102 protein-coding genes and 1 riboswitch (2 of these 103 only partly in view) are annotated in these 115,343 nt (G+C 70.7%); of the genes, 23 read left to right on the forward strand and 79 right to left on the reverse strand.

What is annotated here, in order from left to right; genetic code table 11:
- The 9 genes in view from ACFY3D_RS01250 to ACFY3D_RS01290 are tightly spaced (at most 31 nt apart) and all read right to left on the reverse strand, a layout consistent with a single transcriptional unit that may run on beyond the window.
- A protein-coding gene (locus ACFY3D_RS01250) for a beta-ketoacyl synthase N-terminal-like domain-containing protein (RefSeq protein ID WP_389973359.1) crosses the window boundary here: on the reverse strand, positions 1 to 1,084 show its 5' portion. It extends 137 nt beyond the left edge of the window; only the first 1,084 of its 1,221 coding nucleotides appear in the window; its start codon is at positions 1,082 to 1,084; its stop codon lies off the left edge, out of view.
- Positions 1,081 to 2,343 (reverse strand): beta-ketoacyl-[acyl-carrier-protein] synthase family protein, encoded by a 1,263-nt coding sequence (locus ACFY3D_RS01255; RefSeq protein ID WP_389973362.1) that lies wholly within the window; start codon positions 2,341 to 2,343, stop codon positions 1,081 to 1,083. The genes ACFY3D_RS01250 and ACFY3D_RS01255 overlap by 4 nt, the downstream gene beginning before the upstream one ends.
- Complete coding sequence (locus ACFY3D_RS01260; RefSeq protein WP_389973365.1) at positions 2,340 to 3,176, reverse strand: cupin domain-containing protein; 837 nt, start codon at positions 3,174 to 3,176, stop codon at positions 2,340 to 2,342. Before ACFY3D_RS01260 ends, ACFY3D_RS01255 begins: the two co-directional genes overlap by 4 nt.
- Before the next feature lie 31 nt (positions 3,177 to 3,207).
- Entirely contained in the window at positions 3,208 to 3,453 is a 246-nt protein-coding gene (locus ACFY3D_RS01265; protein ID WP_350948126.1) for an acyl carrier protein, read from the reverse strand.
- Entirely contained in the window at positions 3,437 to 4,342 is a 906-nt protein-coding gene (locus ACFY3D_RS01270) for an SAM-dependent methyltransferase (protein ID WP_389973368.1), read from the reverse strand. The genes ACFY3D_RS01265 and ACFY3D_RS01270 overlap by 17 nt, the downstream gene beginning before the upstream one ends.
- Complete coding sequence (locus ACFY3D_RS01275; RefSeq protein WP_389973371.1) at positions 4,339 to 5,559, reverse strand: FAD-dependent monooxygenase; 1,221 nt, start codon at positions 5,557 to 5,559, stop codon at positions 4,339 to 4,341. The genes ACFY3D_RS01270 and ACFY3D_RS01275 overlap by 4 nt, the downstream gene beginning before the upstream one ends.
- A complete protein-coding gene (locus tag ACFY3D_RS01280) occupies positions 5,556 to 6,080 on the reverse strand; it encodes an antibiotic biosynthesis monooxygenase family protein (protein WP_389973374.1) in 525 nt (174 codons plus the stop codon). Before ACFY3D_RS01280 ends, ACFY3D_RS01275 begins: the two co-directional genes overlap by 4 nt.
- Complete coding sequence (locus ACFY3D_RS01285; protein WP_389973377.1) at positions 6,077 to 6,823, reverse strand: SDR family oxidoreductase; 747 nt, start codon at positions 6,821 to 6,823, stop codon at positions 6,077 to 6,079. Before ACFY3D_RS01285 ends, ACFY3D_RS01280 begins: the two co-directional genes overlap by 4 nt.
- Positions 6,820 to 7,302 (reverse strand): SchA/CurD-like domain-containing protein, encoded by a 483-nt coding sequence (locus ACFY3D_RS01290; protein ID WP_389973380.1) that lies wholly within the window; start codon positions 7,300 to 7,302, stop codon positions 6,820 to 6,822. The genes ACFY3D_RS01285 and ACFY3D_RS01290 overlap by 4 nt, the downstream gene beginning before the upstream one ends.
- A gap of 895 nt (positions 7,303 to 8,197) precedes the next feature.
- Between ACFY3D_RS01290 and ACFY3D_RS01295 the strand changes: the two genes are divergently transcribed.
- From ACFY3D_RS01295 to ACFY3D_RS01315, 5 genes are all read left to right on the forward strand, one after another.
- The gene (locus tag ACFY3D_RS01295) at positions 8,198 to 9,229 is read left to right on the forward strand and encodes a sensor histidine kinase (protein WP_389973383.1); all 1,032 of its coding nucleotides are present in this window, start codon (positions 8,198 to 8,200) and stop codon (positions 9,227 to 9,229) included.
- Complete coding sequence (locus ACFY3D_RS01300; protein WP_350948119.1) at positions 9,208 to 9,882, forward strand: response regulator transcription factor; 675 nt, start codon at positions 9,208 to 9,210, stop codon at positions 9,880 to 9,882. The genes ACFY3D_RS01295 and ACFY3D_RS01300 overlap by 22 nt, the downstream gene beginning before the upstream one ends.
- Before the next feature lie 302 nt (positions 9,883 to 10,184).
- Positions 10,185 to 10,508, forward strand: coding sequence for a TcmI family type II polyketide cyclase (locus tag ACFY3D_RS01305; RefSeq protein ID WP_389973386.1), 324 nt, complete (start codon positions 10,185 to 10,187; stop codon positions 10,506 to 10,508).
- On the forward strand, positions 10,496 to 10,804 hold the full coding sequence (locus ACFY3D_RS01310; protein WP_389974343.1) for a zinc ribbon domain-containing protein: 309 nt from the start codon (positions 10,496 to 10,498) through the stop codon (positions 10,802 to 10,804). The genes ACFY3D_RS01305 and ACFY3D_RS01310 overlap by 13 nt, the downstream gene beginning before the upstream one ends.
- A 107-nt stretch (positions 10,805 to 10,911) precedes the next feature.
- Positions 10,912 to 12,531 (forward strand): protein kinase, encoded by a 1,620-nt coding sequence (locus tag ACFY3D_RS01315; protein WP_389973390.1) that lies wholly within the window; start codon positions 10,912 to 10,914, stop codon positions 12,529 to 12,531.
- 13 nt (positions 12,532 to 12,544) lie between these two features.
- On the opposite strand, the gene ACFY3D_RS01320 is transcribed toward ACFY3D_RS01315, so the two are convergent.
- Genes ACFY3D_RS01320 through ACFY3D_RS01330 form a run of 3 tightly spaced genes read right to left on the reverse strand, consistent with a single transcriptional unit; the run spans position 12,545 to position 14,485 of the window.
- Positions 12,545 to 13,474, reverse strand: coding sequence for an RluA family pseudouridine synthase (locus ACFY3D_RS01320; RefSeq protein WP_389973393.1), 930 nt, complete (start codon positions 13,472 to 13,474; stop codon positions 12,545 to 12,547).
- On the reverse strand, positions 13,467 to 14,102 hold the full coding sequence (locus ACFY3D_RS01325; protein WP_389973396.1) for a signal peptidase II: 636 nt from the start codon (positions 14,100 to 14,102) through the stop codon (positions 13,467 to 13,469). The genes ACFY3D_RS01320 and ACFY3D_RS01325 overlap by 8 nt, the downstream gene beginning before the upstream one ends.
- A complete protein-coding gene (locus ACFY3D_RS01330) occupies positions 14,066 to 14,485 on the reverse strand; it encodes a TraR/DksA C4-type zinc finger protein (RefSeq protein ID WP_350948111.1) in 420 nt (139 codons plus the stop codon). Before ACFY3D_RS01330 ends, ACFY3D_RS01325 begins: the two co-directional genes overlap by 37 nt.
- Positions 14,486 to 14,959: 474 nt before the next feature.
- Here ACFY3D_RS01330 and ileS point away from each other — a divergent pair, with 474 nt between their 5' ends.
- Positions 14,960 to 18,121, forward strand: coding sequence for an isoleucine--tRNA ligase (gene ileS, locus ACFY3D_RS01335; protein WP_389973400.1), 3,162 nt, complete (start codon positions 14,960 to 14,962; stop codon positions 18,119 to 18,121).
- 177 nt (positions 18,122 to 18,298) lie between these two features.
- Here the strand turns inward: ileS and ACFY3D_RS01340 are convergent, their stop codons facing one another.
- The 18 genes from ACFY3D_RS01340 to mraZ all read right to left on the reverse strand — a co-directional run bounded on the left by ACFY3D_RS01340 (position 18,299) and on the right by mraZ (position 39,996).
- The gene (locus tag ACFY3D_RS01340) at positions 18,299 to 20,485 is read right to left on the reverse strand and encodes a hypothetical protein (RefSeq protein WP_389973404.1); all 2,187 of its coding nucleotides are present in this window, start codon (positions 20,483 to 20,485) and stop codon (positions 18,299 to 18,301) included.
- Positions 20,486 to 20,527: 42 nt separating this feature from the next.
- Positions 20,528 to 21,388 carry a DivIVA domain-containing protein gene (locus ACFY3D_RS01345; RefSeq protein WP_350948108.1) on the reverse strand — a complete coding sequence of 287 codons (861 nt, stop codon included), beginning with the start codon at positions 21,386 to 21,388 and terminating at the stop codon, positions 20,528 to 20,530.
- 49 nt (positions 21,389 to 21,437) lie between these two features.
- Positions 21,438 to 21,725, reverse strand: coding sequence for a YggT family protein (locus ACFY3D_RS01350; RefSeq protein WP_030909817.1), 288 nt, complete (start codon positions 21,723 to 21,725; stop codon positions 21,438 to 21,440).
- A gap of 82 nt (positions 21,726 to 21,807) precedes the next feature.
- Positions 21,808 to 22,311 (reverse strand): cell division protein SepF, encoded by a 504-nt coding sequence (locus ACFY3D_RS01355; protein WP_350948106.1) that lies wholly within the window; start codon positions 22,309 to 22,311, stop codon positions 21,808 to 21,810.
- 121 nt (positions 22,312 to 22,432) lie between these two features.
- Positions 22,433 to 23,137: a YggS family pyridoxal phosphate-dependent enzyme gene (locus tag ACFY3D_RS01360; protein WP_389973408.1), complete on the reverse strand. Its 705-nt coding sequence runs from the start codon at positions 23,135 to 23,137 to the stop codon at positions 22,433 to 22,435.
- A 90-nt stretch (positions 23,138 to 23,227) separates the two neighbouring features.
- Positions 23,228 to 24,604, reverse strand: coding sequence for a cell division protein FtsZ (gene ftsZ, locus ACFY3D_RS01365; protein WP_350948104.1), 1,377 nt, complete (start codon positions 24,602 to 24,604; stop codon positions 23,228 to 23,230).
- Positions 24,605 to 24,829: 225 nt separating this feature from the next.
- A complete protein-coding gene (locus tag ACFY3D_RS01370) occupies positions 24,830 to 25,498 on the reverse strand; it encodes a cell division protein FtsQ/DivIB (RefSeq protein WP_389973413.1) in 669 nt (222 codons plus the stop codon).
- Between the two features lie 40 nt (positions 25,499 to 25,538).
- A complete protein-coding gene (murC, locus tag ACFY3D_RS01375; RefSeq protein ID WP_350948102.1) occupies positions 25,539 to 26,945 on the reverse strand; it encodes a UDP-N-acetylmuramate--L-alanine ligase in 1,407 nt (468 codons plus the stop codon).
- Between the two features lie 109 nt (positions 26,946 to 27,054).
- Positions 27,055 to 28,143 carry an undecaprenyldiphospho-muramoylpentapeptide beta-N-acetylglucosaminyltransferase gene (gene murG, locus ACFY3D_RS01380; RefSeq protein WP_389973416.1) on the reverse strand — a complete coding sequence of 363 codons (1,089 nt, stop codon included), beginning with the start codon at positions 28,141 to 28,143 and terminating at the stop codon, positions 27,055 to 27,057.
- A gap of 14 nt (positions 28,144 to 28,157) precedes the next feature.
- The gene (gene ftsW / locus ACFY3D_RS01385) at positions 28,158 to 29,456 is read right to left on the reverse strand and encodes a putative lipid II flippase FtsW (protein WP_389973418.1); all 1,299 of its coding nucleotides are present in this window, start codon (positions 29,454 to 29,456) and stop codon (positions 28,158 to 28,160) included.
- Positions 29,453 to 30,856 (reverse strand): UDP-N-acetylmuramoyl-L-alanine--D-glutamate ligase, encoded by a 1,404-nt coding sequence (gene murD, locus ACFY3D_RS01390; RefSeq protein ID WP_389973420.1) that lies wholly within the window; start codon positions 30,854 to 30,856, stop codon positions 29,453 to 29,455. The genes ftsW and murD overlap by 4 nt, the downstream gene beginning before the upstream one ends.
- Before the next feature lie 31 nt (positions 30,857 to 30,887).
- Positions 30,888 to 31,946, reverse strand: coding sequence for a phospho-N-acetylmuramoyl-pentapeptide-transferase (mraY, locus tag ACFY3D_RS01395; RefSeq protein ID WP_350948098.1), 1,059 nt, complete (start codon positions 31,944 to 31,946; stop codon positions 30,888 to 30,890).
- Entirely contained in the window at positions 31,943 to 33,463 is a 1,521-nt protein-coding gene (murF, locus tag ACFY3D_RS01400; RefSeq protein ID WP_389973423.1) for a UDP-N-acetylmuramoyl-tripeptide--D-alanyl-D-alanine ligase, read from the reverse strand. The genes mraY and murF overlap by 4 nt, the downstream gene beginning before the upstream one ends.
- Positions 33,464 to 33,475: 12 nt before the next feature.
- A complete protein-coding gene (locus tag ACFY3D_RS01405) occupies positions 33,476 to 35,020 on the reverse strand; it encodes a UDP-N-acetylmuramoyl-L-alanyl-D-glutamate--2,6-diaminopimelate ligase (protein WP_389973426.1) in 1,545 nt (514 codons plus the stop codon).
- A gap of 40 nt (positions 35,021 to 35,060) precedes the next feature.
- Positions 35,061 to 36,848, reverse strand: a complete 1,788-nt coding sequence (locus tag ACFY3D_RS01410; RefSeq protein WP_389973429.1) for a peptidoglycan D,D-transpeptidase FtsI family protein — start codon at positions 36,846 to 36,848, stop codon at positions 35,061 to 35,063.
- A gap of 965 nt (positions 36,849 to 37,813) precedes the next feature.
- Entirely contained in the window at positions 37,814 to 38,302 is a 489-nt protein-coding gene (locus ACFY3D_RS01415; protein WP_362895487.1) for a hypothetical protein, read from the reverse strand.
- A 43-nt stretch (positions 38,303 to 38,345) separates the two neighbouring features.
- Complete coding sequence (gene rsmH / locus ACFY3D_RS01420; protein ID WP_350948093.1) at positions 38,346 to 39,338, reverse strand: 16S rRNA (cytosine(1402)-N(4))-methyltransferase RsmH; 993 nt, start codon at positions 39,336 to 39,338, stop codon at positions 38,346 to 38,348.
- A 226-nt stretch (positions 39,339 to 39,564) separates the two neighbouring features.
- Positions 39,565 to 39,996 carry a division/cell wall cluster transcriptional repressor MraZ gene (mraZ, locus tag ACFY3D_RS01425; RefSeq protein ID WP_350948149.1) on the reverse strand — a complete coding sequence of 144 codons (432 nt, stop codon included), beginning with the start codon at positions 39,994 to 39,996 and terminating at the stop codon, positions 39,565 to 39,567.
- 491 nt (positions 39,997 to 40,487) lie between these two features.
- On the opposite strand from mraZ, the gene ACFY3D_RS01430 reads away from it, so the two are divergent.
- The 3 genes from ACFY3D_RS01430 to ACFY3D_RS01440 are packed head-to-tail and all read left to right on the forward strand — an operon-like array spanning position 40,488 to position 45,156.
- Positions 40,488 to 41,465 (forward strand): MoxR family ATPase, encoded by a 978-nt coding sequence (locus ACFY3D_RS01430; protein ID WP_350948092.1) that lies wholly within the window; start codon positions 40,488 to 40,490, stop codon positions 41,463 to 41,465.
- On the forward strand, positions 41,462 to 42,718 hold the full coding sequence (locus ACFY3D_RS01435) for a DUF58 domain-containing protein (protein ID WP_389973433.1): 1,257 nt from the start codon (positions 41,462 to 41,464) through the stop codon (positions 42,716 to 42,718). Before ACFY3D_RS01430 ends, ACFY3D_RS01435 begins: the two co-directional genes overlap by 4 nt.
- On the forward strand, positions 42,715 to 45,156 hold the full coding sequence (locus tag ACFY3D_RS01440; RefSeq protein WP_389973436.1) for a transglutaminaseTgpA domain-containing protein: 2,442 nt from the start codon (positions 42,715 to 42,717) through the stop codon (positions 45,154 to 45,156). Before ACFY3D_RS01435 ends, ACFY3D_RS01440 begins: the two co-directional genes overlap by 4 nt.
- 352 nt (positions 45,157 to 45,508) lie before the next feature.
- On the opposite strand, the gene ACFY3D_RS01445 is transcribed toward ACFY3D_RS01440, so the two are convergent.
- The 7 genes from ACFY3D_RS01445 to ACFY3D_RS01475 all read right to left on the reverse strand — a co-directional run bounded on the left by ACFY3D_RS01445 (position 45,509) and on the right by ACFY3D_RS01475 (position 51,655).
- The gene (locus ACFY3D_RS01445; RefSeq protein WP_350948148.1) at positions 45,509 to 45,913 is read right to left on the reverse strand and encodes a DUF3040 domain-containing protein; all 405 of its coding nucleotides are present in this window, start codon (positions 45,911 to 45,913) and stop codon (positions 45,509 to 45,511) included.
- Between the two features lie 147 nt (positions 45,914 to 46,060).
- Positions 46,061 to 47,281, reverse strand: a complete 1,221-nt coding sequence (gene dinB, locus ACFY3D_RS01450; RefSeq protein WP_389974346.1) for a DNA polymerase IV — start codon at positions 47,279 to 47,281, stop codon at positions 46,061 to 46,063.
- A gap of 55 nt (positions 47,282 to 47,336) precedes the next feature.
- Positions 47,337 to 48,095: a class I SAM-dependent methyltransferase gene (locus ACFY3D_RS01455; RefSeq protein ID WP_389973440.1), complete on the reverse strand. Its 759-nt coding sequence runs from the start codon at positions 48,093 to 48,095 to the stop codon at positions 47,337 to 47,339.
- 301 nt (positions 48,096 to 48,396) lie between these two features.
- A complete protein-coding gene (gene nusB, locus ACFY3D_RS01460) occupies positions 48,397 to 48,807 on the reverse strand; it encodes a transcription antitermination factor NusB (protein WP_389973443.1) in 411 nt (136 codons plus the stop codon).
- On the reverse strand, positions 48,807 to 49,367 hold the full coding sequence (gene efp / locus ACFY3D_RS01465; protein ID WP_362507015.1) for an elongation factor P: 561 nt from the start codon (positions 49,365 to 49,367) through the stop codon (positions 48,807 to 48,809). The genes nusB and efp overlap by 1 nt, the downstream gene beginning before the upstream one ends.
- 25 nt (positions 49,368 to 49,392) lie before the next feature.
- Positions 49,393 to 50,529 (reverse strand): M24 family metallopeptidase, encoded by a 1,137-nt coding sequence (locus ACFY3D_RS01470; protein WP_389973446.1) that lies wholly within the window; start codon positions 50,527 to 50,529, stop codon positions 49,393 to 49,395.
- Between the two features lie 85 nt (positions 50,530 to 50,614).
- Positions 50,615 to 51,655, reverse strand: coding sequence for an LLM class F420-dependent oxidoreductase (locus ACFY3D_RS01475; RefSeq protein WP_350948085.1), 1,041 nt, complete (start codon positions 51,653 to 51,655; stop codon positions 50,615 to 50,617).
- A gap of 191 nt (positions 51,656 to 51,846) precedes the next feature.
- Between ACFY3D_RS01475 and ACFY3D_RS01480 the strand changes: the two genes are divergently transcribed.
- Positions 51,847 to 52,740, forward strand: coding sequence for an endonuclease/exonuclease/phosphatase family protein (locus ACFY3D_RS01480; RefSeq protein WP_362895499.1), 894 nt, complete (start codon positions 51,847 to 51,849; stop codon positions 52,738 to 52,740).
- Positions 52,741 to 52,969: 229 nt separating this feature from the next.
- On the opposite strand, the gene ACFY3D_RS01485 is transcribed toward ACFY3D_RS01480, so the two are convergent.
- The 5 genes from ACFY3D_RS01485 to ACFY3D_RS01505 form a co-directional block, all read right to left on the reverse strand.
- On the reverse strand, positions 52,970 to 53,581 hold the full coding sequence (locus ACFY3D_RS01485; protein WP_389973449.1) for an NTP transferase domain-containing protein: 612 nt from the start codon (positions 53,579 to 53,581) through the stop codon (positions 52,970 to 52,972).
- Positions 53,578 to 54,684 carry an XdhC family protein gene (locus ACFY3D_RS01490; RefSeq protein WP_389973452.1) on the reverse strand — a complete coding sequence of 369 codons (1,107 nt, stop codon included), beginning with the start codon at positions 54,682 to 54,684 and terminating at the stop codon, positions 53,578 to 53,580. The genes ACFY3D_RS01485 and ACFY3D_RS01490 overlap by 4 nt, the downstream gene beginning before the upstream one ends.
- A complete protein-coding gene (locus ACFY3D_RS01495; protein WP_389973455.1) occupies positions 54,677 to 55,891 on the reverse strand; it encodes a VWA domain-containing protein in 1,215 nt (404 codons plus the stop codon). Before ACFY3D_RS01495 ends, ACFY3D_RS01490 begins: the two co-directional genes overlap by 8 nt.
- Positions 55,892 to 55,994: 103 nt before the next feature.
- Positions 55,995 to 56,900, reverse strand: a complete 906-nt coding sequence (locus ACFY3D_RS01500; protein ID WP_389973458.1) for an AAA family ATPase — start codon at positions 56,898 to 56,900, stop codon at positions 55,995 to 55,997.
- Complete coding sequence (locus ACFY3D_RS01505; RefSeq protein ID WP_389973461.1) at positions 56,894 to 57,067, reverse strand: hypothetical protein; 174 nt, start codon at positions 57,065 to 57,067, stop codon at positions 56,894 to 56,896. Before ACFY3D_RS01505 ends, ACFY3D_RS01500 begins: the two co-directional genes overlap by 7 nt.
- Positions 57,068 to 57,180: 113 nt before the next feature.
- Here ACFY3D_RS01505 and ACFY3D_RS01510 point away from each other — a divergent pair, with 113 nt between their 5' ends.
- Both ACFY3D_RS01510 and ACFY3D_RS01515 read left to right on the forward strand, forming a co-directional pair.
- Positions 57,181 to 58,521, forward strand: a complete 1,341-nt coding sequence (locus ACFY3D_RS01510) for a TrkH family potassium uptake protein (RefSeq protein WP_389973464.1) — start codon at positions 57,181 to 57,183, stop codon at positions 58,519 to 58,521.
- Positions 58,514 to 59,182: a TrkA family potassium uptake protein gene (locus tag ACFY3D_RS01515; protein WP_362895510.1), complete on the forward strand. Its 669-nt coding sequence runs from the start codon at positions 58,514 to 58,516 to the stop codon at positions 59,180 to 59,182. The genes ACFY3D_RS01510 and ACFY3D_RS01515 overlap by 8 nt, the downstream gene beginning before the upstream one ends.
- A gap of 69 nt (positions 59,183 to 59,251) precedes the next feature.
- Here the strand turns inward: ACFY3D_RS01515 and ACFY3D_RS01520 are convergent, their stop codons facing one another.
- The 6 genes from ACFY3D_RS01520 to ACFY3D_RS01545 all read right to left on the reverse strand — a co-directional run bounded on the left by ACFY3D_RS01520 (position 59,252) and on the right by ACFY3D_RS01545 (position 66,217).
- The gene (locus ACFY3D_RS01520) at positions 59,252 to 61,486 is read right to left on the reverse strand and encodes a glycoside hydrolase family 9 protein (RefSeq protein WP_389973467.1); all 2,235 of its coding nucleotides are present in this window, start codon (positions 61,484 to 61,486) and stop codon (positions 59,252 to 59,254) included.
- A gap of 308 nt (positions 61,487 to 61,794) precedes the next feature.
- Positions 61,795 to 62,253, reverse strand: coding sequence for a PH domain-containing protein (locus tag ACFY3D_RS01525; RefSeq protein ID WP_362895514.1), 459 nt, complete (start codon positions 62,251 to 62,253; stop codon positions 61,795 to 61,797).
- 134 nt (positions 62,254 to 62,387) lie between these two features.
- A complete protein-coding gene (ribH, locus tag ACFY3D_RS01530) occupies positions 62,388 to 62,858 on the reverse strand; it encodes a 6,7-dimethyl-8-ribityllumazine synthase (protein WP_389973470.1) in 471 nt (156 codons plus the stop codon).
- A gap of 49 nt (positions 62,859 to 62,907) precedes the next feature.
- Positions 62,908 to 64,122, reverse strand: a complete 1,215-nt coding sequence (locus ACFY3D_RS01535) for a bifunctional 3,4-dihydroxy-2-butanone-4-phosphate synthase/GTP cyclohydrolase II (protein WP_389973472.1) — start codon at positions 64,120 to 64,122, stop codon at positions 62,908 to 62,910.
- The gene (locus ACFY3D_RS01540; protein ID WP_389973474.1) at positions 64,119 to 64,763 is read right to left on the reverse strand and encodes a riboflavin synthase; all 645 of its coding nucleotides are present in this window, start codon (positions 64,761 to 64,763) and stop codon (positions 64,119 to 64,121) included. The genes ACFY3D_RS01535 and ACFY3D_RS01540 overlap by 4 nt, the downstream gene beginning before the upstream one ends.
- A 382-nt stretch (positions 64,764 to 65,145) precedes the next feature.
- A riboswitch (FMN riboswitch) is annotated at positions 65,146 to 65,274 on the reverse strand.
- A 127-nt stretch (positions 65,275 to 65,401) separates the two neighbouring features.
- Positions 65,402 to 66,217 carry an oxygenase MpaB family protein gene (locus ACFY3D_RS01545; RefSeq protein ID WP_389973476.1) on the reverse strand — a complete coding sequence of 272 codons (816 nt, stop codon included), beginning with the start codon at positions 66,215 to 66,217 and terminating at the stop codon, positions 65,402 to 65,404.
- Positions 66,218 to 66,542: 325 nt separating this feature from the next.
- Between ACFY3D_RS01545 and ACFY3D_RS01550 the strand changes: the two genes are divergently transcribed.
- From ACFY3D_RS01550 to ACFY3D_RS01570, 5 genes are all read left to right on the forward strand, one after another.
- On the forward strand, positions 66,543 to 67,544 hold the full coding sequence (locus ACFY3D_RS01550; protein ID WP_350948071.1) for an ABC transporter permease: 1,002 nt from the start codon (positions 66,543 to 66,545) through the stop codon (positions 67,542 to 67,544).
- 16 nt (positions 67,545 to 67,560) lie between these two features.
- Positions 67,561 to 69,345 (forward strand): ABC transporter substrate-binding protein, encoded by a 1,785-nt coding sequence (locus tag ACFY3D_RS01555; protein ID WP_389973479.1) that lies wholly within the window; start codon positions 67,561 to 67,563, stop codon positions 69,343 to 69,345.
- A 128-nt stretch (positions 69,346 to 69,473) separates the two neighbouring features.
- Entirely contained in the window at positions 69,474 to 70,454 is a 981-nt protein-coding gene (locus ACFY3D_RS01560) for an ABC transporter permease (RefSeq protein ID WP_389973482.1), read from the forward strand.
- A gap of 14 nt (positions 70,455 to 70,468) precedes the next feature.
- On the forward strand, positions 70,469 to 71,470 hold the full coding sequence (locus ACFY3D_RS01565) for an ABC transporter ATP-binding protein (protein WP_389973485.1): 1,002 nt from the start codon (positions 70,469 to 70,471) through the stop codon (positions 71,468 to 71,470).
- Positions 71,467 to 72,525, forward strand: a complete 1,059-nt coding sequence (locus ACFY3D_RS01570) for an ABC transporter ATP-binding protein (RefSeq protein ID WP_389973488.1) — start codon at positions 71,467 to 71,469, stop codon at positions 72,523 to 72,525. The genes ACFY3D_RS01565 and ACFY3D_RS01570 overlap by 4 nt, the downstream gene beginning before the upstream one ends.
- A gap of 216 nt (positions 72,526 to 72,741) precedes the next feature.
- Here ACFY3D_RS01570 and rpe read toward each other — a convergent pair whose 3' ends face one another.
- The 10 genes from rpe to ACFY3D_RS01620 all read right to left on the reverse strand — a co-directional run bounded on the left by rpe (position 72,742) and on the right by ACFY3D_RS01620 (position 86,106).
- A complete protein-coding gene (gene rpe / locus ACFY3D_RS01575) occupies positions 72,742 to 73,404 on the reverse strand; it encodes a ribulose-phosphate 3-epimerase (protein WP_350948067.1) in 663 nt (220 codons plus the stop codon).
- A gap of 77 nt (positions 73,405 to 73,481) precedes the next feature.
- The gene (locus ACFY3D_RS01580; RefSeq protein ID WP_350948066.1) at positions 73,482 to 73,721 is read right to left on the reverse strand and encodes a twin-arginine translocase TatA/TatE family subunit; all 240 of its coding nucleotides are present in this window, start codon (positions 73,719 to 73,721) and stop codon (positions 73,482 to 73,484) included.
- Positions 73,722 to 73,817: 96 nt separating this feature from the next.
- Positions 73,818 to 75,686 carry an asparagine synthase (glutamine-hydrolyzing) gene (gene asnB, locus ACFY3D_RS01585; RefSeq protein WP_389973491.1) on the reverse strand — a complete coding sequence of 623 codons (1,869 nt, stop codon included), beginning with the start codon at positions 75,684 to 75,686 and terminating at the stop codon, positions 73,818 to 73,820.
- 122 nt (positions 75,687 to 75,808) lie between these two features.
- Positions 75,809 to 77,251: an RsmB/NOP family class I SAM-dependent RNA methyltransferase gene (locus ACFY3D_RS01590; protein ID WP_389973494.1), complete on the reverse strand. Its 1,443-nt coding sequence runs from the start codon at positions 77,249 to 77,251 to the stop codon at positions 75,809 to 75,811.
- 5 nt (positions 77,252 to 77,256) lie between these two features.
- On the reverse strand, positions 77,257 to 78,186 hold the full coding sequence (fmt, locus tag ACFY3D_RS01595) for a methionyl-tRNA formyltransferase (RefSeq protein ID WP_350948064.1): 930 nt from the start codon (positions 78,184 to 78,186) through the stop codon (positions 77,257 to 77,259).
- A gap of 5 nt (positions 78,187 to 78,191) precedes the next feature.
- Positions 78,192 to 78,740, reverse strand: a complete 549-nt coding sequence (gene def / locus ACFY3D_RS01600) for a peptide deformylase (RefSeq protein WP_389973497.1) — start codon at positions 78,738 to 78,740, stop codon at positions 78,192 to 78,194.
- 201 nt (positions 78,741 to 78,941) lie between these two features.
- Positions 78,942 to 80,318: a hypothetical protein gene (locus ACFY3D_RS01605; RefSeq protein ID WP_389973500.1), complete on the reverse strand. Its 1,377-nt coding sequence runs from the start codon at positions 80,316 to 80,318 to the stop codon at positions 78,942 to 78,944.
- 40 nt (positions 80,319 to 80,358) lie between these two features.
- Entirely contained in the window at positions 80,359 to 82,017 is a 1,659-nt protein-coding gene (locus tag ACFY3D_RS01610; protein ID WP_389973502.1) for a hypothetical protein, read from the reverse strand.
- Between the two features lie 49 nt (positions 82,018 to 82,066).
- Positions 82,067 to 84,385 carry a primosomal protein N' gene (locus ACFY3D_RS01615; protein ID WP_389973504.1) on the reverse strand — a complete coding sequence of 773 codons (2,319 nt, stop codon included), beginning with the start codon at positions 84,383 to 84,385 and terminating at the stop codon, positions 82,067 to 82,069.
- Between the two features lie 236 nt (positions 84,386 to 84,621).
- Positions 84,622 to 86,106: an amidohydrolase gene (locus ACFY3D_RS01620; RefSeq protein ID WP_389973507.1), complete on the reverse strand. Its 1,485-nt coding sequence runs from the start codon at positions 86,104 to 86,106 to the stop codon at positions 84,622 to 84,624.
- A gap of 281 nt (positions 86,107 to 86,387) precedes the next feature.
- Here ACFY3D_RS01620 and ACFY3D_RS01625 point away from each other — a divergent pair, with 281 nt between their 5' ends.
- Complete coding sequence (locus tag ACFY3D_RS01625) at positions 86,388 to 88,487, forward strand: hypothetical protein (protein ID WP_389973510.1); 2,100 nt, start codon at positions 86,388 to 86,390, stop codon at positions 88,485 to 88,487.
- Between the two features lies 1 nt (position 88,488).
- Here the strand turns inward: ACFY3D_RS01625 and ACFY3D_RS01630 are convergent, their stop codons facing one another.
- Together ACFY3D_RS01630 and ACFY3D_RS01635 are read right to left on the reverse strand one after the other, a co-directional pair.
- A complete protein-coding gene (locus ACFY3D_RS01630) occupies positions 88,489 to 88,950 on the reverse strand; it encodes a hypothetical protein (RefSeq protein ID WP_389973513.1) in 462 nt (153 codons plus the stop codon).
- An 87-nt stretch (positions 88,951 to 89,037) separates the two neighbouring features.
- A complete protein-coding gene (locus ACFY3D_RS01635; RefSeq protein ID WP_389973516.1) occupies positions 89,038 to 90,609 on the reverse strand; it encodes a hypothetical protein in 1,572 nt (523 codons plus the stop codon).
- Positions 90,610 to 90,839: 230 nt separating this feature from the next.
- On the opposite strand from ACFY3D_RS01635, the gene ACFY3D_RS01640 reads away from it, so the two are divergent.
- A complete protein-coding gene (locus tag ACFY3D_RS01640; RefSeq protein ID WP_389973519.1) occupies positions 90,840 to 91,316 on the forward strand; it encodes an ATP-binding protein in 477 nt (158 codons plus the stop codon).
- A gap of 201 nt (positions 91,317 to 91,517) precedes the next feature.
- On the opposite strand, the gene ACFY3D_RS01645 is transcribed toward ACFY3D_RS01640, so the two are convergent.
- Both ACFY3D_RS01645 and ACFY3D_RS01650 read right to left on the reverse strand, forming a co-directional pair.
- Entirely contained in the window at positions 91,518 to 92,435 is a 918-nt protein-coding gene (locus ACFY3D_RS01645) for a TIGR03619 family F420-dependent LLM class oxidoreductase (protein WP_389973522.1), read from the reverse strand.
- 412 nt (positions 92,436 to 92,847) lie between these two features.
- Positions 92,848 to 93,732 carry an SDR family oxidoreductase gene (locus ACFY3D_RS01650; protein ID WP_389973525.1) on the reverse strand — a complete coding sequence of 295 codons (885 nt, stop codon included), beginning with the start codon at positions 93,730 to 93,732 and terminating at the stop codon, positions 92,848 to 92,850.
- 114 nt (positions 93,733 to 93,846) lie between these two features.
- Between ACFY3D_RS01650 and ACFY3D_RS01655 the strand changes: the two genes are divergently transcribed.
- Positions 93,847 to 94,779, forward strand: coding sequence for a LysR family transcriptional regulator (locus tag ACFY3D_RS01655; RefSeq protein ID WP_389973528.1), 933 nt, complete (start codon positions 93,847 to 93,849; stop codon positions 94,777 to 94,779).
- 69 nt (positions 94,780 to 94,848) lie between these two features.
- Here ACFY3D_RS01655 and ACFY3D_RS01660 read toward each other — a convergent pair whose 3' ends face one another.
- From ACFY3D_RS01660 to pyrR, 16 genes are all read right to left on the reverse strand, one after another.
- Positions 94,849 to 95,295, reverse strand: coding sequence for a type II toxin-antitoxin system VapC family toxin (locus ACFY3D_RS01660; protein ID WP_389973531.1), 447 nt, complete (start codon positions 95,293 to 95,295; stop codon positions 94,849 to 94,851).
- A gap of 4 nt (positions 95,296 to 95,299) precedes the next feature.
- Positions 95,300 to 95,590, reverse strand: coding sequence for a hypothetical protein (locus tag ACFY3D_RS01665; RefSeq protein ID WP_389973534.1), 291 nt, complete (start codon positions 95,588 to 95,590; stop codon positions 95,300 to 95,302).
- A 160-nt stretch (positions 95,591 to 95,750) separates the two neighbouring features.
- Positions 95,751 to 96,938: a methionine adenosyltransferase gene (metK, locus tag ACFY3D_RS01670; protein ID WP_389973537.1), complete on the reverse strand. Its 1,188-nt coding sequence runs from the start codon at positions 96,936 to 96,938 to the stop codon at positions 95,751 to 95,753.
- A gap of 258 nt (positions 96,939 to 97,196) precedes the next feature.
- On the reverse strand, positions 97,197 to 97,592 hold the full coding sequence (locus ACFY3D_RS01675; RefSeq protein ID WP_362895560.1) for a hypothetical protein: 396 nt from the start codon (positions 97,590 to 97,592) through the stop codon (positions 97,197 to 97,199).
- A 113-nt stretch (positions 97,593 to 97,705) separates the two neighbouring features.
- Complete coding sequence (coaBC, locus tag ACFY3D_RS01680; RefSeq protein WP_389973540.1) at positions 97,706 to 98,938, reverse strand: bifunctional phosphopantothenoylcysteine decarboxylase/phosphopantothenate--cysteine ligase CoaBC; 1,233 nt, start codon at positions 98,936 to 98,938, stop codon at positions 97,706 to 97,708.
- Positions 98,939 to 98,948: 10 nt separating this feature from the next.
- A complete protein-coding gene (gene rpoZ / locus ACFY3D_RS01685) occupies positions 98,949 to 99,212 on the reverse strand; it encodes a DNA-directed RNA polymerase subunit omega (protein ID WP_030909981.1) in 264 nt (87 codons plus the stop codon).
- 12 nt (positions 99,213 to 99,224) lie between these two features.
- The gene (gene gmk / locus ACFY3D_RS01690) at positions 99,225 to 99,797 is read right to left on the reverse strand and encodes a guanylate kinase (protein WP_350948144.1); all 573 of its coding nucleotides are present in this window, start codon (positions 99,795 to 99,797) and stop codon (positions 99,225 to 99,227) included.
- A gap of 194 nt (positions 99,798 to 99,991) precedes the next feature.
- Positions 99,992 to 100,315, reverse strand: coding sequence for an integration host factor, actinobacterial type (gene mihF, locus ACFY3D_RS01695; protein ID WP_350948044.1), 324 nt, complete (start codon positions 100,313 to 100,315; stop codon positions 99,992 to 99,994).
- A 599-nt stretch (positions 100,316 to 100,914) separates the two neighbouring features.
- A complete protein-coding gene (gene pyrF / locus ACFY3D_RS01700) occupies positions 100,915 to 101,628 on the reverse strand; it encodes an orotidine-5'-phosphate decarboxylase (RefSeq protein WP_389973543.1) in 714 nt (237 codons plus the stop codon).
- Positions 101,625 to 102,599, reverse strand: a complete 975-nt coding sequence (locus ACFY3D_RS01705) for a dihydroorotate dehydrogenase (RefSeq protein WP_350948042.1) — start codon at positions 102,597 to 102,599, stop codon at positions 101,625 to 101,627. Before ACFY3D_RS01705 ends, pyrF begins: the two co-directional genes overlap by 4 nt.
- On the reverse strand, positions 102,589 to 103,464 hold the full coding sequence (locus ACFY3D_RS01710) for a dihydroorotate dehydrogenase electron transfer subunit (protein WP_389973546.1): 876 nt from the start codon (positions 103,462 to 103,464) through the stop codon (positions 102,589 to 102,591). Before ACFY3D_RS01710 ends, ACFY3D_RS01705 begins: the two co-directional genes overlap by 11 nt.
- 25 nt (positions 103,465 to 103,489) lie before the next feature.
- A complete protein-coding gene (gene carB / locus ACFY3D_RS01715; RefSeq protein ID WP_389973549.1) occupies positions 103,490 to 106,786 on the reverse strand; it encodes a carbamoyl-phosphate synthase large subunit in 3,297 nt (1,098 codons plus the stop codon).
- Positions 106,779 to 108,035 (reverse strand): glutamine-hydrolyzing carbamoyl-phosphate synthase small subunit, encoded by a 1,257-nt coding sequence (gene carA / locus ACFY3D_RS01720; protein ID WP_389973552.1) that lies wholly within the window; start codon positions 108,033 to 108,035, stop codon positions 106,779 to 106,781. Before carA ends, carB begins: the two co-directional genes overlap by 8 nt.
- Before the next feature lie 187 nt (positions 108,036 to 108,222).
- Entirely contained in the window at positions 108,223 to 109,542 is a 1,320-nt protein-coding gene (locus ACFY3D_RS01725) for a dihydroorotase (protein WP_389769031.1), read from the reverse strand.
- Positions 109,542 to 110,471, reverse strand: a complete 930-nt coding sequence (locus tag ACFY3D_RS01730; RefSeq protein ID WP_350948037.1) for an aspartate carbamoyltransferase catalytic subunit — start codon at positions 110,469 to 110,471, stop codon at positions 109,542 to 109,544. The genes ACFY3D_RS01725 and ACFY3D_RS01730 overlap by 1 nt, the downstream gene beginning before the upstream one ends.
- Entirely contained in the window at positions 110,468 to 111,049 is a 582-nt protein-coding gene (gene pyrR, locus ACFY3D_RS01735; RefSeq protein ID WP_362895569.1) for a bifunctional pyr operon transcriptional regulator/uracil phosphoribosyltransferase PyrR, read from the reverse strand. Before pyrR ends, ACFY3D_RS01730 begins: the two co-directional genes overlap by 4 nt.
- A 300-nt stretch (positions 111,050 to 111,349) precedes the next feature.
- Between pyrR and ACFY3D_RS01740 the strand changes: the two genes are divergently transcribed.
- From ACFY3D_RS01740 to ACFY3D_RS01750, 3 genes are all read left to right on the forward strand, one after another.
- Complete coding sequence (locus tag ACFY3D_RS01740; RefSeq protein ID WP_389973555.1) at positions 111,350 to 112,594, forward strand: arginine deiminase; 1,245 nt, start codon at positions 111,350 to 111,352, stop codon at positions 112,592 to 112,594.
- A 490-nt stretch (positions 112,595 to 113,084) separates the two neighbouring features.
- The gene (locus ACFY3D_RS01745) at positions 113,085 to 113,579 is read left to right on the forward strand and encodes a transcriptional regulator (protein ID WP_350948034.1); all 495 of its coding nucleotides are present in this window, start codon (positions 113,085 to 113,087) and stop codon (positions 113,577 to 113,579) included.
- A gap of 150 nt (positions 113,580 to 113,729) precedes the next feature.
- Positions 113,730 to 114,923, forward strand: a complete 1,194-nt coding sequence (locus tag ACFY3D_RS01750) for a PP2C family protein-serine/threonine phosphatase (RefSeq protein ID WP_389973558.1) — start codon at positions 113,730 to 113,732, stop codon at positions 114,921 to 114,923.
- Between the two features lie 269 nt (positions 114,924 to 115,192).
- Here ACFY3D_RS01750 and ACFY3D_RS01755 read toward each other — a convergent pair whose 3' ends face one another.
- Positions 115,193 to 115,343: the end of an SAV_6107 family HEPN domain-containing protein gene (locus ACFY3D_RS01755; RefSeq protein ID WP_389973561.1), read on the reverse strand. It continues 296 nt past the right edge of the window; the window shows 151 of its 447 coding nt (coding positions 297-447); its start codon lies beyond the right edge, outside the window — the gene reads right to left on this strand; it ends in the stop codon at positions 115,193 to 115,195.

The following is a 115,343-nucleotide window of genomic DNA, read 5'->3' on the forward strand; positions in this document are numbered from 1 at the left end:
GCGGGATCACCCCTTCGGTCAGCGTCATAGCCGCCCAGGCGAGGTCGAGGGCCGCACCGCCTGAGCACAGGCGGCCGGTCATCGTCTTGGGCACCGTCACCGGCACGCGACGATCCCCGAACACCTCCCGCAGCGCCGCCACCTCAAGGGAGTCCCTGACCACGTCTCCCGCCCCGTCCGCGAAAACCACGCCGACGTCGTCCACGCCGAGCCCGGCCCGGGCGATCGCCTCGCGCATCGCCCTGGCGTACTGACGGTGGCCGGGGGCCGGGTCGCTCACGTGGTGGGCGTCGTGGGTGGAGGCGGTCCCGGCGATCTCGGCGTAGACGGTCGGGGCGCCCCGGCCCAAGGCGCTGTGCCGGTCCTCCACGATGAGGATCGCACCTCCCTCGCCGGGAACATGCCCGGCCGCGTCGGGCGCGAAGGGCCGGTAGGCCGCGGCGGGGTCGGCCGAGCGGTTCACCGTCGCCTCACCGGCCTGGCAGACGAGCGCGTACGGCGACAGCGGCGCCTCGGTGCCCCCGGTCACGACGACCTCGGTGCCCGCGCGGATCAGCCGTGCCGCCTCGGCGAGCGCGTCGATCGCCCCCGCCGCGTCCGCGACCAGCACCCCGCAGGCGCCCTTGAGCCGGTGAGCGATGGACAGCTGGCCGGTGCTCGCGGCGTAGAACCAGCCGATGGACTGGTAGGCGCTCACCGCTCGTGGCCCCTTCCGCCACAGCGTCTGGATCTCCCGCTGACCGAAGGCGTTTCCTCCCGAGGCGGCGGCGGTCACCACCGACAGGTCGAACGGATCCTCTTTGGCGGGGTCGAGGGCGGCGTCGGCCAGGGCGAGCCGGGTGGCGGCGAGGGCGAACCAGGTCCACCGGTCGGTCTGCACCAGCAGCTTGCTGTCGACGAACTCGCGCTCGTCGAAACCGGTGACCTCCCCCGCCAGCCTGACCGGCGACCCCGAGGCGTCGAACGACGTCACCGGGCCGATCCGGCTCCGCCCGGACAGGGACCCCTTCCAGTGCCCGGCCGCGCCGACACCCGTCGGGGCGACCACGCCGAGCCCGGTGATCACCGCCCTGCGGTCGCTCATCGGACCGCCCCCGGCTCAGAGAAGATCATCGCGGACTGGAACCCGCCGAAGCCGCTGCCCGCGGAGAGCGCGTGCCCGGCGGTCACCTCCCGCGCGACCAGGGGCGTGTAGTCCAGGTCGCACTCAGGGTCGGGGACGGTCAGGTTGGCCGTGGGCGGGATCACGCCCCGCTGCAGGACCAGGGCGCAGGCCGCCATCTCGATCGAGCCGATCGCACCGAGCGAGTGGCCGATCACCGACTTGATCGAGCTGATCGGCACCCGCCGGGCGTGCTCGCCGAGACTCCGTTTGTAGGCGGCCGTCTCGTGCCGGTCGTTCTGCCTGGTCCCCGACCCGTGGGCGTTGACGTAGCCGATGTCCTCGGGGTTGAGTCTCGCCTGGTCGAGCGCGTGGCCGATCGCCCTGCCCAGTTCCAGGCCGTCGGGCCGCAGCCCGGTCATGTGGAAGCCGTTGGCCCGCGCGGCGTAGCCGGTGATCTCGCAGTACACCCGGGCACCGCGCCGCCGGGCGTGCTCCAGCTCCTCCACCACCAGCACCGCCGCGCCCTCACCGAGGACGAAGCCCTTCCGCCCGGCGTCGAAGGGCCGCGAGGCCGTCTCCGGTTCGGCGTTGTCCGGGCTGGTCGCGCGGATGGCGTCGAAGCACGCCACGGTGATCGGGGAGATCGGCGCGTCCGACGCCCCCGCGAGCATCATGTCCGCCTCGCCGTCCTGGACGAGCCGGTACGCCCGGCCGATGGCGTCGATGCCGGAGGTGCAGCCGGTCGAGACGACGGCGGCCGGGCCGTTCAGGCCGAACCGGACCGCCAGCTCGGCCGCCGCGCTGGAGGGCACCAGCGCCTGGTGAACGAACGGCTTCAGGTGGCGGTGATCCACCTCCCAGTCCCTGCCGCGGTCGCTCGCGACCACGTACTCCTCCTCCAGGGTGACGGTGGCCCCGACCGCCGAGCCGAGGCTCACCCCGGCCCGCTCGGGATCGGCCGCGCCGAGGTCGAGGCCGGAGTCGGCCACCGCCTCGTCGGCGCAGGCGACGGCGAGCTGGACGAAGCGGTCCATGCGCCGGACCTCACGCGCGGTGAGACCGTGGGCGGCCGGGTCGAAGTCGACCTCGGCCGCGATCCGGGAGCGGAACGGAGACGGGTCGAAGGCGGTGATCCGGCGGACGGCCGGCCTGCCGTCCACGATCCGGTTCCAGAACCGCTCCCGGCCCACCCCGCCAGGGGCGATCACCCCGATGCCGGTGACGACGACCCGTCTCACCTTCCCACCGCCTCCGGACAGGGCTCGGTGTCCACGTGCCCGAGTTCGGGCCTCGGGGCGAGCGGGCTGAGCTGGAAGACCACGAGCGCGTCGTCGTCGCCGACGTTGGTGAGGCGGTGCCTCACCCGGCGGGGGATGAGCAGCGCCTGCTCGGCGCCGACGGTGAGCGGCTCGCCGTCGAGGTCCACCCTGAGCGTCCCGGTCGCGACGAACACGTACTCCTCGGAGTAGGGGTGGTAGTGCTCACAGACGCCCTCGCCGGGCGCCAGGCGCACGGCCCCGCAGAAGCCCGACGAGGAACCGCAGGTCGCCGGGGAGACCAGGGTGCGCAGGTCGCCGCCGCGCCTGGTGTTGGACGGCACGTCGTGAAACCCCACGACGCGCCGGCGGCGTCTCTCCACCTTCTCCTTGATCAACGACATCTGGACCGCGGAGCCGGCGTTGATCCGGCCGGTCATCTCCCGGGTGTCGACCGGCGCCTCGGGCCTCATGTGGAAGTCCTGCACCCAGCGCATGCGGGTACGGTCGGGGCCGAGCTCCTCGTAGACCCAGGTGATGTTCATGAACTCGAACGGCCCGGTCTCCACCCGGCGCGCCCTCACCGTCCAGGTGTCGCGGTCCCAGGAGCGCTCCGACACCCAGGACCAGACGCGGTCCAGCTCGTCGGGGTGCATGGTGAGCCGGAAGGTCACCGAGTCGTCCGACTCGGTGAGGACCTCCACCTTGGCGTACTCGGAGAAGAGCTCCGGCCAGGCCCGGACGTCGTTCGTCAGGTCCCAGACGAATCCGATGGGAGCGTCGATCTCGATCGTGTTGTCGGTGTGTCCGATCATGATGTGCGTTCGCCTCCTCAGAAGACGCCGGTCAGGCGCCCGTCGCCGCCAGCCGCTCGGTCACGAGTTCTCTCATCAGGGACGGCGTGGTCTGGGCCGTCAGCTCCTCCTCCACGTCCACGCCGAACCGGTCCTGGATGCGGGTGGCGATCTCCACCCTGGCCAGGGAGTCGAGGTCCAGCGCGTCGAAGGTGAGTTCCAGGGCCTCGTCCCCGGCCGCGGGGTCCAGGCCCACACAGAGCAGCAGTTCGCGTACGTTCTCATCGGTGAACGGCATCGTCATCGGCTCCTGTCGTCGGTCGGTGTCCTTCTTCGTCTCGCACTTCGTCTCGCAGGGCGTCCACCAGCCAGATCCGGGCCGAGCCGACCGTCCGGGGATCCGCCATCACCGGGACGGGACGGCCCAGCGCCCGGGCGAGGCCGGCCTGGTGGGTCACCGTGGCACGCCACCCGTACCGGGCCAGCCAGGCGGACGGGTCTTCGACGGCCGACCGCCAGGCGGCCCGGGTGGAGGCGAGCCTGCCCATCGCGGGCCGCATCTGCGGCAGTTCGGCGTACGCCTTGTTGACATGCTCGACGGCGAGCCTGCTCCCGGGGGGCGACAGCTCGGAGACCCGGCCGAGCACACGCCCCGCCTCGTCAGGCGTGAGGTACATCAGCACGCCCTCGATCAGCCAGGCGGTCGGCGCGTCCGGATCGAGGCCCGCGGACAGCAGCGCCGACGGCCAGCCCTCGCGCAGGTCGGCGGGGACGACCGCGCGATCGCAGGCGGGCCGGGCCCTTTGGTCGGCGAGCGCCTTCTCCTTGAAGGAGATCAGGTCCGGCAGGTCGACCTCGAACAGGCGGGTGCCTTCTGGCCATTTCAGCCGGAAGGCGCGGGTGTCCAGGCCTGCGGCGAGCAGGACCACCTGCCGCAGGCCCGCCTCCGCGGCCTCGCGCAGCCGGTCGTCGAAGAAGCGGGTGCGCAGGACGAAGTGCTCGGCCGCGTGCCGGCCCGCCTCACTAATCCCGGTGATCCGCCCGGCCGCGTCGGCGAGCGGGCCCGCGAGTGGATCGTCGAAGAGCCGGTCGGGCCGCGCGCTCTCCGCCTCCCGCGCCTGGGTGATCACCACCGCGGTGCGGCTCACGCCCGTGGGCAGCCCGGGCTCCCCCGCGAGTCTGGTCACGTCTCACTCCCCTCCGCCGTGAGGTCTCCGCCGCCAGCGGACCTCCCGGCTCCGATGGCGCCCGCGTCTCGGGTGAAGTCGACGGCCATGGTGAGCCGGTACGTCTCGCGGTACACCAGCCGGTCGAACGTCAGGCGCATGAACGCGTCGCGTGCCGCGCAGGCGATCGGGTGCCGCCAGCGGGTGAGCTCGCCGTTGGCCCGCGACCGCCGGACCATCCGGGTGGTGCGTTCCACCCTGCGGGCCTCGTAGGCGGCGAGTGCCGCCGGAACGTCGCCGCCCGCGAGCTCCTCGCCCAGGACGAGCGCGTCCTCGATCGCCTGTCCGGCCCCCTGGCCGAGGTTGAACGTCATCGGATGAGCCGCGTCCCCCAGCAGCGTCACCCGGCCGTGGCTCCAACGCCGCAGCGGAGGACGGTCGAAGACGTGCACCGGGGTGACGTCGTCGGCCCCGGTGGCGGCGATCAGGCCGGGAATCGGGTCGGGCCAGCCGTCGAACTCCGCGGCCAGCAGGCCGAGAGGGCTCTCGCCGAGCCGCGGCGCGACCCGGTCGCCCAGCACCCCGTCCCAGTAGACGTGGTCGTCGGAGAGCCGGTAGCAGACGAACCACCGGCCTCGGCCCCACGTGCTGAGGAAGGTGTGCTCGGGCATCCCGGAGCCGGGCAGCCTGATCACCCCCTGGAAGGCGGTGAACCCGGCGTATCGGGGCGGAGGGTCACCGGGGAGCAGTGCGGCACGTACGGCCGAGCGCAGCCCGTCCGCGCCGACGAGCAGGTCCGCCCGCTCCTCGCGGCCCTCGCCGAACCGGACGACGACGCCGTCCCCGGTCGCGGTGAAACCGGTGAACCGGAAGCCGGTCACGAGGTCGTCCCCCACCCGGTCGGCGAGGAGCGCGTGCAGGTGGGGGCGGCCGACGCCGTAGACGGGGGCGCCGAGACGCCCCGCCATGCGCGCCATCGACCACTCCGCGATCCTTCTGCCACGCGCGTCCAGAAAGCGATGCCGGTGAAGCTCGTGACCGATCTTTTCGACCTCGGGCCCCACACCGAGCGCGCGCAGTGCAAGTACGGCGTTGTGCCAGAGCACCAGGCCGTGTCCCGCCCGCGCGGCACACGGTTCGGTGACGCGTTCGTACACGGTGACCTCGGCTCCCGCGGCCCGCAGCGCCAGCGCCGCGCTCAGCCCGCCGATGCCGCCCCCGACGACGGCCACCCTCACGACGGCTCCCGCGCGACGGCGGCGGCCACGACGGCCTTCGCCTTCCCCGCGGACGGCACGGCCGCCTCCTCAGGGAGTGACACGGCCACCGCCGTCCCCCCGGCGGGCGGCGCCCCTCCGGGGACGGCATGGCCGTCCTCCGTCCCCTCCGAGAGCGGTACGGCCGCCGCCGTCCCCTCGGGAAGCGGTACGGCCGCCGTCCCCTCGGGAGACGGTAAGGCCGCCCCCGTCTCCTCGCGGATCAGGAAGCGCAGGGAACGGGCCTCGGTCATGCACTCGCGCATGGGCCCGACGAGTTCGCGGTGTTCCTCGGTCGCCTCCCAGGTGAGGAAGTCGGCCAGTTCGCGCCACTCACTGGTGATGAGCCACTGCTCGGGGTCGGTGGCCGACTGGCAGACCTGGTCCCTCAGGTGGCCGGGGACACCTGCGGACACCTGGTAGCGGATCTTCTCGTAGGCGGCCAGGAAGTCCTCTCGCCGCTCGTCGGGCACCCTGATCAGGAAGACGATCCTGGCCCTCATCGGGGACCTCCCGCACCGGGCGGCGGTCCGCCCAGCTCGGAGGTGAACTCGAACCGGCCCAGCACCGGGACGCAGCTGCCGTACAGGCCGTCCGACTCCTCGCAGGTGAGGAACCCCACGACCCTGGCGACCAGCTCGGGGGTGACGGTGTGGTCGAAGTTCATCCCGGGCCGTTCCCGGCGCTTGTCCGGTGTGTCCGCCACGGTCATGACGACCGTGTTGGCATGGATGCCGCTCCGCTTCACCTCGTGCGCGATGGAACGGACCCAGGCGACCAGGGCAGCCTTCGCGGCGGTGTAGGCCGACAGCGCGGGCAGCGGCTCACCGGCGAGCGGGGTGCTGAAGTAGACCAGCCGCGCCCCCTCGCCCAGGTACGGCAGGACCGCCTGGGTGGCGATCACCGCCGACAGGAAGTTGTCGCGCAACATCCGCTCGTAGACCCCGATGTCCGTCAGGAAGAGCGGTCCCGCCCGGAAGCCGCCGACCAGGTGGACCAGCCCGTCGAGGCGGCCGAAACGCCTGATCGCCTCCTCGGCGGCGAGGCGGGCGCCTTCGGGATCGGAGACGTCCGTGGCCAGCGTCTCGATCCGTCCGACGACCCCGTGCCGTCGCCGCAGCCCGTCGAGGCGGTCCTTGTCGCGGCCGGTGAGCAGCAGCCGGTCGCCCCGGCCGGCGAGCAGCTCGATCACGGACTCGGCGAGCTGCCCGGTCGCCCCGGTGATCAGGAAGGCCGGGGCGCTCATCGAACCGGCTCCCCTCGAACCGGATCGGCTCGGAAGGGCTCAGCCGGCTCAGCTCTGCCCGATTCCCCTCGTACCGCCTCAACCTGGACGGCCTCTGCCTGTACGGGCTCTGCCTGGACAGGCTCGCTCCTGGCCGGCCCGGCGACGCGGGTGGTCACGTGGTCCATGAGCGCCGACGCGAAGAAGGCGCGCGCTCCCCGCGGGTCGCTCATGTCGCGCGGGACCACGAGGTAGGCGTCCAGCTCGCGTTCCAGTCGCTGAATGCCCGGCTGCCTAGACAGGTGGGCCATCACACTCGGCAGATCGCCGTCGATCTCGATGACACGGACGACCGTGGTGCCGTGCATGAAGATCGACGTACTGAGCAGACGCGTCCCGTCGGAGGTCTCCCAATCCGGGGGAGCGTAATCCGACAGGAGTTTCCGCACCGCCGCCTCCGTGCCGGGCCTGATCTGGAAAGTGATCGCGCAGCGCCGCATCGGTCTCCCTTGGCCGGTGGCAGCCGTCCGCCGCCTTCTGGAACCAGCCTGTTCGCGGCGGGCCCGTCTGTCTTCCACCACGTGACCGAACCCGTCGCTCCCCCCTCGGTGGGGTCCTCTCCGCCATGGGTGGGAGCAGGCGTCCCCTCACCGCGGTGTTTCCCGGCCTCCGGTGCGGGAGCCCGCCGCCCCCTGTCCCGCGGAACACCCGGGAGCACGGGACGGGCACCCTGGACACGGAATCAGGGCCACGGGGCCGAGGGCACAGGGCCGGGGCACGGGAGCATGAAGGCGCGGGAGACCGGGAGGGCCGGGGCATCGACAGAGGTCGGAGCGAGGAGACGGAGACACCGAGGTCCAGGACACGGGCGTGGGGATCGAGGGGTGAGGGGCGCGGGGGGTGAGAGGCGCGGGGTGAGAGGGCCATTGCGCCCAGCACTTAAACCGCCTCGCCTTTTAATTCAAAACATCATCACCACAATGCCTCATTATCACGATTCACGCCACTTTACCCGCATATCCAGTCACCGCACATAATGCGATTCGGTCTGCGCACCTTAAGAACCTCCGAGACCTCTCTGTGAGAACTCATAGATCACTTGAATGCGGAGCCCGTCGATGGTATCCGCCGACAGGAGATCCTCGAATTTCCCGACGGCCCGCCCGAGAACATTTCCAGACGCGCGATCGGCGTTTCACTTACCCGGAGAATAGAATCTTAACGAAGCCTGTGACGGCCCATATAATTTGCTTGATATAGCTCCCTTTTCTGACTACGCTCACCTTTCATGGGGGAACGACGGGGCAAAACAACCCAGAAATGCAAGCACCTCTCACATCCACTGATCAGCCGATCCCAGCGGAGATCTCAACGGACCCCAACGGGGTGGGTCCGGTGAGCGACTTCTTCGGCTATCTCCTCTCCGAGCTGAGCTGGACCGACCTGTTGTGCTCCACGGCGGCCGTGATCCTGGCCACCGTGTCGGCGACGACCGATCCCCGCCAGGCCCGGATCACACCGACCCAGACCACCTCGGCCCAGACCATGCCGACCGGGAGCGAGACCAGCGCGATGCTCCGCGAGCGGCGCTGGATCGCCCGCAACCTGCACGACGGCGTGGGTCACGGCCTGACCGTCATCGCGCTCCAGGCCAGACGGCTGTCCGGCTCCTCGACGACGGGACACCAGGTGGCCCGGATCATCGAGGAGACGGCCCAGGCGACCCTGGAGGACCTGCGGGAAACACTGGCCGCCCTGCGGCACGAGCCGTCTCTCCCACGGGGGAGGCTCGACCTGGCGCCCTGGAAGGACCCGCTGGGCGACCCCGCATGGGAGCGGCCTCCGCGTGGTCCGTCTCGAAGGGAGCCGCCACGCCGTCTCTCCCGGAGGCGACCGGCGGGTGGCCTCCCCCTGGAGGAGCCTTCAGGCGGGCTCATCCGGCAGGAGCCTCGACGCGGTGACGACGGGGTGCCGCTCTCGACCAGGCTGACCGAGCTCGCCGGGCGCTTTCCTCTCCCCGACCTGGCCGTACGGCTGCGCAACATCGCCGACGAACGCCACGTGCCACCCGAGGTCGCCAAGACCGCGTTCCGTGTCGCCCAGGAGGCGCTGACGAACGCGCTCAAGCACAACGCCGGCCCGGTCCACCTGGATGTCTGCTTCGGTGACGAGCTGAGCGTCTCGGTGGTCAACGAGACGCGCCCCGGTGTGATGACCGTGGCCGCTCCTGTGCCCTTTCCCGGCAGGCGGGTTCCCGGCGAACGGGGCGGCACAGGACTGTCCGGTCTGTCCGAGCGGGTCGCGGAGCAGGGGGGCCACCTGGAGTCGGGGCCACTGCCCGGGGGCGGGTTCGCCACCCGGGCCGTCATCCCCGTCACCTCCGCCATCTCCGGAGAGGACGAGCCATGCGGAAGATCCGCGTCCTGATCGCCGACGACCAGCCGCTGATCCGCAGCGGCCTGCACGCCGTCTTCGACGGGGTGCCCGACATCGTCGTGGTCGGAGAGGCACCGCACGGGCTACAGGCGGTGCAGTCGGTCAAGTCACTCCGCCCGGACGTGGTGCTGATGGACATCAACATGCCGCGCATGGACGGCATCACCGCCACCAGGGAGATCTGCAAGCTGGGTGCCGCCTACCCCGCGAAGGTCGTGATCCTCACCATCTACGACCAGGACGAGCACGTCTTCGAGGCGCTGCGCAGCGGGGCCAGCGGCTTCATCCTCAAGCACACGCCCACCGACCGGCTGGTGGAGGCCGTGCGCGAGGTCGCCGAGGGCGACGCCCTGCTCTCGCCCTCGGTGACGCGAAAGCTCATCGACGAGTTCGCCAGGCGCCCGGTGCTCTCGGCCGCGCCGACCGCCGTGCTCGACCAGCTCACCGAGCGGGAGCGGGAGGTGTTCCGCCTGCTCGTACGTGGCTACGGCAACGACGAGATCGCACGCGCGCTCGTGCTCGGCGACAGCACGATCAAGTCGCACGTCCAGCACCTCTACCAGAAGCTCGGGGTCCGCGACCGGGTCCAGATAGTGATCTTCGCGTACGAGAACGGCCTGGTGGCGGCCACCCCTCGGGGCTGACACGGCTCAGGCGCGCGACGGCGGCCGTCTCCCCCACGGGGGGCGGCCCATTCGCGTCCGCCCATACCGCGAGGCGCCTTCCACCTAGTCCCGAAAAAACACCAAAAAGCCGAAAAGGCGCCAGGAAGAGGACCGGAAGGAAGGTCCCGAAGGGGGCCCGGAAAAGGGCACGGCTCCCCTCAGGGGAGGAGAGGGTCCCCTCCCCGGAGGAGTCCCGGATTCACGCCGGCGGCGGGCGACAGCGGCCCGGCCCGGTTCCTACGGTGGGACTGACCCGATCGACCGGACACCGAGGAGTTCCCGTGCCCGACCGGATTCTGATCGTCGCCCGCCTCACCCCCGGCGGCTCCGGCGAGGTCTCCCGCCTCTTCGGCGAGTCCGACGCCGGCGAGCTGCCCCGCGCGCTCGGGGTGACGCGCCGCGACCTGTTCCGCTACCGAGACCTCTACTTCCACCACGTCGAGTTCGAGGGATCCGCCGCCCAGGCGATGGCCACGGCCGGCGGACGCGAGGACTTCCTGCGGCTGAGCCGGGAGCTCGCCCCGCACGTCAGACCGTACGACCCGGACACCTGGCGCGGCCCCGCCGACGCGATGGCACAGCGGTTCTACCACTGGACCCCCTAGCTGAAAGCGCCGGTCGAGAGCTGATCGCGGTGAACCCCGCCAACACCTCCCGCACCTGTGCCCGATGCGGGCACTGCGTGAAGGACAACCGCGTCAGCCAAGCCGAGTTTCACTGCCAGCGGTGCGCACACGTCGCGCACGCCGACGTGAACGCGGCGACCAACATCCTCAGGGCAGGGCTTGCCCTTCGCGACGTCGCGCAAGCGGCTCAACGAGAAGCCACTCCCTTCAAGGAGCGGAGGAGTCACCCCGTTGCTGCGCGCCCTGCTCGCGCAACCGCGGTTCGCGGCGGGTGAGCACGGCACCGGATTCGTGGACACGTTCATGCGCGAAGAAGGGAACATGCTCTGGTCTGCGCAAACTTTCCTGAATGCCGACGTAAATCCTGGGTACTCGCCACCCCATGACCGATTCTCAGGGGATCATCGGAGCCCGCTACCGCCTGCTCGAACGCATCGGCCGAGGAGGCATGGGAACGGTCTGGCGAGCGCGGGACGAGGTCCTGGGCCGGGAGGTGGCGGTCAAGGAGGTCGTCCCATCCCCCGACCTCACCGGTCCCGAGCGTGAGGTCTTCACCGTCCGGACCCTCAGGGAGGCCCGTACCGCCGGGCGAATCGGCGGCCACCCGGGGGTGGCGACGGTCTACGACGTGATCGAGGAGAACGGGCGCCCCTGGATCATCATGCAGCTCATCGAGTCCCGCACGCTCGGAGCGGTGGTCAGGGAGGACGGGCCGCTGCCGCCGATGCGGGTGGCGCGGATCGGGCTGGAGGTGCTGGGCGCGCTGCTCGCCGCCCACCACGCCGGTGTCCTGCACCGCGACGTGAAGCCGGACAACGTGCTGATCGCCAGGGACGGACGGGCGGTGCTCACCGACTTCGGCATCGCCGTCCTGGAGGGCGACTCCTCGATCACCAGGACCGGCTCGCTCATCGGCACCCCGGCGTTCATCGCGCCGGAGCGGGCGAGCGGCGGGCCGGCCGAGTTCGCCTCCGACCTGTGGTCGCTCGGCGTGACGCTTTACGTGGCGGTCGAGGGACGCTCCCCCTTCGAGCGTGCCCACCCGCTCGCGACGCTCAGCGCCGTCATGCACCAGGAGCCGTCGCCGATGCGGTTCGCCGGGCCGCTCGCCCCGGTGATCTTCGGCCTGCTCCACAAGGATCCCGCGCGACGCATGTCGGCCCGCGATGTGCAGGTCCACCTCGCCTCCCTGGTGAACGGCACCGCACCGGAACCGACCATGCCCATCGAACTGCCCACCGCACCGCCCGCCGGGGCCGCCACCGGACCGTCGACCGGATCTTCCATGGCGGTTCCCGTGGTGGCCGCGGTCCCGGGTCCGGACGGCGCACCCACCGCGCCGGCCGAGGCCGCACCGCCGCCGCCTCCCGTGCCCGCCGGATCCGGCCCGGAGCAGGGTCCGGTCTTCGTTCCCCGGAGGAGGCGACGCCCTGCGATGGCCGCCCTGGTCGCGGCGACGCTCGCCATCACCGCGACCGCGGGAGGTGCGGCGTGGGTCGCCGTCAACTCCTCGCCCCCGGTCCCCCGGGATCAGCCGACGTCGGCGAGCGTGGCGCCCGACGAGAAGAAGCCCTCGAACAAGCCCGAGCAGGCGAAGGTACCCGCGCGAGACAACGGTGGCGGGACCTCGGGTCGCCCCGCCCCGGAAAGGGCGAGGAACGACGACCCCGCGCCACGGGACAGACCGTCGGGCGAACCGTCGGAGAAGCCGTCGCCCAAGCCGTCACAGGACCCTCAAAACAAGCCCGACAAACCCGAGAAGCCCGACAAGCCCGAGCAGGACCCCGCCGGCCAGGGGCAGAACGAGGAGCAGGACCAGGGTGAGGGGAGCGGCGAGGGCTCGGGGCAGGACACCGCGCCGGGCGAGGGGCAGCAGGGCGACTCACCCGACCAGGTCGACCCCAACGCCGGGACGGCCCCCGAGAGCAAGGTCACGAACGCCGGAGTGATCAACGGACCGGGCCAGGACACGGACACCGGAGGCGAGATCAGGAACGGCTGATCGGCGTGCGGCGCTAGGACTCGGCGGCGACGATCCTGAGAGCCTGGGCCAGATCGTCGGGGTAGGCGGTGCTGAAGGAGACCCACTCGCCGGTGGAGGGGTGCTCGAAGGCGAGGGAGACCGCGTGCAGCCACTGCCTGCTCACCCCCAGGCGCGCGGCCAGGGTGGGGTCGGCCCCGTACAGCATGTCGCCGACGCACGGGTGGCGCAGCGCCGACATGTGGACCCGGATCTGGTGGGTGCGGCCCGTCTCCAACTTGATGTCCAGCAGCGACGCCGCGCGGAACGCCTCGATCGTGTCGTAGTGGGTGACCGAGTCCTTGCCCCCGGCCACCACCGCCCAGCGGCCGTCCCCGACGGGATGGCGGTCGATCGGCGCGTCCACCGTGCCTCGGTGCGGGTCGGGGTGGCCCTGGACCAGCGCGTGGTAGCGCTTGTCGACCGTACGCTCCTTGAAAGCCCTCTTCAGGTGGGAGTAGGCGTGCTCGCTCTTGGCGACGACCATCGCGCCGGTGGTGTTGGCGTCCAGCCGGTGCACGATGCCCTGGCGTTCGGCCGCGCCGCTGGTGGCCACCCGGTGGCCGGTGCCCAGCAGACCGCCGATCACGGTGGGACCGGTCCACCCGGTGGTCGGGTGGGCGGCCACGCCGATGGGCTTGTTGACGACGACGATGTCGTCGTCCTCGTACACGATGTGCATTCCGGGCACGGGCTCGGCCACCGGCATCGGCGTGGTGGGCGGCGGCGGGAGGGTGACCTCCAGCCACGCGCCGCCGTGTACCCGGTCGGACTTGATCGCGGTCGCGCCGTCCACCAGCACGTCACCGGCGACGATCAGCTCGGCCGCGCGGGTGCGGGAGAGGCCGAACAGGCGTGACAGGGCGGCGTCGAGGCGCTCGCCCTCCAGCCCGTCGGGGACGGGGAGGCTTCGCCGGTCAGCCATCGCTGTTCTCCTTCGTTTCCTTCGTGGTCTTCTCGGCTCCCGTGTCGCGCGTGCCGTCGAGCTGGTAGCCCCGCCAGGCGAGAACGACCGCCAGGATGCCTCCGCAGACGACCGCCGAGTCGGCGACGTTCCAGACCGGAAAGTGGCCGGGGAAGGTCTCGATGAAGTCGACCACGTGCCCCTGGAAGGGCGAGGGCCTGCCGGGCCCGAAGCCCGAGGGCCAGCGGAAGATCCGGTCGGTGAGATTGCCGAGCGCCCCGCCGAGCAGCAGGCTCAGCGTGATCGCCCAGGGCAGGCTGCGCAGGTTGCGCGCGGTGCGCAGGATCGCCACCACGACGGCGGTCGCGACACAGGTGAAGATGATCGTCATCCCGGTGCCGAGACTGAAGGCGGCCCCCGAGTTGAAGATCACCCGGAACTGGAGGAGATCCGGGACGACCACGAGCGGTTCCCTGCCCTCCAGGGTCCGAAGCACGAGGGTCTTCGTGGCCAGGTCGAGGGCGTAGATGACAGGGACGATCATCGCGAGTACGGCGATCCGCCGCCTCGGGAGCGGGGCGGCGGAAACCGCCCCGTCCTCGCTGTCACCGGTCAGCGGCGCTCCTCCCGCTGCTTGCAGGCCACGCACAGCGTCGCCCTCGGAAACGCCTGAAGGCGCTCCTTTCCGATCGGCTGATGGCACGATTCGCACACTCCGTAGGTCCCCGCGTCGATCCGGGCGATCGCTCGCTCGTTCTGCGCGACCAGGTCGCGCGAGTTCAGGGTAAGGGCGATTTCGCGCTCGCGTTCATACGTCCGGGCTCCGGCGTCGGCCTGATCGTCGCCCGCGCCGTCGGTGACGTCGCTCGACGCGATCTCCGTCTCGGCCTTGGCGATCTCCTCGGTGAGCTCTCGGATCTCCGTGGCCAGTTGCTCACGGACCACCTTGAGTTCCTCGGCCGACCAGGTGACGACGGCGCCGTCCTGGGACGGCGCCACCGCGCTGTTGTGTGCGCGCACGGTCGCGGCCATGGCGGCCTCCTTGCTCGATGACCGTTTCCAATGTGGTAAGCGGTGCGGGCAGCTTAGGTCTTCTATAACGGAACGGCAAACGACCCGCCGCATTGTTTACCACTCCCGTAACATCCGGTCGCTTCCCCCTGATTCCGCTCAGCCTGCCTCGATAACGGGAAGCTTCCAGGGGGGCGGGTGCGTTATCGTGTGAGCCTGCAAGGCGTTGATGGGGACAGCAACCTCCGCATCCCCTCGCACGAGCGACCCGGGGACGGTGCGAGCCCGGGGCGAGGCGCGAAGGCACGATCACCCCGGAGCCGCCGGAAGAACGGCCGCGACGTCTCGGAGAAGATCCGCGGCGGCCCAGTAGACCCGGCAGCAGACCGAAGGAAGAGGGCCTCGCACGCGAGGTCAAGGAGGGTGGTACCGCGGGGCCCGACGGCCTCGTCCCTCCACGCCACAGCCGGTTCCAGCGTGGAGGTCCAGCCCATCATGTCCGCCTATTTCCGCTCTCTTCCCGCGCAGGTCGATCTTCCCGCGCTTGAGCACGAGGTGCTCGACCGCTGGCGGGACGGCAAGATCTTCGAGCGCTCGGTCGAGCAGAACGCCGGCGGTCCCAACTGGGTCTTCTACGAGGGTCCGCCCACCGCCAACGGCATGCCCGGCGTCCACCACGTCGAGGCGCGTGTCTTCAAGGACGTCTTCCCCCGCTACAAGTCGATGCGTGGCTACAACGTCCCCCGCAAGGCGGGCTGGGACTGCCACGGACTGCCCGTCGAGGTCGCCGTCGAGAAGTCCCTCGGCCTCTCCGGCAAGAAGGAGATCGAGGCGTACGGCATCGCCGAGTTCAACGACAGGTGCCGCGAGTCCGTGCTGAAGCACGTGGACGCCTTCGAGGAAATGACCGAGCGGATGGGCTACTGGATCGACCTGTCCCAGGCGTACCGCACGATGGACCCCGCCTACGTGGAGTCCGTCTGGTGGTCGCTCAAGGTCATCTTCGACAAGGATCTCCTCACCCGCGACTTCCGCATCACCCCGTACTGCCCCCGCTGCGGCACCGGCCTGTCCGACCACGAGCTGGGCCAGCCGGGCGGCTACGAGACCGTGAACAGCCCGTCGGTCTACGTCCGCATGCCCGCGACCTCGGGGCCGCTCGCCGACCTCGGCGCCTCGCTGCTGATCTGGACCACCACGCCGTGGACCCTGGTCTCCAACACCGCCGTGGCCGTGCACCCGGACGTGACCTACGTCGCGGCCCGTCCCGCCGGATCCGACGAGGTCCTCGTCGTGGCCGAGCCGCTGCTCGCCGCCGCGCTGGGCGAGGGCGCCGAGGTCCTCGCCTCCTTCCAGGGGGCCGACCTGGAGCACACCACCTACACGCGCCCCTTCGAGCTGGTCGACATCCCCGGTGCGCACTACGTGGTGCTCGGCTACTACGTCACCACCGACAACGGCACCGGCCTGGTCCACCAGGCGCCCGCCTTCGGCGCCGACGACATGACGACCTGCAAGCGCTACGGGCTGCCCGTGGTCAACCCGATCGGCCCCGACGGCCGCTTCCTCGACAACGTTCCCCAGGTCGGCGGCACGTTCTTCAAGGACGCCGACGAGGGGCTCACGGCCGACCTGCGGACGCGCGGCCTGCTCTACCGGGGCAGCCACTTCGAGCACAGCTACCCGCACTGCTGGCGCTGCCACACCGCGCTGCTCTACTACGCCCTCCCCGCCTGGTACATCCGCACCACCTCGATCAAGGACCAGCTCCTCGCCGAGAACGAGAAGACCAGCTGGTACCCCGAGACGATCAAGTGGGGCCGGTTCGGCGAGTGGCTGCGCAACAACGTCGACTGGTCGCTGTCGCGCTCACGCTACTGGGGCACCCCGCTGCCCCTGTGGGTCTGCACCACCGACGACTCGCACGTCACCTGCGTCGGCTCGCTGGATGAGCTGAGCCGCCTGTCCGGTCAGGACGTCTCCGCGCTCGACCCGCACCGCCCCTACGTGGACGACGTCACCCTGCCCTGCCCCACCTGCGGCGACGAGGCGCGCCGGGTCCCCGACGTGATCGACGCCTGGTACGACTCGGGCTCGATGCCGTTCGCCCAGTGGGGCGCCCCGTACCAGAACGAGGAGATGCTCGCCAAGGCGTATCCCGCGCAGTTCATCTGCGAGGCCACCGACCAGACCCGCGGCTGGTTCTACTCGCTGATGGCGGTGGGCACGCTCGTCTTCGGCAGGTCCTCGTACGAGAACGTGCTCTGCCTCGGCCTGATCCTCGCCGAGGACGGCCGCAAGATGAGCAAGCACCTGGGCAACGTCCTGCAGCCGATGCCGCTGATGGACCAGCACGGCGCCGACGCGCTGCGCTGGTACATGGCCTGCTCCGGCTCGCCGTGGGCGGCCCGCAGGGTGGGGCACGGCGCCCTTGAGGAGATCGTCCGCAAGGTCCTGCTCACCTACTGGAACACCACGTCGTTCTTCACCCTGTACGCGAACGCGGAGTCCTGGTCGCCGTCCCAGCTGTCGGCGGCGCCCGCGTACCACGAGCGCCCGCTGATCGACCGCTGGGCCCTCGCCGAGCTGCACAGGACCGTGGACGAGGTCACCGCGTCGATGGACGTCTTCGACACCGCCCGCGTCGGGCGGCGCCTCGCCGAGTTCCTCGACGACCTGTCCAACTGGTACGTACGGCGTTCCCGGCGCCGCTTCTGGAGCGGTGACCCCGCGGCGTTCGCCACGCTGTACGAGTGCCTGGAGACGGTCACCCGGCTGATGGCGCCGGTGGTGCCGTTCACCACCGACTACGTGTGGGACGTGCTCCGCGACGCCGACGCCGACGCCCCCTCCTCGGTCCACCTCGCCTCCTGGCCCGAGGTCAACGGCGAACTGCTGGACCCGGAGCTGTCCGAGCGGATGGCGCTGGTCCGCCGCCTGGTGGAGCTGGGCCGCTCGGCCCGCGCCTCCAGCGGGGTCAAGACCCGCCAGCCGCTCGGCCGGGCCCTGGTCGGCGCCCCCGGCTGGGCCACGCTCCCCCCGGAACTGCGCGAGCTGATCACCGACGAGCTCAACGTGAAGGACCTGGAGGACCTGTCCGGGATCGGAGCGGACCTGGTGTCCTTCACGGTCAAGCCCAACTTCAGGGCGCTGGGCAAGCGGTTCGGCTCGCGGACCAAGCTGGTCGCCTCGGCCGTCACCGCCGCCGATCCCGCCGAGCTCGCCCGCGCGCTCCGTACCGGCTCACCGGTCCCGGTGGAGGCGGGAGAGCTGGGCACCGTGGAGCTCGGCGCCGACGACGTGATCGTCACCGAGCAGCCGAGGTCGGGCTGGGCGGTGGAGGCCGGGGCCGGTGAGACGGTCGCCCTCGACCTGACCATCACCGACGAGCTGCGCCGCGCGGGCCTGATCCGCGACGTCATCCGCCTGCTCCAGGACACCCGCAAGTCCACCGGCCTGTCGATCGCCGACCGGATCGACGTGTGGTGGTCCACCGGCGACGCCGACCTGGCCGAGGCCCTGCGAACCCAGGGACAGACGGTGGCCGACGAGGTCCTCGCCGTCTCCCTCACCGAGGGCGGCGCCGACGACCTCCCCGTTCACGGCGACGCGGAGCTGGGCCTGACCTTCCAGCTCCGCCGCGCGACGACGGTCTGACCGGTCCGGCCGGTCCGATCGGCTCAACCGGTCGGACCGGCCCGGGAAGGTCGGCGAGACCGGACGCGGCCGGGGTTTCCTGGATGTCCTCCAGAAAACCCCGGCCGTCATGGTTCACAGCGATACGGATGTGCGGAGGGGCCGGTAAGGGCCGGGCATCCGGCCTGCCCGGTCAGCTCACGTCCGGCGGTCGATCCGGCAGATCGGGCAGTTGCTCAGACCGGCCCGCTCGGCCTCGGCTCGGGTCGTGGTCTCGACGCCGCTGCCGCCCACGCTGGCCCCCTTGACGAGAGGGCAGTCGGAATCGTGGAAACGGCGGGTGCCGGCGATGACCGTGACCGTCTCGCCGTCCATCTCCCGCTCCTCGGTCGCGGGGCGCGGCCGGTCCTTGACGGCGGGGATACCGCCGGGAGAGGTGTCGTCGTCTCGATCATCGGGGGCGTCGCGATCATCGGAGGCGTCGCCGTCGTCGCGGCCGTCGCGGGAGGAGATCCTCGCGCCTGCTTCGGACCTCACATCGGCCGAGGCGTTCTCGGGTGCCGGGTCGGGTTCGGCTGAGGTGGAGTCGGCCGCTACCTGCCGCCCGGCGCGCCCGGGTGCGGTCTCGGCCGGCTCCACCGGCTCGGGGGTGCCGACCGTGGCGGAGTCTTCCCGCCCGGAGGAACCCGAGGGCTCCGGAGAGGTCTCCCGACCGGCGGTCGTGGTTTCCGCCTCCGCGGAGGAGGCGTTCTCGCCGGAGACGGCCTCGGCGCGGGCCTCGCCGCCGCCGGACCCGCCCTTCGCGGAATCGGCGGACGTGGCCTCGGCCGGTCGGCTCCTGGTCTGCTCGTCCTTCGCGGGCTTGGTCCAAGCGGGCCTGGTGGGCTCGGCCTCGGCCTGCTCGGGCCCGGTTGACCCGGACTTCGCGGACGCGACCCCGCCGGCGTCCGGCTCATCGGGGTCGGACGCCCCGGCCCGGCTCGCCGAGGCGTCCGTGGCCGACGTACCGGAGGAGGCGGCGGGCTCGGGTCCGGCCTTCGCGGAGTCAGGCTCCGGCTTCGGCGAACCGGGCTTGGCCGAGGCGCCCACGGAGCCGGCGGAGGCCTCCCGGCTCTCCCCTGCCGCCTGCGCGGCCACATCACGGCTGAACCAGCTGGTGGCCTCGGACGCGGCGTGCGGGATCTCGGGGATCTTCGGCAGCTGGATCGCCGGTCGGGTGGGCTGCTCCGCCGGGCGGGCCGGAGGGCTCGCGGGCTTCTGAGGCTGGGGCCGGGGCTCGGAGGCCCGAGGCTGGGGCTCGGAGGACCGGACGTAGGGCCGGGCGACCGGGACGACGGGGTCCTGCTGGGAGGGCTCGGCTTCCGGACGCCCGGTCTCCTGGCGGGACGCGGTGCTCTCGCGACCGCCTGCGGAGCTCTCCGGCCTGGCGGGCGCGGCGTCGCGGCTCGCGACCGGAAACGCCGGAAACGCCGGAGATTCAGCCCTGGTCTGCGAAGCCTCGAAACGGCCCTGCGATGCCGCTGTCTCGGGCCGCTGCGATTCGGACCCCTGAGTCTCGGACCCCTGCTGTTCGCCGGGCCGCTGATATTCGGAGCGCTGGGATTCGGGCCGCTGGGACTCGGGCCGCTGAGGTTCGGGCCGCGCTCCGGGAGTCTGCTGCCCGCCGGACGAGACCCCACCGGACGGAGCGGTGGGCTGCACGGGCCGGTACGGGGAGGTGAAGCGAGCGGTGGCCTCATGAACACCTGGCTCGCGAGCACCGGCGACGGGGCCGGACTCCCGAGAGGCGGTCAGAGGCTCGTCGGGCTTCCGCGCCTCGGGCGAGGTCTCCCGCGGCTGGGGCCCGGAGGCGGAGTCTGCGGGCAGGCACGTGGTGCAGGGCGTGAAGCCCTCCTCCAGCGCCTCCTCGTGGGTGAGCTCCTCATGATCCCTGCCGGCCAGCTGGCGGCACCCCGCGACGTGATAGCGCTTACGGCCGGGGATGACCAGCACGATGGCCTCGGGGGCCAGGGCGCCCCGCCTCGCCGCGGCGGTGGCGGGTCCGGCCACCGGGCCGCGTCGCGGCTGGGTCGGGGCCACGGGCGCCTGCTGCATCCCGTGCCGCACCATCATCTGCTGTGGCGCCGAAGGGTGGTTCGGCACCCCGTGCGGCGCGGGCAGCGGCCCGGCCGGCATCGGTCCCTTCTGGGGAAGGGGCTGAGATGCCCCGGCGTCCCCGCCGGGGAACAACTCGTGGCGGCGCAGCAACGCCCCGATCACCAGGAAGACCGCCGACAGCACGCTGACCGCGATCGACCACATGACCAGAAATGGCTTGGCCAGCACGAACCCCGCGATGAGCAGGACGATGGCCGTGAGTACCAAACCGGCGCTGATAAGGATCACAGAGAGACTCCCGGGTGCGGGTCAAGGGGATGACCCGACACCTTAGCGGCGGTCGTTGTGAGGACCGTCAACGCCCTGGAAGGCACCGGAGTGCTGCGAGGGGTCACCGCCGAACGGGTTGGGTGCGCTCTGGAGGGTCGGCTGACCGCCCTGAGCCACCGCGTGGGACATCGCCGGAGGCCCGCTCACGATCGGGAACCCGCCGCTGCCCTCGGCAGCCACGTTCAGCTCCGCGAGCTGGTTCTCCAGGTACAGCTTCAGGCGACTGCGATACTCGCGCTCGAAGCTGCGGAGCTCCTCGACCTTGCGCTCAAGCTCGTCGCGGGTCTGCACCAGAGAGCCCATGGCCTGGCGGTGCCGCTCCTGCGCGTCACGTTCCAGCGTCTCGGCTCGGGCACGCGCGTCACCGATGACCTGCTCGGCCTGGCGACGTGCCTTGCCGAGGATGTCGTCGGCCTCGCGGCGCGCCCGGGTCACCGTCTCGTCCGCCTCACGGCGGGCGTCGGCGATGGCCTGGTCGGCGGTCTGCTGGGCGAGGGCGAGAACGCGGGCCGCGGTGTCCATGTTGTCCTCGGCCGGAGGCATTCCCATCGCGACGGGAACAGGCTGCTGATGCTGCACCGGCTCGGGAGCGCGCATGGGCTCCGGCTGCTGCTGCATCATCATCTCGGGCTTGGGCTCGGCGATGGGGGCCGGCGCCATCGCCATGCCCATACCGCCGGGGACCTTGCCCCGCAGGCACTCCGCCAGCTTGGCGCGGAGCTCCTCGTTCTCCTGAATGAGACGGTCCAACTCGGACTCGACCTCATCGAGGAAGGCGTCTACCTCTTCCTCGTCGTAACCCGGCCGAAGGCGGGTCGTACTGAATTGCTTGTTCCGCACATCGGCGGGTGTCAGCGGCATTTCGGTCTCCTTGGCGCGCTTGGAGTCTGTCCGGGGGGACGGTACCCGATCAACGAAGCGCGGACACGAGTTGGATCAAGACCAAGACCACAATGAACAGCACTGTGAAGCTTAGGTCAAAGGCCACCGTACCCAACCGGAGTGGTGGAATGAAACGGCGGAGGAACTTGAGAGGTGGGTCGGTCACCGTGTATACGGCTTCCGCCAGCACCAGGACGATGCCGGTGGGGCGCCACTGGCGCGCGAACGCCTGCACCGTCTCGAAGATCATTCTGCCGATCAGCAGGACGAGGTAGATGGACAGGACGAAGACCAAGATCCCGCTAACGATCCCCACGGTCCGTGCCCGCCTCCACTTCGCTCTGCCGTCCTCTGGCCCGTCGGGACCTGTTAGGCCGGTCACTGTTCATGATGGAACTCTAGCTCTGGTTGAAGAATCCGCGTTCCGCGATTCGAGCCTTGTCCTCGGCGGTCACCTCGACATTGGCTGGGGACAACAGGAACACCTTGTTCGTAACACGTTCGATGCTGCCGTGTAGGCCAAAGACGAGACCTGCCGCGAAATCAACGAGCCGCTTGGCGTCACTGTCAACCATCTCGGTCAGATTCATGATGACCGGGGTGCCGTCACGGAAGTGCTCGCCGATGGTCCGCGCCTCGTTGTACGTGCGGGGATGCAGGGTGGTGATGCGCGCCAGATCGGTCGTACGGCGCTCCAGAAGGGCCGTCGCGGGCCTCGGGGCGGGGACGCCGGAGTCGGTGTCGTCCTGGAGGTCGTGGACCGTGCCAGACCGCTCGTCGCCCTCGCGGCGCGCGTCGTCGAACTCCTCGTACTCGTCGTCGGGGTAGCTGTCGTATCTCTCGTAGCGGTCGTCCTCAACAAGACCGAGGTAGACCGCCATCTTGCGCATCGCGCCGGCCATCGCTACTTCTTCCTCCGTCTTACTTCAGATGTGCCCCAGGGGGACAGCCCGACCGCCCTGAGCTCACCACCGTTCGACCGCTGTCCGGACACGTGGACGCCAAGGTCCACTTGAAGGGACATTACCTGACGAAGGGCTTCCTGCGACCGAGCAACGCCGTACCAACACGCAGGTGTGTCGCGCCGTTGGCGATAGCCTGGGATATGTCCCCACTCATCCCCGCCGAGACGACTCCGGCGCCGGGGTGAGCCCGCTGGACGGACCTCGCGATCTCCCTCAGCCTCGCGAACGCCCTGCCCGGCTCCTCGCCCAGTGGCGCGACCGCCATCACCCCGCCCAGCTCAAGTCCCTCGGCTCCGGCGACGGCGTCGGCCAGGGCCTCCACCTCCTCGGGCCGCGCACCGCCCCGCGCGGGGTCGCCGTCGAGCGCGACCTGCACCAGGCAGGTGACCGGGCGTCCCGCCGCGAGCGCCTCCCGGCTGAGCGCGGCCACCAGGCGCGGACGGTCGACCGAGTGGACGACGTCCGCGTACCCGACCACCGAGCGGACCTTGTTGGTCTGCAACTGGCCGACGAAGTGCCAGCGGAGATCGAGGCCGGCGCATTCGCGCGCCTTGGCGGACGCCTCCTGGTCGCGGTTCTCCCCCACGTCGGTGATCCCGAGCTCGGCCAGGATCCGCACGTCGGAGGCGGGGTAGGTCTTGCTCACCGCGATGAGCGTCAGCTCCTCGCGGTGACGGCCGGCGGCCCGGCAGGCTTGGGCGATCTCCGCCTCCACCCGGGCCAGCCCGGCCGCGATCTCATCACGTCGTGTTGTTTCCGTCACATCTCCGCCGCTCGGACGTCGGCAAACCGGCGGAGCCCATTCTTCCCGGCACGGCCGGGCAGGTCGTCGCCACCCCCACCGTGAGAGATGTCACTTCAGGAAGTCGGGGACGTCCAGCTCCTCTTCCTGCTCCTCGAAGATCACCGGTCGGCGCCGGGCCGGGTCGGTGGCCCTGGCGGAGATCGGCGTCGGCTGCGAGGGTTCGGGAGCCGGGCGGGGGATCGACAACGGCGGGGAGTGCGGCTCCTCCGCGCGGTGCGGCTCTGCGTGCTCCGCCGAGGGCTGCGCCTGCTGGACCGGGTAGATCTGCTGCTGGGGCGTGGGCTCCGCCGGCGCCGGCTGCGGGGTGGCGACCGGTCGCACCGGAGGGGGCGGCGCGTGCTCCACCCTCGGCTCGGGGCGGGGCTCGGCCTTGACCGTGGGCGCCAGCGGGCGGACCGGCGCCGTCGCGGCGGGCGGGGCGGGGCGGGAGACGGCCTGCGGGCGCGCGGCCGGCTGCGCGGCCTGCTTGGGCTCGGGGGCGGGCTCGTCGAAACCGGCCGCGATCACCGTGACGCGCACCTCGTCGCCGAGAGCGTCGTCGATGACCGTACCGAAGATGATGTTGGCATCCGGCGCGGCGGCGGTGGAGACGAGCTGGGCCGCCTCGTTGATCTCGAACAGGCCGAGGTCGGAGCCTCCGGCGATCGAGAGCAGCACGCCGTGCGCGCCGTCGATGCTGGCCTCCAGCAGCGGACTGGAGACGGCCATCTCGGCCGCCGCGACCGAGCGGTCGTCGCCGCGGGCGTGGCCGATGCCCATCAGGGCCGAACCGGCTCCGGACATGACCGACTTCACGTCGGCGAAGTCGAGGTTGATCAGGCCGGGCGTGGTGATCAGGTCGGTGATGCCCTGGACACCGGAGAGCAGCACCTGGTCGGCCGCCTTGAAGGCGTCGAGCACGCTCACCTGCCGGTCGGAGATCGACAGCAACCGGTCGTTCGGGATCACGATGAGGGTGTCGACCTCCTCGCGGAGGGTCTCGATGCCGGCGTCGGCCTGCATCGCCCTGCGCCGTCCCTCGAAGCTGAACGGCCGGGTCACGACACCGATGGTGAGCGCGCCCAGCGTACGGGCGATGTTGGCCACCACCGGGGCGCCGCCGGTGCCCGTGCCACCGCCCTCGCCCGCCGTGACGAAAACCATGTCGGCCCCCTTGAGGACCTCCTCGATCTCCTCGCGGTGGTCCTCGGCCGCCTTGCGCCCGACTTCGGGGTTCGCCCCCGCGCCGAGACCGCGGGTGAGCTCGCGCCCGACGTCGAGTTTGACGTCGGCGTCACTCATCAGCAGCGCCTGGGCGTCGGTATTGATGGCGATGAACTCGACGCCCTTGAGTCCCTCCTCGATCATCCGGTTGACGGCGTTGACTCCGCCTCCGCCGATTCCTACAACCTTGATGACCGCGAGGTAGTTCTGCGGTGCTGCCACGACGAGGGGCCTTTCCGCTCGTTGACTTGCAATTTCATGCGGCACGGGGCCCGTGCCGTCGTTTCCAAAACCCTCACCCTCAAGTTGAGATTTAGCTTTATGTCAACCTGAGGAGTGATACGGACAGTAGGAGTTACGCTCCTGGCGGGTCAACTAACCGCGCCGCAAGCGTGTCCAGCGTGTCGCGGGCCGTCCTTTTCCGGGAGCGCCCGCCATCCGATGAGATCACTTAACCGTCACCACGTCAGGCGAACTGACGTCATAGGTGTCGGCGGGACGCTTGAGCAGCGTAACAAGGATCCGCACCTTGTCTGCGGGGCGGTCGCCGCCACCCCACACGATCGCGCGGCCGTCCTTGAGACGCAGCGAGACCGTCTCCGCCGACGGCGCGAGAACCTCCGCGACCCGGCGGGCGAGATTCTGCGGCAGCGCGGTGATGACCTTGAGCGCCGCCGCGGTCGCGGGATCCGCCGGGCCCGGCCGAGACACCCTCAGCACGGGCAGCGCCGGGGGCGCGACGTTCCTGAGCTCGGTGACGATCCCGTGGCGGTCCATCAGCGCGGACCTGTCACCGACCGGCACCACCGCCACCGGCTCGCGCTCCACGACCTCGACGCGCAGGGTGCCCGGCCAGCCACGGCTCACCGTCACCGACTCCACCTGCGAGATCCTGCCGATCCTGCCCTCGACCTCGGCCACGTCGACGGTGGCGAGTGGCATGTCCTCGGCCACCTGCGCCGCCTGGCGGATCTGCTCGGCGGACAGGCCCGCGTTGCCCACCACCTGGATCTCCCTCACCCCGAGCACCGGGGAGAAGAACACCAGCCAGGCGGCGATGCCCACCACCCCCACGGTGAGCAGGGCCAGGAAGGCCGACCTCCACACCCCGTTCATCGCCACTCCCCCTCCGGCGACCCGCGCCCGCTGGCGTGGGTCACCGCGCGGCCAGCTCCGCCACGATCCTGGGACCGAGCTCGGTGACGTCGCCCGCTCCCATGGTCAGGACGATGTCACCGGGCCTGGCCCGCTCCGCCACCAGAGCGGGCACGCTGTCGCGGCGGGGGGCGTAGGCCACCCGCTCGGCGGGCAGCGGCACCTTCCCCGCCACCAGCGCCCCCGACACGCCCGGCTCGGGGTCCTCGCGGGCCCCGTAGACGTCCAGGACGATGGCCTCGTCGGCCAGCCCGAGCGCGGTACCGAAATCGTCGGCGAAGAACCTCGTCCGCGAGTACAGGTGCGGCTGGAAGACCGCGATGACCCTGCCGTCGCCGGAGAAGGACGCCACCACGTCCCGCGCCGCGCGCAGGTCGGCGGCGAGCTCGGTCGGATGGTGGGCGTAGCTGTCGAAGACCGCCACCCCGCCCGCCTCCCCCTTGGCCTCGAAACGGCGCTTGGCGCCGGTGAAGGCCGCCAGGCCGTCACGGATCTCGTCGAAGGAGACGCCCAGCTCTCTCGCCACCGCGATCGCGGAGGCGGCGTTGAGCGCGTTGTGGCGGCCCGGCACCGCGAGCCTGACCTCCCCGTGCCCCACGATCGTGAAGGTGATGCCCAGCCCTTCGGGGACGATCCCGTCCACCCGCAGGTCGGCGTCCTCGCTCTCGCCGTAGGTGATCACCTTCAGGCCGCGGGCGCGGGCGATCGGGATGAGCGCGGCGGAACCGGGATCGTCGGCGCACACGACCATGGTGGCGGTGACGCGCTCGACGAACCGGGCGAAGCTGTCGTGGACCGCGCGCGGGTCTCCGTAGTTGTCCAGGTGGTCGGGCTCGACGTTGGTCACCACGGCGATGTCGGGGGCGAGCATCAGGAAGGAGCCGTCGCTCTCGTCGGCCTCGGCGACGAACGTACCGCCCGAGCCCTCGTCGGCGCCCAGGCCCGTCGTCACCAGCTGCCCGCCCACGCAGTACGAGGGGTCGGCGCCGCACTTCTGCAGCGCCACGGTGAGCATCGAGGTCGTGGTGGTCTTGCCGTGGGTGCCGGCCAGCGCGACACCGGTCTTTCCCGCCATCACGGAGGCGAGCGCCGCGGCCCTGGGGATGACCCGCAGGCCCTGGCGGAGCGCCTCGCCCAGCTCGGGGTTGGAGTCGCGGATCGCGGTGGAGACCACGACGGTGTCGACGTTCTTGATGTGGGAGGCGGCGTGGCCGATGTGGACCCTCGCCCCCAGATCGCGCAGCTCCGTCACCAGGTCCGAGCCCCGCGCGTCACTGCCGGAGACCGGCACTCCCCGCTTGAGCAGGATGCGCGCGATCCCGGACATCCCGGAACCGCCGATCCCGATGAAGTGGACCCGTCCCAGATCGCCGGCCGCGACCGGATCCACCAGCTTGACCAGGCTCATCGGCCGCTCACCCCTCCTCGTTCGCCGCGCGGGCGCGTCCGCGCCCCTCCGGCCGTCGTTCGTCTCCGGCGGTCTCGCGCCCGCCGCCCCGGCTCCCCTGCGCGCCCATTCAGCCTCTCCCCTGCGCCGCGATCCGCAGCACCTTGCGTGCCAGCGTCACGTCGGCGTCCTTCCTGCCCATCCTGGCGGCCGCCTCGGACATGGTGACCACGCGCTCGGGGTCGGACAGGATGGGCAGCACGCTCTGGACGATCCACTCCGCCGACAGCTCGGCGTCGTCGATCATCACACCGCCGCCGCCCCGCACGATCGGGGTGGCGTTGAGCCGCTGCTCACCGTTGCCGTGCGGCAGCGGGATGTAGGCGGCCGGCAGGCCCACGGCCGTCAGTTCGGCGCAGGTCATCGCGCCGCTGCGGCACAGGGCGAAGTCGGCCGCCGCGTAGGCGAGGTCCATCCGGTCGACGTACTGCAGCACGACGTACTGGGGGTCGCCCGGCGGCGGCTCCTCCTCCAGCGTGTTCTTCGGGCCGATGACGTGCAGCACCTGCACCCCGGCCCTGCGCAGCGCCGGGGCGGCCGCCAGGGCCGCCCTGTTGAGCGAGCGTGCCCCCTGGGAACCCCCGGTGACCAGCAGCGTGGGCAGGTCGGCCTCCAGGCCGAACCAGGACCGGGCCTTGTCGCCCATGGACAACCGGTCCAGGTTGACGATCTCGCGGCGGAGCGGGATCCCGATGTGCTCGGCGCGGCCCAGGGGGGTGTCCGGATGGCCGGTGAACACGTGCTCGGTGAGGCGCGCGCCCAGCCGGTTGGCCAGGCCGGGGCGCGGGTTGGCCTCGTGGACCACGATCGGCACGTTGCGCCGCCGCGCCGCCAGGTAGGCGGGGGTCGCCACGTAACCGCCGAAGCCGACCAGGACGTCGGCCTGGACGCGGTCCATGATGCCGGCGGCCGCGTTGACGGCACCCGCCAGGCGGCCCGGCACGCTCAGCAGCTGGGGCGTCAGGGACCGGGGCAGCGGCACCGCGGGCACCAGTTGCAGCTCGTATCCCCGGGCGGGCACCAGCCTGGTCTCCAGGCCGCGCTCGGTGCCGAGGCAGGTGATCCCGATGTTCGGGTCGAGCCGGCGCAACGCGTCGGCCAGGGCGAGCGCCGGTTCGATATGACCGGCCGTCCCGCCGCCGGCGAGGACCACCCTCATTTCGGTCCTTTCGCTTATCGTCTTCCGCGGCCCGGCCGTCGTTTCCTGGCCGGACCACCCAGGCCAAGCCAGCTTAGGCCCCGCGCCACCGGTCCGGGGCCATGGGCCGCCAGCGCCTCGCGGGCGCCGGGTTCCTGCTTGGCGAACGACAGGAGCATGCCCAGGGCGGCGAGGGTGGGCAGCAGGGCCGATCCACCGTAGGAGACCAGCGGCAACGGGATGCCGGTGATGGGCAGCACGCCGATGACCGCGCCGATGTTGACGAGCGCCTGACCCACGATCCAGGCGACCGCGGCGGCGGAGGCGAGCCTGATGAACGGGTCCTTGACCCGGGTGGCGACCCGCAGCCCCGCGTAGCCCAGCAGCCCGAACAGGGCCACCGCGACGAGCGTGCCCATCAGGCCGAGCTCCTCGCCGAGGATGGAGAAGATGAAGTCGCTCTCGGCGTGCGGGATCCAGCTCCACTTCTGCCTGCTGGACCCCAGCCCCAGCCCGAACCAGCCGCCGCTGCCGATCGCGATCTGTCCCTGTACGGCCTGGAAGCCCGCCCCCTGGGCGTTGCCCCACGGGTCGAGCCACCCGGCGATCCGCGCCGAGCGGTAGCCCTCGGTGCTGATCATGACGATGGTCGCGAGCGCCGTCACCCCGAGGATCCCGCCGAACAGCTTCAGCGGCGCCCCCACCACCCACAGCAGCGACAGGAAGATGAGCATCAGCACCAGCGTGGTGCCGAGGTCGCTGCCCAGCATGACCAGGACGGCCAGGATGGCGGTGCCCGGCATCAGCGGGATGAACAGGCTGCGCCACTCGATCATGCCGTTGCGCGCCTTGCGGGCCAGCAGGTCGGCCCCCCAGAGCATCAGCCCGAGCTTGGCGGGCTCGGACGGCTGCAGGTAGACGGGGCCGAGGTCGATCCAGCGCTGGGCGCCGAGCTGGGAGGTGCCGACGAACAGCACCAGCACCAGCCCGAGGATCGCCAGCGCCATCAGCGGGTATCCGGCGAGCCTGAAGAACCTCGGCGGCAGCTGCGCGCAGATCCACATCAGCGGGAGGCCGAGCCCGACCGAGATCGACTGCTTGAAGAACCAGTAGAAGGGATCGCCCGTCTTCTGCAGCGCCTCGATGCTGGAGGCCGAGAGCACCATCATCAGGCCGAGGACGAGCAGCAGGCCGCTGCACCCCAGGATCAGGTAGTACGAGGTCAGCGGCCGGTTGAGCAGCTCACGGAAGGCGGTCAGGTGCTCGCGGAACCCTTCGGGGCGCCCGGGGGCGCCCTGGCGGGCGGGCGCGCCCTCCTGGGTGGTCGCGCTCACGCCGCTCCCCCGTCGTGCCCCTCGGCGAGACGGTGCACGGCCCGGGCGAACGCCTCCCCTCGGGCGGGGTAACCGGCGAACATGTCCAGAGACGCGCCGGCCGGGGCCAGCAGCACGGTGTCTCCGGGGGCGGCGAGCCTGGCGGCTTCGGTGACGACACGGTCCATGACCCCAGTGTCTTGCCCCGCCACCTCCACCACGGGAACATTCCCGGCGTGTCGCGCCAGAGCCTCGCGAATTCGCTCGCGGTCGGCGCCCAGGAGCACCGCGCCGCGCAGCCTGGGCGCGGCCCGGCGTACCAGCTCGCCGACGTCGGCCCCTTTCAGCTGCCCTCCGGCGACCCAGACGATCGACGGGTAGGCGGCCAGCGAGGCGGCGGCGGCGTGCGGGTTGGTGGCCTTGGAGTCGTCCACGTAGTCGACCTCGGCGACCCTGGCCACGTGCGCGATCCTGTGGGGGTCGGGAACGAAGGCGAGCAGTCCCTCGCGGACGGCGGCGGCGGGCACCCCGTAGGCCCTGGCGAGGGCCGCGGCGGCGAGCGCGTTCGCCACGTTGTGCGGCGCGAACGGGCGGATGTCGGCGAACGAGGCGAGCTCCTCGGCGCTGCTCACCGGGTCGGCCACGAACGCCCGGTCCACCAGCAGGTCCTCGACCACGCCGAGCTGGCCGGGCCGGGGCACCTTGAGGGTGAAGCCCACGCTCCGCGCCGTGGCGCCGTGCCCGGCCGCGCTCTCGTACGGCGCGGCGAGACGGGCCGCCCACTCGTCGTCGGCGTTGTACACGACCGTCCCGGCCCTGGCGAAGATCTCCCCCTTGACGCGGGCGTACTCCTCCATGGAGCCGTGCCAGTCGAGGTGGTCGGGCGCCACGTTGAGCACCGCGGCCGCGTACGGGGCGATGCTGGGCGAGCGGTGCAGCTGGAAGCTGGAGAGTTCCACCGCCAGCACGTCGCCGGGACCGGCGACGGCCTCCACCACCGGGGTGCCGACGTTGCCGACGGCGAGCGCCCGGTGGCCCGCGGCGAGGAGCATCGCGGTGAGCATGCGCACCGCGGTGGTCTTGCCGTTGGTGCCGGTCAGCGCCAGCCAGGGGGCGGCGCCCTCGCCTCGGAGCCGCCAGGCCAGCTCGACCTCGCCGATCACCTCGATCCCGGCCGCCGCGGCGGCGGCGAGCAGCGGGTGGTGCGGCGGCCAGCCGGTGGTGACGATGAGGGAGGTGCCCTCGGGAGGCTCGGCGGGTTCGCCGAAGCGCACCTCGACGCCGAGCGCGGTCAGCTCCCCCGCGACCGCCCTGGCCCGCTCGCCGTCCCTGCCCTCCAGGACGACCACCTTCTCGCCGCGACCGGCCATCGCGCGGGCCACGGCGGTGCCGGAGACCCCCAGCCCCGCGACGCAGATCACACGTCCTCCCCGGCCACGCTCGTCCGTACGCTCACAGCCTGGGCATCCATTCCACGTAGAAGATCCCCAGCCCGGCGGCGGAGCACAGGGCGGCGATCAGCCAGAAGCGGACCACGATGGTCGTCTCGGCCCAGCCCTTCAACTCGAAGTGGTGCTGGAGCGGCGCCATCCTGAAGACCCGTTTCCCGGTCATCTTGAAGAAGCCGACCTGGATGATCACCGACATGGTGATGAGCACGCACATCCCGGCGAGGATGATCAGCAGCAGCTGGGTCCTGGTGGTGATGGCCAGACCGGCGATCACGCCGCCCAGGGCGAGCGAACCGGTGTCGCCCATGAAGATCTTCGCGGGCGGCGCGTTCCACCACAGGAACCCGACCAGCGCGCCGAGCACCGCGGCGGCGACCACCGCCAGGTCCAGCGGGTCACGGACCCAGTAGCAGTTGGGTCCGAGCTGGCTGGTGCAGCTGTTGCGCAGCTGCCAGTTGCCGATCAGCACGTACGAGGCGAGCACCACGCCGGTGGCGCCGCTGGCGAGGCCGTCGAGACCGTCGGTGAGGTTCACCGCGTTGGAGAAGCCGACGATCATGATCAGCACCCAGATGGTGAAGCCGATGAGGCCGATGGAGGGGCCGAAGTCCCTCAGGAACGACAGGCGCGTCTCGGCCGGGGTGATCTGGTAGGAGTTGGGGAAACGGGTCACCAGGACCGCGAAGACCGCGCCCACGATGAGCTGGCCCAGCGCCTTGGCGCCGCTTCGCAGACCGAGGCTGCGCTGCTTGTAGATCTTGATGAAGTCGTCGAGGAAGCCGACCGCGCCCAGTCCCGTCATCAGGAACAGCACGAGGACGGCGGAGACCGTGGGGGGCGTGAAGCTGTACAGGTGGGCGCAGGCGAAGCCGACCAGCGCGGCGATCACGATCACGGTGCCGCCCATGGTGGGGGTGCCGCGCTTGTCGTGGTGGCCGGAGGGTCCCTCCTCCCGGATGCTCTGCCCGTAGCCGCGCCGGGAGAACAGGCGGATCGCCAGCGGCGTGCCCAGCATGGACAGCAGCAGGCTGACCGCCGCCGCGACGAGGATCTCCCTCATCGGCGGTCACCCCCGAGCAGCGCCGCGGCCACGCGTTCGAGGCCCGCGGCGCGCGGTCCCTTGATCAGTACGACGTCGCCGGGGGCGAGCAGTGCCGACAGCTCCGCGCCCGCCTGGGCCGCGTCGGCGGCGTGCGAGATCCGGATGGCGCCGGCGGCGGCATCGGGCTCGGCGGTCTCGCTGAACGCGGAGAGAGGCGAGAGCGCGCCGTCGCCCGGTGGTCCCCCCGCCCCGTGCGGCGCCGCTCCCGCGTGCGCGACGACGCCGACGCTCTCCCGCGCGGCCCGTACGGCGGCCTCCGCCCCTGCCAGGACCGGATCCGCGTCGGGGCCGACGACGAACAGGCCCGCCAGGCCCGCGCCCCCGGCCAGACGTCCCAGCCCCTCGTTGAGCGCGGCGCTCTCGTCACCGAGCTCGCGCAGGGCGGCGATGACCGCGAAGCGGCGGCGGCCGCCCGCGAGCACGTCCAGAGTGCCGAAGGCGGCCCGCATGGAGTCGGGGTTGGCGTTGTAGGCGTCGTTGATCACGGTGACGCCGTCCGCGCGGTCGGTGACCTCCATCCGCCAGCGGCTGCGGGGCTCGGCCTCGGACAGCTCCTCGGCGATGGTGGCGACCGGCAGGCCCAGCTCGTAGGCGGCCGCCGCGGCGGCGAGCGCGTTCTCCACCGCGTGCTCGCCGTACAGGCGCAGGCCGACCGGGGCGGCACCCGAGGGGGTGCGCAGCGTGAAGGAGGCGCGACCGCGCTCGTCGACGGTCACGTTCTCGGCCCGTACGGTCGCGTCCTCGCCCCGGCCGTACCAGGTGACGCGGGCACCGGTGCGCCCGGCCATCGCGGCCACCAGCGGGTCGTCGGCGTTGAGCACGGCCACCCCGTCGGCGGGCAGCGCCTCGACCAGCTCGCCCTTCGCCCTCGCGATCTCCTCCTTGCCGCCGAAGACGCCCAGGTGGGCGGTGCCGACGTTGAGGACCACGCCGATCCTCGGCGGGGCGACGCGGGTCAGGTGGGCGATGTGCCCCGCGTTCCTCGCGCCGAGTTCCAGCACCAGGTAGCGGGTGTCCTCGCTGGACTTCAGCACGGTCAGCGGGTGGCCGATCTCGTTGTTGAACGAGCCGGCCGTGGCGACCGTCGGGCCGATCCTCGCGGTGAGCCTGGCGAGCAGGTCCTTGGTGGTGGTCTTGCCCGCGGAGCCGGTGATGCCGATGACCGTGGTCGCCGGCAGTGCCGCGCAGACGGCGGTGGCCAGGCCCGTCATGGCGGCCACGGTGTCGCCGACGATGACGGCGGGGGCGTCGACCGGCCGGGCGGCGAGCACGGCGACCGCCCCGGCCGCGACGGCCTGGGCCGCGAAGTCGTGCCCGTCGACCCGTTCGCCCTTGATCGCGACGAACAGCGACCCCGGTTCGACGGCGCGGGAGTCGGTGACGACCGGGCCGCGCACCACCGCGCGTGGGTCGGCCATGCCCGCGAGGGCCCCCGAGGTGATCTCGGCGATCCTGGCCAGCGGCAACGGGATCATGATGCGTCTTCCCTACTCTCCATACATGCTTCGGCGCCCGGTGCGGTTCCTGCGCCTGACGATCGCGTCGGCCACGACCTGCCTGTCGTCGAAAGGAAGCACCTGGTCGCCGACGTACTGGCCCTGCTCGTGGCCCTTGCCGGCCACGACGACGACGTCACCGAGACCCGCCCGGCCGATGGCCAGGTCGATGGCCGCGGCGCGGTCCGGCTCAATGATCACATGCGCGCGCCCGTCCTGGGGCACACCGAGAACTCCGTCCATCATCTCCGCGAGGATCCGCAGGGGATCCTCGGAGCGGGGGTTGTCGCTGGTGAGAATAGCCACATCTGCCAACCTTGCGGCGGCTTCTCCCATCATTGGGCGTTTACTGCGGTCACGGTCGCCCCCGCAGCCGAGCACGACGATGAGTTCGCCCTCGGTGACCTCGCGCAGCGAGCGCAGGACCGCCTCGACCGCGCCGGGCTTGTGCGAGTAGTCGACGATGGCCTGGAAGTCCTCGCCGCCGGGAACCCGCTCCATCCGGCCCGGAACCCCCGTCAGCGTACCGACACCCGTCACCGCGGCCCGCAGCGGCACACCCGCCTCCACCAGCGCGACGATCGCGCCCAGAGCGTTGGACACGTTGAAGGGCCCCGGCAGGGCGACCGAGGCGGCCTCCTCGACGCCTCCCGGCCCCACGACCGTGAAGGTGCTGCCCTCGGGGCCCAGCCGCACACCGGTGGCCCGCCAGTCGGCCTCCAGGGCGCCCTCGGCGGAGAAGGTGGTCATCGGGATCTTCGCGAAGCCCGCGAGCTCACGCCCGTGCGGATCGTCGAGGTTGACGACCCCCACGCGGCTCATCTCGGGGGTGAACAACCTGGCCTTCGCCGCGAAGTAGTCGTCGAGGTCACGGTGGAAGTCGAGGTGGTCCTGGGACAGGTTGGTGAACAGCGCCACGTCGTAGAACACCCCGTCGACCCGGCCGAGTGCCAGGGCGTGGCTGGAGACCTCCATCGCCGCGGCGGTGACGCCCCGCTCGCGCATCAGGGCGAACAGGCTCTGCAGGTCGCTCGCCTCGGGCGTGGTGAGCTTCGGCGCGAAGCGCAGCTCACCGACGTGGATCTCCACCCCCCCGATGAGCCCGGGACTGTGCCCGGCGGCCCGCAGCCCGGCCTCCAGCATGAAGGTGACCGTGGACTTGCCGCTGGTGCCGGTGACTCCGACGACCATGACGTCCGCCACGGGATTGCCGTACACCCAGGCGGAGACCTGCCCGAGCAGGGCCCGCGGATCGGGCACGACGAGGACCGGGAGGCCGGTCGCGACCGCGGCCTCCCTTCCCGCCTCGTCGGTCAGGATCGCGCTGGCACCCGCGGCGAGGGCCTGGGCGGAGAAGTCGGCCCCGTGGACCGAGGCCCCCGGGAGCGCGACGTAGAGATCTCCCCGGCACACCTGGCGCGAGTCGATGGTGATCCCGGACACCGCGGCAAGCGGGGCTCGCGACGTGCCCGAGGGCGCGCCGATGAGGCTCGCCAGCCCCGAGAGCGGACGGGGTGAACTGGTTGAGGGTCGCATTGACGACGGGGGACGCACGGCGAGAGCGTACCTTCACTCGTCACTCTCCGGCGCGTATCCGCACCGGGGACGGCTTGGTTCCGGTCGGCGGGATCTTCCCGCTCTTCAACGCGAACGTCATCACCTTCTTGAAGACCGGCGCGGCGATCTCCCCACCGTAATGGCCCTCCTTGGGGTCCTGGAGGACCGCCAGGACGACGAGGCGGGGCTTGTCCGCGGGAGCGAAACCAACAAAAGTCGCGGTATAACCGCAATAACCCTGACATCTGGTGTCGTAGCGCATCGCGGTCCCCGTCTTGCCCGCCACCCGGTAACCGTCGATCGCGGCGAGGTTGCCGGTGCCCTCCTCGCTCACGGCGGCCTCCAGCATGGTCGCGATCTCCCGCGCCGTACGCTCGCCGACCACCCGGGTCTGCTTGCCCGGCGGCGACGGCGTGAACACGCCGTTCTCCCCGGTGGTGCCGGCCACGATCCGCGGGGTGACACGCACCCCGCCGTTGGCGATGGTCTGGTACACGCTCGCCGTCTGCAGCGCCGTCACCGAGACCCCCTGGCCGTACGCGATCGTGCAGCGCTGGCTACCCGACCAGCTCTTCCAGTCGGGCAGGAGCCCGGCCTCCTCGCCCGGCAACTCCGAGCCCGGCTTCGTGCCGAACCCGAAGCGCTGGAGCATCGAGTGGAGCTTCTCGTCGCCGATCTTCTGGGTGGCGAGGATCGTGCCCACGTTGCTGGAGGTCGCCACGATGCCCGAGAAGGTCAGGCGCTCGGTGGGATGCGGGTGGGAGTCCTTCAGCACCTGGTCGGCGCACCTGATCCGGTCGGCGACCGTGAACACGGTCTCCGGCCGCACGGCACCCGACTCCAGGGCCGCCGCCGCGGTGATGACCTTGTTGGTGCTGCCCGGCTCGAACACGTCCGTGACCGACCGGTTGACCCGGTCGGCACCGGGAGAGTTCATCCAGTTCTTCAGGTCGAGCTCGGGCGCGTTGGCCATGGCGATCACCTTGCCGGTCCGCGTGTCCAGCACGATCGCGCTGCCGGTGCGCGCCCCGGTCGCCTTGACCTGCTCGGCGATCGCCTTCTGCGCGGCCCACTGGACGTCGCGGTCGATGGTCAGACGCACGTCCCTGCCCTCGACGGGCGCCCGGACGGTGCTGCGGGTCATCGGGATGCGCTGCCCCCTGGCACCCGTCTCGATGATCTGCTCGCCGTCGCGGCCCGCGAGCAGCTTGTCGTAGGTGCTCTCCAGCCCGGCCAGCCCGGTGCCGTCGGTGCCGACGAAGCCCAGCAGGGTGCCCGCCAGGTCGCCGCCGGGGTAGTCACGCCGGTAACGGTGCTTGCTGCCGACGCCCTTGAGGTCCTGCGCCATGATCCGCTGGGCGAGCGGCGGGTCGACGGCCGCGGCGAGCTGCTGGTAGTGGCTGGTGCTCTGGGCCAGCTTGGCGGCGATCGACTCCTTGGGCGTGCCCAGCTCCTTGGCCAGGATCGTGGCCACCCGGTCACGCTGGCCGGCGGAGACCTGGGAGGGGTCCACGAAGATCTCGCGAGCCTCCAGGGTGAGCGCGAGCTCGTGACCGTTCACGTCGGTGATCGACCCTCGCCTCGCGGGCAGCTTCTCGCCCTGGACGCGCTGCTTGGCCGCCTCCGCGGTGTAGACCTTCGAGTCGAGGCCCTGGAGCTGGATGAGCCGCCCCGCGAAGATGGACAGCACGAAGGTCATCGCCATCAGGCCGATACCGATGCGCCTGCGGGGGTTGCCCAGGCGCAGCACCGCCGACGGGCGCGCCGGCGGCCGCGGCGGCCTGCCACCGCCGCCGCGTGTGGTCATGCGGGTGTGCTCGTGATCCCCCGGTCGCTCGCCCCCGCGCCTCGGCGCGGACCGCACCCAGCCCAGCGGGTCCGGCGGTCCTTCCGCCCGTGAGGACCGCACCGGCCCACGCGGGGCCTCGGATCCCGAGGACCTGCGCGGGTCCTCGGGCCCCGAGGACCTGCGTGGGGCCCCGGATCCCGGCGGCCTGCCGGGGCGGGGGGCGGAGGTCCTGCCCGGCGCCTCGGGGCGGCCGGATCCACCGGAAGCCCTCGGGGCTCCGGAGACACCGGGAACGCCGGGGACACCACGGATGCCGGGGGCGCCGGGGGCGCCGCTTTTGCCGTCCGGTCGTCTTTGCCGACCCGAGCCGTCGGAAGCGGGCGGCCGTGCGCCGGAACCGGTCCTGCCGGTGGAAGCGGGCCTGCCCGGGGCTCCCGGCCTGCCGGACGCGCCGGCGGCCGACGGCCTCGCCGGGGAGCCCGGCCTGCCGCCCCTGGCCGGTTTACCGGATTTTCCGGAACCTTCCTGTGCCTGTGACCCGCCGGACGAGCCTGCCCTGCCGGAGGCACCGGAAGAACCCGCACGGCCGGAGGCACCGGAGGAGCCCGCACGACCGGAGCTCCCGGCGGAGCCCCCGCGCCCCGAGCCACCGGAGGACCCCGTACGGCCCGAACCGGCAGGGGAGCCCGCACGGCCGGAACTTCCGGAGGAACCCGTACGGCCCGAACCGCCTGCCCCCTGCCTACCCGAGGCCGGAGGCCTGCGCGGGGGGGCCGGCTCCCGGGGGCTGTCGGGAACGCCGGGAGCGCCGGACGGCCCGGCGTCGCCGGAACCGGGCCTGCGCGGCTTACCGGAGGCGTCCGGGGAACCGCCCGGTCTGGCCGCGCGGCCGGGACCGCCGGGAGAACGGCGGCCCGCCCCTCCCGCCGGTCCTCCCCCGGAGCCCCCGCGGCCCTGCCCGGAACCGGGCCCCCCGGTCTCCCTCACCGGCCCGTGCCCGGCACTCGCTCCTGCCCCGCGGGCTTGGTGGCGTCGTCGGCGCCCCCGACGGCGGGCTTGTCGGGGTCGATGACGCGCGCGGTGTCCCAGTCGGGACCCAGGCCCTGGAGTTCGTTGTTCCTCGCCACCGCTTCCGGCATCTCCTGCCGCATGATCGCGCTCTGCTTGCTCTCCTTCGCGATGCGCAGGTCACTGATCTCCTTGCGCAGCCCGTTGGCCCTGAAGGAGTCCTGGGCGAGCACGGCGTTCAGCAGCAGCAGGCTGATCAGCCCGCCGCAGAGCAGGCCGACCACGAGCAGCAGGAAAGGAGTCCTCGGCGGCCTGGCGCGACGGGCCGCCGGGGGCCCTGAGGCACCTGGAGCCCCGAGAGCCACGGCCTTGACCTGCTTGCCCTGCGCGGCCGGAGCGGTGGCTGGCGCAGGCCTGGCCGGCTTGGTCCCGTACCCCTGCGGCACCGCGCGGGGGACGCGCACGGGGCGTGCGCCGCGGCTGGGCGCGGCGCGTCGGACGTCTGTCTCACTCCTCGTCAACTGCCTCACGGATCCTCTCTGCCGCCCGACACCGGGCGGAGGCCGCCCGCGGGTTGCGGGCCACCTCCTCTTCGCTCGGAAGCTCGGCTCCCCTTGTCAGGAGCGCGAACCGCGGCTGGTGAGCCGGCAGCGGGACGGGGAGGCCGACAGGGCCGGTGTCCCTGGTCCGCGCGGTGATGACCTGCTTCGTCAGCCGGTCCTCAAGGGAGTGGTACGCGAGCACGACGACGCGCCCGCCCAGCGTCAATGCGTCGAGCGCGGCCGGGAGCGCGCGTTCCAGTGCTGTCAACTCCGCGTTCACCTCGATCCGCAACGCCTGGAAAGTCCTTTTGGCGGGGTTGCCCCCGGTCCTGCGGGTAGCGGCCGGGATCGCCGTTCTGACGATCTCCGCAAGCCGCTTGGTAGACGTTATGGCCTCTCTGGCCCTTTCCTTGATGATTAAGTGCGCGACACGCGGGGCGAATCGTTCTTCTCCGTAATCCCGCAGGATCCGGATCAGCTCGGCGGCCGGGTAGGTGTTGACCACGACCTCGGCCGTCAGCTCCTCGTCGCGGTCCATCCGCATGTCCAGCGGCGCGTCGTAGGAGTAGGCGAAACCGCGTTCGGCCTCGTCCAGCTGCGGGGAGGAGACGCCCAGGTCGAACAGCGCGGCGTCGACGCGGGGACGGCCCAGCTCGGCCAGCACCTCGGGAAGCTCGTCGGAGACCGCGCGGACCAGCGTGATCCGCTCGGCGTACGGGGCGAGCCTGGTGGTGGAGCGCTCGATGGCGGTGGGGTCGCGGTCGATCCCGATCAGGTGGAGCGAGGGATGCGCGGCCAGCAGGGCCTCGGCGTGACCGCCGAGGCCGAGGTTGGCGTCGACGAGCACGGGGGCGGGGCGGGCCAGCGCCGGAGCGAGCAACTCCAGCACCCGGTCGAGCATGACGGGGACGTGACCCCCGGCCGTCTGGAGATCATGGTTGTGGTTCTCGGCGCGCATGAAGCGCAACCCCCCTCTTTCCCGCCTCGTCCCGTGGACGCGCGGCGGACGCTCACCGGTGTCTTGAAAACAGGCCCCCACCCCCGGGGCCGTCCGGCCAGGTCCCCATCCGCACCCGCGTGTCCACCCGTCACCTGACACCGGGGAAGGTGCATCAGCTGACGGACAGGTGGTTGCGGGTGGAGACCTCGCCGAACGACGTTTTACCGATGAGTCGACCGTGGAATCACAGAATCCCTGGCAGCACCTCCTCCGACAGATCGGCGAAAGCCTGCTCTTGGTCGGCCAGATAGGCGCTCCAGGCGTCCGCGGCCCAGATCTCCAACCGGGTGTTGGCTCCGATGACCACGCAGTCGCGGCGCAGGCTGGCGTACTCGCGCAGAGGTTGCGGAACGGTGATCCGGCCCTGCTTGTCGGCGACCTCGTCGGATGCGCTGGCGAAGAGGACGCGGCTGTAGTCGCGGACCGCCTTGGCGGTCACCGGCGCGGTGCGCAGAGCCTCGGTTATGCGCTGGAACTCCTCTACGGGAAAGACGTAGAGGCAGCGCTCCTGGCCTTTGGTGATCACCAGACCCTCCGCCAGCTCCTCGCGGTACTTCGCCGGCAGGAACAGCCGTCCCTTGTCATCAAGACGTGGGTGGTGGGTGCCGAGGAACACCGGCCTCACCTCCCGTGCCCAGCGGAGCGCCAGGCGTCGCCGCCCTGCCCTCCACTGCGCACCACCATACTCCACTTCTCTCCACCGTCAACTGATTCCACGCCTCTTCACGACGGGTTTCGCCGACATTTCCCCAGTTCAAATGGGGTGGTGCGGAGTGGAGGGGGTAAGCGGCCCCTCGTACGCCACGGGCGTGTCGAGTAAGGCCGCCAAATAGACTATGGATCATGAAATAAGTCGGATCGCGGCGAAGAATGATGGAAGGCGGGGAGCCCCGCACCGTTCCGGAATCGGCGCACCCCGGCACGTGGTCGCGACCACCACGTCGCCCGCTATGACCGTTTACCCGGAATCAGCCCTGATGACCGCATAAAGTCGCCGTGGGAACGTATGGCGCCGTAGTGTCGGAAGGCAGAATGAGTTACGGGATCGCAAAGATTCCGCAACGGTACCCCCTCGGCGCACAACCGCCGCACCCTCATGGAGGCCTGGTGGCAGTAACACATGACGTCTCACCACAGCTCGATGATCTTGTGGTCACCGCGCACCGGATTCGTGAGTCGATCGAATCGGTGATCGAGGGCAAGAGCGACGTCGTCCGCCTGACCTTGACCGTACTGCTCGCCGAGGGACACCTCCTCATCGAGGACGTGCCCGGAGTCGGCAAGACCATGCTCGCCAAGGCGCTGGCGCGGTCCATCGACTGCCCGGTGCGCCGCGTGCAGTTCACCCCCGACCTGCTACCGAGCGACATCACCGGGGTGAGCGCCTACAACCAGCAGACCAGGGAGTTCGAGTTCAAGCCCGGCCCGGTCTTCGCCAACATCGTGGTCGGTGACGAGATCAACCGGGCCTCGCCGAAGACCCAGTCGGCGCTGCTGGAGTGCATGGAGGAGCACCAGGTCACCGTCGACGGCGCGACCTACCGCCTGGACTCCCCCTTCATGGTGATCGCGACGCAGAACCCGATCGAGATGGAGGGCACCTATCCCCTTCCCGAGGCACAGCGCGACCGGTTCACCGCCCGGATCGCGATGGGCTATCCCGCCCCCTCCGCGGAGCTGGAGATGCTCGACGTGCACGGCGCGGCCTCCCCGCTGGACAAGCTGGAGCCGGTGGCCACCACCGAGCAGGTGAAGGCCCTGATCGAGGCGGTGCGCGGGGTCTACGTCTCCCAGCCGATCAAGAAATACGCGATCGACCTGGTGACCGCCACCCGTCAGTCCCCCGACCTGAGGCTGGGCGCCTCCCCCCGCTCGACCCTGCAGCTGGTCAGGGCGGCGCGGGCGCACGCCGCACTCGCGGGCCGCGACTACGTCATCCCCGACGACCTTCAGGATTTGTGCGCCCCCGTGCTCGCGCACCGGCTGCTGCCCAGCATCGAGGCCCAGGGGCAGCGCCGCCCGCCCGAGCAGGTGATCGCCGACCTGGTCCGCCGGGTGCCCGTGCCCGAGGCCCAGGCCCGGTGACCTCTGGCCTCAAGGCGCTCACCGCCCGCGGCCGGTCCTTCCTCGCGTCCGGCGTCGCGGCGCTGTTGTGCGCCTTCATCCTCGGCGAGCACGACCTGCTCAGGATCGGCGTGCTGATCGTCTCGCTGCCGCTGCTCGCGGCCCTGGTGGTCGCCCGCACCCGTTACCGGCTGAGCTGCGCCCGGCGCCTGGACCCGCCCAGGACCGAGGTGGGCAGCGAGGCCACCGTGACGCTGCGGCTGGAGAACATCACCCGGCTGCCGACCGGACTGCTGATGATCGAGGACACCGTTCCCTACGCCCTCGGCGCCCGGCCCAGGTTCGTGCTGGACCGGGTGGAGGCGCAGGGCATCCGGGAGATCGACTACCGGGTCCGCTCCGACCTGCGCGGACGCTTCACCATCGGGCCGCTCTCCATCCGGATCAGCGACCCCTTCGGCCTGGTCGAGCTGACCAGGTCGTTCACCATCACCGACACGCTCATGGTGACGCCCCAGGTGGTGGCGTTGCCCCATGTGCGCCTGTCCGGTGAGTGGACGGGCGGGGGCGACAGCCGTACGAGAAGCGTCGCGGCCGCGGGAGACGACGACGTCGCGCCACGCGAGTACCGCCAGGGCGACGACCTGCGTCGCGTCCACTGGCGCTCGACCGCCAGACACGGCGAGCTGATGGTGCGGCGCGAGGAGCAGCAGTGGCAGAGCAGGGGGGCGCTGCTGCTGGACACCCGGCGCTACGCCCACCGGGGTGAGGGCCCGCGCTCGTCGTTCGAGGCGGCGGTCTCGGTCGCGGCCTCCATCGGCGTGCACCTCGCCCACGAGGGTCTCGGCCTGCGCCTGGTCACCGACCAGGGGGCCGAGCAGCTCACCGACAGCGGGCTGAGCCTGTCGCTGCTGGACACCCTGGCCGTCGTGCGGAACAGCACGGCACGATCACTGGAGTACGGCGTCGGCGCGCTGCGGCAGGGGGGCGGCGACGGCCTGATCGTCGCCGTGCTCGGCAAGATGGACCTCGACCAGGCCCAGGAGCTGGCCAGGGTCAGGCACGGCAACATGACCGGCGTGGCCGTGCTGCTGGACGTCGAGGGCTGGGAGAATCCCGAACTGGGCGAGGACGAGGAGTTCCGGGCGGTGCGCTCGGTGCTCACGGGAACGGGCTGGCGCGTGGTGGGGCTGCCCGCCGGCACCTCCGTCGCGAGCGTCTGGCAGGACGTCGCGCAACGCGGACGATTCGCGGCCGGCAGGAGTGGCTCATGAGACTTTCCATCGCGTCGGGCGTGGCCACGGGAGCGGTCGCGCTCGCGCTCTACCCGCTCTTCCAGGGCGGTGCCTGGTTCTGGTCGAGCCTGGGCGCCATCCTGGTCGTGACCGGGGTCGGCATGCTGGCCGGTCACTACACGCTGCCCGGCTGGCTGGCGCCGCCCGTGCAGGTGCTCGCGGTGTTGCTCTATCTCACGGCGGTGTTCGCCGGGGACGAGGCGTGGGCGAGGGTGTTTCCCACCTGGGACTCGCTCGACAGGCTGGACGAGTTGCTGACGACGGGCTTCGCCGACATCCAGCGGTTCGCCGCCCCCGTGCCCGACAACGCCGGCATCGTCCTGCTCACCTGCGGCGGTGTCGGCCTGATCGCCGTCCTGGTGGACCTGCTCGCCGCGCGGCTGCGCAGGGCGGCGCTCACCGGGCTGCCACTGCTGGCGCTGTTCACGGTCCCGGCCGCGGTGATCGTCGAGCCGATCAGCTGGCCGGCGTTCATCATCGGCGCCCTGGGCTACCTGGGGATCCTCGTCGCCGACGGACGGGAACGGGTCGGCCAATGGGGCCGCGCGGTGCTGGTGCGCCGCACGTCGTCCTTCACCGCCACCCGGCCGAACCCCGCCGACACCGGGCCGCTGCGGCTCTCGGGCAGACGCATCGGCTTCACCGCGATCGCGCTCGCCGTCCTGCTGCCCGCGCTGCTGCCCACCCTTGAGCCCGACCCGCTGTTCAATTTCGGCGTGGGCAACGGCAGAGGCGGCGGCGGCAACTCGATCAGCATCCCGAACCCCATGGTCAACCTGCGCGGCCAGCTGTCGCTGCCGGAGAACTCCACCGTCCTGACCTACCAGGCCAGCGACAGCACGCCGCGCTACCTGAGGATGTACTCGCTCGACGTCTTCGACGGCGAGCAGTGGACGATGTCGGAGCCCAGGGGCCGCCCCGAGGACCGGACCTCCGAGGCGCCGATGCCGCCGCCTCCCGGCCAGGGCGCGAACGTGCCCGTCACGCCCGCGACCGTCACCGTCACGGTGAGCCCGCAGGTCAGGAGACTGAGCTTCCTCCCCCTGCCCTACCCGGTGTCCAAGGTCACGGTGGCGGGCGACTGGCGTCCCGACCGCGACACGCTCATGGTCTTCTCCACGCGGAACACCGCGGGGGGCCTCACCTACCAGGCCCTCACCGCCGAGCCCGAGGCCACCGCGGACAGGCTCAAGGCGGCACCCTCGCCCGCCACGGCGATCAGGGACCGATACCTGACGCTGCCGGAAAACCTGCCCGAGGAGATCAGGCAACTCGCCCTCAGGGAGACCAAGCAGGATGCCGGCCCGTACGAGCAGGCGATCCAGCTGCAGGAGTTCTTCACCAAGACCGGCGGGTTCACCTACAGTCTGGCCACCCAGGGGCACGACGGCCCGGCGCTGACGGACTTCCTGATCCGCAACAGGACCGGCTACTGCGAGCAGTTCGCCGCCTCCATGGCGGTGCTGGCACGCGTTTTGGGCATCCCCTCCAGGGTCGCCATCGGTTACACCGGGGGCAGCGTCACCTCCGAGGGGTGGCAGGTGCGCACCCATGACTCGCACGCCTGGCCCGAGCTGTACTTCGAGGGCGTCGGGTGGCTCCGCTTCGAGCCCACCCCGGCGGGCGGAGCGGGTCAGGGCAGCGCGACGGTGCCGTCCTACACCCGCCCCGAGGTGGCGCCGGCCACCCCCGACGAGCCGAGCGCGGCACCGTCGTCGGCCCCCGACGACTCCGACTCGCCCACCGGCGCGGCGGACGACCGCCGCCGCGAGCAACTCGACCGGGACTCCGGTGGCGCGCTGATCCCGGTGGACGAGGGAATGCCGCCCGCTGCGAAGATCGGCATCGGGGTCGCGATCGCGCTTCTGGTCGCGCTGATCCCCGCGCTGATCCGCTGGCAGCTGCGGGCCCGCCGAGGCAGGTCCTACTCACGGCCGGTGAGGGGCCCCGGGGGCGAGGGTTCGGCCGTCCCCGATCCCACCGCCGTCGCGCCCGCCGCGGTCAGGGAGATCCGCTGGGAGCCGGCGGTGACGGCCGCGTGGGCCGAACTCGACGACGCCCTGTGCGACTACGGGATGTCGCGGCAGGTGAGCGAGAGTCCGCGCGCGCTGGCCAGGCGGCTGGCCGAGCAGTACGTGTTCGAGCCGGAGGCCGCCACCGCGCTGGCGAGGATCGCCGCGGCGGTGGAGCGGATGCTCTACGCCAGAACGGCGGGCGAGATCGGTACCCTGCGCGAGGACATGCGCACCGTGCGGCGGGCGCTGGCGGCCACCGTGACCCGTGGCAGACGGATCAGGGCGGTGCTGCTACCGCCCTCCACGCTCCTGCGGGCGCGGGCGATGGGCGGGCGGGTGCTGGACGGTTTCGACCGGCTGGAGAACATCCGGCTGCGCCGACCGGTCAGGAAGGGCGCCTGAGCCCTCCGGTGATCGGGACGCGACATCGCGCCCCGATCACCGGGCTTCCGCTGCCGACGCTGTTCACGGTCCCGGCCGCGGTGATCGTCGAGCCGGTCAGCCGACCGGCGTTCATCATCGGCGCTCCGGGCTACCCGGGGATCCTCGTCGCCGACGGACGGCGAGGCAGGCGCCGCCGGGGCACGCGAGAGGGACCCCGGGGACGACACGGTGCGACACCGCGAACAAGGCGATGGACGACGCGCTGAACGACACAAGGGGTGACGCGGGCCGCTCCCATGCGGGAGTGACCCTCGTCGGCGTAGAGAGATCGTCGGGGGGATCCTCTGGGGAAGGTGACGCCCCCGCCGGGCTAGCGCTCGTCGTTGCGACGGCGCCAGCGCTCCTCCATACGTTCCATGAAGCTCTGGCGGGAGCCGCCGGGACGGCGCCCCCCCTTGCCTCGCGGCTGATCGGGCGACGTGGCCGCGTTGGCCTCACCGAACCCGTTCATCCGCTTCCAGCTGGACAGACCCCACAGACACGCGGCGAGCATGACCACGAAACCGCCGACGCCGAGCGGGATGTTGATGATCACAACGCCGACCATCAGCAGGACGACACCCAGGATGAAGCCGATGGAGGCTTTCACCAGGCGGCGCCTGTAATGGCTGCGGGGATCACTGATCCTGACGGTATTGGCCCACTTCGGGTCCTCGGCGTAGAGGGCCTGCTCGATCTGGTCGAGCAAGCGCTGCTCGTGCTCAGAGAGCGGCACGGCGCCTCCCAAGGACAGCCCCAGGACGGGGAAGACGGTGACGGACGACACGGGGTGTCCGAACCTCGCGGTCGGTTATCCCCAGAATACGAGGCTGTAGACGTAGACGAAAGAAAACGTCCAACGTAGTCCAAACCGGAGGCCGCGTCATGGGTCTATTCCATCAAACGGCGGGCGAACAAGGGAGGCCGGGAGGACGGCATCGCGACCGAATCTGCGGGCCGCCCTGTCCATCGCCCGCTCGGCCTCCCGCCAGCCCGTCTCGCGCTCTCCGAGCCCGAGCTGCCGGGTCGCCCCGGCGGCCGGGCCGAGGTTCTCCACCCGCACACCGACCAGTCTCAGCCTGGTGTTCTCCAGGCCGGAGGCGGCGTAGAGGGCGCAGGCGACCTCGTACAGGACCTTGGCGACGTCGGTGGGCTCTCGCAGGCTCCTGGACCGGGAAAGGGTGGTGAAGTCGGCGCGACGGAGCTTGACGCTGATCGTGCGGCCGACACTGCCACTCTCCCTGAGCCTGGCGGCGACCCGCTCGGAGAGGCGGAGCAGCTCCCTGCGGATCTCCACGGGATCGGCGATGTCTGTGGCGAAGGTCTCTTCCGCGCCGATGCTCTTGTCGGGGACGTACGGGGTCACCGGGCGTTCGTCGCGCCCCCAGGCGAGCGCCGCCAGGTGCGCGCCGGCCGCCTGGCCCAGATCCCGCTGGAGCGTCTCCACAGGGACCCTTGCGAGGTCGCCGACGGTCTTGATGCCGAGGCGGGCCAGTGACCGCTCGGTGCGCTCTCCGACGCCCCACAGCGCCGCCACGGGCAGCGGGTGCAGGAAGTCGACCACCCTGTCGGCGGGCACCACGAACAGGCCGTCGGGCTTGCAGTGCCGCGAGGCGAGCTTCGCCACGAACTTGCTGCCGGCGACCCCGACGGAACAGGTGACGCCCTGCTCTCGCACGACCTGCTCGCGGATCATCCCGGCGATCGCCGCCGGTGGGCCGAGGCGCTTGCGGGCCCCGCCGACGTCGAGGAACGCCTCGTCGGAGGCGATCGGCTCGACCTCGGGGGTGTAGGTGTGGAAGATCTCCATGACGCGCCGGGAGACCTCCGCGTATTTGCCCCGGCTCGGCGGGATGATCACCGCTTGGGGGCAGAGCCGTCGGGCCCGGGTCATGGGCATGGCCGAGTGCACCCCGAATCTCCGGGCCTCGTAGGTGGCGCTGAGCACCACCCCGCGCGCCCCGGGCGCGCCGATGATGACGGGAGAACCCCGGAGCTCGGGACGGTCACGCAGCTCGACGCCCGCGTAGAAGGCGTCCATGTCGACGTGGAGGATCGGGCAGCCGCTGTCGTCCGTCCCCAGATCGGCACCCGGACGCGGCATCTGCTGCTTTCTCGACACCCCGCCATCCTACGGGAACACGCGTTCGATGTGGCGTTCACCGGTGGCCAAGCATGTGCAGTTGGGTGGCGATGTCGCGGAGCACCGGGTGCGCCGCCGCCGCCTGCTCCAGGGCGACCAGGGCGCGGGCGGCTCCGGGCTCGCCGTCGAGCAGCCTGCTGGGCACCAGGTCGGCGAAGACCCGCACACCGTGCACCTCGCCGGGCGTGAGACCCGCCGCGGCGAGAAGCCGCTCCAGTGCCTCTCGGGTGAAGCGCCTGGGCGTGGGGTCGCGGTCGCCCCAGCGGCCCTGAGGGTCGTCCAGGACCTGGAGTGCCTCGTCGAACCTGCCGGCGATGGAGCGGTGGAGCGCGGCGGCGAGCGGGTTGGCGGCGAGCACGCTGATCACGCCGCCCTCGCGCAGCAGGCCGGCCATCGCCCGCACCGCGCCGTTCGGGTCCTCCACGTACTCCAGCACGCTGTGGCAGAGCACCAGGTCGGCCCCGCCACCCGGGAGCAACTCCCCCAGGTCCACGGCGTCACCCTGGAGGGCGCGCACCTCCACCCCCGCCTCCGCCGCGCGGCGCTCCAGCGCGGCGAGCGAGTCGGGGCTGGGATCGACGACCGTCACGGCGTGCCCCAGGTCCGCCAGGGGAACGGCGAAACCGCCCGTTCCGCCCCCGGCGTCGACGATGTCGAGCCGCTCACGGCCTGTCGCGGCCACCCGCTCGGCCAGCACGGCACTCAGGACGTCCCACACGACCGCTGTGCGGACCGCGGGGGTGCCCGCCTGCCGTGAGATGCCTACGGCGTGCAACTTCAGATCGCCTCCTCGTTCGGTGACGAGCCCAGCCTACGCGGCGCGCCCCCCGGTGCGGCCCAAGGAGTATCCATACTCGTACTTGATCGAGTCTTTTTCCCGGCTCGGACGGATCCCATGGGCAAGCCGGGAGAAAAGGGGACACCCCGGACAGGGGTACGCCAGGGCGGGGAGACCCGGAGATCCGGGCCCCCGCGGGGCGACCGGCGAGGCCTCTCCTGCCCCTGACCGGGTTTCCCTCGGCCGGGACGGTTGTTCCCCGCCGAGGTTTTCCCGGTCGACGTCCGGCGCAGGACCGCTAGAGCGCCAGGGACGGCTTGAGCTGCTTGAAACGGGCCATCAGCCCGTTGACGAACTGCGGCGACTCGTCGGTCGACAGCTCGGAGGCCAGGCTGACCCACTCGCTGATGACGACGCCCTCGGGAACGTCGGGCATCCACAGCAGCTCGTAGGTGCCGCCGCGCAGGAGGTTGCGGTCGACCGCGGGCATGCGGTCGAGCGTCCAGCCCTCGGAGTAGGTGGTGATCAGCTCGTCGATGCGCGACCGGTGCCTGCACACGCCCTCGACGATCGTCGTGGTGTATTCGTTCACGGGCGGCTCGGCCCGCTCGATGCGCTCGGCGAGGACACTCAGCGGGTCCTGGCCACGCGCCTCGGCCTCGAAGAGGATGTCGAGCGCGCGCCTGCGCGCCTTACCTCGTGCCGACATCAGGCGCGGCCGAGATAATCGCCGGTGCGGGTGTCGACCTTGACCTTCTCACCGGTGGTGATGAAGAGCGGCACCTTGATCTCGGCGCCGGTCTCCAGCGTGGCGGGCTTGGTGCCGCCGGTGGAGCGGTCGCCCTGGAGGCCGGGCTCGGTCTCGGCGACGAGCAGCTCGACGGCCGCGGGCAGGTCGACGTAGAGGACGTTGCCCTCGTTGATCGCCACGGTGGCCAGCATGTTCTCCAGCAGGTAGTTGGCCGAGTCGCCGACCGCCGTCCTGGAGACGTTGAGCATGTCGTAGGTCTCGGTGTCCATGAAGACGTAGTCGTCGCCGTCCATGTAGGAGAACTGCATCTCGCGCTTGTCGACGTTGGCCACCTCGACCTTCACGCCCGCGTTGAAGGTCTTGTCGACGACCTTGCCGGATAGCACGTTCTTGAGCTTGGTGCGGACGAACGCGCCGCCCTTGCCGGGCTTGACGTGCTGGAACTCCACGACGGCCCAGAGCTCACCGCCGTCGAGCTTGAGCACCAGGCCGTTCTTGAGGTCGTTCGTCGTCGCCACTAGTCTCTCCTGCGTACGGCCGCTCTTAAAGGACGAGCAGCTCTTTGGTCGTCCGTGTGAGAAGTTCCGGTCCGCCATCGCGCACCACGAGCGTGTCCTCGATGCGAACGCCGCCCCTGCCGGGAAGGTAAACCCCTGGCTCGACGGTCACCGGAACTCGATCCTCAAGTCTAGCGTGCTCAAGGTCGCGCTCCGGCTCTCTCGAAGATCGTTCCGGCTTCGGAGAACCTTCCCGCTCTCCCCGGGAGTCCTGCGGGTTCCCGGGTCTCGCCGGTGACAGGAACGGCGCCTCGTGGATCTGCAGCCCGACGCCGTGGCCGAGGCCGTGCTTGAAGAACTCCCCGTACCCCGCCTCCACGATCAGGTCGCGGGCCGCGGCGTCCACCTCGTGGAGCGCCGCGCCGACCCGCGCGGCCAGGCTCCCGGCCCGCTGGGAGGCGCGGACCAGGTCGTACAGCTCGCGCTGCCACCCCGCGGGCTCGCCGATCGCCACGGTCCTGGTCATGTCCGCGTGGTAGCCCCGGTACAGCGCCCCGAAGTCCATGGTGACCAGGTCGCCGCGCTCCAGCGGCCGGTCCGAGGGCGAGTGGTGCGGGATCGCGCCGTTGGGCCCGCTCGCGACGATCGAGTCGAAGGCGAGCCCCTCCGCGCCCAGTTCCACCATCCGGCGCTCCAGCGCCCTGGCGACCTCCTTCTCGGTCAGTCCGGGACGCAGGCCGGGCACGACCTCGTCGAAGGCCCGGCCGGTGAGCTCGCACGCGGTGCGGATGAGGTCGATCTCGGCGTCGTCCTTGACCGTGCGCACCGACTCCACGAGCCCGGACAGGCGCGGCAGTCCTCCGCCCAGCCGGAAGTAGTCGGTGACGGACATGTGGTCGGCCTCGATGCCCGTCCGGCCGTTCTCCGGCAGCAGGGCCCCGGCGACGTCGGGCGCCTCGATCACCTCCACGTCGGCGCAGACGCGCCGGGCGGCCTCGATGTAGCGGGAGTCGGTGGCCAGGGTGGCGCCGGCGTCGGCCCTGACCAGGACGGCCGCGTTGGAGCTGGCCAGGCCGGTCAGGTAGCGCACGTTCACGACGCTGGTGACCAGGATCGCGTCCGCCCGGTGAGCGGGCAGCAGGGCCGCGAGGCTCGCGCGGCGCCGGGCGTGGGTGGCGGTCATGGTAGGCATGTTATTAACCGATTTGACCAATGTCGTCACCTTAGTCCTGCGATAATCCTGCGACCCTGGGCGTACCCGGCCGGCGTCAGGAGGCGAGTTCCCTCACCCTCTCGATGAGCCGGACGCGCTCCTCGTGGGTGCCCGCGAGCGGGGCGACGTTGACGGTCGTGACACCCGACTCGCGCATCGCCTGCAGGCGCTCGCGGACGTGCCCCTCCGAGCCGATCAGGGACGTCCTCTCCAGCAGCTCGTGCGGTACGAGCGCGGCGGCCTCGTCCTTCCTGCCCTCCAGGTAGAGGTTCTGGATCTGCTCGGCCTCCTTCTCGTAGCCGTACCTGCGGGCGAGGTCGTTGTAGAAGTTTCTGCCCTTGGCGCCCATACCGCCGATGTAGAGCGCGGCCATCGGGCGGCCCAGCTCCAGCCAGCCGGAGACGTCGTCGCCGATGGCGAGCGGGGCCTGGGCGATCACGTCCAGCTCGCCCAGCGCCGGGTCCCGCCTCGCCCCGCCCGCCGCCAGGGAGGCACCCCACACGTCGGCGGCCTTCTCCGGCACGTAGAAGATCGGCTCCCAGCCCTCGGCGAGCTCGGCGGCGAGCTCGACGTTCTTGGGACCGATGGCGGCGATCACGACGGGGATGCGCTCGCGGACCGGGTGGTTGATGAGCTTCAGCGGCTTGCCCAGCCCCGTTCCCTGGTCCGCGGGGAGCGGAACGGTGTAGTGCCTGCCCTCGTAGGTCAGGCGCTCGCGCCGCCAGACCTGACGGCAGATCTCGACGACCTCGCGGGTACGGCCGAGCGGCGCGGTGTAGGGAACGCCATGGAAGCCCTCGACGACCTGGGGGCCCGAGGCTCCCAGGCCGAGGGTGAAGCGGCCGTCGGAGACGTAGTCCAGGCCCGCGGCGGTCATGGCCAGCAGGGCGGGGGTGCGGGAGTAGACGGGCAGGATGCCGGAGGCGATCTGCAGCCTCTCGGTCCTGGCGGCGATGTAGCCCAGCTGACTGACCGCGTCGAAGCTGTACGCCTCGGCGACGAAGACGATGTCGAGCCCGGCCTTCTCGTAGTCGGCCAGCTCGGCCACCGTCTCCTTGAAGCCCCCCGAGTAGTTCAGGGCCATACCGATGCGCATCGTGAGATCGTCCTTCCGCGGTGCCGACAAAACCGAATGTTATTCCGTCGCCTCGTCGGCAAAGGCTATCGACTCACCGCCGAAGCACCAAGCCCCGCGCCGCCGCCATCGGGCCGGTAGCCTACGCATTCCGGGGTAGGGGACCCCGGAGGTGGGGGCGGGTCACCACCACAGGGCGGACGAGGAGCGGTGTGCTGAGGCAGTCGATCGTCGTGGCGGCGGCAGCGCTCGCCCTCACGCTCGGAGGGCACCGGCTCCTGCCGGAGCTGGGCGGTTTCACGCCCGTGCTGGAGAGCCTGCTCCCATGGCTCGGGGTGGCCGTGCCGATCCTGCTGATCTGCGCGCTGGCCACCCGTTCGTGGCAGGTGATCGTCGCCGCGCTGGTCCCGGCGACCGTCTGGGGCCTCATGTTCGGTCCGGCGCTGCTGCGCAGCCCGCCCGGCGGACCCAGCGACCTCTCGGTCGCCACCCTCAACGTCGGCGCGACCAACGCCGCCTCCGCCGAGGCCATGCGGTCCGTCTCCAAGGGCCGCGACCTGGTCGCGGTGCAGGAACTGACCGCCGGCGGCCCCGCGGCGAAGTTCCTCAACGACCACTTCCCCCACCGCTACCGGATCGCCACGGTCGGCCTGTGGAGCCGGTTCCCGATCGCCGAGGCACGAAAGGCCGACATCGGCCTCGACTGGGCGCGGGCACTGCGCGCGGTGGTCGTCACTCCCAAGGGCAGGGTGACCGTGTACGTCATGCACCTCGCCTCCGCCCGTCCGGGACAGACCGCCCAGCGCGACGAGACCCTCGCCCACGCCCGCAGGATGGTCGACAGGGACGACAGCGAGCACCTGCTGCTGCTCGGCGACCTCAACACCGCCACCACCGACCGCAAGCGTTCCGGCCTGGTGCCGCCGCTGTCGGACGCCCAGCAGGAGGCCGGTACCGGATTCGGCTTCACCTGGCCCGCGTCCTTCCCCGTCACCCGCCCCGACCACATCCTGTACCGCGGCATGATCGCCACCAGCGCCGGCGTCGAGCGGGCCGCGGGCAGCGACCACCGCGCCGCCGTCGCCTCCCTGCGCCTGGCCGCCTAGGAAAGCCCCGGGAAACCGGCGCACCGCCGTCCCCTTTATTGCGCCTGACCGCCCAGGTCAGCCCGGGAAACCGGCGCACCGCCGTCGCCTCATTGCGCCTGACCGCCCAGGAGACCGGTCGGGTGACCGTACGGAGCGTTGATCGACACCGGGCGAGGCCAGGCCGATCCGTCGCGACCCTCGGTTCACCCGAGGCCGAACATCGCCCGGTCCTCACCCGACCGGCGCCCTAGAAACCCGGCGCTCCCGGGCGGGCACGGAGGGCGGACAGGTCGGCCGGGGTGTCGATGTCGGCGGGGTCGGCGACGTCGTCGCAGGGGACCGCGACGACCAGTTCCGGATGGGCCCTCAGGAACGGGCGGGCGCCCGCGTCCCCGGTCGCGAGCCTGGCGACCTCCTCGAAGTGCTCCCTCGCGATCAACACCGGGTTCCTCCGCGCGCCGCCGTAGGTGGCGACGGCGACCGAGGCGCCCCGCCGCGCGGCCTCGATGAGCCGCTCCACCGCCCGCGGGCCGACGAACGGCTGGTCCACCAGGGCGATCACCACGTGCTCGGCGACGTCCGGGATCGCGTTCAGTCCGGCCCTGAGCGAGGAGCCCATCCCCGAGCTCCACTCCGGGTTGTGGACGGTCACCGCTCCCCCTATCCGCACGGTGGCCGCGCCGAGCACCACGACCACGGGACGGCAGCCGCCGTCGTGGAGCGCCCTCACCCCGCGATCCACCAGCCGCTCCCCGTGGAAGTCCACCAGCGCCTTGGGAGTGCCGAGCCGCGAGCCGGATCCGGCGGCGAGCAGCAGTCCCGCGCTCGCCGCACGCCCACCGATCTCCGCTGCGCTCACCCGCCGGGCCCCTCGCCGTGGATCCTGCCGGAACCGTCGGTCAGCGGCCGGCCCGATCCGCCCCAGCGCAGCTGGATCAGCTCCGCGGCGATCGAGATCGCCGTCTCCTCCGGCGTGCGCGCGCCCAGGTCCAGCCCGATCGGCGAGCGGAGCCTCTTCAGCTCGGCCTCCCCCATCCCCGCCTGCGCCAGCCGGGCCAGCCGGTCCTCGTGCGTGCGGCGCGAACCCATCGCGCCGACGTAGCCCGCCGGGGTGCGCAGCGCGACCTCGAGCAGGGGGACGTCGAACTTGGGATCGTGGGTGAGCACGCAGATCGCGGTCCGCTCGTCCACGACGGTCGAGGTGAGATAGTCGTGCGGCCACTTCACGACCACCTCGTCCGCCTCGGGGAAGCGCTTGGCCGTGGCGAACACCGGCCGGGCGTCGCACACGACCACGTGGTAGCCGAGGAACTTGCCGACCCTCGCGACCGCGGCGGCGAAGTCGATCGCGCCGAAGACCAGCATCCTGGGCGGCGGCGCGAAGGACTGGACGAAGACCGACAGCTCGTCGAGCCGTCGCTCTCCCCTCGCCCCGTACCTGCGGATGCCCGTCAGTCCCTGCGCGAGCATCCCCCTGACGTCGTCGTCCACCGCGTCGTCCAGCCGGGTCACCCCCAGGGAGCCTGAGGAGCGGTCGGGCCAGATGACCCGGCGGGTGCCGACCGCGCCCGGCCCCGACAGAACGGTCGCCACCGCCACCGGCTCACGCCGCAGTACCGAGGCGGCGACCTCCCCCAGTTCGGGGAAGGTCTCCCTGGAGACGGGCTCGACGAAGATGTCCAGGATGCCGCCGCAGGTCAGGCCGACGGAGAAGGCGTCGTCGTCGCTCACCCCGTACCGCTGCAGGACGGGCGCGCCCGAGGAGACCACCTCCCTGGACAGCTCGTAGACGGCGCCCTCGACACAGCCGCCGGAGACGCTGCCCTCGGCCTCGTCGCCGAGCACCGCCATGGACGCCCCCGGTGGCCGGGGCGCGCTGCGGAAGGTGTTGACCACGGTGGCCAGGCCGAACGTCTCTCCCGCCTCCCACCATCGCAGGATCTGTGACAGAACGTCACGCATGCGTACCTCCAAGCAGCGTCGCCAGTTCCTCGAACGCGGCCAGGCTGTGCCCGGCCACGAAGTCGTCGATGTGGGGAAGCGCGGCCCGCATCCCGGCGGTGAGCGGCCGGTAGCCCTCCCTGCCCTTGTGCGGGTTCACCCAGATCACCCGGTGGGCCGTACGGGACAGCCTGGCCATCTCCGCTCCCAGCAGCGAGACGTCGCCGCGCTCCCAGCCGTCGGAGGCGATCACCACCACCGCCCCCGCCGCGTCGTTCAGCGCCAGAAGGCGCCGCAGCTCCTCCCCCAGACGGGTGCCGCCGCTCCAGTCGGGAACGGCGCGGGAGACGGCGTTCATCGCGGTCTCCGGGTCGCGGTGGCGAAGCTCGGCGGTGAGCCGGGTCAGCCGGGTGCCGGCGCTGAACACCTCGGTGGCACCCGGCTCCGACCTGACCAGCGCGTGGGCGAGGCGGAGCAGCGTGTCCGCGTACGGGGTCATGGAGCCGCTCACGTCGACCAGCAGCACGACCCTGCGCGGCCTGGTCCGGTGCGCGCGGTAACGGAGCCCGGCGATCTCCCCTCCTCTGCGCAGGGTCTCCCGGACGGTCGCCGGGCCGTCCAGCCGCCCTCGGCGCGAGGGCCGGAAACGCCGTGACGCGCGCCGCTCCCTGCCCACCCGCAGCAGGGCGAGCAGCCGGTGCGCCTCGGCGAGCTCCGCCGCCGTCATCCGGGCCACGTCCCGGGTGCGCAACACCTCCGTCGCGCTCGCGGTCGACGCCAGAGCGGGAGGCTCGCCGCCCTGGCGGTGCTCGGGGCGTACCTCGGGCCTCGCCGCGGTGTGCCGGGTGACGGTGACCGCCTCCGCTCTCGCACGGCCCGCCCGCAGCCCTGCGAAGTAGGCGCGGAAGACCCGGTCGTAGCGGGGCAGGTCCTCGGCCGAGGCGCACAGCGTGACCCTGCCCGCCCAGTAGACGTCGCCGGGCCTGGAGGCGTCCAGGTGGGACAGGGCACGCAGCAGGCCCTGGGTCCGCTCGTGGTCGGCGGACACCCCCGCGGCGCGCAGCGTCCTGGCGAAACCGGTCATGACCGCGACCAGGTCCTCCCCCGCGCCGAGTCCGGAGGGAAGCGCCGCGAGAGGGGCCCCACCGTCCGGAGCGGCCCGGGTGACGGGAGGAACGCCGGTCGAGGGGAGTCCGGTCGAGGCAGTCCCGGTCGGCGGGATTCCCACCGAGGGAGAGCCTGCTGGGAAAGCACCGGTCGCGGGAGGCCCGGTCGGCGGAACACCGGTCATGGGAGACCCGGTCGGCGGAACACCGGTCGGGGGAACGCCGTCAGCGCCGGGACGCACCGAGGAATCCCTTCCCGAGCACCGTCTCGTGGTCCTCCCTGTGCTTGAGCAGGGCGCCCAGCGAGGCGGCCGCCAGGTCGGGGTCGAGCTCACGGGCGCCGAGGGCGAGGAGTGCCTCGGTCCAGTCCAGGGTCTCGGCGATCCCCGGCGGCTTGATCAGATCGGCCTCGCGGAGCCGCCCCGTCGCCGTGGCCACCTGCTCGGCCAGGATCTCCGAGCACTCGGGAAGCCTCCTGCGCAGGATCGCCACCTCCCTGTCGAAGGAGGGGTGGTCCAGCCAGTGGTAGAGACAGCGTCGTTTCAGCGCGTCGTGCACCTCGCGGGTGCGGTTGGAGGTGAGCACGACCACCGGCGGCCGCGCGGCGCGGATCGTACCGAGTTCGGGGACGGAGATCGCGAAGTCCGAGAGCACCTCCAGCAGGATCGCCTCGAACTCCACGTCGGCCCGGTCGACCTCGTCGATGAGCAGCACCGCGGGCTGGGTCTCGATCGCCCTCAGCAGCGGCCTGGCGATCAGGAATCTTCGGTCGTAGACCTCGCCCTCCAGCCGGGCGGCGTCGGTGACGCCCTCTGCCTTGGCCGCCTCGGCCGCCTTCAGGTGCAGGAGCTGGCGGGCGAAGTCCCAGTCGTAGAGCGCCTGGGACGCGTCGAGCCCTTCGTAGCACTGCAGGCGGATCAGTGGCGCGTCGAACACCTCGGCGAGGGTCCTGGCCAGCTCGGTCTTGCCGACTCCCGCCTCGCCTTCGAGCAACAGCGGGCGGCCCATCCGCAGCGCGAGGAAGGTCGCCGTGACGAGCCCTTCGTCTGCCAGGTATGACCGCTCGTCGAGCAGCTCCGCCAACTGCGCGGGCGACTCCACATTGGATGTCTCGATTGTCCGCCTCACCACCACCTCAGGCTACGCCCGTCGGCGGGGTCCCAGCGTGACCACACCGCACCACACCGCGCCCCGGCTCCCGCGCCTGCCCGCCCGGCGGCGGCGTCGCAGGCCCGCATCGTCGCCGGCGGGCCCCCGGCCTGCTCGGTGCTCGGGACGAGCTTCAACATTTCCGTCACCGACGCCTCGTTGGCGATATCGCCCGGTAGTCGTGGAAGGATCGCATCGTGCAGGACCGTTCCGCGTTTCCTCCCGGCCCAGAAGGACCGGGCCTTCACGCTGCAGGTGTTGAGTGAAGAACCTGCTCGACCGGATCAACACCCCGTCCAGGGCCGTCGTGCTGGCGTTCCTGGCGGTGGTCCTCGTCGGTACGGGGCTGCTTTCGCTACCGGTCGCGGTCGCGGCGGGTGAGAGCGTCTCGTGGACGTCGGCCCTGTTCACCGCCACCTCCGCGGTGTGCGTGACCGGGCTCGCCGTGCACGACACCGCGACGCACTGGTCGTTCTTCGGCGAGATCGTGCTCATGGTGCTGATGCAGATCGGCGGCTTCGGGATCATGACGCTCTCCTCGATCCTCGCGGTGATCGTCTCGGGAAAGCTCGGTCTGCGCGCCCGTCTCAACACCCAGGCCGAGACCAAGACCCTCGGTCCCGGCGACGTACGGAAGGTGATCGCGGGGGTCGCCAAGGTCACGCTGGTCGCCGAGGCGCTCACCGCCACGGTGCTCGCCGCCCGCTTCATGATCGGGTACGGGGAGCCGTTCGGCCGCGCCGCCTATTACGGGATTTTTCATGCGATCTCAGCGTTTACCAACGCCGGATTCGCGCTCTGGCCGGACAGCATGATGAGGTTCGTCACCGACCCGTGGATCTGCCTCCCGCTCATCACCGCGGTGGTCGCCGGAGGTCTCGGCTTCCCCGTCTACGCCGTGCTGCGGCAGAACTGGCGCCGCCCGGCGCGCTGGACACTGCACGCCAAGATCACACTGGGGATGACCGCCGTCCTGCTGTTCGGCGGGGCGGTGGCCATCACCGCCACCGAGTGGAACAACCCGGGAACGCTGGGTCCCCTCTCCCCCGGCCTGCGGATCATGGCCGGGTTGTTCCACAGCACGATGACCCGCAGCGGTGGCCTGAACTCCGTGGACACCTCCCAGATGAGCGAGAGCTCCTGGCTCATCAGCGACGTGCTGATGTTCATCGGAGCGGGCAGTGCGAGCACCGGGGGCGGCATCAAGGTGACGACGTTCGCGCTGCTCGGATTCGTGATCCTCGCCGAGTTGCGCGGCGAGCCCGACGTGTCGGCGGGCCGCCGCCGCGTTCCCGAGCAGTTGCAGCGGCAGGCGCTCACGATCGCCCTGCTGAGTGTGGCGTCGGTCGCGATGGGCACGTTCGCCCTGATGACGGTGACACCGTTCAAGCTCGACCGCGTACTGTTCGAGGTGGTCTCCGCCTTCGGCACGGTCGGGCTCTCGACCGGGATCACCGCCGACGTCGGCACCGTGGGACACCTCATCCTGACCATCCTGATGTTCGTCGGGCGGCTCGGTCCGGTGACCCTGGGCGCCGCGCTGGCACTGCACGTACAGACCCGTCGGTTCCGATACCCGGAGGAGCGTCCCCTCGTTGGTTGACAGGAAGGGCCGCAGCGACGCGGTCGTGGTGATCGGCCTCGGCCGGTTCGGCGGCGCGCTGGCGGCGGAACTCGTGAGCCGCGACGTCGAGGTGCTCGGCGTCGACAGCGACCCCAAGAACGTGCAGCACTTCTCCGGGCGGCTCACCCACGTGGTGTGCGCCGACTCCACCGACCCCGACGCCCTCGAACAGCTGGGCATCAGGGAGTTCGGCAGGGCAGTGGTCGGCATCGGCACCGACATCGAGGCGAGCATCCTGACCACCTCGATCCTCACCGACCTGGGAGTGTCCGACATCTGGGCGAAGTCGATCAGCCTGCAGCACAGCCGGATCCTGCGGCGGGTCGGCGCGCACCACGTGGTGCAGCCGGAGCACGACATGGGCGAGCGGGTCGCGCACCTCGTCACCGGGCGCATGCTCGACTACGTCGAGGTCGACGAGGACTACGCCATGATCAAGACCCTCGCGCCCCGGTGGGCCGACGGCAAGAGTCTGAGCAGCCTGGGCATCCGCAGCGAGTACGGGGTCACCGTGGTCGGGATCAAGAAACCCGGCGGCAAGTTCACCTACGCCACCTCCGACACGGTGATCCACAACGGCGACACCCTGCTCGTGGCGGGCGACACCGACAAGGCCGAGCGGTTCGCCGAGGAGACCTGAGCGCGGGAACGCGCCGGTGCGGACCGGAACTCGGCCCCGTCGCGCACCGGCGGGTTCCCACCACGCCGCCTACCGGGCGGTGCAGGTCATCCCGGTGGGGGCGGTGTTGGCCCCGGACCAGGCGCCGTTGAACCCGAAGGAGGTGGTGCCGCCCGAAGACAGCGCCCCGTTCCAGGACAGGTTGACCACGGTGACGGCCGAGCCGCTCGCGGTGTGCGAGCCGTTCCACAACTGGGTGATGGTCTGGCCGCTGGGGAAGGTCCACGCGACGGTCCAGCCGGTGAGCGCGGCGGTGCCGGTGTTCTTCACCTCGACGTTGGCTCCGAAGCCGCCGTTCCACTGGTTGGTGACGGTGTAGGTCGCGGCACAGGCCTTTCCGGCCGGTGTCGGCGTCGGGGTCGGAGTGGGCGTCGGGGTGGGCGTTGGGGTCGGGGTCGGAGTGGGCGTCGGTGTCGGCGTCGGCGTCGGGCCGCTGGTGCCGGCCTTTTCGGCCGTCCAGGCGCCGACCCAGGCCAGGACCGCGTTCCAATTGATGGCGACCTCGTTCACCGACCAGGCGTCGATGTCGTCCAGGTAGCACTTCTGCGGCCGGCAGCCGCTGAGGCGCTGCTGGGCGACCGGGTCCTCCAGGCCGCTGTTGGGACCGCCGGCCAGGGCGCCGGGCGGCGCGATGGGCAGGGAGGAGTTGATCTGGTTGGCCCAGAACCGATGGTGGACGTTACGGGAAGGCTTGTCGCCGTAGCCGGTGACGTAGGAGTAGCCCGTCGGGTTGCGGCCGAGCTGGTACGCCATCGTCTCGAACACCCCGGTGCGGAACCGCTCGGCGCCGGAGAAGTCGTGGGCCAGGGCCAGCACGACGGTGTTGTTGAGGATCAGGTTGTTGGACCCCCAGATGTAACCGCCGCCGGACGGCTGGAAGGGCACCGGGTAACCCTGGCCGCGCATCACGTTCAGCAGGCCGTCGGCGGCCGAGACGAAGGAGGCCCTCAGCTGCTGGCCGATGGAGGAGGTCAGGCCGTTGGGCACCAGCGCCAGGGTGATGTCGCCCAGGCTGCCGACCTCCGCCCACAGGGCGCCCTCGTTCGTGAAACTGCGTCCGTAGTACAGCGAGGAGGAGGTCAGGTCGGTGCGGTAGGCCTGTTTGCCGGTGGTGGTGTACAGCTCGGCGGCGGCCCAGTAGAACTCGTCGGTCACCTTGCCGTCGGCATAGGAGCCGCCGCCGGTGCCGTCGGAGGCCGGGGCGAACCGCGAGGGGTTGGCCTTGGCCGCGGCGTAGGCCTTCTCCGCCGCGGTCAGGCAGCGGGCGGAGAAGGCGGAGTCGATGGACGCCCACACCCGGGCGCACTGGGCGGCCGCGGCGGCCAGGTTCAGGGTGGCGGCGGTGCTGGGCGCCGACAGCACCCGGGCCTCGGGGTCCTGGGCGGGCAGCAGCGGCAGCCCGGTCCAGTTGGCGTCGTGGATCTTGTGGTGGGCCATGCCCGCCAGCGGGCGGCCGTCGGGGACCTGCATCTTCAGCAGGAAGTCGATCTCCCAGCGGGCCTCGTCCAGGATGTCGGGCACGCCGTTGCCGCGCTCGGGGATGGACATGGTGCCGTCGGCGAAGGCGCCGGTGTCGGCGCCGGGGATGTTCTTGGCCCGCTCGTAGGTGTTGACCAGCTGCCAGGCGGACATGCCGCCGTTGATCACGTACTTGCCGTGGTCGCCGGCGTCGTACCAGCCGCCGCGCACGTCCAGCCGGTAGCCGCAGTCGCTGCGGCACGGCACGTTGTTGTCACCCTGGTTGGGAGAGACGTTCAGGTGGCCGGCGGCGCGGGCGTACTGGCTTCCCCCGGCGTACTGGGAGGTGATCGCGATGCCGCTGCGCTGGTGGTAGAAGAACGCCAGCGCGTCGTAGGGCAGCTTCTTCCAGGCGGCGGTGCCGATGTCGAAGGGGTGGCTGGACTCGTTGTTCACCGTGAGCACGTAGTTGGTGCCGGTCCCGGTGTAGGACGAGAAGTCGATCTTGTGGACGGAGTCGCCAGAGGGTGAGTCGGCGCCGAAGACGGTCGTGGTGCCACTGGACACCACCTGGTCGGAACCGTTCAGCAGGCTCCAGGTCAGCGGTGATCCCGAGTTACTGATCACGGTCGCCTGCTTGGCCGCGCCGGGCGCGTAGGCGACCTGGTTGACCTTGATGTTCTGGCCGAGCGCCGGTCGGACGACGGCATGGGCGGTTCCTGTGGTGACGGCCGCGGTGATCGATACCGCGGCCAGGGCTACGGCCAGCGCCGCCGCCGACAGCCGAATCCGGCCTGACGTGTTCACGTGGAGTCCTCTCGGCCTGTACTGCGTGGGCTTCGCATCTTGGAACCCTCAGACCGGGAAAAGACAGTCACCACCATCGAAGAGAACGCTTCACGCAGCTCACAGCGATGTTTCCGGCGAATGACCGTGTAACTTTCATGGGGTTCCAGCAATTCGCGGAACCGCGACGTGACCGCTTTTCCCACGGCCCGCACACATCTCCCCGCGTCCCCGCCGGGAGGTCACGCTCGCGCACATCACCAAGCCGACCGGCTCCGGGACCCCGGGCTCGGCGGGCCAATGGGCCCCCTGAGCCCCCGTAGGGCGGCTCAGCCGGTCTCGGACGCCTCTCCGCGCTCCCTGATGAGGGCGGCGAGCTCGCGGACCTGGCGGACGGCACGGTCCTTCTCCGAGCCCTGCAGGCCCATCGCGCCGACCGTGGCCCCGTCGGTGAAATCGATCTTCGCCCAGGGCTCGTGCTCGATCAGGGTGACCCCGAGCACCTCGGGCCACTCGTAGCGGTGCACCCGCAGCGGGTTGACGACGGTGATCCCCTGCTCGTCGGCCTCCACCCGGACCCGTCCCAGCAGGTGCAGGACCCCGGCGACCACCCCGCCCAGCGCGATCATCGCGATCCTGTCGGCCAGGGTGAACTGCTCGGACAGGAAGATCGCCATCAGCACCGCGCCGAGCATGATCAGACCGGCGAAGCCGTAGGCGGCGATCCGTCCCCTCTTGGGCCGCCACACGACGGGCAGCGGGGGCGGGGAGACGCTCTCCTGGCTCACTCTCAGATCACGATCCTTCGGAAAACCACCGGCAGGAACGGCTGTGACAGCTGGTCACGACGCCGTTGGCAACCTACCGCACGGCCCCGCCGCACCGACCACGAGGCACGGTGGAGCGGGGCCGCGAGCGATCTCTAAGCACGGAGTTCCCGCAGCAGCAGCGCCGTCTCCAGCGCGGCGACGGTGGCCTCGTAGCCCTTGTCCTCGTGGCTGCCGGGCAGGCCCGACCTGTCGAGGGCCTGGTCGAGGGACTCGCAGGTCAGCACGCCGTTGCCGACCGGGACCTCCTCGTCCAGGGAGATCCGGGTCAGGCCCGAGGTGACGGAGTCGCACACGTAGTCGAAGTGGGGGGTCTCACCGCGGATCACGACCCCGAGGGCGACGACCGCGTCGTACTTCCTGGCCAGGACCTGCGCCACGACCGGGATCTCCAGCGATCCGGTCACCCGCACCACGGTCATCTCCGCGCCGCTGTCCCTGCCCGCCTGCTCGGCCCGCGCCACGAGCTGATCGGTGATCTTCTCGTGCCACCGGGCGGCGACGACGCCGACGGTCAGCCCCTTCGCCCGCACGGCCTCGGCCGCCGGCCGTCCGACCCCGCTCACGCGATCACTCCGTGCCCGCTGCCCCGCTCCGCCCGGTGCACTCGCTCACTCATGCGCCCTCCCTGGGAATCTCGTGGCCGAGGCGGTCGCGCTTGGCCGACAGGTATTTCTCGTTGTGCGGGTTCATCGCCACCGGCATGGGCTCGCGTCCGAGCACCTTGATGCCGTAGCCGTCCATGCCGCGCAGCTTGGCCGGGTTGTTGGTCAGCAGCCGGATCGACTTCACCCCGAGATCGGCGAGGATCTGCCCGGCGTTGGAGAACTCCCGCGCGTCCACGGGCAGACCGAGCTCCAGGTTGGCGTCGACGGTGTCGCTGCCGGCGTCCTGGAGGCCGTACGCCCTGAGCTTGGCCAGCAGCCCGATGCCGCGCCCCTCGTGCCCGCGCAGGTAGACGACCACCCCTCTGCCCTCGGCGGCGATCCGCGACATGGCGTGGTCGAGCTGCACCCCGCAGTCGCACCGCAGCGACCCGAGCACGTCGCCGGTCAGGCATTCGGAGTGCGCCCTGACCATGACGTTCTCGCCGTCCTCGATGTCGCCGAGAACGAGGGCGAGGTGCTCTCCGCCGTCCAGCGAGCTCGCGAAGCCGTAGGCCCGCCACTCGCCGTACCTGTTCGGCAGCCGCGTCTCGGCGACCCTGGTCACCATCCGCTCGGTGCGGCGTCTGAACTCCACCAGCTGCTCGATCGAGACGAGCGCCAGATCGTGCTCGTCGCAGAAGTCGCGCAGCTGCGGCAGCCGCATCATGGTGCCGTCGTCGTTGACGACCTCGGCGAGCACGCCCGCCTCGCTCAGCCCGGCGAGCCTGGCCAGGTCCACCGACGCCTCGGTGTGGCCGCGCCTGGCCAGGACGCCGCCCTCCCGGTAGCGGAGCGGGAAGACGTGTCCGGGCCGCACCAACTCGGCCGGCTCGGTCGCCGAGTCGGCCAGCGCGCGGATCGTGCGAGCCCTGTCGGCGGCGGAGATGCCGGTGCTCACCCCGTCCCTGGCGTCCACGCTGATCGTGTACGCGGTGCGCAGGCGCTCCTTGTTGTCGTAGACCATCAGCGGCAGGCCGAGCCTGTCGAGGTCCTCGCCGCGCATCGGCACGCAGACCACGCCGCTGCTGTGCCGGATGGTGAAGGCGAGCAGCGCCGGGGTGGCCCTGGAGGCGGCGAAGATGATGTCGCCCTCGTTCTCGCGGTTCTCGTCGTCGACGACCACGACGGCCTTGCCCTCGCGGATGTCGGTGATCGCGCGCTCGATCGGATCCAGCTTGATCACGGGGCCTCCTCGGGGGCGGGCACGGCGCTCCGGACGGATTCACCGGCCGGGACGTACGCCCCGACGAGCTTCTCCACGTGCTTGGCGATCACATCGACCTCGAGGTTCACCGGGTCTCCCGGCCGCTTCGCGCCCAGGGTGGTGAGGCTCAGGGTGGTGGGGATCAGGCTGACGGCGAAGCCTCCGGAGCCGACGCCCATCACGGTGAGGCTGACACCGTCGACGGCGATCGAGCCCTTCTCGACCACGTAGCGGTCGAGCTCGGGCGGCAGGGAGATGTGGACGACCTCCCAGTGCTCGGCGGGCTCCCGCGACAGCAGGACGCCCGTCCCGTCCACGTGGCCCTGGACGATGTGGCCGCCCAGTCGCTGGTCGGCGCGGACGGCGCGCTCCAGGTTGACCGGGGAGCCGGGTCTCAGCGCGCCGAGGGAGCTGCGGTCGAGGGTCTCCTTCATCACGTCGGCGGTGAACACCTCGCCCGCGACGTCCACCACGGTCAGGCAGACGCCGTTGACGGCGATCGAGTCGCCGTGCCCGGCGTCCGAGGTGACCGTTTTACCGCGGATCGAGAGCCTGGCCGCGTCGGTCAGCGGCTCGATTCCGGCGATCTCTCCCAGTTCTTCGATGATTCCGGTGAACATTCACAACTCCTTGCGGGGGACCGCCCGGACGGCCGGGCTCGGGAGAGGCGTCCGGGACGCCCAAGGACGCGGGCCGGGGGGCAGAAGACCGACAGAGCGTGTCCCAGGAAGGCGGGGCGCGCTCGGGAAGCTCGGGAAGGGGGAAATGCCGATGTGCCCGGACCGTGAACGGCCGGGCGGGAAATGCAAGGAATGCGGGAAATGGTGGGGGCCGACGGCGCCGCGCCCGCGAGGGGCACATCCGACCGCCTGGCGCGTCCGCGCCGGATCAGTCACCCGAGGTCTCCTACTCGCCAGTAGCTTTTCGCCACGGCGGGCCCCGGGGGATCAACGGATGCGTACACCCGATCGGTGAAGGGTGCCCGAAGACACTCCTTCACCCGCGCGCCTCCTCCCATCCGGACTTTAACCGTCGGTCCTGGAGTTTCACCAGGTCAACCGGTCGATGGCTTCGACCGGGTCGCGGACTGTAACCGCCGGCTCGGAATTTCACCGACCCCGGAGCACGCTGCTCTGCTTTTCTCGTTCGATCGAAGGGCACGCCGCGGACGGCTCACCCTCCCCCACCAGTGTGCCATGTCCGGAAAACCGGACGACACGCTCTTCCATCATGTGGAACAAGCGAGCACTTGGTCGGGTTACGCCGCGCGCTCGGCGACCGCCTTCCGCGCCTTCAGCGCGTCCGGGGAGTAGCGCACCTGCTCGGGCACCAGGCCGATCCCGGCGTGCAGGGCCCGCAGGGAGGCCGTCGCCCACAGATCGCCCAGCGGGGTGGCGGGCAGGCCGTACAGCCTGCGGGCCCAGCGCGGCAGGGTCGCGAAGGCGAGCCCGGTGATGAGGGGGAACATCGGCTTGAGAGCGGTCAGGCGCGCCGGGAGCGGCGCGTTGAGCGACCGCAGGAGCGGGTGGGCCACCTCGGGGACGAAGTAGAGGCCGGGGCGGCTGGCCCGGATGTAGTCGTCCATCTCGCCGACCGAGCCGGGCACGTTCTCGGGACGAAGTCCGACCACCTCGGCCACCCGCCGCCACTCGGCGACGAACCTGTCGGCCTCCTCGTCGGTCAGGCGCACTCCCGCGCGCCGGGCGACCGAGAGGTAGGAGTCGACCTCGCCGACGTGGACCCAGAGCAGCGCGTCGGGGTCGTCGAGGCGGAACCGCTCGCCGGTGTCGAGGTCGAGGGCGGTGAGGCCGGCGTGGATCTTCCGAACCCTGGCTCCCGCCCGGGCGACCTCGGCGGTCGTGCCGTAAACGCGGACCCGGACGAACTCGGTGGTGCGCACGAAGCGGGACCACGCCTCGGCCGGGTCCATGAGCGCGGAGTTCTGCGCGACCCCGCGCATCGCCCGGGGGTGCAGCCCCTGCATGAGTAACGCGCGGAAACCCGCGACGAGCAGGATCCGCTCGCCCATCACCTTCCAGGTCACCGACTCCGGTCCGAACAGGCCGTGATCCATGCGTCGCCTCCCTCACACGTACTGACGACGTTACAGGAGGGGTCTAAACCCATATGTCCCGAATCTGCGACACAAGCGAGACGAGATCCAGGCAGGGGTGTCACGACCAGGTCATCAAAGTGTCACAGATCCGTGAAAACCACCATTTATGTGCGTCGATTCTTTCACTCCACCCCCCCGTCACGTCAACGGAATTGACGCTACGAACAGATGGAAATTACACAACGATAAAATGAGTAAGGAGCAGACCATTGATTTGACCTTCACTGCTTTGCGATGGTTCCAAGGATCAGGCTCAACCATGCTCGTTGGGAGCGCCCGCACGATGACCATCCCTGCACCAGCCGCGTCCACCACCGAGGACCCCCTCTCGGTGAAGGCAACGGAGACGGTGGGCCGTTCCCCCGGCCAGTTGATGTGGCTGCGCTTCCGTCGCGACCCCACCGGAATCGCCTCGGCCCTCGTGGTGATCTTCTTCTTCCTCGTCGCGATCCTCGCGCCGGTCATCTCCTGGCTCTACGGAAAGGACCCCTACACCCTCTACGGCCAGGACACCCCCGGGCTGCTGAACGACTTCGGCTACCCGGTGCTGCCCAACGGCGGCATGAGCTCGGACTTCTGGTTCGGCGTCGAGCCCGGCCTGGGCCGTGACGTGTTCATGCAGCTCGTCTACGGCATCAGGACCTCACTGATGATCGCGATGGCCGCGACGCTGCTCATCTCGATGATCGGCATCGTGATGGGCATCGTCGCCGGGTACATCGGGGGCAGGACCGACTACTTCATCGGCCGCCTGATCGACATCGTCCTCTCGTTCCCCTCGACCCTGTTCATCATCGCGTTCATGCCGGTGGTGGAGAACCTCTTCGTCGACCCCTCGGAGGAGACGCCGGTCTGGCTGCGCGCGGTGACGCTCATCACCCTGTTGACGGCCTTCGGCTGGGCCGGCATCGCCCGGCTGCTGCGCGGCCAGGTGCTCTCCATGCGCGAGCGGGAGTTCGTCGAGGCCGCCAAGGTGACCGGCGCCTCCCCCGCGCGGATCATCTTCAAGGAGCTGCTGCCCAACCTGTGGACACCGATCCTGATCCAGTCGACCCTGCTGCTGCCCGCGATGGTGACCGCCGAGGCGGCCCTGTCCTTCCTGGGCGTCGGCATGATCGAGCCCATCCCCGACTGGGGCCGGATGTTCCTGCGGGGCACCGAGGTCTACCAGAACGACATCACCTACCTCATCTTCCCCGGCGCGGCTCTGCTCATCTTCGTGATCGCCTTCAACCTTCTCGGTGACTCGGTCCGCGACGCCTTCGATCCAAAGCTCAAGCGTTAGACCCGATAGGAGAGAGATGAAAGTCCGTACGCGGTCAGCGATGGCCGTACTCGCCATAGGCGCGCTCGCACTCACCAGCGCGTGCGCCGAGGGCAACCAGGGCGCCCCCGCCGCTCCCAGCGGTTCCGCCGGCGCGTCCGCCCCCGCCGCGGAGCCCTTCAAGCCGCCGACGATCACGGTCGGCACCGCGGAGGACTCCAAGGGTCCCGCCATCGAGCCGGAGGGTGTCGTCAAGGGCGGCACCGTCACGATGATCGACCGGGACGACTTCTCCCACCTGGACCCTGCCCAGCTCTACGTCAACACCGAGACGAACTTCTCCCTCCTGATCGCGCGTACCCTCACCGGCTACAAGCGCACCGACAAGAGCGAGTACAAGCTGGTCGGCGACCTCGCCACCGACACCGGCACCCCCTCCGACGGCGGAAAGACCTGGACCTTCACCCTCAAGGACGGGGTGAAGTGGGAGGACGGCACGCCCATCACGTCCGAGGACGTGAAGTGGAGCATGGAGCGGACGTTCGCCCCCTTCGTCACCCAGGGCCCGACCTACATCCAGCAGTGGCTCACCGAGGTCGACCACAAGAAGGCCTACCAGGGGCCCTACGACGGCAAGCGCCTCGACAGCATCGAGACGCCGGACGACAAGACGATCGTCTACAAGTTCAAGACGCCGCACGCCGACGCCAACTACGCCTTCGCCATGGGCGGCTACGGCATCGTCCCCAAGGAGAAGGACACCAAGGAGAAGTACGACAAGGCCCCCGTCTCCAGCGGCCCGTACATCATCAAGAACCACGTGGTCGACAAGTCCATCGACCTTGAGCGCAACCCGAACTGGGACCCGGCCACCGACCCGATCCGCGGCGCCTACCCCGACAAGTGGCGCCTGGAGTTCGGCCAGGAGAACCTGCAGATCACCGACCGCCTGATCGCGGACACGGGCCCGGACCAGACCGCCTTCACCTTCTACGCGACGGTCCCGCCGGAGCGTCTGCAGCAGGTGCTCGGCGACGCCAGCCTGGCCCCGCGCCTGATGAAGAGCCCCTCCCCGTACGGGAACTACTACTACTTCAACCTTGACCGGGTGAAGGACCAGAAGATCCGCCAGGCCATCAACTACGCGTGGCCGTCCAAGCAGATCCAGCAGGTCTACGGTGGCCCGCAGGCGGCCGCGCTGCCGACCACCATCCTCAACGAGAACACCACGGTCGGCTACCAGCCCTACGACCTGTTCGGCAAGGAGGCCAAGCCCGAGGGTGACATCGAGAAGGCCAAGCAGCTGCTGGCCGAGTCGAGCAACCCGACGCCGACCATCGTCTTCGCCCACAACCAGACGCCGGTCCAGGAACAGATCATGGTCGTGATCAAGAGCGCCCTGGAGAAGACCGGCATCAAGGTCGTCGCCAAGCCGCTGGACCGCAAGACCTACTACGACTCCATCGGCCTGGTGAAGAACGAGTTCGACATGTACTGGGGTGGCTGGGGCGCCGACTGGCCGTCCGGCTCGACGGTCATGCCCGTCATCTTCGGCCCGATCGCCGACGGTGCGCCGAACTACTCGCACCTGAAGGACGAGGCGCTCACCAAGGAGATGGACGAGATCACCGCGATGACCGACATCGACGCCCAGAACAAGGCGTGGATGGACCTGGACAAGAAGATCCAGGAGACGATCACCCCGCTCGTGGTCGCCGAGAACCGGATCGCCAACACCCTGCACGGCTCCAAGATCGGCGGCGCGGAGATCGACCCGCAGTCGTGGGTCGTCCAGCCGAACAGAATCTTCGTGAAGCCGTAACGCCCACGAAGCCTTAGGAGACACCGGCGGCCGTGGCCTCGCGGGAGGGCGACACCTCCTCCCGCGAGGCCACGGCCAAGGGGCCGTCAGGCCCCAGCAGCGGCCCCAGCCACCTCGGGAAACAGGCAATGCTTCCATTCATCACTCGCCGCACGCTCGGCGCCGCGGTCACGCTTCTGATCATCTCCGCGGTCACGTTCTTCCTCTTCTTCGCCGTGCCCGCCGACCCGGCGAGGCTCGCCTGCGGCAAGGTCTGCCCGCCCGAGCTCCTGGAGCAGGCGCGGCACAACCTGGGACTGGACCAGCCCCTGTTCGCCCAGTTCGTGGCCTGGCTGGCCGGCATCTTCGTCGGCCGCGACTACGAAAGCCTGGGCCACTGCCCGGCCCCCTGCCTCGGCTACTCGTTCGTCAACCGCGAGCCGGTGTTCGAGACGATCCTGGACCGGTTGCCGGTCACCGTCTCCCTCACCATCGGTGCGGCGATCGTCTTCCTGCTCTTCGGCATGGCGACCGGCATCGTCGCGGCCCTGCGCCAGGGCAAGCCGCTGGACAAGATCGCCAGCGTGGCCTCCCTCATCGGCGCCTCCGTGCAGATCTACTTCATCGGCACGCTCGCGCTCTACTTCCTCGTCTACAAGAACCAGATCCTCCAGCGACCCCAGTACCTGTCGTTCACCGAGAACCCCGTCGCCTGGGCGAGCGGGCTCGCGCTGCCCTGGGTGGTGCTGGCGATCATCTTCACCGCCAACTACACCCGTATGACGCGCTCGACGATGGTGGAACAGCTCAGCGAGGACTACGTCCGCACCGCGCGGGCCAAAGGCATGTCCGGGAGGAGCGTGGTGCTGAGATTCGCCCTGCGCGGCACTCTCACCCCCATCATCACGATCTTCGGCGTGGACCTCGGCACGCTGATCGGCGGCGCGATCATCACCGAGACCACCTTCGGTCTGCAGGGGCTCGGGCGGCTCTCCATCAAGGCCGTCGACACCTCCGACCTGCCCATGCTGATGGGCACGGTGCTCGTGGCGGCCGCCGCGATCGTCTTCTTCAACATCGTCGTCGACGTCCTCTACGCCTTCATCGACCCTCGCGTCCGGCTGAGCTAGGAGTTCTGAAAAAAGTGTCAACTCCCTTCCTCTCGGTCCGTGACCTGACCGTCGACTTCCACACCGAGGACGGCGTCGTCCACGCGGTGGACGGGCTCTCGTTCGACGTCGAGAAGGGCACCACCCTGGGTGTCGTCGGCGAGTCCGGCTCCGGCAAGTCGGTGACCAACCTGACCGTGCTCGGCCTGCACAACCCGGAGACCACCAAGATCAGTGGAGAGATCCGGCTGGACGGCGATGAGCTGATCGGCGCCTCCAACTCCACCATGGAGAAGCTGCGCGGCAACAAGGTCGCGATGATCTTCCAGGACCCGCTGACCTCGCTCTCCCCGTACCACACCATCGGCAGGCAGATCTCCGAGGTCTACCGCAAGCACACCGGCGCGAGCCGCGCCGAGGCGAGGGACCGCGCGATCGAGATGCTGACCCGGGTCGGCATCCCCCAGCCGAAGACCAGGGTGGACGACTATCCCCACCAGTTCTCCGGCGGCATGCGGCAGCGCGCGATGATCGCGATGGCCCTGGTGTGCGACCCGGACCTGCTGATCGCCGACGAGCCCACCACCGCCCTGGACGTGACCGTGCAGGCCCAGATCCTGGACCTGCTCAAGGAGCTCCAGGACCAGACGGGCGCCTCGATCATCCTGATCACCCACGACCTCGGCGTGGTCGCCAACACCGCGCACGACGTGCTGGTGATGTACGCCGGGCGGGCGGTGGAGCGCGGGACCGTGCGGGAGGTCCTCCGCGAGCCCCGGCACCCCTACACCTGGGGCCTGCTCGCCTCCATGCCCCGCCTGAGCGCCTCCGTGGACGTGCCGCTGCGGCCGGTCCGCGGCACCCCGCCGAGCCTGATCAACGTTCCGCCCGGTTGCCCCTTCCACCCCCGGTGCGACTACATGGAGCTGGCCGGTCCCGAGCTGTGCCGCTCCGAGCGGCCGGAACTGTCCCCGCACCGCGGCCACGGCGACGCGTGCTACCTGACCCTCGCCCAGAAGAGGGAGATCAAAAAGTGAGCGAGACAACCGGTGAACCCCGCGGCGAGGCGCTGCTGGAGCTGTCCGGCCTGAAGAAGCACTTCCCGGTGATGGGCGGTCTCATCTTCAAACGCCAGGTGGGCAAGGTCCACGCGGTGGACGGCATCGACCTGACGGTGCACGCCGGTGAGACGCTCGGCCTGGTCGGCGAGTCCGGCTGCGGCAAGTCCACCGCCGGGCGGCTGGCCTCCCGGCTGCTGGAGCCCACGGCGGGCAGCATCAGGTACGCCGGGCGGGAGATCGGTCACGCCACGCGCAAGGAACTGAAGCCGATCCGGGCCGAAATCCAGATGATCTTCCAGGACCCGTACTCGTCGCTGAACCCCCGGCACACGGTGGGCAGCATCATCGGCGGCCCGATGGAGATCAACGGCATCAACCCCCCCGGCGGCAGGGAGAAGCGGGTCCGGGAGCTCCTGGAGATCGTCGGGCTCAACCCCGAGCACTTCAACCGCTTCCCGCACGAGTTCTCCGGCGGCCAGCGGCAGCGCATCGGGGTGGCCCGCGCGCTCTCCCTCAATCCCAAGCTGATCATCGCGGACGAGCCGGTCTCCGCCCTCGACGTCTCCATCCAGGCGCAGGTCGTCAACCTGCTCCAGCAGCTTCAGCGGGACCTGGGCATCGCGTTCCTGTTCATCGCGCACGACCTGGCGATCGTGCGGCACTTCTCCCAGCGGGTCGCGGTCATGTATCTCGGCAAGATCGTCGAGGTCGCCGACCGTGCCTCCCTGTACGAGCGCCCCCGTCACCCCTACACGCACGCGCTGCTGTCGGCGGTGCCCGAGGTGCTGGAGGACGAGGCGCCGCGCGAGCGCATCCGCCTGGCCGGAGACGTGCCCTCCCCGATCAACCCGCCGTCCGGCTGCCGCTTCCGCACCCGCTGCTGGAAGGCCCAGGACAAGTGCGCGACCGAGGAGCCCCCGCTGCTCAGGCTGGAGGGCAACAGGGAAGGTCACCTGACAGCCTGCCACTTCCCCGAGGAGCCGACCGTGCACGGCGAGGACGTGGTGTTGGACCCGGCGCTGCAGACCTGACGGTCCCGCGTCTCCCCCGGGACGCCTGGCCCGCAGTCGCGGGCCCGACGGTCCGATGGCGGCGTTTCCCCCGATCCTCGCCGTTTTCCGGCACCGGCCGCCACCTCGGCGGCCGGTGCCGTCGGCTCGGCGGCTCAACGGCCGCCCGCGGGTGAATCGACGGCCGGCGGTCCAGCGCCCGGTGATCCGGCGGTCAGCGGCTCGGCGGCCGACCGCTCACGACTCGGCGGAGGTGGCGAGGGCGCGCAGGCCGTCGACCGCGCGGGCCGGGTCCTCCGCGCCGTAGACGGCGTTGCCCGCCACGAAGACGTCGGCGCCCGCCTCCGCGCAGCGCTCGATCGTCGTGTCGGAGACGCCGCCGTCCACCTGGAGCCAGACCTGCCCGCCGTGCCGGCCGATGAGCTCGCGGGCCCTGCGGATCTTGGGCAGCACGATGTCGAGGAACCTCTGCCCGCCGAAACCGGGATCGACGGTCATCACCAGCAGCATGTCGATCTCGCCGAGCAGGTCCTCGTACGGCTCGACGGGGGTGGCCGGGTTCAGCGCCAGGCCCGCGCGGGCGCCCGCCTGGCGGATCTGGCGCAGCGTGCGCACCGGGGCCTTGGCCGCCTCCACGTGGATGGTCACGCTCCCGGCACCGGCCTCGGCGTAGCCGGGTGCCCAGCGATCCGGGTCTTCGATCATGAGATGGCAGTCGAGTGGCGTCGAGGTCGCCTTGAGCAGTGACTCGACGACCGGCAGCCCGAGGGTGAGGTTGGGCACGAAGTGGTTGTCCATGACGTCCACGTGCAGCCAGTCGGCGTTGGGGACCGCCGCGGCCGCCTCGGCGAGGCGGGCGAAGTCGGCGGACAGGATGCTGGGCGAGATCTGTACGGCCATGATTGGCCGATTCTAGCGGCGGGCCCCTCCTCCGTCCGGCTCGGGTCCGCGACGCCCAGGACCGCACGGCCGAGGGGCTACCGCCTGTCGCCCGGTCCCCCGTTCTCGCCGCTCCCGCCGGAGGCCGGCGGCAGGTCGCCCGGCCCGCCGCCCGCACCAGGAGGAGGCGGGAGGTCGTCCGGCCTGTTCAGCTCGCTCTTGAAGACGCGCAGGGAGCGGCCCACCGACCTGGCGGCGTCGGGCAGTCTCGCGGAGCCGAACAGCAGCACGAACACCGCCGCGATGATGAGCAGTTCGGGCAGTCCCAGATCGGCCATGGGACGACCTCCTTCCGATCGGGCGTCCCCGTCTCCGGAGCCTGCCGGAGGACGGGATGCGCCGCCTTGCCGCCGACGGTCGACGGTCCGGGCGGGTCAGATGTCGACCCGGACGCGGTATCTCTCCAGCCAGGCGTTGAACTGGAGGAGTCCCTCCAGCGACGCCCGGCCTCCCCCGGGGCCGCCGCCCGCTTCCGGCCGGTCGATCACGGCCCGTACCTTCTCCCTGTCGACGAACGGCGCGGCGGCGAAGTGACCGCCGCCGAGCAACCGGGCCGCCGCCGCGCGGACGGCCTGCTCGTAGGCGGGGTCCTGCGTCGAGGGGTAGGGGCTCTTGCGGCGTCCGACGACCGAGGGCGGCAGGACGTCCGCGGCGGCGGCACGCAGCAGGCTCTTCTCCTGCCCGTCGAACGTCTTCATCGCCCAGGGGGCGTTGAAGACGTACTCCACCAACCGGTGGTCGCAGAACGGCACCCGGACCTCCAGCCCGACGGCCATGCTCATCCGGTCCTTGCGGTCCAGCAGGATCTGCACGAACCGGGTGAGGTGCAGGTAGGAGATCTCCCGCATGCGCCGCTCCAGGCCCTCCTCGCCCGGTAGCCGGGGCACCTCGTCGAGCGCCCGCCGGTAGCTGTCGGCGCGGTAGCCGGGGATGTCCAGCTTGCGCATCAGGTCCTCGTCGAGGAGCGCCCCCACCCCCGCGAACCGTCCGAACCCCGGGGACGCCAGCCACGGGAAGGTGTCGGCGAAGACCGCCTCGGGGTCGAAGAACCACCGGTAGCCGCCGAAGACCTCGTCGGCGGACTCGCCCGACAGCGCCACCGTGGAGTGGCCCCGGATGGCGCGGAACAGCAGGTGGAGGGAGGTGTCCATGTCCCCGATGCCGATCGGCAGGTCACGCGCCCTCAGGACCGCGGCGCGCACCGCGGGGTCCATGAGATCGGCGGAGTCCAGGACGATGTCGGCGTGCTCGGAGCCGATGTGCCGTACGACGTCGTGCACGTACGGTGTGTCAGGGGTGTCACGCATCTCGTCGGGCGTGAAGTTCTCGCTGTATCCGGTGAAGTCGACGGAGAACGACCTGATCTTCCCTCCTCCCTGCCCCTCCAGCCCGAGCGCGGCGAGCGCCGTGATGGTGCTGGAGTCGAGGCCCCCGGAGAGCAGGGTGCACAGCGGCACGTCGGAGATGAGCTGCCGGGTGACGATGTCGTTCAGCAGTTCGCGCACGGTCCCGACGGTGGTGGTGAGGTCGTCGGGGTGCTCGTGGGCCTCCAGGTGCCAGTAGGGGCGCCGGCACAGGAAGTCGCGGGTCACCCGGACGGTGTGGCCGGGGCGCACCTCGTACATGCCCCGGTAGACGGCGTGTTCCGGGTTCTTCACGAAGGCGATCAGCTCGCGCAGGCCGTCGGCGTCGACGGCGGGCGTCCCGATCAGGGGGTTGGCCAGGATCGCCTTGGGCTCGGAGCCGAACAGCACGCCGTTCGGGAGCGGGTGGTAGTACAGCGGCTTGATGCCCATCCTGTCCCGGACGAGCAGCAGCTCCTCGCGGCGGACGTCCCAGATCGCGAAGGCGAACATGCCGTTCAGCCGTTCGGCGAAGCCCTCACCCCATTCGAGGTAGGCCCGCAGGAGGACCTCGGTGTCGCTCCGGGTCGAAAAACGGTGCCCGTCGGCGATCAGTTCCGCGCGCAGCTCGACGAAGTTGTAGATCTCGCCGCTGTAGGTGAGGACGGCGAGTGTCTGCCCGTCCTCATCGGCGATCATCGGCTGACGCCCGCCCTCGATGTCGATCACGGCCAGACGCCGATGGCCCATCGCGGCGTGCGGGGCGAGCCACAGCCCCTCGTCGTCGGGTCCGCGGCAGGCCATGGTGTCGGTCATCGCCTGCGCGATGTCCCGTAACTGTCGAAGATCGCGCTCGAAGTCCACCCATCCGCAGATTCCACACATTTCGACACCCCGCATCCTGCTCGGAAGCAGTTACATTCAGGCGAACAGCCCACAGTGTCGATATATGCCCAAATAATGTCCTCTGACCTGCGGCGATGACCTCATCCGCCCTCCTTCGCCAGGAGGGCGGCGTTCGCTCAGCGGCGGCGCAGCAGGGCGAGGAACATCGCGTCGGTGCCGTGCCGGTGCGGCCAGAACCGCGCGTACGGCCCCTCGCCCAGCCCCTCGACCTCGGGAAGCGGGTCGCGGGCGTCCAGCGCCTCGACGTCGTCGCGGCGCCCCAGGACGTCGCCGACCACCGCGACGGTCTCCGCCAGGTGCGGCGAACAGGTCACGTACGCGACGACGCCACCGGGACGTACCGCGTCGATCGCCGAGTCGAGCAGGGCGCGCTGGATCCTGCCCAGCTCGGGAAGGCTCCGGGGATCGCGGCGCCAGCGGGCCTCGGGACGGCGGCGCAGCGCGCCCAAGCCGGTGCAGGGGGCGTCGAGCATGACCCGGTCGAAGACCCCCGGCCGCCAGGCCGGCGCGGTGCCGTCCGCGGTGATCACCGCGGCCTGCCGGGTCGTCTGCCACACCAGCCGCGCCCGGTGGTACTGCAGCTCGGCGGCGAGCAGGCGCGCCTCGCCCCGCTGGGTCGCGAGGGCGTCGAGCAGGCCCGCCTTGCCACCGGGACCCGCGCACAGGTCGAGCCAGCGGGAGTCGGAGCCCTCCAGCGGGACCCGCGTCAGGGCGAGCGCGACGAGCTGGCTCGCCTCGTCCTGCACGGCCGCGCGCGACTCGGCCACGGCGAGGATCGCACCGGGATCGCCCTCGGCCAAATAGGCCGCGTACGGGGAGTACCTGGCCGGTTCCGCGCCCGCCTCCAGCAACTCGGCGACCGAGGAGCGGCCCGGGCGGGCGACGAGGGTCACCTTCGGACGCTCGTTGTCGGCCGCGAGCAGGGCGGCCGTCTCGTCGAAGTCACCGCCCACCGCGTCGCGCAGGGCGTCGACGATCCACCTCGGGTGGCTGTGGGCCACCGCCAGGTGACCCACCGGGTCCTCGGCCGGGTCGGGCGCCACGATCGGGATCCACTGCTCCAGGGAGCGGGTGGAGACCTTGCGCAGCACGGCGTTGGCGTACTTCGACGCGCCGATGCCCACGCGCAGCCGCACCAGGTCGACCGTGGTGCCGACGGCGGCGTGCGGGGGCACCCGCGTTTTGAGCAGCTGGTGCACGCCCAGGCGGACGGCGTCGAGCAGCGGCGGGTCGACGTCCTCGGGCGCCCGGTCGCTGCAGGCCGCGATGACCTCGTCGTAGGTGCCGAGGCCGCGCAGGGTGCCGTAGGCCAGCTCGGTGGCCAGGCCCGCGTCGCGCCCGGAAAGGCGGCGCTCGCGCAGCAGCGCGGGCATCAGCAGGTTGGCGTAGGCGTCCCGCTCGTCGACGGCGCGCATCAGGTCGTACGCCGCGTTGCGCGCCTCGTCGCGGACCGGCTTGGGCGGGCGCCCGCCTCTGCCCCTGCCTCCGGCGCCGCGTGAACCGCCCGCCGGGCCGTGACCCCCGCCGCGCGGGACGTTACGGCCGTTACCACTGCTCATGATCTTCAGGCCAGCCGATCCTCGTCGGTGGGCCGCACGCCGCGGGCCCACTCCCCCGCGCCCATCAGGCGCTTGCCCTGCGGCTGCACCTCGCCCAGCTCGACCGGGTAGGTGGCGGTGCCGACCAGGACGGAGTTCTTGGACGCCGCGATCTGGCCGGGGGCCAGGCCGGAGGCGTCGGGAACCGGCCGCACGGGACCCAGCTTGATCCGCCCGCCGCGGAACCCGGTCCACGCGCCCGGGGCGGGGGTACAGGCGCGGACCAGGCGATCGACCCGCATCGCGGGCGCGGACCAGTCGACCCTCGCGTCGTCGACGCTGATCTTCGGGGCGAGGCTCACCCCCTCCGCGGGCTGCGGCACGGCCTCCAGCTTGCCGTCCTCGATCCCGTCGAGGGTGGCCGCCAGCAGCCCCGCCCCGGACTCGGCGAGCCGGGCGAGCAGCTCCCCGCTGGTGTCGGTGGGGCGGATCTCCTCGGTCACCACGCCGTAGACCGGACCCGCGTCCAGCTCCTTGACGATCCGGAAGGTGGCCGCGCCGGTGATCTCGTCGCCGTGGAGCACGGCGTGCTGCACCGGCGCCGCGCCGCGCCAGGCCGGCAGCAGCGAGAAGTGCAGGTTGACCCAGCCGTACCGAGGGATGTCCAGGGTGGCCTGCGGCAGCAGCGCGCCGTAGGCGACCACCGGGCAGCAGTCGGGGGCGAGCTCGGTGAGCCGGTCGAGAAACTCCGGGTCGCCCGCCTTGGGCGGCCTGAGCACCTCGATGCCCGCCTCCTCGGCGAGCTCGGCGACGGGGCTCGGATGGACCTTGCGGCCCCTGCCCGACTGGGCGTCCGGGCGCGTGACGACGGCGACGACGTCGTGGCGAGGCGAGTCGATCAGTGCCCGCAGCGAGGGCAGGGCGGTGTCCGGGGTTCCGGCGAAGACCAGTCGCAAGGTTCCTACAGAGCCTTCCCTTGGGTGGCGTGCGGGGAGAACTTGAACGTGGGGGCCGACAGCCCGCTCCAGTCGGCCTCACGGATCGCCTTCATCGCGAGTTTGCGCTGCTTGGCGTCCATCCGGTCGATGAACAGCACGCCGTCCAGGTGATCGGTCTCATGCTGGAAGCAGCGGGCCATCAGGTCGGTGCCCTCAAGGGTCACCGGCTCGCCGTGCATGTTGAAACCGGTCGCCACGGCCCGTATCGACCTGGGCGTGGGGAAGGACAGGCCGGGGAACGACAGGCAGCCCTCCTCGCCCTCCTCGTCCATCTCCTTCGACAGGTCGAGGTTGGGGTTGATCAGATGCCCGAGCTGGTCGTCCACGTAGTAGGTGAAGACCCGCAGGCCGACCCCGATCTGCGGCGCGGCCAGCCCGGCTCCCGGCGCGTCCATCATCGTGTCGGTGAGGTCCTTGACGAGCTTGCGCAGCTCCTTGTCGAAGTCCTTGACCGGGTCGGCGGGCGTGCGCAGCACCGGATCGCCGAAAAGACGGATCGGCTGAATGGACAACAGGGATCTCCTCACACTTCATGGGATGTCGCCCAGTCTAAGGGCGGCGGCCGCCTTCCCCGGGCCCTCTTCAGGACCGGGCACGGGGACCGGCCGGACGAGCCGTCGCCGCGGAAGGACGGGCGTTCACCCGGGCACGTCCGTCCCCGGGGACACGGACATATCCCGGCGAGCCGTCACCGGGGACCGGGAGTGCCGGGATCAGCGGGAGCGGGCCTTCATCGCCGCCTTGCGGGCGGACTTGGCCACCGCCGCGTCACCGTGGCGAGAACCCAGCAGATCCAGGACGGCGAAGGTGTCCGGGTGGTCCACCAGCGCCATCTCCTCGATCACCCGGACCAGGTCCTCACCGGGTTCGAGGGTGTCGAACTCGCAGATCGCCTCCGAGGCGTCGCCGCGCTCGAGCAGCGAGGCGAGCGAGTCGACCGCGAGCCAGGTGTTGTCGGCGGGCGTGAGGGCGGGCGCGGGCAGGTGGCGGATGTGCAGCCAGGAGGCGGCGTAGCGCCACATGGCGGGCTCGGAGAGGGCCTCCCTGAGCGGGGCCTCGGCCTCGGGGCCGAGCTCCTCCAGGATCGTGCCCACCGCGCCACGGCGGCCGGCCGTACCCGAGGCGGCGACCTTGACCAGCTCGCGGGCGGCGGCCTCGGGGTGGCGGGACTCCAGCCACACGGTGACGGCGCTGGGCGCGGCGGAACCCTTCATGATCGCCTCGACCAGCTCCGCCGCGCCCAGGTCGGTGAAGACGGCGACCTCCGCGCCCGTCGGCGCGTCGTGGCCCTCCCGCATCAGGTCCTGGCGGACGGCCCACATGCCCAGCGGGGTCAGTCTCGGCCGCCCTGACCGCGAGGTCTCGACCAGCCCGCAGTAGCTCAGCAGCGACAGGGCCGACTCCAGCTGGGCGGGAAGCGCGCCCGTCAGCACCCGCATCTCCGCCTGGCGGGCACCGCAGGCCACCTCGTGCGACTGCAGGATGCCCTTCACCAGGGTCGCGGTGGACAGCCCCTCGCGCACGGCGTACAGCGTGGCGAGCATCTCGGCCAGATGGTCGTCGATCACCGGGGAACCGGTCAGGTCGTCGTCGGCACGGTCGAGGACGTCCATGACCACGCCGTCCCAGAATCCCAGCACCGCCCGGGGCGGCAGGTCGGCGGAGAGCACGAGCGGGCCGGGCGTCACCTCGCCACGAACGATGCGGAGCATGCCGGTGTTGACGGCGACCACCCAGAGCAGGTGCAGCCGCGCGGGGCCCGGCAGTCCGAGCTCGGCGCACGGCGTGAACGGGTCGGGCAGCAGCCCCTCGGGGGTCACCCGGCGGGTGCCGGTCCAGACGGCCACACGCTGGGCGTCGATCACCAGCGGCACCTGCGGGACGTGCGCGGCCAGCTCCTCGTCGGCGGCGAGGTCGACCGGGGGAAAGCTCAGCGCGTCGCCGCGCGGGGGGCGACCTCGGCCCGTGGTGGTGACGGACTCCTCGAGAACGGCCGCCCGCAGCTCGCGTGGTGCCGTTCCCAGCTCGTCGACCAGCCTGCGCAGTTCGCCGATGTCGAAGACGTTCCCACTGTTCCCGCTCTTTGCCACTCGTGAAACTTACTGCACTCGCGCCTCACGCATACACGGCTCAGCCGATGGCGCGGGAACGCGCCTTGAAAGCCGCCTTGCGGGCAGCCTTGGCCGCTCCGTGATCTCTGAGGGAGCGTCCGAGCAGCTCAAGGACGTCGACGACCTCCGGATGGTCGACCCTCCACATCTCCTCGATCACGTGTGGCGGAGGACCCGAGGCGGACATGTTCTCGGCGAACGTCTCCGGATCCTCCTCGGCGACGGGCATGGCCAGGGCGAGCATGTCCACGCTCATCCAGAGCATCTCTTCCTGGGTGAGCGTGGGAGCCGCCAGGCCGCGCGAACTCAGCCAGTGGATGGCGTGCGGGCGCAGCTCGGGCTCCTCAAGGAAGGCGCGCACCGCCTCTTCCGCGTCGGGGCCGAGGCGGTCGACGATCGTCACCGCGATGCCCCTCGCGACCGACGGCGCGCCGGAGACCGAACCGAACAACTCGGTGACCGCCTGCTCCGGGGTCCTGTTCTCCAGCCAGCCCCCGATGTCGGCCTCGGCCATCTCGGCGGGCATTCCGGAAAGCAGCCCCTCGATGAGCTCGGGCGCGTCGGCGGTGGTCAGATCGGCCGCCTCGGGCGCCTCGACGCCCAGGTCGGTGTAGAGCTCGCGCAGTCCCCACAGGGCCAGCGGGGTGAGTTCGAGCAGTTCCTCACCCGGCTCGGCCATCCCGCAGTAGGCGAGTCGCCTGACGGCCTCGGGAACGTCGATCTCGCCGCCCTCGACCAGGCCGATCTCCTCCAGATAGTCCCTGACGAGGGGGATCGGCACGGGCGCCTGGAGGCGGTAGAGCATGTCGCACAGGCCGTAGAGCTCCTCGTCGAGGGAGACGTCGCCCGTCACGGCGCCGCCGGTGTCCTTCTCGACGACGAACTCGACCGTGGCGGCCCAGATTTCGAGCGGATCGAAGTCCTCGCCGTCGAAGATCGCGCTGCCCTCGACCTGGACCAGGCCGGTGTGGACCGCGAGCTCCCACAGCAGCCCCGGGTCGGCCACCGAGAGCTGGGCGGCCGCCTCGCCGGCGTCGCGGACCCGCAGGCGGCCCTTGAGGGTCGGGGTGCGGCCTCCGGCGAGCATCCACTGGACCAGCCTGCGCGCGTCGGTGACCAGCGGCACCCGCAGGGCGCTCTGGACGAGTGTCTCGCGGGGCGCCAGGCGCACCGGGGGAAGGGGCGAGCAGCCGGGACAGTCGCAGTGCTCGACGGCGGGCTCCTCGCGCACCGCGGAGACGGAGAGGATCGCGCTCCCGGCGTCCTGCTCCAGCGAGTCGGCGCCGATCGCGCTGAAGAGGCTCTTGGCCATGCCGAACCGGGAGGTGTCGGCGAGGGCGATGGGCATCTCGGGTTCGATCCGGTCGAGGACGGTCCTCATCCGGACGGCCATCTTGCCGCCGATCTCCTCGGTGGCGAGCAGGAAGTCGACCAGGGTGCGGGCGGCGGCGACGGTCTCGGGGGCGCTCTCCGGGGGGGCGATGACCTTGCGCGGGTAGATGTTGAGCAGCAGTTCCTCGAAGGTGACAGGGGTGAAGTCACCCAGCTCGTTCACGTCCAGATAGTCACTCGCGTAGTCGCAGAGCAGCCGCACCTCGTCCACGTCAACGTCAAGGCTGTGCGCACGCCCCCACGCGCGCAGGTCGTCTACGGCCCGATTCACCCATTCGATCGACACAGGGGAAAATTAACGGCTTACTGCCAGCACCGCGAATCGGGGAAACAACTCAAATCACATCTAGGGGGTCTATGCACACCTTGACCACCTCCGCCGCCTTGCGCGCGGAGCGTACTCCGGCGGCCCCTTTCAACGCCGCGGCCAGCGCCGGTCCCGAGCCCTGCGCGATCCGGACCATGGCACGTTCCCGCACTTGATCCCCCTTGGGAGAGGCCACCGGGACGGGGCCGAGCACCTGCGCCCCCGGGGGCAGGGTCATCTCGCCGATCATTTCCCGCACCGCCGCCGGAGATCCGGTGAGCGTCGCCATTTTCACCGCCGGGGGGAAACCGAGTTCTGTCCTGTCGGCCAGTTCTCTCTCGGCGTGGTTCACCGGATCCCAGCGCAGCAGAGCCTGTACGGCGGCGAGTGAGGAATCGGCCAGCACGACCAGTTCGGCCGAGGCCCGCAGCAGGGCCGCCGCGTTCATCCACCGGCGCAATGTCTCCTCCGCGGCGCGCAGATCGGGCCTGCCGAGCAGCGCCCAGCCGTCCAGCAGCACCGCCGCCGCGTACCCCCCCTCGGGCACCGGCTCGGCGCCCGGGGTCGCCACCACCAGGGCGCGGCCCGCGCCGACGGTGGCGAGCACCCCGTCCCTGCCCGACGTCTTGACCTTCACCGAGGGGAAGGCCCTCCCCAGCTCCTCGGCCGTGCGGCGGGCACCGATCACCAGGGCCCGCACCCGGGCGCCGCCGCAGGACGTGCAGCGCCAGTCACCCGCGATCCGGCCGCACCAGCGGCAGTACGGGGCCACATGACCGCCGCGCAGCGCGAAGGGGCCGCCGCAGTGCCCGCAGCGGGCGGTCGCCCGGCAGCTCTGGCAGGCCAGCGCGGGCAGGTAGCCCCGGCGGGGGACCTGCACCAGCACGGGACCGCTCTCCAGCCCGGCACGCAGGGCCCGCCAGGCGAGGCTGGGCAGCCGGGCGGCCCTCGCCGCCTCGTCCCTGGCCAGCTCCGAGTCCTCTCCCGCCGGACGGACCCTCGGCGCCCTCGCCCTCACCGTCGCGCGGGCCGCGACGATGGGCCCCGCCCAGCCCGCCGCGATGAGCCTGGTCGCCTCCGCCGTACGGGCGTATCCCCCGATGAGCAGGCCCGCCCGCGCCCGGTGGGCGCGCAGGGCGAGAACCTCCCTGGCGTGCGGGTAGGGGGCGAGCCGCTCGGAGTGCAGGTCGTCGCCGTCGTCCCAGATGACCGCGAGCCCGAGATCCCTGACCGGGGCGAACGCCGCCCCCCTCGTCCCGACCGCGACCCGCACCTGCCCCCTGGACACCCGCAGCCATCGCCGGTAGCGCTCGGCGGGCCCGAGGTCGGCGGTGAGCGTCACGTGCGCGCCGGACTCCAGAACGGCGCTCAGGGCCGCGTCGAGCAGGCCCACGTCCTTACCGTCGGGAAGCACCACGAGGGCTCCCCTGCCCCCACGCAGGGTCTCCCGTGCGGCAACCGCGACCGCCTCCGGCCACGCGGGCCCGCTCTCCCCGATGCCCGGCAGGGCCGTCCACACCGCGCGGGGGGCGTCCCCCTTCGCCAGGGCCGCCAGGAACGCCTCCCCCTCCGAGTAGTCCGCCCACGGCCCGGGCCCCTCTCCCCGCACCGAGGGCTGGGCGGCTCGGGCCGGTGCGCTCTGGGCCGGGACGGCCGAGGTCGACACGGTCAGGACCGGGGTGACCGAGATCGAGTCGGCCGGGGTCGGGGCGGCCTGAGCCGGCGGGGCCGGACTCGGGGCGGCCTGAGCCGGTGGGGCCGGACTTGAGACGGCCGGGTCCTGGGCGGCCGGGGTGGGGGTCTCGGCCTCGACCCTCGCGTGGCGGGGCGGGATGGCGAGGCGCAGGACGTCGGCCATGGTCCCGGCGTAGTGGTCGGCGACGGCGCGGGCCAGCGCGGCGATCTCCGGGGTGAGCACGGGCTCGGCGGAGACGACCCTCTCCAGGCGGGTCAGCTTGCCCTCGTGCTCGGTGGTCTCGGCCCGCTCCAGCAGGAACCCGTCGACGAGCTTGCCCGCGAACCGGACGCGGACCCGGGTCCCCGGCACGGCGGCGGCGGCCAGGGGGTCGGGGACGAGATAGTCGAACAACCGGTCGAGGTGCGGCAGCGGCGTGTCGACGAGGACCCGCGCGACCGGCAGCTCGGCGGCCGGCTCCGGCACCCCTTTCACCGGCTCGGCCACCCCGGAGGCTTTGGCCGTCCCAGCGGCCCTGACCACCCTGGCGGCCCTCACGGCCCCGGCGCGGCCACCCCGCGTCCTCGTGGGACCGCCCGGCACGTGCCGCTCACGGACCGCGTCGAGCGGCAGCAGGGCGTCGTCGTCCGGCGAAGGGCTGGCGTGGGTCACCCACCTGTCCTACCAGACCCGGGCACCCCCTCCGGACGACGGCGGGAGGACGGGCCGATCCCGTGCCTCTGACAGCAGGTCTCCGTACCTGTGACAGCCCGGTCTCGTGCCGCTGACGGCGAGAGGCGACCCCGGCGCGATCGCCCGCAGGGCCGGTCGAATGGAGCGGCCCTGTCGCAATCGCCCGCTGAGCCGATCAGATGGAGCGGACGCGGCACGATCGCCCGCGGGACCGGTCAGATGGAGCGGCGGTGGGTCCAGCGGCCACCGAGCAGGGTGCCGAGGATCGGCATGCGGCGCAGGCCGTCCCCGTCCAGCCCGGCCGGATCGTACTCGGTGATCACCAGGTCGGCGGGGTCTCCCGGGCGCACCTCCGTACGTCCCCTGGCCGCCGCCGCGAGCGCCGCCGGAAGCGGGATCGCCTGCTCCGGGTGCCACGGCGGCCGCTCGTCGTCGGTCCTGGCCACGGCGGAGGCGATCCCGTCCCACGGGTCGAGCGGCGCCACCGGGGCGTCGGAGCCCAGCTCGACGACCGCTCCGGCCGCCAGCAGGTCGGCGTAGGCGAAGGCCCTGCCGGTCCGTCCCCGCCAGTGCAGGTCGGCCACGTCGCGATCGTCCGGCGCGTGGGCGGGCTGCACGCCCGCGACCAGCCCCGGCCTGGCGAACCTCCCGAAGTCCTCGGGGCGGACGAGCTGCGCGTGCTCGATCCGCCCCGGGCAGCCGACCCGCTCGAAGGCGTCCAGCGCGATGCCCACCGCCAGATCGCCGATCGCGTGCACCGCCGGGTCGATCCCGTGCCCGGCCGCCAGGGCCATCACGCCGTACAACTCCTCGGGCGCCGTCTCCAGCAGCCCGCGCGCCTCGCCGCCGGGGTACGGGTCCTCGCAGTAGGCGGTCCTGGTGTTCAGCGACCCGTCCACGAACGTCTTGACCGGCCCGACCTCCAGCAGGCCCTCCGCACCGGCGACGGGATCGCCGGTACGCAGCCCGCGGCCGATCGCCTCCTCCAGCCGGTTCACCGGGATCGAACAGCCGACCCGGACGTCGATCCGCCGCGACCCCACCCTCCGGGTCCAGTCGGTGACGTTGTCGGCGAACTCGAAGTCCAGCACGCCCACGACGCCCCTCGCCGCGGCCGCGGTGGTGGCCTCGGCCACCCAGCGATCCAGCTCGTCCTGCGGCGGCGGGGGCATCTCGGCCATCGCGTCGTAGCAGTCGCGCTCGCGCAGCACCCCCGTCGGGTGCTCGCCCCTGCCGACCACCGCCAGCGCGGCCGGGCTGAACCAGGCGGTGTGCAGATCATTGCTGACCAGGACGATCGGGCGGTCGGGTGCCGCCGCCTGGAGCATCGACTTGTGCGGCGTGTCCGGCCACAGGCCATCGCGAAAGCCGTAACCGACCGTGAACCCGGACCCGCCGAACGCGACAGGCGTACCGGATGTGTCCGCCCGTGAGACGACGAGATCGACCGCCTCCCGTGCCGACCGCGCCGAGGTGAGGTCGATCCTGCGCCGGGCCTGCGCCCACTGTACGGAGTGCACGTGCGCGTCCCACAGCCCCGGCAGGAGGGTGCCACCCCCGGCGTCGACCGACTCGTCGCAGGGGGGCGGCTCCGCGGCCACCTCCGCGACCCGGCCGCCGACGATCAGGACATGGCGCAGCGGGCCACCGGGACCCAGTCGCGCGTTGCGCAACAGCAGGCGAGAAGACGATGAGGACATAAAGCAGAGATTAGGCGGAAACCCGACGCACGCTCCCCCGGGTATCGGCATTTTCCCCGAGCCGCCGTCGCTCACCCCCTCTCCTCGTTTCCTCCCCTTATTTCCGGTTCTTCGCGGACTTTTCGGCCGTCGTCGCGTACCGCCTTCCCAGGCAACGTCGGGCACCGCGCCGGAACCGATGCGGGGCGAGCCGAAGCCGATGCCTCTTGCTCCCGCATCCCCCGCACGCTCTCCGGCGATCGAACTCCTATCCGGCTGCGATCCGGGTGCTTAGAGTAAACGTGGAACGCCTTCGGCAGGAGACCTTTGATATGGGACCGAGCTCGCCTGTTCCATCGGAAAACGGGTCATCTTCGGATGAATACTCGGGAATCAATCCAGAGCTAATGGAACGATTCATCGCCTCACTGGAGCATGCGCGAAAAGTGGTGGGCGAGCAGCTCCCGGCGATCCTCCGGCTGCTTTCCTCGGTGGACGCCGACCGGTCCGCGGCGTTGCCGATCCGCGAGATCGAAGACTGGCTGGATCAGGAGATCCCGCGACTGCGCAGACGCAACCAGCTGATCCAGGAGCCCGACCTCCTGACGAACTGGGCCCCGAGCCTGACAGGTCCTGGTCTGCCGGGCCTCACGCCGGGACCGGGGCGCGAAGGACTCATCGCCTTCGACGAGAAGACCCTGGCCAGATCTGCTCTCGCCACCGACGAGGGGAGGAAACTCGCGGAAACCCTCGCCGCCCAGGGGCACCCGACTCCCTATTCCTCCAAGAAAATCTATGACGGGATCTTCGGCCAACTCGCCGAGAGGCGGCAGGACCCCGACTTCACCGCGGGATTCTTCGCCACCCTCGGCCCGAAGGGCGCGGCCGCCGCGCTCAGGAAACTGAACGACTACCACGGAGAATCCGCCAAGAAGCACTGGAAGACCATGGGAGAGGCCCTCGCCACGGCGGTGGCCCGACGGCCGAAAACGCTCGGCCCGTCCTGGGAGCCGGAGAACCTCAGGAAAATACAGGCGGGCAACCTGGGCCTGGTGCTCGGCCACGGCAGGTTCCCCTTCACGTGGCTCGCCGAGGTGATCCGTCCCCACACCCAGAAATCCCCCGGCGCCGGGGCCTTCACCCGCCAGGCCGCCGACCTGAGCCACTTCCTGTCCGCTCTGGCCAACAATCCGGAAACGGCCAGGGCATTGTTCAACGGCATGTCTCCCGAAGATCGCAAGGACCTGTTCTCCGCACTCAACCGGGAGGTCGCGCTCTACACCAACGAGCACGACACGATCGCCTTCGACCCGGAGACGGAGTTCGGCCGGATGCTCGCCGCCGGAGCCGGTGTCTTCGAGAAGCGCTCCCCTGGCCCCGAGGCGGTGCGATTCGCCTTCAACGCCATGACGACCATGGGCAATCTCCGGACAGAAGCGGACTTCCGCAATCCGGAGGGGCAGCCGATGGAGGTGGCGAAGGGCGCGAGAATCTTCATGTCGATGCTCGCGGGCGCCTACCCCGCCGAAATGATCGAGGGCGCCAACGCCGGGGACGCCAATCGGACACAGGACAGCGCGTTCGAGAAAACCGCCGCACTCACCGCCGGCCTGCACCCGAAGTTCCGCCTCAGTCCCGGCGACACCTACCGTTTCATCAAGACCTTCGCCGACTCGGCGGAGCGGATGAAACCGTTCAATGCGGGACTGGGTAAATTCTCCAGACACCTTATGGACGCGGCGGCCGCCAAGGATCAGGGGACAGGCATCAAGCACCTCGCAAACACCTTCGCGAGCCTGGGGTATGTCTCCGGCATGCAGTTCGCCGCCGCGAACGAGGTCCAAGGGAAAATGGATGAGTACGACCAGGAGATGCAGGACCGGCTCTTCTTCCTCATGGGCCTGAGCGTCGACCTCGTCGGGTTCGGCATCGGGGGAGGAGGCGCCGCGTTGTTTGACCTCTCGGGTCCTCTCGTAGAGCTGGACGGGGCCGGCGAGCTGATCTGGTTGATGATCAGCAAGTCTGCGAGCGAGACCATCGACTCGTACAAGGACATCGAAGGAACCCGCCTGGACAAGCTCAAGGAGAGCAACCGCCTAGCCGCCCTTGGCCGCGAATACTGGATTTTTCACGAGTTGAAGCGCTACGGGTTCTCCTACACAGTGCCCCCGAACGATCCGGCCTTCAGCCAGCCTCCCATCACCGGGAAAGACGGCAACCTGCTCCCCTTCGACAAACTGGCCAAGGACCCGAAGGCGTTGAAGAATCTTGCCGACTGGATGATCCGCAACGGCTCCGGGAGCGGAGACGACAGCACCGTCGGAGAAGCGACCACTCGGCTCAACAACACTTTCGGAGGAGCCAAGGAAAGCACGCAAACAAATCCAACTCCTTTTGGGTAGCTCACAAAGAGGCCCTAAGGCATTGAGTCTCACCGAAAAGCTCGAAGTGTTTTTTACGCAAAGAATCGACAGTAATTCTGACGCGCGATCTGTCCTTGACAGACTCATTGCTCGGCTTTTCCCAGTCAACAGAAACGACCTTATATCCACGTCTCCCCAGGCCGCCGGTCAACATATTGAATATGATGACCGGCTCGTCGACACTGGAAGTGTCCACTCCGGCAACTCCATACGTGCGCTTCGCCTTCCCCTCTCCACAAGGAATGTCCCTGCCACCCTCGTCCGTCACCTTGACATCTTTTGCATGGGTCGACTTCACCAACCAGTCGATGTCGGCCTTCAGCGTCGCCTCCGCCTGAGCCGCCGTCGGCCCCGGAGGATCGGAGGAACATGCCCCCAGGGCAAACACCCCCAAGATGGCGATCACCGCTGATCCAACGCGGGCGGAAGCAAGATGCATCACGAAACTCTCCGTTCACGCCGTCCGACATCACCCAGATCCAATGATGTCCGATAATCAAGCGATTTCCAGGAAAAGCGCCGGAATATGTCAAATCGGGATCGACAGCAACCGCAACCGTTCATCCAGATCTCGGACGTTCTTGTTGTCCTCCCACGGGCGAAGCTGAGCGCGGACCTGTCGTATCGAGTGCAGAAGTCTGGCGGAACTGTGTCTCACGGTGATTTGAGCAGCGGCATCGATCGCTGCCGACGCCTCCGGGATCTCTCGCTTCTGGATCAGCGCGGTAGCGTATTCGAGATACAGGATTCCACGTTCACGGTTCCAGCTCGGATCCGCTCTGGCCAGGGTCTTTTGGGCTAAAGGTATCGCCCGATCAGGTTGCTTGAGCTCTACCAGACAGAACACGGTATGACGGGCGATGCGCTCCGGGTTGACCCAGAAAAGGTGACGAAGGTCAGATCCGTTGCGCTTGTCGCCTGCCAGATCGATGGCACGATCGAGGAAGCGAAGACCCCCCTCATCGCGCCTCACTCCGGCGGAAATCCGGGCCGTCATGAGCGAGACGGCCGACTGCTGCAGACGGTTGCCACTGTTCTTCGCCCACCCTTCTGCGGCGAAGGAGTGGTCCATCGCGACAGTGGGCTTCCCCTGATAGAGAGCCATATTGGCTGACAAGCTGTGAAGATGGGCGAGAAGCGCGGGAGCACGCAACTCATGAGCTACCGCCAGCCCTTCCTCATACCGCTGGGCGGCACCTTGGTAGTCCATGAGATCGTAGTGGGCCCATCCGGCGAGGTGGGAGAGGCTCCAGTAGACGCGAAGAAGACGATCGCGTGAGGCGGGCCCGAGGGAGCCCTGCTTGAGTAGATCCTGGACCAGGGCGCGTTTCGCGTCGGCTACCGGAATGATCAGCCGAGGCCCCATCGTCTCGTCCATCCCCCAGAGACGAGTCGTGAGATTTTCCAGCACGTCGATGGTGGCCGCGTCGATCGGGTGTTGGTGCCGAGCGGCGACGGCCAGGCGTTCCCGTTCCGGCGGGGTGAGGTGGCGCAGCAGGCCCAGGGCCGGTGTTCCGCCCAGGAGCAGGGCGAGTTCGAAGAGCAGTTCGCGGCGTTTCACGTCGGCCTCCTCTGCGCCGACCGCGCGCAGCAGGTCGGCACAGCGGGTGGGCGCGGGCGCGGGAACGAGTGGGGGAAGTGCCTTCGTTCCCTTGGTGCCCGAGATGGCCGGTGCGGACACCTCGCGGCGGTAGTGCGCGTCGAGATGACGGTGATCCGTCTGGTCGATCAGGTCACGGTCACGTACCCCGTAGGAGGCATAGACCTCGTCGGCGACCAGGCGGCGGGCGGTGGTCTGGTAGATGCGGGCGAAGATGGCGATCGCCCCGGCGCCGGGACGCCGCCCGGCCTGTGGCCAGGCTTCGTAGTCGTAGAAGCGCGCGGCGCGCAGGGTCGCGGTGCCCGCAGGGTCGAGGTCGTTGTAGGCGGCCACCACGTCGCCCGCCGTGCGACCGTGGGCGTAGCGGTACAGGCGCAACGGGCTGACCTGGTGATCGAGGGCGAACACCCCGGCGATCTGGTCGAACGTGAGGCGGCAGGCCCGCAGCGCCTCGCTGCGCCGCCTGCATCCCAGCAGGATCCGGTATCCCTCTCCGGGCATCCTCGACTCCCTTCCCCGAACACACACGGATCGTATGTCTGCGGTCACGGAGAATGACAGTCCGCGAGGGAAGTGGGGATCCTCGACCGTTGGATGCGGCGTTCTCGCAGGTCAGCGCCACTGTGCGCGGAGTATCCGATCGACGGTGTCCCGGAGGGCTACCGCATGGGAGCACCGGGCCACTGTTCTGCTGACGATTTTCCCCTGACCAGGAGAGCAGGAGAGCGCGCATGACCACTGCCCACGACGGCGTGGCCCCGGAACTCATCGAGGCGATGGTACGGCTCAGCCCGGGCGGCATGACCTGGCGGCGGACCTTCCGCGGTCATCCCTACCAGGTTCCCGAGGCTCGACGCTTCGTCCGGTTTCTCCTGGCCGACTCCCCGTTCGGCCAGGACGCGGAGCAGGTCGTCACCGAGCTCGCCGCCAACGCGATCCGCCATACCGCGAGCGGGCGACCGTACGGCACGTTCGTCGTCGAGGTCGTCCGCAGGCCCGAGGTCACCCGCGTGACGGTCTACGACTCCGGCCAGGGCTCCGTCCCCACTCTCCTCCACCCCACCCTTCTCCGCGAGGGCGGCCGAGGTCTTCCCCTGGTCGTCGCCCTCGCCTCCCGGGTCGGCTGCCAGGGCACCCGGTCCCACGGCCACGCCGTCTGGGCCCAGTTCACCGGCGAGAGGCAACCCACGTCCCCCGAGTGCTCATGACGAGCGGGCCGTCATGAGCACTCGGGCCTGCTCGGACTTCGGATCTTCAGCTGGTCGGAGGTTCCGGATCCACAGGGCGGGCCGCGCGGACGGAATTCCGCCGGCTGGCTCTCCGGCGTCTTGTCGAAAACGGCCCGACAAGGAAGGGACGCGGATGTGCCTGCGGTGCCACGACGCCGAGCGTGGGCTGGGCGCGCGAGCTCAGCCGGCGTGCAGCCTGGTGATGAGCTCGTGCGCGACGTCCATGAACTGATCGCGCGAGGACGTCGTCGTCTGCAGGTCGACGAATGCCTCGTGGGCACCGGCCTGGGCGAGGGTCAGCAGGTAGTCACCGATCTGCCGCACGGTTCCGACGTGCGGTACCTGGTCGTCGGGCGCGGGAGAATCGGTGATCTTCGGATTGACGCGCACCACCATTCGCAGGGCCGACGGGTCCCGGTCGACGCGTGCCGCGGTCTGCAGCGCCATATCCCACAGGGAGGTCAGGTAGGGCATGGGTATCGCCGCGCTCAGCCAGCCGTCGGCTCGCCTGCCGATCCTCTCCATGGACGAGGGCGTGTAACCGGCGAGCAGGACCGGAGGGCGCGGCCGCTGGAAGGGCTTGAGGTCGATGTGCGACGGCGGCACGGTCCACAGCGCACCCTTGTGCTCGACGACCTCACTGCTCCAGGCGGCCTCCATCACGTCGAGCGTCTCTTCGAGCCGGTCTCCCCTCCCCTGCCAGGGCACCCCGGTCGCGGTGTATTCGTCACGCAGCCATCCGAGACCGATGCCGACGTCCAGCCGTCCGTGGCTGAGCAGGTCGAGCGAGGTCAGCATGCGGGCGAGCAGGACCGGCGGTTGCCACAGCGCGTTGAGCGTGCTGGTTCCCAGCCGGACCTCCCGAGTGCTGACGGCGGCGAGTGTCAACGCGGTCAGCGGGTCGAAGAACGTCGCGAAGGCCGGAGGGATCTCGCCGTCTCCTCCCGGGTAGGGGTCGCTGGGTTCGAGCGGCAACATGATCCGATCACCCGCCCACAGGCTGCTGTAACCCATGGCCTCCAGATCCGCGCTGGCCTGCCGGATGAAATCCGGGTCGGCGAAGGCGCCGTACTGCGGGACTGTATATCCGATCTGCATGAGCTGCTCCTTGATACTTCGCCATGGAAAGCCGGGAGGAACTGAGGCGCATATTGCGTACGCGTCTCGATACCCGGACGCTCCCGGCCTAACGTCCAGGGAGACGTTAGGCGACACCCCTTGGACATGATTTGCAATCGGGTTGGAGTGTGGCCTCCGGGCCCTAAAAGCCCACTTAAGACCTTGATGTGATGTCCCCTCGGGGCAGCACGGCCGGGGCGTCCCTTGGCCTTCTGGTGGCCCGTCACGCAACCTTGGTTGGGTAACCGGTCCAGCTACGGATGGGTGAGCCGGCGGCGAAGTTCGTCTTGGGCTGGGCTCGGGCGTTGCGCCGGCGCACGTAGGTACCGATCGCCGCGTTCTGCTGCCGGCCGGTCAGGACCGGGCAGGAGTGACCGGCGGAGCTGCGGGCTCAGCTCCTGAAGTAGTGTCCCGCGTTCAGATCGGCGATGAGCCCGGGTAGGCCGGGACGCCAGTCCAGCAGCTTCCGGGTCAGGGCGGAGGAGGCCGGCATGTCCAGCGTGACGAAGGAGGCCAGCCAGCCGAAGTGCTCGCCCGCCTCCCGCGCGGGGATCGCGGTCACCGGCACGCCGAGCCGGCGCCCGATGACGCCGGCGACGTCGCGTACCGGCACACCCTCCTCGGCGACGGCGTGCAGCCGCGCGCCCGCGGGAGCCTCCTCCAGGGCCAGCCGGTACAGGTGAGCGGCGTCCAGCCGGTGCACGCTCGGCCACCGGGGGTCGCCGTCGCTCACGTACGCGGAGACGCCCTTCGCGCGGGCGATGCCGATCGCGACCGCGACGAACCCCGGGTCACCCTCTCCATGCACCAGCGGCAGCCGCACTACCGAGACCCGCACTTCGCGCTCCGCGAACGACAGCGCCACCTGCTCGGCCGCCCCTCGGGGCGAATGCGTACCCGGTTCGTCCTTCTCGGTGCCGACGCGGCCGGGCGGGAGCAGGCCGGTGCCCGAGGTGACCACGAGCGGCCGGCCGGACCCCGCCAACGCCTCGCCGAGCGCCGCGATGGCTCGCCGGTCGGTCTGGTTGGCGGCTTCGAAGTTCGCGAAGTCGTGCACGAAGGCCAGGTGGATGATGCCGTCGGCGGCGGCGGCCCCGTCGCGCAGGCCGGCGAGGTCGTCGAGCGAGCCGGGGTGGGGCTTGGCTCCGGCGGCCCTCAACGCGGCGGCGGCCTCATCCGTACGGGCCAGACCGGTCACCTGATGTCCGGCCTCGATGAGCTCACGTACGACGGCGGACCCCACGAAACCCGTGGCGCCGGTGACGAAAACACGCATGATGATCTCCTTCTTCAGCGGTGTTCCCATCGTCGGAGCCGGTGCCGTGCGGCGTCCAAAGCCTGTCGCTCATCGGGCGATACGTTTCAGGCATCACCGCAGTAGGCTGCGGGCATGCCCCAGTCGCCCGATCTCGATCTGCGGCTCGTGCGCTACTTCACGGCCGTCGCCGAGCACCGGCACTTCGGCCGCGCCGCCGAGGCCCTGCACATCACCCAGCCGTCGCTGAGCCGGCAGATCCGCGCCCTTGAGCGGCAACTGGGCGCCCTCCTGCTCGACCGAACCCCGCAGGGCACGCGACTCACCGAGGCCGGCGAGGTCTTCCTGCCCCGCGCGAAGACGCTGCTGCACGCGGCCGCCCAGGCGGCGGCGCAGGCCCGCGCCGCCGCTCGGCCCAGCCGGATCACCATCGGGTACACGATGGGCCTCATCGTCACGCCGGCCGTGCGCGAGCTGCGCCGCCTGCATCCGGATGCCGACGTACGCACCTCACACGTGGCCTGGAACGAGCCGCGCCCCGCTCTGCTCGACTACCGTGTGGACGCGGTGGTGACCCGGCTGCCGTTGGCGACCGACGGGCTCGACGTGACGATCCTGTACGGCGAGCCGCGCGTGCTGCTGCTCTCGCGCGACCACCGCCTGGCGGGCAGGGGATCCGTGACGCTCGCCGACATCGCCGACGAGCCGTTGCCCCGACTGGCCGACCCGGACCCGGCCTGGGAGGCGTACTGGCGCATCGATCCCAGGCCCGACGGCCGCCCGGCCCCCGACGGCCCCGTCATCACCGACATCGAGGACAAGTCCGAGCTGATCGCCGCCGGGGAGGTGGTGGCCATCATAGGCGGCCCGCCCCTTGTCAACCTCCGCCCGGACATCACCTCGATCCCTCTGGAGGGCGTCGAGCCGAGCCACGTCGTGCTGGCGACCCGGGCCGGCGACCGCAACCGCCTGGTGTCGTCGTTCCGCAAATCCGCCAGGGCGCTGCTCACCGGTTCGCGGGCAACCCTGAGGTCGTCGGAGGCGGCGGGTGATCCGGCGGGTGAATGACGTACGTCACGCCGCCGCTGCCACTACAAGCGCAGATCCCAACCATGATCCCGAAGTGTCACCGAAGTACTAGACGGAGGTGAAACCAAGCGCCGCGGCGGCCTCGCTCTGCGCGGTGTCACGACTGGCGAAGCCGAGTTTGTCCCCCGGCTCCTCCAGAAGCGGCACGGCCGCCAGCTCCGCGATGGCGAGATGCATGGCGTCGAGCGCACGAAGGGCGTGGGTGTGGACGATCTCCACCGCCCGGCGTTCCACGGCGTCACGGGGAGCGCTCAGCAACGTGACCGGGCCGTCCTCTCCAAGGTCCGCCGCCAGTACGGCAAGCCTGGTGTCCAGTTCCAGCAGCCGCCTGGCGCGAGAGGCGCGGACCAGCACCCCGGTCACCTCCACCACGGTCAAGGTGCTCGTGACGAGGAGGTGTTCGGGGTCTTCGAGAAGGTCCCTGGCCCGGTCGTGACCGGGTTCGTCGCGGAGGTAGGCGCAGGCCAGGACCGAGGAATCGACGTAGGTGAGCACGAGGTCAGCGGCCTTCCGCCCAGAGGTCGTCGAGGACCGGTCCCGCGCCCTCGGTGGCCGCGAGCGCACGCTCCCGGTCGGCTTCGATCACCGGAGGGGAGGGGGGTCGCTCGGCGAGCACTCCGAGCCTTCGCGCTCGGGCGCGAAGCTCCGCCCGGGCGTCCAGCGCCTCGTCGGAGACGCCGTGGGCGAGGATCTCCCCGGCGGTCGCGTTGATGGATCGGCCGGTGCGGCGGGCCCTTCGCGTTATGCGGCGATGAAGATCGTCATCGATACGGAGAAGGAGTTGCTTCATTCATCGACGATATCAATTAAAGCCTTGAAAGTGATATCACTCGCCGTCGAGGGACGCGCTTTCGCGGCCGTGACCCGGTATCCCGCCGGGCGGGACAACGGCCGGGAACACGAACGGCCCCCGCGAAGGAGTTCGCGGGGGCCGTCTTGGAACGTGCGGGTCAGAGACCGGCGGCGGAGCGCAGGGCGTCGGCGCGGTCGGTGGACTCCCAGGAGAAGCCCTCGCGGCCGAAGTGACCGTACGCGGAGGTGCCCGAGTAGATCGGGCGGAGCAGGTCGAGGTCGCGGATGATCGCGGCCGGACGCAGGTCGAAGACCTCGAGCACGGCCTGCTGGATCTTCTCGACGTCGGTCTTCTCGGTGCCGAAGGTCTCGATGAACACGCCGACCGGGTGTGCCTTGCCGATGGCGTAGGCGACCTGGACCTCGGCGCGGTCGGCGAGACCGGCGGCCACGATGTTCTTCGCGACCCAGCGCATGGCGTAGGCGGCCGAGCGGTCGACCTTGGACGGGTCCTTGCCGGAGAAGGCGCCGCCACCGTGGCGGGACATGCCGCCGTAGGTGTCAACGATGATCTTGCGGCCGGTCAGGCCGGCGTCGCCCATGGGGCCGCCGATCTCGAAGCGGCCGGTCGGGTTGACCAGGAGGCGGTAACCCTCGGTGGCGATCTCCAGGCCGGCGAGGACCGGGTCGACCACGTGCTCCTTGATGTCGGGAGCGAGCATCTCCTTGAGGTCGATCTCGGCCGCGTGCTGGGTGGAGACCACCACGGTGTCGAGCCGGACGGGCGTGTCGCCCTCGTACTCGACGGTGACCTGGGTCTTGCCGTCGGGGCGCAGGTAGGGCACCGTGCCGTCCTTGCGGACCTGCGACAGACGCTCGGCGAGACGGTGCGCCAGCAGGATCGGCAGCGGCATCAGCTCGGGGGTCTCGCGGCAGGCGTAGCCGAACATGAGCCCCTGGTCACCGGCACCCTGGCGGTCGAGGTCGTCGCCGGCCTCGCCCTCACGGTTCTCGTAGGCGTCGTCGACGCCCTGCGCGATGTCGGGCGACTGCGCGCCGATGGACACCGACACGCCACAGGAGGCGCCGTCGAAGCCCTTGTGCGAGGCGTCGTAACCGATATCGAGGATCTTCTCCCGGATGAGGCCGGGGATGTCGACGTAGGTCTCCGTCGTCACCTCTCCGGCGACGTGGACCTGACCGGTGGTGATCAGCGTCTCGACCGCGACACGGCTCTTGGGGTCACCCTTGAGCATGGCGTCGAGAATCGCGTCACTGATCTGGTCGGCGATCTTGTCCGGGTGGCCTTCTGTGACCGACTCGGAGGTGAAAAGGCGACGGGACAAGTCAGTGGCTCCTCATGCAGCGGCTGCTGGCGTTTGGGGGCTCTGGCGTCGGCGGACACCAGTAGCGCTCCGGCGAATTCTAGCCCCACCCGATGTGGAGCCGCGAAATCGTCTCAGATCGTGTCACCTTAAAGTCTCGGCTCGCATACGGGAAAGAGCCCCGTCCCGTGCGGAGCTGGGCTCGAAACGTCCGCGACCGGCACATGGGATGCGCTCGACCGCAACACAACGACGAAGTACCCCAAAGCCCGCTCTTACTCATAAATCGGGCAACGGATCGGGAGGGAGCGTCTCGGGGGCGAAGACCTCGGCGTCGGCAGCGGCGATCACCGCGGCGTACTCCTCGTCGATCTCGAACACCATCCCGCCGAGCTCGATCGCCGCGCCCATGGAGAGCTCCAGCGGGCCGAGCCGGGTGCGACGGGAGTGAGTGGCGTACACCGAGGTCGGCGCGTCACGATCGAAGAACTTGGTGGAGATCACGCAGATGGTGCGATCGGTGACCACGATGAGGAAGGTCGCCATGCACGGATTTCCCACCGACAGCGCCGGCAGGACGTAGTGGATCTCCTCACCCGGGGGAAGCAACGCCCGGCATCGAGCCCTCACGGCGGCGGCGACCGGCATGATCGAAACCCCTCCCAGGCGCGACATCGCAGGTCATCTCGGACGAAGTATCCGCCGGGAGGTGGCCTACGGCAAGGGGTCAGGCCAGGCGCGCGGTGACAAGATGACCGCCCGGTCTCGGTCCGCGTCCGAGGCGCGGATCAGGCCAGGCGTGCGGCGACGAGATCCCAGACCGTGTCGGCGAGGGACTCCTTGGGCCCGCGCGGGATGTCGACCCGCTCCCCGTCCGCGGCCAGGACCACGGCCGCGTTGTCGGGCGTGCCGAAGGCGAGGCCGTCACCGACCTGGTTGACGACGAGGAGATCGCAGCCCTTACGGGCGAGCTTGGCCCGTCCGTTGGCGAGAACGTCGTCGGTCTCGGCCGCGAATCCCACGATCACCTGCGGGCACGGCTTGAGACCCTCGCGGCGCCGCTCCCCCAACTCCGCCAGGATGTCGGGATTTTTCACGAGATGGATGGCATCAGGCTCGTCGGCGGTCTTCTTGATCTTCGATCCGCTCCGCGCCGAGGGCCGGAAGTCGGCGACGGCGGCGGCCATCACCACGGCGTCGGCTCCCTCCACCGCCTCCAGCACGGCGTCACGCAGCTCCAGGGCCGACTCGACCCGGACGACCCTGACTCCCGCCGGATCGGGCAGGGCGACGTTGGCGGCCACCAGGGTGACCTCGGCCCCCCGGGCGACGGCCGTGCGGGCCAGCGCGTAACCCTGCAGACCCGAGGAGCGGTTGCCGATGAAACGGACCGGGTCGATCGCCTCGCGGGTGCCCCCGGCGGAGATCACCAGACGGCGACCGGCGAGGTCGGCCGGACGCCCGGCGATGACGCGGCGGCAGACCTCGAAGATCTCCTTCGGGTCCGGCAGCCGGCCGGGGCCGGTGTCGGCGCCGGTCAGGCGGCCCACGGCGGGATCGACGACGATCGAGCCGCGCTCGCGAAGCGTGGCCACGTTGGCGCGGGTCGCGGGGTGCTCCCACATCTCGGTGTGCATCGCGGGGGCGAACACCACCGGGCAGCGCGCGGTGAGCAGGGTGTTGGTCAGCAGGTCGCCGGCCAGCCCGTGGGCGGCCTTGGCGAGCACGTCGGCGGTGGCCGGCGCGACGACCACCAGGTCGGCGCCCTGCCCGATGCGGACGTGCGGAACCTCGTGCACGGACTCCCAGACATCGGTCGTGACCGGGTTGCCGGACAGCGCGGCCCAGGTCGGCTCGCCGACGAAGCGGAGAGCCTCCCTGGTCGGGACGACGCGCACGTCGTGGCCCGACTCGGTGAACAGGCGCAGCAGCTCACACGCCTTGTAGGCGGCGATGCCCGCGCTCACGCCGAGGACGACCCTGGGCCTGTCAGGAGACCCGGCTTCTTCGGGGGTCCGCATCGAGGTGGCTTCAGCCCTCGATCGGCTCGGAGGTGAGCAGGCCCTCGCTGACCTCGCGCAGCGCGATGGACAGCGGCTTCTCCTGCGCGTGGGTCTCGACGAGCGGGCCGACGTACTCGAGCAGGCCCTCGCCGAGCTGTGAGTAGTAGGCGTTGATCTGACGCGCCCGCTTGGAGCCGAAGATCACGAGACTGTACTTGCTGTCGACGATGTCGAGCAGGGCGTCGATCGACGGGTTGGTGATGCCTTCGGAGTAGGCGGCGCTGGTTGCCACGTGTGATTTCCCCTAGCTAGGTGAACGTCCGAGGTGCGAATCCTCGGGAGCATCAGCCAACAAGGCTATCAGCCGATGGCATACGTCCTGGACGGACGTGTTGACGAGTGTCAGGTCGAACTCCTGCTCCGCCGCCATCTCGATCCGGCCGGCCGCCAGGCGGCGGGCGATGACGTCCTCGGGCTCGGTACCCCTGCCACGCAGGCGCTTCTCCAGCTCGCCCCACGTCGGGGGGGCCAGGAAGACGAGCAGGGCCTCGGGCATGGTCGCGCGGACCTGCCTGGCGCCCTGGAGGTCGATCTCCAGCAGCGTGGGCACCCCGGCCTCAAGCTTCTCGATCACGGGGCCGCGCGGGGTTCCGTACCGGTTACCGGCGAACTCGGCCCATTCCAGCAGCTCGCCCGAGGCGGCGAGGCGGTCGAACTCCTCGTCGTCGGCGAAGAAGTATTCGACGCCGTGGGTCTCCCCCGGACGGGGCTTCCTGGTGGTCACCGAGACCGACAGCCACACCTGTGGGTGTGCCCGCCGAAGCTCGGCGACGACCGTGGACTTGCCGACGCCCGACGGCCCGGACAGGACCGTCAGGCGCTTACCTGCCGGGAGCCCGGGGAAGGCTCGCGCCCTCTCCGGACCTACGGCCGGGGATGTGGAGCGACCGGCCCCGCCCTCGGCGGTTGCCTCCGGAGTCCGACTCTCGTCGGACCACGACGTTGCGGTCACTCCAAACCCCCCGTGATGCCGTCCCCCATGCGGGGCGAGCGTGGTCGTATGAACCGAGATTAGCTCTCGGCCCCGCCGAACTCACGCTCGAGCGAAGCTCGCTGGTTCGTACCCAGACCCCGCACACGGCGGGACTCTGCGATGCCGAGCTTTTCCATGAGCTGCTTGGCGCGGACCTTGCCCACGCCGGGAAGCGACTCCAGAAGAGCCGAAACCTTCATCTTGCCGATGACGTCGTCGGCCTGCCCGTCTTTGAGCACCTCAGCCAGAGAGACCGCACCGTGCTTCAGGCGGTTCTTCACCTCGGCACGCTCTCGGCGGGCCTTGGCAGCCTTCTCTAGGGCTGCGGCGCGCTGCTCAGGGGTAAGGGGAGGAAGAGCCACGCCGGGTCACCTCGAATTTCCTGTCGATGTACTCGGACGGGATGGGAAACTAGCTGGTCATGGCGCTTCAAGCAACGTCAAGGCCACTTTATCCCCCTAGAAAATCTACTTCGTGACTTTGTGTGCGCGCCATGTCGCTTTCCGTCAACAAAACTGCTCTCATCGCCGAGTTTTCAGGGGTTGTCTCACCCGCGACGCCCGACGGTCTCCCACGCCTCCCGACACGCGAAACCGGCTGGTTTCCCGCATCGCCTCGCGCGCGGAGCCGGGTGGTTTCCGGCGTTACCCCACCCGCGACGTCCGGGGTCCGCGGACCCCGTCCGCGGCCCTCGGCGGTCTCAAACCGCACCCGCGACACCCGACGGAATCCAAACCTTCATCCGCGACGCCCGGCGCTCCTCGAACCCGACCGCGACCCCGGCCGGCCTTCCGAACCACCTCACCCCCGAACGCCCGAACGGATCCCGGGCCGTCCTCACCCGCGAACGCCCGACGGAATCCGGGCCACCTCACCCGCGAACGCCGGACGGATCCCGGGCCGTCCTCACCCACGAGACCCACGAGCGCCCGACGGAATCCCGGCCGTATCCCGGCCGTCCTCAGGCGCGCTGCCCCGTGGCGGCCGAAACCCGCCGCAGGGCGGCGGCGAGGCCCGCGGCCGTCGCGCCCGGGTCGGCGGAGCCGGTGATCGGGCGGCCGATCACGAGGAGGTCGGCCCCGTCTGCCAGAGCCTGCTCGGGAGTGGCCACTCTCGCCTGGTCCTGGCTCGCGGCGCCCGCGGGGCGGACGCCGGGGGTGATGAGGGTGATGTCGGGTCCGACCTCGGCGCGCACCGCGGCGACCTCGCGCGGCGAGCAGACGAGGGCCTGGGCGCCCGCGGCGACGGCCAGCGCCGACAGACGGCGCACCGCGTCCTCTGAGGGGCCCCTGACACCCATCAGGTCCAGGTCGGCCTCCGAGAGCGAGGTGAGCAGCGTCACCGCCGCGATCTGGGTGTGGGGCATCGCCTCCACGGCTGCCCGGATCATCGCGGGGCCGCCGGCGGCGTGGACGGTCAGGATGGCGGGCTTGAGCCTGGCGACGGCCCTCGCGGCGCCCGCGACGGTGTTGGGGATGTCGTGGAGCTTCAGGTCGAGGAAGACCCGCACTCCGCTCGCCCCACGGACGGAGGCGATCACGTCGGGGCCGTAGCGGAGATAGAGCTCCAGACCGACCTTGACGGTGGTGACGTGCGGGGTCACCATGCTCGCCCAGTGGGCCGCGGTCTCAAGGTCTGGCGCGTCCAGGGCGACGGCGATGGGTGCGGGCGTCACAGGGAACTCTCCTCAAGATCAATCCGGTGCCGGGTGGACGCCCCCGGCGGGCGGTGGGCCAGTCCGACCGCGTCGGCCAGCCGGTGGAACCCCCGGGCCGCCAGAAGCTCCTCCAGCTCGCGGAGGATGCGCAGGCAGGCGTAGGGGTCGTGGAACAGCGCCGTCCCCACGGCGACGACACAGGCGCCCGCGAGGATGAGTTCGAAGGCGTCCCTGCCGGTGAGCACGCCGCCCATGCCGATGATGGGCACGCTGGGCAGGGCCGCGTGGACCTGCCACACGCAGCGTACGGCCAGCGGACGGATGGCCGGTCCCGACAGACCACCGGTGACCGCCGCGAGCGTGGGGCGCATCGCCTCGGTGTCGATGCTCATGCCGAGCGGGTTGTTGATCATCGAGAGCGCGTCGGCGCCGCCGTCCACGCACGCGCGCGCGACGCTCACGATGTCCATGACGTCCGGGGAGAGCTTGGCCACCACGGGCACGTCGTACCGCATCACCGAGCGCACCGAGGCGATCACCTCCGCGGAGGCGGCGCCGTCGCGGGCGAAGACCCGGCCGCGATCCTCGATGTTGGGGCACGACAGGTTGACCTCCACGGCGGTGACGCCGGGCGCGTCGGTGAGCCTGCGGGCCAGCGCGGTGTACTCGGCCACGGTGCCGCCGCCGATGGACACCACGGTCCGTACGCCCCGCTGCGACAGCCAGGGCAGCTCACGCTCCAGGAAGGCGTCCACGCCCGGTCCCTGGAGCCCGACGGCGTTGAGCATGCCCGAGGGCGTCTCGGCCATCCTCGGGGTCGGGCGGCCCGCCCTGGGGGCCATCGTGATCGACCGGGTGGTCAGCGCGCCGATCCTGGCCAGGTCGAAGAACTGGGCGAGCTCGGAGCCGGACGCCGCGCACCCGGCGGCCGTGGTGACGGGGTTGACCAGCTCCACGTGCCCCAGGTACGTCCGCATGTCAACCGGCATGCCGCGTTCCCCCACCGGGTGCTCCCAGCGCGTCGAACGGGATCGTGCCGACATCGTCGAAGCGGACGCGCTCGCCCCTGAAGACCGGTCCTTCGACGCACGAGCGCACCATCCGGGTTACCCCGTCGTCCCCGATCACCGGCAGCACGCACGTCATGCACACGCCGATCCCGCACGCCATGCCCTCCTCGACGGCCACCTGGACGGGGATGTCGAACTCGACCGCCACCGCGGTGACGCCGCGCAGCACCGGCATCGGGCCGCAGGCGTAGACGGCGTCGGCCCGCACGTCGGCGATCACCCCCGGCAGCACGTCGGTCACCCGGCCGCGCATGCCCAGGGAGCCGTCCTCGGTGGTGAGCGTGGTGGTCTCCCCCATCCTCCTGGCGCGCAGGGCGCCGAACACCCGGTCGGCGGAGACCGCGCCGAGGACGAAGTCGACGCGGCAGCCGCGCCCCTGGAGGGCGTCGGCCACGGTGAACAGCGTCGCCGCACCGTGCTCGGCACCGACCAGGACGCAGGTCACCGGGTCCCTGGGCAGCGGGAACGGGCGGCCGAGCGGGCCCACCAGGTCGAGGGTGTCGCGGGCGCGGCGCTCGGCGAGCCAGGCCGTGCCGGAGCCGCGCACGGAGAAGACGAACTCGACCGTACCCCCGTAGTCGGGCTTGACGTCGTGGACGAAGAAGGCACGACGCGTCAGCATCGACGTCCGGGCACCGCCGACGGCCACCCCGACGAAGTGGCCGGGCCGGAAGCGCTCGGCGATGCCGGGCGCCACGACGGTCAGCGCATGGTAGGCGTCGACGCGGCGCGTCGTCAGCACCGTGCCGGTCACCTGTACCGGGGTAACAGGCGTCTCCCTCACCTCCGCTAAGGCACCGGCCCGCTCCTCAGCCGCTCCGCAAACGCTTCGCGTGCTCCTGAAGCGACCGTACGCCGATGTCGCCACGGACGATCGCCTGGATGCCCTGTACGGCCGCGGCGAGCCCCTGGACGGTGGTGATGCAGGGGATGGCGCGCAGCACCGCGGCGGTGCGGATCTCGTAACCGTCCAGACGCGGCCCCGCCTGGCCGGGACTGCCGAAGGGGGTGTTGACGATGAGGTCCACCTCCCCGTCCAGGATGCGCCGGACGATCGTCTGCTCGCCTTCGGGGCCCGTCCCCTCGCTGTGCTTGCGCACGATCTTGGCATGGACGCCGTTGCGGCGCAGCACTTCGGCGGTGCCCTCGGTGGCGAGGATCTCGAAGCCGAGGTCGGCGAGCGCCTTGACCGGGAAGATCATGGCGCGTTTGTCGCGGTTGGCCACCGAGACGAACGCCCGTCCCTTGGTGGGCAGCGAGCCGTACGCGGCGGCCTGCGACTTGGCGTAGGCGGTGCCGAAGAACTCGTCGATGCCCATCACCTCGCCGGTGGAGCGCATCTCGGGGCTGAGCACGATGTCCACGCCGCGGAAGCGGTTGAACGGCAGCACGGCCTCCTTGACCGCGATGGGCGCGTCCAGCGGCATGGTGCCGCCGTCGCCGGTCGGGGGCAGCAGACCCTCTGCGCGCAGCTCCGCCACCGTGGCGCCCATCATCACCCTGGCCGCCGCCTTGGCCAGCGGCACCGCCGTGGCCTTGGAGACGAACGGGACGGTGCGGCTCGCGCGGGGGTTCGCCTCCAGCACGTACAGGATGTTGGCGGACATGGCGTACTGCACGTTGAGCAGGCCGCGCACGCCCACTCCCCGGGCGATCGCCTCGGTGGCGGCGCGGATGCGCTTGATGTCGTAGCCGCCCAGCGTCATCGGCGGCAGCGAGCACGCCGAGTCGCCGGAGTGGATGCCCGCCTCCTCGATGTGTTCCATCACACCGCCGAGGTAGAGCTCCTCGCCGTCGAACAGGGCGTCGACGTCGATCTCCACGGCCTCGTCGAGGAACTTGTCCACCAGCACCGGATGGTCGCTCGCCGCTCCGGCCTTGGCCATGTAGGAGGTCAGGGTGTCGTCGTCGTAGACGATGGCCATACCGGCGCCGCCCAGCACGTAGGAGGGCCGCACCAGCACCGGGTAGCCGATCTCCGCGGCGATGGCCAGCGCCTCCTCCTCCGTCACCGCGACGCCGTGCTTGGGCGCGGGCAGCCCCGCCTCGGCCAGCACCCTGCCGAACGCGCCGCGCTCCTCGGCGAGGTGGATCGACTCGGGCGAGGTGCCGACGATCGGGACCCCGGCGTCCTTGAGCGCCTGGGCCAGGCCGAGCGGGGTCTGGCCGCCGAGTTGGACGATGACGCCCACCACCGGACCGGTCTGCTGCTCGGCGTGGACGACCTCCAGGACGTCCTCCAGGGTGAGCGGCTCGAAGTAGAGGCGGTCGGAGGTGTCGTAGTCGGTGGAGACCGTCTCGGGGTTGCAGTTGACCATGACGGTCTCGTACCCGGCCGACGACAGCTCGAAGGAGGCGTGCACGCACGCGTAGTCGAACTCGATGCCCTGGCCGATCCTGTTGGGTCCAGAGCCGAGGATGAGGACCTTGGGACGCTCCCCGTAGGGGACCTCGGTCTCCTCGTCGTAGGTGGAGTACAGGTAGGGGGTCTGGGCGGCGAACTCGGCGGCGCAGGTGTCGACGGTGTTGTAGACCGGGCGGACGCCGAGCGCGTGGCGCAGGTCGCGCACCCGCGGCTCGGTCATGTCGCACAGCTCGGCGATCTGCACGTCGCTGAACCCGTACCGCTTGGCCCCGGTCAGCACCTCGGCGGTGAGCTGTGGCGCCTCGCGCAACTCGGCGGCCATCGCGTCGATCGCGAAGAGCTGGTCCAGGAACCAGGGGTCGACGGAGGTCGCCTCCGACAGCTCCTCGATCGTGGCCCCGGCGCGGATGGCCTGCTGCATGGTGAACAGGCGCCCGTCGTGCGGGACGCGGCAGGCGGCCAGGAGCTCGTCCTTGGGGCCGGGCTCCCCCGCCCAGGTGAAGGAGGCGCCCTTCTTCTCCAGCGAGCGCAGCGCCTTCTGCAGGGCCTCGGGGAAGGACCTGCCGATCGCCATCGCCTCGCCCACCGACTTCATGTGGGTGGTGAGGGTCCGGTCTGCGCCGGTGAACTTCTCGAACGCGAACCTCGGCACCTTGACCACGACGTAGTCGAGCGAGGGCTCGAACGACGCGGGGGTCTCCTTCGTGATGTCGTTGGGGATCTCGTCCAGGGTGTAGCCGATGGCGAGCTTGGCGGCGATCTTCGCGATCGGGAAGCCGGTGGCCTTGGACGCGAGCGCCGAGGAGCGCGAGACGCGGGGGTTCATCTCGATGACGACCATGCGGCCGGTGCGCGGGTCGACGGCGAACTGGATGTTGCAGCCGCCGGTGTCGACGCCGACCTCGCGGATGACCGCGATGGCCACGTCGCGCATGTTCTGGTACTCGCGGTCGGTCAGCGTGAGCGCGGGGGCGACGGTGACGCTGTCGCCGGTGTGCACGCCCATCGGGTCGATGTTCTCGATCGAGCAGACGATCACCACGTTGTCGGCCCGGTCGCGCATGACCTCCAGCTCGTACTCCTTCCAGCCGAGGATGGACTCCTCAAGCAGCACCTCGGTGGTCGGCGAGGCGTCGAGGCCCGCCCCGGCGATGCGGCGCAGCTCCTCCTCGTCGTGGGCGAAGCCGGAACCCACCCCGCCCATGGTGAAGGAGGGCCGCACCACCAGCGGGTAGCCCAGCTCGTGCGCGGCGGCCAGGCACTCGTTCATGGTGTGGCAGACGAACGAGCGCGCCGACTCGGCGTTGAGGCCGCGCTCGGCGGCGACCTTGGCCACGATGCCCTTGAAGAGCTCGCGGTTCTCGCCCGCCTGGATGGCGTCGACGTCGGCCCCGATCAGCTCGACGTCGTAGCGGTCCAGGATCCCGGCCTCGTACAGGGAGATCGCGGCGTTCAGCGCGGTCTGCCCGCCCAGGGTGGGCAGCAGCGCGTCGGGCCGCTCCTTCGCGATGATCTTCTCGACGATGTCGGGGGTGATGGGCTCGACGTAGGTGGCGTCGGCGAACTCGGGGTCGGTCATGATCGTCGCCGGGTTGCTGTTGACGAGGATCACGCGGAAGCCCTCGGCGCGCAGCACTCGGCAGGCCTGGGTGCCCGAATAGTCGAACTCGCAGGCCTGGCCGATCACGATCGGCCCTGAGCCGATCACCATGATCGACTGGATGTCCGTACGCTTAGGCACCCTTGCTTCCCTCCGTACTCATGGTCGCGCTCGGCTCCTCGCCGGCTCCGCGGACGCCTCGTCCCTCGCCGGCCACTCCGCCCGCTCGTCCCCTCGACCGCTCCGCACTCATGGTCGCGCTCGGCTCCTCGCCGGCCGTTCGCCGCCCGCCCGCCATCAACGCGCAGAAGTCGTCGAACAGGCCGGCCGAGTCGTGCGGGCCCGCCGCCGCCTCGGGGTGGTACTGGACGCTGAACGCCCGGCGGTCGAGCAGCCGCAGCCCCTCGACGCAGTCGTCGTTGAGGTTGACGTGGCTGACCTCCGCCGGCCCGTACGGCGTGTCGAACACGCCCTCCAGCGGTGCGCGTACCGCGAAGCCGTGGTTGTGCGCGGAGATCTCCACCTTGCCGGTGCCCCGGTGCTGCACCGGCTGGTTGACGCCCCGGTGGCCGTAGCGCAGCTTGTAGGTGCCCAGCCCGAGCGCCCGCCCGAAGAGCTGGTTGCCGAAGCAGATGCCGAAGAACGGCACGCCCGCGTCGAGGACGCCGCGAAGCGCCTCGACCTGGCCGTCGGCGGTGGCGGGGTCGCCGGGACCGTTGGAGAAGAACACCCCGTCGGGACCGATCGCGAGGATCTCCTCGGCGGTGACGGAGGCGGGCAGCACGTGCACCTCGCAGCCGCGCTCGGCCATCCGGTGCGGCGTCATCGCCTTGATGCCGAGATCGACGGCGGCCACGGTGAACCGCTTGGGACCGATCGCGGGCACGACGTACGGCTTCGGGGTGGAGACCTCGCCCGCCAGGTCGGCGCCCTCCATCGCGGGGCTGCCCAGCACCCGCTCCAGCAGCTCCTCGACGGGCGCCAGGGCCTTGCCGGAGAAGACCCCGGCCCGCATCGCCCCCCGCTCCCGCAGGTGGCGGGTGAGGGCGCGGGTGCCGGTGATGGCGATGCCGACGACGCCCTGCTCCTTGAGGTAGTCGTCCAGGGAACGGTTGGAGCGCCAGTTGGAGGCCACCCGGGCGGGCTCGCGGACCACGTATCCGGCCACCCACACCCTCGACGACTCCGGGTCCTCGTCGTTGACCCCGGTGTTCCCGATGTGGGGCGCGGTCATCGCGACGATCTGGCGGTGGTACGACGGGTCGGTCAGCGTCTCCTGGTAGCCGGTCATCCCCGTGTTGAAGACCATCTCGCCGAAGGTCTCGCCCTCGGCGCCGTAGGGGGTCCCGTGGAAGACGCGCCCGTCTTCCAGGACTAGCACTGCGGTCACTCACACACCCCGATCATCTCGGTTACAGCTCCGCGAAGTATGAAATATCCGGCACGCTGGGTCGCCGCCCCGCCGCCGGAAGGGACACCCTCGTGTCCTCGGGAGGAACCCCCACGCCTCGGCGAGGGAGAGGAGAAGCCGTCGGGGGCGGCGCCCGCGACGGTCCGGGCTCGGCGGACGAGGCCCCTCACGTGAGCTTTCCGTCCAGGACGGTCGGCCTGCCGCGCAGGAGGGTCGCCACGACACGGCCCGGCAGGGTGAGGCCCTCGTAGGGCGTGTTACGACTTTTTGAAGCGTAGCCCCCGGGGTCGACCGCGGCGCGCACCGACGGGTCGTAGAGGGTGATGTTGGCCGGGGCCCCGACCTCGATCGGCCGCCCCTGGCCCTGGAGCCTGCCGATCCTGGCGGGGGCGACGGACATGCGCTCGGCGACACCCGCCCAGTCGAGCAGCCCCGTGTCCACCATCGCCTCCTGAACCACCGCCAGCGCCGTCTCCAGGCCGATCATGCCCATCGCCGCGGCGGCCCACTCGGTCTCCTTGTCCTCGACCGGGTGCGGGGCGTGGTCGGTGGCCACGCAGTCGATCGTGCCGTCGGCCAGGGCCTCGCGCAGCGCCTCGACGTCCTCGCGCGTGCGCAGCGGCGGGTTCACCTTGTAGATCGGGTTGTAGGAGCCGACCGGGGAGTCCTCGACGAGGTCGTCGGTGAGCAGCAGGTGGTGCGGGGTCACCTCGGCGGTGACGTCCCAGCCCTTGGACTTGGCCCAGCGGATGATCTCCACGGAACCGGCCGTGGAGACGTGGCAGATGTGCAGGCGCGAGCCGACATGGGCGGCGAGCAGGCAGTCGCGGGCGATGATCGCCTCCTCGGCGACCGCGGGCCACCCGGTGAGGCCGAGCCGCCCCGAGACCGCGCCCTCGTTCATCTGCGCGCCCGCGGTCAGACGCGGCTCCTGGGCGTGCTGGGCGACGACGCCGTCGAACGCCTTGACGTACTCCAGGGCGCGGCGCATGAGCACCGCGTCGGAGACGCACTTGCCGTCGTCGGAGAAGACCCTGACCCGCGCGGTGGAGTCGGCCATCGCGCCGAGCTCGGCGAGGCGCTCGCCGCCCAGGCCGACGGTGACGGCGCCGACGGGGTGCACGTCGCAGTGGCCCGCCTCCTGGCCCAGGCGCCAGACCTGCTCGACGACGCCGGCCGTGTCGGCGACCGGCTCGGTGTTGGCCATGGCGTGTACGGCGGTGTAGCCGCCGAGGGCGGCTGCGCGGGTGCCGGTGTCGACGGTCTCCGCGTCCTCGCGGCCCGGCTCGCGCAGGTGGGTGTGCAGGTCGACCAGGCCGGGCAGGGCGATCAGCCCTTCCGCCTCCACGACCTCGCCGCCGGACAGTCCCCGGCCGATCTCCACCAGCAGGCCGTCGCGGACCAGGATGTCGACCGGCTCACCGCCGAGGATCCTGGCGCCCCTGATGACGATGCCGTCACGCGTGGCCCCGATGCGGTCGTTCATCAGATCTCTCCTCGGAGGTCGGCGCCGCCAAGCAGCAGGTACAGGACGGCCATGCGTGCGGTCACACCGTTGGCGACCTGCTCGACGATCGTCGAGCGCGGCGAGTCGGCCACCTCGGCCGCGATCTCCATGCCCCGGTTCATCGGGCCGGGGTGCATCACGATGGCGTGTTCGGGCATCTTGGCGACGCGGTCGCGGTCGAGCCCGTAGCGGCGGCTGTACTCCCGCTCGGTGGGGAAGAACGCCGCGTTCATGCGCTCGCGCTGCACGCGCAGCATCATCACCACGTCGGACTTGGGCAGCACCGCGTCGAGGTCGTAGGAGACCTCGCACGGCCAGGAGCCGACCTGGACCGGGAACAGGGTCGGCGGGGCGACCAGGGTCACCTCGGCGCCGAGCGTGGCCAGCAGCAGCACGTTGGAGCGGGCCACCCTGCTGTGCAGCACGTCGCCGACGATGGTGACCCTCCTGCCGTCCAGCGGGCCCAGGCGGCGGCGCATGGTGAAGGCGTCGAGCAGGGCCTGGGTGGGGTGCTCGTGGGTGCCGTCTCCGGCGTTGACGACGCTGCCGCGCACCCAGCCGGCCAGCCGGTGCGGCGCGCCCGAGGCGCCGTGGCGGATGACGACGGCGTCGGCGCCCATCGCCTCCAGGGTGAGCGCGGTGTCCTTGAGCGACTCGCCCTTGGAGACGCTGGAGCCCTTGGCGGAGAAGTTGATGACGTCGGCCGACAGTCGCTTGGCAGCGGCCTCGAAGGAGATCCTGGTCCGGGTGGAGTCCTCGAAGAAGAGGTTCACCACCGTGCGTCCCCGCAGGGTGGGGAGCTTCTTGATGGAACGTTCCGAGATCTTCGCCAGCTCGTCGGCGGTGTCCAGGATGAGCAGGGCGTCGTCGCGGGTCAGGTCGGCCGCGGAGATCAGGTGGCGTTTCATCGCTCGTCCCCCTTCAGCAGCAGGACCGCGTCGCTGCCGTCGTTCTCCTCCAGGTAGACCTTGACGATCTCGGACTTCGACGTCGGCAGGTTCTTGCCCACGTAGTCGGGGCGGATGGGCAGCTCGCGATGACCCCGGTCGACCAGGGCGGCGAGTTGCACGGCCTGCGGGCGGCCCAGGTCGTTGAGCGCGTCGAGTGCGGCGCGGACGGTGCGGCCCGAGTAGAGGACGTCGTCGACGAGGACGACCACCCTGCCGTCGATGCCGTCGGCGGGCAGCTCGGTGCGGCCGAGCGCGCGGGCGGGCCGCAGCCGGAGGTCGTCGCGGTACATCGTGACGTCGAGGGAGCCCACCGGGACCGAGCGGCCCTCGAACTGCTTGATGTGGGCGGCCAGCCGGCGGGCCAGGTGGACGCCGCGGGTGGGAATGCCCAGCAGGACGACGTTCTCACCGCCCTTGGTCCGCTCAAGGATCTCGTGGGAGATGCGGATGAGGGCCCGGTTGATGTCGGGCTGTTCAAGGACGGCGCGGGCGCCGCCCTGTGCGTGCGACAGCGCACGCGAAATGGCCTCTGCCAAGGAGGAACACCACCTTTCCCGCCTCACGGGACGGGTCTTAAAGGAAGTCAACGACCTCAAGGTACCAGCTCGGTGACGGTTCGCCCGAACAGGGGTCCGCTTCGCGAACAGCGCGGGTCCGGCTCGACAATCTTCTCAAAAGTGAATAAATATCACGATCTTCGCTGACTTCCCCTTGGTCTTCCGGGTATGCGCTTTACATCCGCACCAAGGCGAAGCATGACGGCCACCTCCCGGACGCGGCCGTCCCGGCGTGCCCGCCCCCGGCCACTCCCGTCAACCAGCCGCTAAGGAAGAGAAATGACCTTTCACGTCGACTCCGAGGTCGGCCGGCTCCACCAGGTCCTGCTGCACAGGCCGGAACTCGCCCTGAAACGGCTCACGCCGTCGAACAAGGACGACTTCCTCTTCGACGACGTGCTGTGGGTGCAGCGCGCCGTGGAGGAGCACGAGGAGTGGCAGAGGCTTCTGGTCGACCAGGGCGTCACCGTCCACATGCTCTCCGACCTGCTCCACGAGACGGTCGAGATCCCCGAGGCGCGCAAGCACATCCTGGACGGCATCGCCGACGAGCGTTACTTCGGCCCGATGGCCGTCGACGCCATCCGCAACGCGCTCGACTCGATGGACTCCGTCACGCTCAAGCGCTATCTCACCGGAGGCATCACCAAGCGCGAGCTGGTGGAGCTGGGCACCGACCCCAAGAGCCTCGCCTTCCACACGCTCAGGCCGGACGACTTCGTCCTGCCCCCGCTGCCCAATCACCTGTTCACCCGCGACACCTCCTGCTGGATCTACGACGGCGTCTCGATCAACGCGATGAAGAAGAAGGCACGCCGCCGCGAGACCCTCAACATGGAGGCGATCTACCGCTACCACCCGGCCTTCGCGTCCGGCTACGACCGTCCGGAGGAGGGCGGCTACAACGTCTGGATGCCGGGTACCCCCGCGGCTCCCGCCACCATCGAGGGCGGCGACGTGCTCGTCATCGGCCGGGGCGCGGTGCTGGTGGGGATCAGCGAGCGTACGCAGCCCCAGGCGGTCGAGATGCTCGCGCGAAGCCTGTTCGGGCGAGGTGCCGCGACGAGAATCGTCGCGCTGGACATGCCGAAGGCACGGGCCTTCATGCACCTGGACACGGTCATGACCAACGTGGACGTCGGCGTCTTCACCAAGTTCGCGGGACTGGGCATGCTGCCCTCCTACACGGTCGAACCCGGCGACAACGAGAAGGAACTCAAGATCACCGATCATCCCCCCGAGGACATGCACCGGGCCATCGCCCGGGCGATCGGGCTGGACGACATCAAGGTCCTCAGCGCGACGCAGGACGTGTACTCCTCCGAGCGGGAGCAGTGGGACGACGGCTGCAACGTGCTCGCCCTGCGTCCCGGCGTGGTGGTGGCCTACGAGCGCAACACCACCACCAACAACCACCTGCGCGAGAACGGGATCGAGGTCATCACGATCCGGGGCAGCGAGCTCGGCCGGGGCCGGGGCGGCCCGCGCTGCATGAGCTGCCCGCTCGAACGCGAGGGCATCTGACCCTCCCCCGCGGGAAGCCGGGACGGCGCTCGCGGGCCCGCGACCGGCACGCGGGCACGCCGCGGGCCGCCGTCTCCGGCGGACGGGACCGTCGCACCGGGTATTCCCCGGAGGGAGCGTCGTTCAAGATCATACGCCCGTCGCCGCCCGCCGCGACGCCGCTGCCGCAAGCCATCCAGAAGACGCGGGAATCAAGCGAAAGTACCGAAAAAATCGAAGTTTCTGTCATGTCGGGTAGGACAAGTGCGGCGTTTGACGCGGACCCCACCGGATCGGATTCGACATCTTTTTTCCAATCAGCTTGACCTTAGGCGCCCACAGCTTTACCGTCACTGTCCGTAACCACACCTCGTGGCGTTATCGGGTGAACCCTGACGCACCGGTCACCGAAGGTGCCAGCCTCAGGCACCAACCCAGTGAACGGGGCATAAGTTGCGAGGTAGCACAATCAAGTTGAGAGCACTACATAACAGAGCCGGGGGGCCACACCATGCCGTCTGAGTACGCCAAGTCACTGGGTGCAAGACTCCGTGCCATTCGCACCCAGCAGGGCCTGTCCCTGCACGGAGTCGAAGAGAAGTCCCGGGGACGCTGGAAGGCGGTCGTCGTGGGCTCCTACGAGCGTGGCGACCGTGCCGTCACCGTGCAGAAGCTTGCCGAACTGGCTGATTTCTACGGGGTGCCGGTCTCGGAGTTGCTGCCGGGGGGTTCGGCTCCGAGCCCTCTTGGCCCGACACCGAAGCTTGTGATCGACCTTGAGCGTCTCGCCCAGCTCCCCAAGGAGAAGGCGGGCGCGCTCGCCCGTTACGCGGCCACCATCCAGAGCCAGCGTGGCGACTACAACGGCAAGGTGCTGTCCATCCGCCAGGAGGATCTCCGCTCCCTCGCCGTGATCTATGACAAGTCCCCCAGTGAGCTCACCGAGGAGCTCATCGGCTGGGGTGTCCTGGACCCGGAGGCCCGCCGAGCCGTCGAAGCCTTCTGACGACCCCTGACCGGTCGTGGGTGCGCCGCAACCGGCGTACCCACCCCGCAGAGCTCCTCGTTCTCAGCAGAACCTGTCCTTAGTTCCGCCCCGGGCTACAGCCATTGTGGTAGGAAAAGGCAGACACGCATTTAGCGAGGTGTGGTGGACATGGCCAGGGGAGATGATCGGATCGATCACTCTCGATCGACCCCCAAGACCCGTCTCCGCACCGCCCCGGCGCAGCCGGGGTCGACCAGGAAGCGCGCCTTTCCGCGGCTGCTGACCTCGATCGGCACCACCCGGACCCAGAGCACCCTGAAACTCCTGCCGTTCGTCGTGATGGCCGTGGTGGCCGCGATCGACTTCGGCACCGGCCCCACGTCCGGCCTGCTGCCGCTGCTCGCCCTCGGCCCGGCCTTCGCCAGCGTGGCCTGCGACCTGACCCGCACCACGGTGGTCGGCGTCGTCGCCCTGGTGCTGTGCTTCGCGCTCGGCCTCTACAACGACATCCTCTCGTCCCGCATCAACATCACCCTCATCGCCATCCTCGGCGTCACCGTGGCCGGTGTGCTGGCCAGCGCCGGACGGCTGCGCCACGAACGCCAGCTCGCCGACGTGCGCTCGGTGGCCGAGGCCGCCCAGCGGGTGTTGCTGCGCCCGGTGCCCCGCCGCGCGGGACCGGGCATCGGCGTGGCCGTCTCGTACACCTCCGCCACGGCGGAGGCCAGGATCGGCGGCGACCTGTACGAGGTCGTCACCACCCCGCACGGGGTGCGGATCATCGTGGGAGACGTCCAGGGCAAGGGCCTGGAGGCCGTGGAGACGGCCGCGGTCGCGCTCGGGGCCTTCCGTGAGGCGGCCCACGACGAGAGGACGCTCCAGGGCGTCGTGGGCCGCCTGGAGAACGCCCTGACCCGCGAGCTGTCCGGCGAGCAGTTCGTGACCGCCGTGCTGGCCGAGATCAGCGGCGATTCCACCATCACCGTCATCAACTGCGGCCACCCGGCGCCCCTGGTGCTCGACGCCGACGGCGGGATCTGGTTCGCCGACCCCCCGGACGAGGCGCTCCCGCTGGGCATGAGCGCCCTCAAGGCCGTCGAGCCGCGGCCGCACCACATCCCCTTCGAGCCCGGCGACCAGGTCCTCTTCTACACCGACGGGGTCATCGAGGCACGCGACGACGCGGGCGAGTTCTATCCGCTGCTGGAGCGGGCGCACCTGCTGGAGGGCGACGACCCCCAGGGCTCGCTGGACGCCCTGCGCGCCGACCTGCTCGGCCACGTGGGCAGGCCGCTGAGCGACGACGCCGCGATGCTCCTGCTGCGCCAGCGCGCCGCCCGCCAGAACTCCACGGCGGCGTGAGAAAGAGCGCCGACAGGGCCCCGAGCGGGAACGGCTGCGCGAAACCGGCTTCACGGCGGCGTGAGAGAACACCGGCAACGGCTTCACGCCGGCGTGAGAGAACACCGGCAAGAGAAAAGCCTGGGAGAACAACGAGGCGCGAGGGGACGACGGCACGAGAACGTCCCCGTACGCCCTGCGCCCGCCGGCGGGACCGGCGGAGGCGAGACGTACGGGGACGGCGCCGATGAGCTCGGGCGGCCGCTCCCGGGTGGAGGGCCGCTCCCGCTCTAACCGGCTAGCGGGATCCGGCCCGGGAGCATGGGCTGGCTCGGGACACCGAGCAGCTTCTCCACGGCGCTGACGAACCGCTCAGCCTCGGAGATGAGCTCCTCGGCGTCTCGCGAGGAGACCGTGCGGGTCAGGCCCGCCTCGGCGGCG

Source organism: Streptosporangium sp. NPDC000509 (genome assembly GCF_042898365.1).
GTDB lineage: Bacteria > Actinomycetota > Actinomycetes > Streptosporangiales > Streptosporangiaceae > Streptosporangium.

Bases quoted from the DNA above. Each gene is read 5' to 3' on its own strand.
- ACFY3D_RS01490 (WP_389973452.1), bottom strand. From the start codon at position 54,684: ATGCGTGACGTTCTGTCACAGATCCTGCGATGGTGGGAGGCGGGAGAG.
- ACFY3D_RS01330 (WP_350948111.1), bottom strand. From the start codon at position 14,485: ATGGCCGCGACCGTGCGCGCACACAACAGCGCGGTGGCGCCGTCCCAG.
- rsmH (WP_350948093.1), bottom strand. From the start codon at position 39,338: ATGCGCGCCGAGAACCACAACCATGATCTCCAGACGGCCGGGGGTCAC.
- ACFY3D_RS01705 (WP_350948042.1), bottom strand. From the start codon at position 102,599: ATGCCGGTTGACATGCGGACGTACCTGGGGCACGTGGAGCTGGTCAAC.
- ACFY3D_RS01470 (WP_389973446.1), bottom strand. From the start codon at position 50,529: ATGACCGCCACCCACGCCCGGCGCCGCGCGAGCCTCGCGGCCCTGCTG.
- nusB (WP_389973443.1), bottom strand. From the start codon at position 48,807: ATGTCGGCACGAGGTAAGGCGCGCAGGCGCGCGCTCGACATCCTCTTC.
- ACFY3D_RS01545 (WP_389973476.1), bottom strand. From the start codon at position 66,217: ATGGATCACGGCCTGTTCGGACCGGAGTCGGTGACCTGGAAGGTGATG.
- ACFY3D_RS01300 (WP_350948119.1), top strand. From the start codon at position 9,208: ATGCGGAAGATCCGCGTCCTGATCGCCGACGACCAGCCGCTGATCCGC.
- ACFY3D_RS01725 (WP_389769031.1), bottom strand. From the start codon at position 109,542: ATGAACGACCGCATCGGGGCCACGCGTGACGGCATCGTCATCAGGGGC.
- ACFY3D_RS01555 (WP_389973479.1), top strand. From the start codon at position 67,561: ATGAAAGTCCGTACGCGGTCAGCGATGGCCGTACTCGCCATAGGCGCG.
- ACFY3D_RS01550 (WP_350948071.1), top strand. From the start codon at position 66,543: ATGACCATCCCTGCACCAGCCGCGTCCACCACCGAGGACCCCCTCTCG.
- ACFY3D_RS01560 (WP_389973482.1), top strand. From the start codon at position 69,474: ATGCTTCCATTCATCACTCGCCGCACGCTCGGCGCCGCGGTCACGCTT.
- ACFY3D_RS01590 (WP_389973494.1), bottom strand. From the start codon at position 77,251: ATGAGCAGTGGTAACGGCCGTAACGTCCCGCGCGGCGGGGGTCACGGC.
- ACFY3D_RS01260 (WP_389973365.1), bottom strand. From the start codon at position 3,176: ATGATCGGACACACCGACAACACGATCGAGATCGACGCTCCCATCGGA.
- ACFY3D_RS01475 (WP_350948085.1), bottom strand. From the start codon at position 51,655: ATGCGCATCGGTATGGCCCTGAACTACTCGGGGGGCTTCAAGGAGACG.
- ACFY3D_RS01675 (WP_362895560.1), bottom strand. From the start codon at position 97,592: ATGTCGCGCCTGGGAGGGGTTTCGATCATGCCGGTCGCCGCCGCCGTG.
- ACFY3D_RS01620 (WP_389973507.1), bottom strand. From the start codon at position 86,106: ATGTCCTCATCGTCTTCTCGCCTGCTGTTGCGCAACGCGCGACTGGGT.
- rpe (WP_350948067.1), bottom strand. From the start codon at position 73,404: ATGGCCGTACAGATCTCGCCCAGCATCCTGTCCGCCGACTTCGCCCGC.
- ACFY3D_RS01285 (WP_389973377.1), bottom strand. From the start codon at position 6,823: ATGAGCGCCCCGGCCTTCCTGATCACCGGGGCGACCGGGCAGCTCGCC.
- ACFY3D_RS01665 (WP_389973534.1), bottom strand. From the start codon at position 95,590: ATGAAGCAACTCCTTCTCCGTATCGATGACGATCTTCATCGCCGCATA.
- murG (WP_389973416.1), bottom strand. From the start codon at position 28,143: ATGAGGGTGGTCCTCGCCGGCGGCGGGACGGCCGGTCATATCGAACCG.
- ACFY3D_RS01650 (WP_389973525.1), bottom strand. From the start codon at position 93,732: ATGCGTGTTTTCGTCACCGGCGCCACGGGTTTCGTGGGGTCCGCCGTC.
- murC (WP_350948102.1), bottom strand. From the start codon at position 26,945: ATGAGCCTGGTCAAGCTGGTGGATCCGGTCGCGGCCGGCGATCTGGGA.
- ACFY3D_RS01635 (WP_389973516.1), bottom strand. From the start codon at position 90,609: ATGCCCGGAGAGGGATACCGGATCCTGCTGGGATGCAGGCGGCGCAGC.
- ACFY3D_RS01265 (WP_350948126.1), bottom strand. From the start codon at position 3,453: ATGCCGTTCACCGATGAGAACGTACGCGAACTGCTGCTCTGTGTGGGC.
- ileS (WP_389973400.1), top strand. From the start codon at position 14,960: ATGTCCGCCTATTTCCGCTCTCTTCCCGCGCAGGTCGATCTTCCCGCG.
- ACFY3D_RS01540 (WP_389973474.1), bottom strand. From the start codon at position 64,763: ATGTTCACCGGAATCATCGAAGAACTGGGAGAGATCGCCGGAATCGAG.
- mraY (WP_350948098.1), bottom strand. From the start codon at position 31,946: ATGAGGGAGATCCTCGTCGCGGCGGCGGTCAGCCTGCTGCTGTCCATG.
- ACFY3D_RS01410 (WP_389973429.1), bottom strand. From the start codon at position 36,848: ATGACCACACGCGGCGGCGGTGGCAGGCCGCCGCGGCCGCCGGCGCGC.
- murF (WP_389973423.1), bottom strand. From the start codon at position 33,463: ATGATCCCGTTGCCGCTGGCCAGGATCGCCGAGATCACCTCGGGGGCC.
- asnB (WP_389973491.1), bottom strand. From the start codon at position 75,686: ATGCGGGGTGTCGAAATGTGTGGAATCTGCGGATGGGTGGACTTCGAG.
- ACFY3D_RS01355 (WP_350948106.1), bottom strand. From the start codon at position 22,311: ATGGCCGGCGCGATGCGCAAGATGGCGGTCTACCTCGGTCTTGTTGAG.
- coaBC (WP_389973540.1), bottom strand. From the start codon at position 98,938: ATGCGGACCCCCGAAGAAGCCGGGTCTCCTGACAGGCCCAGGGTCGTC.
- ACFY3D_RS01750 (WP_389973558.1), top strand. From the start codon at position 113,730: ATGGCCAGGGGAGATGATCGGATCGATCACTCTCGATCGACCCCCAAG.
- ACFY3D_RS01370 (WP_389973413.1), bottom strand. From the start codon at position 25,498: ATGAACGGGGTGTGGAGGTCGGCCTTCCTGGCCCTGCTCACCGTGGGG.
- ACFY3D_RS01645 (WP_389973522.1), bottom strand. From the start codon at position 92,435: ATGCAGATCGGATATACAGTCCCGCAGTACGGCGCCTTCGCCGACCCG.
- ACFY3D_RS01405 (WP_389973426.1), bottom strand. From the start codon at position 35,020: ATGCGACCCTCAACCAGTTCACCCCGTCCGCTCTCGGGGCTGGCGAGC.
- ACFY3D_RS01730 (WP_350948037.1), bottom strand. From the start codon at position 110,471: ATGAAACGCCACCTGATCTCCGCGGCCGACCTGACCCGCGACGACGCC.
- ACFY3D_RS01315 (WP_389973390.1), top strand. From the start codon at position 10,912: ATGACCGATTCTCAGGGGATCATCGGAGCCCGCTACCGCCTGCTCGAA.
- ACFY3D_RS01640 (WP_389973519.1), top strand. From the start codon at position 90,840: ATGACCACTGCCCACGACGGCGTGGCCCCGGAACTCATCGAGGCGATG.
- ACFY3D_RS01345 (WP_350948108.1), bottom strand. From the start codon at position 21,388: ATGCCGCTGACACCCGCCGATGTGCGGAACAAGCAATTCAGTACGACC.
- ACFY3D_RS01290 (WP_389973380.1), bottom strand. From the start codon at position 7,302: ATGCGGCGCTGCGCGATCACTTTCCAGATCAGGCCCGGCACGGAGGCG.
- ACFY3D_RS01320 (WP_389973393.1), bottom strand. From the start codon at position 13,474: ATGGCTGACCGGCGAAGCCTCCCCGTCCCCGACGGGCTGGAGGGCGAG.
- ACFY3D_RS01655 (WP_389973528.1), top strand. From the start codon at position 93,847: ATGCCCCAGTCGCCCGATCTCGATCTGCGGCTCGTGCGCTACTTCACG.
- ACFY3D_RS01440 (WP_389973436.1), top strand. From the start codon at position 42,715: ATGAGACTTTCCATCGCGTCGGGCGTGGCCACGGGAGCGGTCGCGCTC.
- dinB (WP_389974346.1), bottom strand. From the start codon at position 47,281: ATGCCGCGTCCGGGTGCCGATCTGGGGACGGACGACAGCGGCTGCCCG.
- ACFY3D_RS01740 (WP_389973555.1), top strand. From the start codon at position 111,350: ATGACCTTTCACGTCGACTCCGAGGTCGGCCGGCTCCACCAGGTCCTG.
- ACFY3D_RS01580 (WP_350948066.1), bottom strand. From the start codon at position 73,721: ATGGCCGATCTGGGACTGCCCGAACTGCTCATCATCGCGGCGGTGTTC.
- ACFY3D_RS01280 (WP_389973374.1), bottom strand. From the start codon at position 6,080: ATGAGGGCCAGGATCGTCTTCCTGATCAGGGTGCCCGACGAGCGGCGA.
- ACFY3D_RS01745 (WP_350948034.1), top strand. From the start codon at position 113,085: ATGCCGTCTGAGTACGCCAAGTCACTGGGTGCAAGACTCCGTGCCATT.